The following is a 115,343-nucleotide window of genomic DNA, read 5'->3' on the forward strand; positions in this document are numbered from 1 at the left end:
TAACCAAGATCAGGAAGAAAATTAATGCCAGACCGAGAGAAAAACTCAATTTCTCGACTCCGGCTGAGGTCTTTTTCAAAAATATTTCGTAATGTTGCACTCGCTGGTTGACTCTGCCAATTCTATGTCAATCCGTATTTTATACATAAAAAAGTGTACAAATGTTTGTGAATTAGAGAAAAAGTCGTAACTTTGCGCCGCAAATAAAAAAATAGTATTAATTAATTTAATTAACGAATAGTATGAATCAATACGAAACCGTTTTCATTTTGACTCCCGTTTTGTCTGATGCACAGATGAAGGAAGCGGTAGACAAGTTCAAGGCTATCCTGACTCAGGAAGGTGCTGAGATTATCAATGAGGAAAACTGGGGATTGAAGAAACTGGCTTATCCCATTCAGAAGAAATCTACGGGCTTTTACCAGCTTATCGAGTTTAAGGCTGATCCTTCAGTCATTGCGAAATTGGAAGTTAATTATCGCCGTGATGAGCGAGTAATCCGTTTCTTGACTTTCAGAATGGATAAGTATGCTGCAGAATATGCTGCAAAAAGAAGAAGTTTAAAATCAACTAAAAAGGAGGAAAATTAATTATGGCACAGCAACAATCAGAAATCAGATATTTAACTCCGCCCTCAGTAGATGTAAAGAAAAAGAAATATTGTCGTTTCAAAAAGAGTGGCATTAAGTATATTGACTATAAAGATCCTGAATTCTTGAAGAAATTCTTGAACGAACAGGGTAAAATTCTTCCGCGTCGTATTACCGGAACTTCTTTGAAATATCAGCGCCGTATCGCACAGGCTGTAAAGAGAGCCCGTCATTTGGCATTGCTGCCTTTTGTAACTGACTTGATGAAATAATATAAGGAGGAATAAGTATGGAAATAATTTTGAAAGAAGACGTAGCTAACTTGGGCTACAAGAATGATATTGTAACCGTGAAGTCTGGTTATGGCCGTAACTATCTTATTCCGACCGGCAAAGCTGTTATCGCTTCACCGTCTGCAAAGAAAATGTTGGCTGAAGAGTTGAAACAGCGTGCTCATAAATTGGAAAAGATCAAGAAAGATGCGGAAGCTGTTGCTGAATCATTGAAAGGTGTTTCATTGACAATCCCGACTAAGGTAAGTGCAACAGGTGTTATTTACGGTTCTGTTGGTAACATTCAGATTGCTGATGAACTGGCCAAGTTAGGACATAATATTGATCGTAAGATTATTGTAGTAAAAGACCAGGTTAAAGAGGTCGGTCATTACGTAGCTATAGTGAAACTGCATAAGGAAGTTTCTGTGGAAATTCCTTTTGAGGTAGTAGCAGAAGAGGCTTAATTGTTATATCTGTAATTACTTGATAAAGAGGCTGTCTTAAATAAATTTAGGACAGCCTCTTCTTGCTTATTTGGTTAACAGAATAGGATAGTTGTCTTGAGTCTGGTAGAGTTTGAATTTACCAAAAATGCTAGTAGATAAAAGAAGTTAGAAGGAGGCCAAAAGCCTTTTCAAGTGAACATAAGTGATAGGACTGACTTACTTATGTGAAACGGTCGAGTTACTTATATTAAACGGTCAACTCACTTATGTTCTTCAGAATACATGCTTTGTTTTTTTCTTTGACACATTTCGCACCGTTTCTGTAGAGACGATGTGTGCATCGTCTCTACTACGTGGCATATACAAAATGCACAAAGTAATACTGTGGGAAGTATAAATTATACAGATTGTTTTCTACAAGTACTACTACTTTGTGTTTTCCTCCAAAGGCTGCTTGGGGGTATTCCAAAAACGTATGTTCCGAGAACGGTGTTTTGCAGAAATCAGATACGTCTGCAAATGCATTTGTAATATTTATTCGTTGTTGGAAGGAGTCATTTCGCCTTCTACGTAAAGGCGTACTACTTCTTGTTTAGCATTGGTTCGCAGGGTGATTGATTTGCGGAAGTGTCCGGGGAATTTGCCTGCTCCGTTATAAGTAATGATGATTTCTCCACTTTCACCAGGTTTGATGGGTTCTTTAGGATATTGTGGGACGGTGCATCCACACGATGCGATGGCTTGATGGATGACTAACGGACCGTTGCCTGTATTGGTGAATTTGAATTTACAGGTTACCTTCGGGCTATTTTCAGGAAAAGAACCGAAATTGTGTGTCGTTTCATCGAATTTAATATCGGCAGTACCTGCTGCAATGGCAACTATTACCATCGCTACAAAACATAAGGTGGTAAGAATCTTTTTCATGGAATTTGCTTTATTTAAAAACGTTACAAAGTTAGGTTTTTTTCTGTTATCTGGATGTGTGTTAAGCGTTATAAAAATGAAAAATGCATATCTCACTAAATTTGTGGGATTGGCAATTGAAAATGAATGCGGGACGGGAAACACAGAACCTGTTTAATGTCCTGTGTTTCCCGTTCCATGATGTTATCCGCGGCTGATTTGTTTTACCCCTTTTACCGTTTTTATTTTCTTGATGAGTGCCTCCAGTTTATTGGTGTCGTCTACCATTATTGTAAGCATTCCTGAGAACAATCCATCGTTCGAATCGATGCTGATGGAACGCAGCAGGATATTGTCTTCTTTGTTAATGATAGAAGTGATGTTGGTCACGATACCTATGTCGTCGTGCCCTACGATGCGCAGTGTGATAGGGTATTGTTTCCCTTGACTTTTTCCTGCCCATCGTGCACGTACGATGCGGTAAGGGAACCGTGCTTTCAGTTCAGGAGCGTTCGGGCAGTCGCACCGGTGTATTTTGATACCTCCCGAGATGGTAACGAAACCGAATACCTCATCACCGTAGATTGGGTTGCAGCAGCGTGCCAGCTTGAAATCGATGCCTTTCAAGTGCTGGTCGATGACCAGAACATCATCTTTGTACACGTTCTTTTCGTCTGTAGCTTGCTGTATGTTGAAATTTTCGGCACTTCGGTAAATCACTTCTTCGCGTTGATCGGTTTCTTTCCGTTGCATTTCCAGATAGTGATCTATCAATGTGTTGATATCTGTCGTTTCGTTGGCTATGCTTTGATAGAAATCGGTCACGGTTTTGAACCCAGATTTCTTGATGAGGCGCATCAGGATGGCTTCATCGTATTCTATTTTCCGGTTTTTGAATTTACGCTCCAAGGTTTCTCGTGCAAATTCGGTTTGTCGTGCCACCAGTTCCTTCAAGGCTTGGCGTATTTTGTTTCGGGCTTTCGAAGTTGTGACAAAATTCAGCCAGTCGCGTTTGGGTGTCTGTGTGGTAGAAGTCATGATTTCTACTTGGTCACCGCTGTTCAGGCTTTGTTTCAGTTGTACATTCCTGCCGTTTACTTTTGCTCCTACACAATGGCATCCCAAGTTAGAGTGAATGGCAAAAGCAAAATCCAGCACAGTGGCTCCTTGCGGGAGTTTGTACAAATCTCCTTTAGGACTAAACACGAATACTTCATCCTTGTACAGGTCCAGTTTGAACTGGTCGATGGTTTCGGCATCGTTGTCAGCATTTTCCAGTGTTTCCCGGATGGAGTTCAACCATTCGTCCAGTCCGCTTTCACCTTTGATACCTTTATATCGCCAATGGGCAGCAAGTCCTTTTTCGGCTATTTCATCCATACGTTCGGTGCGTATCTGTACTTCCACCCATTTGCCTTCGGGTCCCATTACTGTAATGTGGAGTGACTCATATCCATTGCTTTTGGGCACGGAAAGCCAGTCGCGCAGACGTTTGGGGTTGGGAAGGTACATATCAGTTACGATTGAGTATACCTGCCAGCACTCTTGTTTTTCTTTATCCAAAGGTGAGTCGAGGATAATCCGGATGGCAAACAGGTCGTACACACCTTCGAATGGACAGCCTTGTTTCTTCATCTTCTGATAGATGGAGTGAATGGTTTTTGTACGTCCTTTGATGTGGAATTTCAGCCCGCTCTCTTCCAGTTTTTTACGTACCGGTTCGATAAATTGCTGAATATAACGATCGCGTGCAGCCTTGGTTGCATTTAACTTTTCCTTGATATGATAATATATGTCGTGCTGCGTGTACTTTAATGAGAGGTCTTCCAATTCTGATTTCAGTTTGTACAAGCCAAGCTTATGTGCCAATGGTGCATACAGATGGGCAGCTTCGTTGGACACGGCAAGCCGTGCCTCTTCGTTGGGACTTTCTTTGATTTGTCGCATTAAGTTTACACGGTCGGCGATCATGATGAGAATGACGCGCATGTCTTCGGCAAACGAAAGCAACAGATTCCGGAAGTTTTCCGATTCGATAGTTGGACTTTTTTCGTAAAGTTCATTTATTTTTACCAGACCGCGTATGATTCCTGCTACGTCTTCTCCGTAATTCTTTTGTACGGATTCAAGTGTGCATAAGTGGTATTTTACAGATTCATGCAGCATGATGCCTAGAATGGAGGCACGCCGCATACCGATTTCTTCTGCAACAATGATGGCTGTCTGCATATCTTTGATAATCGGGTTCATATTGAATGCGTTGCGGGGAATGCTTCCTGCCGACATGCTTTGGATCAGTTGCTTTTTCACGTTGCGGCAGTCATCTTTCTGTAAAGTGTCGCCAGACAATCGTAAAAGTCGTCTGTAAAGTGGCACAAGTTGTTTGTGCTCTTGTGGGGTAAAAAATGCTTGCTCTTCCATAATTTTATTAACATTAAGGAGGGAGAATGAAAGATGAAGTGTGTCATTGCGTAACAGTTTCTTCATTCTTTATTCTTAAATCTTCATTATTTCTTCGTAAAGTTACTTTTTTTCTTTATTATCTGTGCATAGTTGATGGTTTTTTTATATTTTTGGGGTGTGAATGCTTTATGGCAACTTATTCATTACTTAAATTTATCATATATGTTAACACACGAAGACAAAGAATTGTTGGCGAAGAAAGGCATTTCTGAGCAACAGATTGAAGAGCAGTTGGCTTGTTTCGAACATGGGTTTCCTTTTTTGCGTCTTGCAGCCGCTGCTTCAGTAGAAAATAATGGTATCATGGTAGCCGATGAGGCCATGCAGAAAAAATATCTGGCTGCATGGGATGCTTATAAGGATGGTGACCGCAAAATTGTGAAATTTGTTCCTGCATCGGGTGCGGCAAGCCGGATGTTCAAGAATATGTTTGAGTTTTTAGGAGCCGATTATGATGTGCCTACTACTGACTTCGAAAAGAAGTTTTTCGATCATATCCATAATTTTGCTTTCTACAATGATTTGAATGCAGCGTGTCTGGATAACACGGGAAAAGATATCAACGCATTGCTGGAAGAAAAAAATTACAAGGTTATTGTTTCGAATTTGCTTGAAGCTGCCGGACTGAATTATGGTTCACTTCCAAAGGGCTTGTTGAAGTTCCATCGATATGCTGACGGGGTACGTACGCCATTGGAAGAACATCTGGTAGAAGGTGCTTTGTATGCTGCCGGAAAAACCGGTAAGGTAAATGTACACTTCACTGTTTCTACCGAACATCGTGCATTGTTTGCCAAACTGGTGGATGCCAAAATCGGTGAATATGCGAAAAAGTATGAAGTGGAATATAATATTTCGTTCTCCGAACAGAAACCCAGTACAGATACTATCGCAGCAGACATGGACAACAAACCGTTCCGCGATGATAAAGGGAAGTTGGTATTCCGTCCGGGTGGTCATGGAGCATTGATTGAAAACCTGAATGATTTGGATGCCGATATTGTGTTTATCAAGAACATTGATAACGTGGTTCCGGACCGGTTGAAAGAAGATACTGTGACCTACAAAAAATTGTTGGCAGGTGTGCTGGTGACGCTTCAAAAACAAGCATTCGATTATTTGGAATTGCTGGATAGTGGTCATTATAGCCATGAACAACTTGAAAGTATTATTCGTTTCGTCCAGCAGCAGTTGCGTTGTCGCAAGGAAGACATCAAGGATATGGAAGATGCCGACCTGGTAATTTATCTGCGTAAGAAGCTTAATCGTCCGATGCGCGTGTGCGGTATGGTAAAGAATGTAGGTGAACCGGGTGGAGGACCGTTCCTGGCTTATAATCCGGATGGTACTGTTTCGTTGCAGATTCTGGAAAGTTCGCAGATTGATATGAAAGATCCGGAAAAGAAGGCGATGTTCGAAAAGGGCACACATTTCAATCCGGTGGATTTGGTATGTGCTGTGCGTGATTACAAAGGCAATAAGTTCAATTTGTTGGAACACGTCGATAAGGCTACTGGTTTTATCTCATACAAGTCGAAGAACGGTAAAGACTTGAAAGCGCTGGAGCTTCCGGGACTTTGGAACGGTTCAATGAGTGACTGGAGTACGGTATTTGTAGAAGTTCCGCTCAGTACCTTCAATCCGGTAAAGACTGTGAACGACCTGTTGCGTGAACAGCATCAGTGAAATCCTGCAGTTAGGGTTTACAGGCAAGACGAAAGCGATGTTGTTGCGTGGATCTTTTCGTAATTTGTAAGAAATAAGAGGCATCAGGACACGTATGTATCTTGATGCCTCTTTGACTGTTTATGGAAACTTTGTATGGGAAATGACGTCCATATCATGTCATGTGGCTTGTTTGCAGGAGTGTCTGTCATTTCCCTTGATTTTGCTGTTAACGGATGAGCTTTTCGGCAGGTAATGGGGCTTTTATTGGAAATTTTTCCGGACTAATCCGATGATGAGGTTTCGGATTTGGGCGAAAACAGAAGACTTTCTCTACCTGACGCATTGTCAAGATTTCTTTGAATTTCTTGTAATAAGTCTCTTGAATCTCAAGACATTTCTTTCTGCATTCAAAACGTGATAACATAAATTTGTCCAGTTCATCATCGTTCAATTCTTTTTCACGAGCTCCTTTGGGGGCAGGCATGTCTTGTCGGCATTCTGCCAAGGCTGTAAGGTATTCTTTGTATAAGGGAAGGAATTTGGCTGAAGTCTTATCGTCCAGTAGCAGTTGCTTATCCATTTTTTCCACCTGACGCTCAATGCGTTGTTCGGGAGTCAGTCGTTTCCCGCGTTGGGGCTTTTCCTGAGCAAATAGAGAAGAACTGAAAAGTAGGGCACTTGTCAAAAGAATGTAGCAAAAATTAGTTGTTTTCATCTTGTCTGGGTTTTAAGTTATACATAACAACACGTATCAAGCATGAAGCCTCCCGGTACCGATTGAAAGCCGTACGCTTTTCGTGTCTTTATTTATCAGACAAGCTGTACAGGCAAAAGTTTACTGTCTGTTCAGTCATTTAAGCTTAAATTGTGTCATCGAGCTTTAAAATTCAGCTTCCTTGCAGAAGGTTATCAGTTGACCGGTTGCCGGATGCTCGAATGACAGTTCACTGGCATGCAGGTATAGGCGGTCGGCTTTTTTCCCATATAGCTCATCGCCTATGATGGGGCAATTCAGTCCGTCCGGATGAGCCGCATGGACGCGCAGTTGGTGAGTGCGTCCGGTGAGGGGATAGAATGCAATGCGGGTTTTTCCGTCTTTCCGTCCGAGCACTTTATAACGGGTAACGGCTGGTTTCCCGTATTCGGAATGCACCATTTGATAAGGACGATTGTCATAGTCGGGGCAAATAGGAAGGTTGATGATACCTTCATCTGTGGTTACGATGCCGTTCAGCCATGCTGTGTATCGTTTTTGTATCCGTCGGGAAGCGAACATTTTTTGTAGTGCATAATGGATTTCTTTGGTTTTGGCAACCAGCAACAATCCGGATGTAGCCATATCAAGGCGATGGACAATAAGTGGGCCTGTTGCGGTAGGATAAAGTGTATGCAGGCGGGTATAGACCGAATCTGTGGTCAGTTTGCCAGGTGTGGAAAGCATGCCTTCAGGCTTATTTACTACGATTAGCCATTCGTCTTCGTATACAATTTCCAGTTCTTTTTTCTTTGTCTCTCTTCCTGCCAAGGGATTGGGTTCTACCTGTAATCCGATAAGCATGTGTTTCAGTATGGGTTCACATTTATTCTTGCACGAGGGATAGAAATGTCCTTCGTGTCGGATTTCTTCTTTGGGAGATTCGCCGATCCAAAATTCTCCCATGGCTAAAGGGTGAAAGTTATGTTGGTAGGCGTATTGCAAAAGTTTAGGCAGAGCGCATTCGCCCGCTCCGGCAGGGGGAGTGCCTTGCGGGGTATTGAGGAAGATTTGGCAAAGGTCTTTTATCTCATTTCGTGCGTTCAGCATTTGGAATTTCTCGAATAAGCGGTGCTGGAGTGCCGCCGAGCGGATTTTCCGTTCGTGTTTTAAGATTTGTATTTGATTCTCGAAAACCGAGAGAGAGGCTTTTAGTTCTTCTCCTTGTAGTTTTAGCCTTTTCTCCAGACGTTTGTATTCGGCTTTTTGGAACTGGCTTTCTTTGATAAGTTGGGCTTCCTCTTCGGGTGAGATTCCTTTTCTCCGCTTTTCTTCGCGCAAAAGCTTAGCTCGTTTCATTTCATCCTTGGCTTTCGCCAATGCCTCTTGGCTGGTCTGCATGTTGATTTGACAGGCATGTTGCAGATGCAGGTAGGCTTCCTCTTTTTCCAATGCTTCGATGCGCCGGTTGATGTCAGATATTTCACTTTCTTCTAATTTGAAGAATCCATCGGGGCGCAAGAGGTCGTATACCGGAGGCACAAATCCATTCTGCCGATTATTTTGGGCAAGGTTTCCCGAGAAGGCCGTCAGGTAGCCCACATTCCCTTCTTTGTCTTGTATCAGAAGCACGCCGAACATCTTTCCTTTACTCAATTCCTCTTCCCAATCGGAACGGGTACGAAGATATACTTGTACTTCGTGTGCTGCCATTTGCACCAAGGGGTGAGGGGTGTAATGGAAGGGATATGTGAATGCCGAAGGCAAAGGAATGCCTTCGATGGGCGATGTAAAACGATGGATGTTTGGGTCGCTCATAGGTGGCGGATTTTTATGTGAACTCCGCGTCTCTGCGTTCTCATCATATTGTTAAATCATTTCTCGTTGGCGGCAAAAGTATCCGCTGAAAATGGCGTCTATGTTCTCAATCCGTTCGCGGAAGATGCCGTAAACGGCTGACCCGGAACCGGTCATCGAGGCATATACGGCTCCCAAGTCGTACATTTTGTCTTTGATGGCGGCTATTTCGGGATAGAGGGCGAACACCGATTCTTCGAAATCATTTTTTAATTCGTCTTTCCAAGTCTCTACGGGCTGACGGATGATTTCTTTCACCGATTTCTCCGGATAATGTGGCTTGATGCGACTATAGGCTTCGCTTGTTGAAATTGCGTTTTCCGGCTTGACCAATACCAGCCGGTAATCGGCAAGTGAGCAACTGACAGGTTCGAAGATATTTCCGATGCCGGTGGCAAATACGGGTTGGTTGCGCACAAAAAAAGCGCAATCGGCTCCGATGCGTGCGGCATATTCTTCCATTTCCTGCACGGTCAGTCCGATTTGGAATTTTTCGTTCAATAGTTTAATCATGAAAGCTCCGTCGGCTGAACCTCCTCCCAATCCGGCTCCGGTAGGGATATGTTTATATAAATGAATGTCGACAGGAGGCAACTGGTATTTTTCGCGAAGCAAAAGGTAGGCTTTTACTACAAGGTTATCTTCGGGGGCACCATCGAGCAGAGTGCCTTTGACACAGAGGCGGAAAGGCTCGCTTCCGTTCTCCAGCCGGTTCACTTCGAGCGCATCTTGCAGGTTAATCGGATAAAAGACGGTTTCAATGTTATGGTATCCGTCGGCACGTTTTTCTACAACGTTGAGGCCTAAGTTTATTTTAGCGTTAGGGAATGTTATCATGGCATAATGCATTTAATGTTTTGCCAAAGATACGATTTATTTAAACACAAAGAAACGGAGACGCAGAGTTTTTTATTTTTTCTCCGTGTCTCCGTGTTTCTGTGTTCGATTATAATTTATCGGTTAGGCGTATCCCACACCTTGGTTTGTGTACATTGCAGGTCTATCCATTGGTCGCCGCACTTCACTTTGAAGTCACCTTTCTCCAGCGTCCATTTTCCGTAATAGTTGACGAAAGCCAGGTCGCTTCCTTTCAGCTTCATGGTTACGGTCTTGGTTTCACCCGGATTCAGGGAAACCTTCTCGAAGTTGCGCAGGCGGATGTTGTCGGGGGTGCTGCTTGCCACCAAGTCCTTCGAGTAAAGCAATACGCTTTCCTTGCCTGCCACGCTTCCCGTGTTGGTCACATCTACGGTGAAGGTCAGTTCATCATCGGCGGTGAATTGGGCTTTGTCTACCTTCAGGTTGCTGTATTTATAGGTAGTATAGCTCAGGCCGAATCCGAAAGACCATTGGATATCCATAACCGAGTCATAATTGTAGTTCCCGCTCATTTGGCCGATGTTTTCGCACGGCTTGTAGTCGTAGGTAGCAAGGGCATTGATGTGTCTCGGATAGGTATAGGGCATTTTCGCACTGAAATTGGCATCTCCGGCAAGCAGGTTTGCCAAGGCATCTCCCCCGTAATTGCCCGGAAGCATTACGTTTACTACGGCTTTGGCGAGCGGTTCGATATCCTTTATCAGGCGCGGGCGTCCTTCGTTCAGAATCAGAATGACGGGCTTTCCGGTTGCAGCTAATGCTTTCACCAGGTTTTGCTGGTTCATCGAAAGGTTCAGGTCGGTCAGGTTGCCCGGAGTCTCGCAATAGGAATTCTCGCCGATGCAAGCGATGATGACATCGGCATTTTGAGCGGCGGCTACTGACTTGTCAATTTCCGGCGTGTTCTCTTCCCACCAGTTATCGTTCTTGTAGGGAGCGTAAGTTACGCCCGGTTCGTAGATGATGTTCTCTTTACCGAACTTGTTGCAAAGGGCTTCGTAGATGGTGTTGTATGCCTGGGCGCATTCGTCGGCACGGTGTCCCTGCCAGCTGTATGACCAGCCTCCGTTCAGGCACCGCATGGAGTTGGCGTTCGGGCCAGCCAGAAGAATCTTCTTGCCTTTGGCGAGCGGCAGGATGCCCCCTTCGTTCTTAAGCAGCACTTCCGACTCTTCGGCTGCCTGGAGGGCTACATCGGCAAATGCTTTTGAACCGAATTCCGGATAGTCTTCGGTGCTCCAGTAAGGCTTGTCGAAGAGTCCGAGGCGGTATTTCAGGCGCAAGACGCGTGCTACGGCATCATCGATGCGGCTCATGGGCACTTCGCCTTCTTCTACCAGTTCTTTCAGGTAATCGCAGAAGCTCACTTCGTAAGGCACCATCGACATGTCAATGCCGGCGTTGATGGCTATCTTGATGGCTTCCTTCTTGGTCGCGGCAATGTGGTCGCGGGTACACAGGTTGTTGATGTCCGCCCAGTCTGTAACCACCAGCCCGTCCCAGTTCAAGTCTTCTTTCAGCCATTGGGTCAGGTATTCCCTGTTGGCATGGAAGGGCATGCCGTTGTCCACGCCCGAGTTGACCATCACGCTCAACGCCCCCTGGCGGACAGCTGCCAGATAAGGCGCGAAGTGCTTTTCGCGCATGTCGCTCCGCGAGATGGAAGAGGGCGTACGGTCCTTGCCCGAAACCGGAACGCCATAACCCATATAGTGTTTCATACAGGCGGCTACGTTATATTTGCCGATGTGGTTCGGGTCTTCGCCTTGGAAGCCGATGACCGACGCTTTGCCCATTTCCGCATTCACGTAGCAGTCCTCTCCATAGTTCTCCCACATGCGCGACCAGCGCGGGTCTCTTCCCAAATCTACTACGGGAGCATACGTCCAGGGGATGCATCCCGCTTTGGTTTCGTATGCCGAGATTTCGGCTTCACGCTTTACCAAGTCCCGGTTGAATGTGGCTCCCATGTTGACACCTTGCGGGAACAGGGTTCCATCAAGCGTATAAGTGGTTCCGTGTATCTGGTCTACGCCATAGATGCAGGGGATTCCGATTTCCTTCATCGAAAGTTCCTGAATCTGCCTGATGGCTTCCGCCCATTTCTCTTTCGGCTGGGCAATGCTCAGGGGAACGTTCAGGAGCGAACCGACCTTGTATTTCCCGATAACGGTATCCAGCTTGGCTTTGTCCAGGGTGAACCCGTCCTTTTGGCTTGCTTCGAAGTCGGTCACTACATCGATGGTGATTTCACACATCTGACCTATCTTTTCCTCGATGGTCATTTTCTTGAGCCAATTTTGGATGTTGGCTTCGATTTCGGGGTCAGAAGGGATGGCAGGCGGGACGGTTTGTCCTTCTGCACTTAAACAGGTTCCTGCACACAAAACAGAAGCCAGTGCAATGTTTTTTAGATGTTTCATGATATATTTGTTTATTGGTGTTGTTCAAAGATAAATCGTTCTTTTGTTTTTTCCAAGTAATGTCATTAGGGGTATTATCTTTTGATAAGATAGTATTATTGTATATGAATGTCCGCATTTAGTCAATCTCTCTGAGTTGCAAACGCAGTAGTACTGCATCTGCCGATGAAGTATATATCCGTAAGCGAATGCAGTATATATTCAACCGCGTATGCAGTATATATTCATTTTTCAGGGGTATGCATTGGCTGTTTGCAGACATTCATTTGGTTTTAAAAGCGCAGTCTTGCTATTTCCCCTTCCGGCACCGTAAGTTCCACAAACTTTTCCGCTTTGCGTTTCTCTCCGTTCACCGAAACTTCGGTTATGCCTTCCGGCATCTTAATCTTGACATTCGGATTCCAGCCTCCGGTAAGAATAACTTCTACCGGCTTTCCTTCTTTCCATTTCATGCTTACCGTAGCGCCTCCACGTACTTTGAATCCGTATAGATTTCCTTCTTTCCACGAGTCGGGCAGGGCAGGGAGCAGGTTGATGAATCCATCCTGGCTTTGTATCAGCATTTCACTGATACCCGAAGTGCCTCCCCAGTTCCCGTCTATTTGGAAAGGCGGGTGCGAACAGAACAGGTTGGGAAAAGTTCCGCTTCCGTGTTCATTGGGGTTTTCTTGGGTATAGGCAGGATAAAGCAGGTTACGGAATAAGGTGTATGCCCGGTTTCCGTCACCCAGTCGTGCCCAGAAGTTTATTTTCCATGCGCGGCTCCATCCTGTTCCTCCGTCTCCTCTTCGTTCTAACGTAACTTTACATGCTTCTGCCAATTCGGATGTATAATAAAGCGAGATTTGGTTTCCCGGATGCAAACCATACAGATGCGACACGTGCCGGTGATGTACATCCGTTTCTTCATAGTCTTTGAGCCATTCCATCAGATATCCCTTCTTGCTGATCTGGTGTGGAGGAAGTTGGGCGCTTGCTTCTTTCAATTGATTGGCATAAAGAGAGTCTGTATGCAGGATGGATGCGGCTTCAATCACATGGGTGTAAAGTTCCCTTACCAATTGGATGTCCATCGTGGGTCCCATGCATACGCTGATAGGGGTCCGGTCTTTCTTTGATACATAAAACTCGTTTTCGGGAGAGGAAGTGGGAGCCGTCACCAGCCATCCGTGTTCCGGTTCACGTACCATGGTAGAGTAGAAGAACTCCGAAGCTCCTTTTAATAAGGGATAAATATCGGCAAGGTATTGTTTGTTGCCCGTATACAGATAGTGCTCCCACAGATGTGCGCAAAGCCATGCGCCTCCTGTATTGGTCGCTCCCCATGAAGGATGTTCGCCCGGTGCGGTATAGTTCCATACGTTGGTCATCATGTGGAGCACCCAGCCTTTTGCTTCGGGACCATAGAAAGCCTTTGCGGTTTCTTCTCCACTGGGAACCAGTCTTTTTATTAGGTCGACGAGCGGTTGGTACAATTCCGACAAATTGCAAGGTTCTACCGGCCAGTGGTTCATCTGGACATTGATGTTAGTATGATAGTCTCCATTCCACGGAGTCATTACTCCGTTCGCCCAAAGCCCTTGCAGGTTGGGAGGCAAGCTTCCGGGGCGGGTACTGCTAATCAGCAGATAGCGTCCGTAATTGTAATAAAGGGCAGCCAGAGAAGGGTCATCCTGCGTTTGGAAAGCCTCCAGCCGCTTGTCGGTGCTTAATTGGGACACGGTTTTATTTTCGGGTAATTCGATGCCGGCACGGTGGAAGAACTGTTGGTATTCACCGGTTGCCTCTTGTTTGGCTTGTGTCAGGTCGGAAGCCAGGGCTTGGTCGAGCAGGCGTTGGGTCTCGGTCTGATAGATTTCGCCTTTCATATACGAAGTGTTCGCCGATACGATAATCCATGCCTCGTCAGCATCCGAAACTTCAATGCCATCTGCATGAGTATGCATCCGGCTTTTCTTGCCCGATAGTTTTACACCGGCTATGGCAGCATAGCGTATGCCTTCTTGCCGTTCATTTCCGCTGTCCAGTGTTCCCGTTATTCCCAGTTTCCCTTCGCTCAGTTTCCGCACATGTCCCCGTTCGGGACGGCTCAAAGTTAAATGGAATCCAAGTGCGTCCGGACGGTCTGCCTGCAGGTGAATCAGCATTACATCTTTGTTTCTTGACACGAAATATTCGCGGATATAGCGCGTAGCGTTTTTCGTGAAGGTGGTATATGCCACACCTTCATCCAGATTGAGCCAGCGCAGGTAATCTTTCGCTTGGCTTATCGTATCAGGGAAGGTATAGTTGATGTACATATCGGCAAGCATTTGGAAACATCCGAATGTGCCTCCTTTTTCAGGCTTTTTGGGTACGAAGCTTGTGTACATCAATTCTTGTGCTTCTTTGTTTTTGCCTTCAAACAGGAGTTGGCGGATGCGGGGAAGGCTTTCGGCGGCTTCCGGGTTGCGGTAGTCTGCTTCCGAACCGCTCCACATGCTGATTTCATTCAGTACGATGTGCTCTTTCGTGATGCCTCCGTCGGGCATCATGCCCAGACGTCCGTTGCCCAGCGGAAGGGTTTCTTCCCATTGTTTTGCCGGTTTGTCATACCATAGGGTCTGGTCGGCTCTGCCTGGTGCTGGCACGGGTTCTTTGCCGGTCAGTGCCTTGTAGATATTTTCGGCTATTACGATGGCGCCGTATTTGTTCGGGTGCACTCCGTCGGTATATTCTTTCGGATAATAAGGAAGCATCGGCGTGTGCAGGTCGATGACGGGCAGGTTACGTTCGTGTGCCACTTCGCGGATGCGTGGGATGATGCCGTTCACGATGGTACTGTCGTTGATGCCCCAGTCTTTCCGGTCGGATGGAATGGGCAGGCACAGGTAGATGCGCGGATGCGAGGGGAGTGCTTCGAAGGCATCTATCATCGTGTTCAAGTCTTTCTTGAAGTCTTCCTTGTGTATCCAGTTTATTGGTTTTGAATCGTTTGTTCCCAGCTTGATGGTCACGATGTCGGGCAAGAAGGCTTGTGCGTCCTTGAAGGGTTGTTTGCTCATGTAGGGCAGGTTGCCTTTCATCATCAGGGTATGGGCGGTAAGCCCGAAGTTGCCTACTTGATACCCGTCTCCCAGCAGGCGTTGGAGTACGGCGGGATAGCTTTCTGTTTCCGGATGTGCCAGGGCAAATCCTTCGGTGATGCTGTTCCCTACGCAAGCCACCTTGATGGGCTTCGCCTCTTTTTGCGCAAGGAGCATCAGAGGGAAGAGCAGAAGTAAGAGAATGAATAGGTTTCTTTTCATGGTCGTTGGTATTTGAAGTAATCAAAATCGGCAAATGCTTTCGATTCGGGAGATGCTGATACGGCGTACAGTCCCAACATCACTCCCGTAAATCCTCCTGCGGTTTCCGAACTCAGGTAGCGTGTGTTCATTTTACCTAATTCGTGGTATTTACCGTCGACGGTATATCCGAAGCGGTAGACGTTTATGTCCGCTTTCAGGTTCAGTATCACAGGGCTTGTATCGGGAAGTGCCGCCTCTTTTTCGATGTGCTTTAATTCACCCAATTGGTAGCGGAGCACGACGGATTGCTTTCCGTTTGCTTCCTGGCGCACGAACAGGTCATAATGGGATGTAAAATCCATGAACGCCGTGATGCCGGCTTCATCTCCTGTCTGAGCCTGCCGGAGTGCTACTTTTGTGGAGGCATCCATATCAAACTGGTCTTGCCGGAGCGCGACGAATGTAGGGCTTTTCCCGTCGCTCAGGGTCGTGTTTGTTGCGCTCAGGCGTAGCTTTCCGTTTTCGAAGGCATAGTTTTCCGGTATCGGGTTTTGCAGGTATACCCATTCGGGCGATAGCTTTTCTTCTTCGAACTCGAAGGTATCGGGTTGTGGTTTGGAAGGAGTGAGAGGAAGTGTGGGCACGTCCATGTTTATCGCTATGGTGCCGTTTCCGTTTACTACCGGCCATGCGTCTTTGTCCCAGCGCACGGGTGCCAGATAGGTTTCACGCCCTAACGTATGGTGTGTGCCCGGCATGATGCGGTAAGCGAGACAGACCATCCACCACGAGCCGTCGGTTCCCTCTACCAGGTCGGCATGTCCCGTTCCTTGTATCGGGCTGGCTTGTCCTGCCACGCAGGCATGTGTCAGGATGGGGTTGGCAGGATTCGGTGTGTAGGGACCTTCAATGAAAGCGCTGCGTGCGATGGTGACGCTATGTCCCGTTTCGGTTCCGCCTTCCGAGATAAGCAGGTAGTACCATCCGTCTTTCTTATAAATATGAGGACCTTCGGGATATCTGCCTCCTGTGCCGCCCCATATCTTGCGCGAGGGAGAGAGTTGTTCTCCGCTCATCGGGTCTATTTCGCACAGGGTGATGTAATTGTCGGGGTTGCTCACCATGTAGCATTTCCCGTTCTCGAAGTAGAGCGAAGGGTCGATGCCTCCTTGCTTCAGCCATACGGGGTCCGACCATCCGCCGCGCGGGTCGGTGGTATGCACCAGAAAGTTTCCTTTTCCTGAAACGTTGGTGGTTATCATGTAAAATGTTCCTTCATGATAACGGATGGTAGGGGCATAGATGCCTCCCCAGGCATTGGCTCCTGTCAGGTCGACTTGTGAGGGCCTGTCCAGGCAATTGCCTATCTGTTCCCAATGGACAAGGTCCTTGCTATGGAACAGGGGGACACCGGGAAAGTATTGGAACGAACTGTTCACCAGATAATAGTCATCTCCAGCCTTGCAGACACTGGGGTCGGGATGAAAACCCGGGATGACCGGATTCTTGTATCCCTGTCCGAATGCCTGGGAAAATAAGGCAAGCAAAGCAAAGGTCAGTATGTTCTTGTTTCGCATGGTATGTGTGTTTAGATTTGAAGTTGGATTTTCTTTTTTGCAAAGATAATACAAAAAAGTGAGATACTGAGCAAATCACGGAAATATGATTGAAAGTTAATGATTTATGGGGTTTTGGCGATTTGGACGGGTGCCAACTGAAACCGTGAAAATGCCAACTTGAACCGAAATTACGTTACCATCTCGTTACTTAAAATCGGAACGGGTAACAGGATGGAAAAGCCCGGCAAAACATGGCAAGAACTGCAATTATACAGGCAGTTGGCAAGGTTCGGGATGAAAAAGTCTTGCGGCAGATTCGATTGCGTTGGTCTGCTGCGGTTTACATACAGGCAAACAGCTCTACACAAGGTAATTTTGCAACCATAAAAAAGTATGAACTATGAGTAGAGCGACATTCAAGATTTTATTTTACCTCAAGCGCAACGCGCCGAAGAAGAACGGGCTGATACCGGTCATGTGCCGTATCACGGTGAACGGGAAAATCGCACAGTTCAGTTGCAAGCTGGACGTGGAGGAAAAGATGTGGAGCGTGGAAACCGGACGGCTGACCGGAAGGAGCAACGTGGCTCTGGAAGGCAACCGTATGCTGGACAAAATCCGCGTGGGTGTGAACAAGGCCTATCAGGACGTGTTCGACCGTGACACTTATGTCACGGCGGAGAAGGTACGCAACGAATACCTCGGCATGGGCATGAACCACAAGACGCTGCTTGCCGTGTTCCAGCAGCACAACGAGGACTATGCCAAATTAGTGGGCAAGATGAAGAGCCAACGCAGCTATTGGAAATACTGCGTGGTTTACAAGCACCTGTCGGAGTTCATCAAAACCCGGTACAAGGTGGAGGACATCGCCCTGAAAGAGCTTGCGCCCGCCTTCATCACGGACTTCGAGCTGTTCCTGCGCGTGGAGAAAGGGCATTGCACCAACACCGTGTGGTCGTACATGATGCCTTTCCGGAGCATCATCTTCACCGCCATCAACAACGGCTGGTTGCAGCGCGACCCGTTCTATGCCTACCACATCACGAAGGAGGAAACGAAACGCGGCTACCTGACGAAAGAGGAAATCACGCAGATGATAAACTGCACGTTCAAGAGGAAGAACTATGAACTGATACGCGACCTCTTCATCTTCTGCTGCTTCACCGGTTTGAGCTGGCGTGACATGGCGAACCTCACGGAAGAGAACCTGCAAATTTCCTTCGACGGGCATCTGTGGATAAAGACGAGCCGCCAGAAAACGGGAGTGGAAACGAACATCCGCCTGCTGGACGTGGCGAAGCACATCATCGACAAATACAAAGGCGTTTCCAAAGACGGCAAGCTGCTGCCTGTCCCATGCTATAACATCTGTAAATACGGCATCAAACAGGTAGCCAGACAATGCGGGATAAACAAAAACGTGACCTGGCACCAAAGTAGGCATTCGTATGCCACGACGATATGTCTTTCCAACGGCGTACCCATTGAAACGCTGTCGAAACTGATGGGGCATACAAGCATCCGTTCGACCCAGATATACGCGAAAATCACGGCTGAGAAGATGAGCCGGGACATGGAACTGCTCTCCCAAAAACTCGCCCCGATGGAACAGTTCATCTGCCAAGCCATTTAGAAGTTGAACCCGAAAACGAAAAGAAGCATGGAAACGAGAGGCATCATAACAATAGAAGAAAAGACGGTAGTCCTGCCCGATGCCGAAGTGTGGATGACGACCGGAGAAATCGCAGGCCTGTTCTATGTGCGCGGCGTGTCGGTGGAAGCCGCCATAAGGAAACTGAAAAAGGACGGCATCGCGGACGGCGGTTCATGCCGGCGCATACGGCTACAGGAAGCAAAAGGTTATACGGAGATTTACGGCATGGAAACGGTCATAGCCCTGTCGTTCCGGTTCGACACGGGGCAGGCGGCACTGTTCCGCAAATGGCTCGCCCGGACGGTGGCGTGTTCCAAGAAAGAGCCTACGGTCTTGTTCCTGCATCATCCGCATGGGGCATACTGCTGAACGGCACAGGCACGGTCTGAAATGAACATCGGGAGCGGCAACCCGCATGAGGGTATCCGTCTCCCGATGTTTTTTACTTGCCGCAAGCGTCAGTATGCCTTGCGGTAGTTACGTTCCAGTACCTTCTGGATGTCGCTCTCGCGGTAGAGCGTCTTGCCGCCGAACAGGAAATAGGGCAATATCCCCTCGTGGCGGTACTGCTGCAAGGTGCGCCGGCTCACGTGCAGCCTTTGCGCCAAGTCCCTGTCGGTGAGGTAACGCTCGCCGTCCATCGGTGGGATGTATCCGTCGGCGAGCCTGTCCGCCATTTTCAGGCTTCTCCGGACGGACTGCATGGCGTCGGCAAGTACGCCGCAGTCCTTTGTCAATACATTGTCATTCATCTTACATAGGATTTAGTGGCACACTTCAAGTGTCAGACGGACGGTTGTCCCGTTTCGGGAACGGGCAACAGCCGTTCCACATCCTCCGGCCTGTAATAGAACTTGCGTCCGATTTGGGAATATGCAATGCCGTGCCTGTCGCGCATGGCCTGCAAGGTCTTCGGGGTTATGCTCAGCATACGGCACACGTCCTCCGTGTCCATCCATTCGGCAAGGCGGCGGTCGCCGCCCTTTTCGGCAAGCGTCCTCACCCTGTCCTCCAATGCCTTCACTCCGGCAAGGAGCATATCGAAGGCGGTCTTCTCAATGATTACTATTTCCATTCTTTCAAAATTTTATCGGTTTGCCGCAAAGTTACACAGCCGTGGGCCGGAACCGACCGGGCAAGGAAACAGTGGCAGCTTGTGGCTCTTTTTATTGTGCCACATCAGGACATGAGGGAAACAGACGGCTTGGAATGTCCGTTTGGCGGTTTTCCATGATAAAAATGCCCGTTGAAGCCCCTGCAAGGTGGAAAATCCATAAAAATCTCACGTAAGTTACGGGTAAGTACCGTGCCCGCCCCTTTGGAATAGCCGAATTTTGCTCCCGACAAATTGATTCATTAACGATTAAAGCGATTGAGAAATGGAAATCATCACGATGGAAAGCGCCGCCTACAAGGACATCGTAGGGCGCATCGAGGAAATCGCCTCCCATGTGAGGAGGCAAGGCATGGAGGGACAGCGGAACGATACCGCCTGCCTTCTGGACAGCCGCGAAGTGATGCGCCTGCTCTGTGTCAGCCGCCGCACGCTGCAACGGCTGCGCGACGAGAAGCGCATCGGGTATGTCATCATCCGGGGCGACTGCCGTTACCCTCCGGAAGAAGTGGAACGCATCATCCGGGAGAATGCGGTCAAGACTTCACCGGAGAAACCGGAGGAACTGAAACACAACTACCGGCTCCGCACGGGCGGAAAGGCGGGCTGGAAATGAAAGGAGGAACGGCTATGGAGTTTTTAGACAGACGCACTTTCGAGGACTGCATGAGGCAGGTGTTCAGCCGCCTCGACCGTCAGGAGGAGATGCTCTCCGCCATGCGCGGTGACGTGAATGAAAAGCCGCAGGGCACCGCCTTGTTGGAAGAGGACACGATGGACAACCAAGACGTGTGCATGCTGCTCCACGTGAGCAAACGTACCCTGCAACGCTACCGCAGCGACGGGCTGCTGCCCTACCGGATGCACCGCCACAAGACCTATTACCGCAGGGCGGACGTGGAACTGTTCATCAGCACCCACATGCGGGAAATACTCCGTGACAGGGCTCAGGATAAGGCGGACAATACCAAAAGAAAATCAAACGACAAAAAAACGAACCGTAAAAATTAAACTGAAATGGAACAGAAAAAGAAAAACGAGAAAGACGTGCTGGTCGTCCGCGACGAGAAGACGGGCGAAATCAGCGTAGTAGCCGGGCTGGACAGCAAGGGCTATCCGAAGACGGCTCCGGCAAAGGCGGAACACTCGCAGGACTTCCTGCGCTTCGACCGCCACGGTGACATGGTGGACAACTTCTTCAGGAACTTCTACCGCCAGTGCAAGGAGCCGACACGCTTCGGCTTCTACCGGGTGGCGGCAGACATGGCGGATGCGGTGCTGCCGGTCATCAAGGATTTGCTGAAAGACCCTGCGGCAAACGCAGAAATGCTCGCGGCGCACAAGGTGGACACTTCGGAATACCGGAAGCAGGCGGAAACGGAGAATGTAAAACAAGAAAGCGACAATGAACCCCTTAAAAAGACAGAAGAAATGGAACAGAAAAAAGAAGAACAGAAACAGGAAGTGCAACAGCCTCAAACGGCTGAAGCGCAAGATGAGCAGCAACCGCAGAAACAGGAGAAGCCGAACCTGATAGCGGATGACCAAGTGGACTGGGCGGAATTGCGCAAGTGCGGCATCGACAGGGAAAGCCTTTCAGAAAAGGATTTGAAAGCCCTGATGAATTACGGCAAGACGGGGCTGGTGACGGTGAAGCCGACCTTCGGCTACGAGAGCTACGAGTTGCAAGCCCGCCTTTCGTTCCAGAAAGCGGAGGACGGCAAACTGAAACTCACTCCCCACTTCGTGCGCCACGAACCGCGTCTTGACATCCCCCACAACGGCTACACCTTTACGGACGAGGACAAGAAGAACCTGAAGCGCACGGGCAATTTAGGCAAGGTGGTGGATGTGGCGGATACGAGAACCGGGGAAATGCGCCAGTCGTATATCAGCATCGACCGCCTGACGAATGAAATCGTGGACGTGCCCGCCGACAAGGTGCGCATCCCCTATCAAATCGGACAGACCGGCTTGACAAAGGAAGAAATGGACATCCTGCGTGCCGGGCTTGCCCTTCCCAAAGAAGTGACATTATCCAACGGGCGCAAATTTCAGGCATTACTTCAGGTAAGCGCCGAAAAACGCGATGTGGAGTTCGTGCCGGGGCAACGACGTCAGCAACAGTCGCAGCGTCAAAGCAAGAAGCAGGACAATCCCGATGCACAGGGGCAGACGCAGGAAAACGGCGAAAGGCAACCCCGCAACCGTTCGTGGACGAACGAGGACGGCAGCATCCGCCCGATAAGCAAATGGAAAGACGACCTGTTCAACGAACAGCAAATCGCCGACTACGTGGCGGGCAGGACGGTGGTACTCGCCAACGCAAAGGACGACCAAGGGCAGCCCTGCACGAAGTACCTGAAGTTCAGCTTCGAGAAAGGCCGTCCGCTGACCTACTCGCAGAACCCCGACCTCGCACAGACCGTCGCCCCGTCGAACGAGAGCAGGACGCAGCTTGCCGTGAACAACGAGGGCAAGACCAACGAGGCGACCAAGCACGTGAAAGAGCCGTTGCAGCAGGGGCAGACCGCACCAAAGGACGAAACCCAGCAGAAACGGCAGACAAGAAAATCCAAAGGTGTGAAGGTGTCCTGATTGCCGCCACTAAATCCATCCGACAATAATCAACGGATTGAAACGGGGAGCATACACCGCCCTGTACCGCATATCCCACGGACAAGGCCGTGCCCCGTTTCATTTCCACCCGAAAAGAAACAAAAGTATCAACAAATTAGACAGAAAAAGATATGATTACCATATTGGCAGAAAAACCGAGCGTCGCCCGTGAAATAGCACGGATTGTCGGCGCGATGAAGAAAGAAGAAGGGTATTTCACCGGAAACGGCTACCACGTGACATGGGCATTGGGGCATCTGGTACAGCTTGCCATGCCCGACGGGTACGGTATCAAGGGCTTCCGGCGCGACAGCCTGCCCGTTATCCCCGAAAGGTTCGGGCTTGTCCCCCGTCAGGTGAAGACGGACAAAGGCTACAAGGCGGACGCGGCAGCGGTGAAGCAGATTAAGGTGATTACCAAACTGTGGAACGAGAGCGACAGTATTATCGTGGCAACCGACTGCGCCCGTGAAGGAGAATTGATATTCCGTTACCTCTATGCCTATACCGGCTGTACCTTGCCCTTTCAAAGACTGTGGATAAGCTCGCTGACCGATGCCGCCATCCGCAAGGGACTGAAGGAACTGAAGGACGGTCACGAGTACGACAACCTCTACCAAGCCGCCAAAGCCCGGAGCGAAGCCGACTGGCTGGTGGGCATCAACGGCACGCAGGCATTGACCGTCGCCGCCGGACGGGGCACGTATTCCGTAGGGCGTGTGCAGACACCCACGCTGGCGATGGTCTGCAAGCGTTTCTGGGAGAACAAGCGTTTCACGCCCGAACCGGTACACCAGCTTCATTTTACCGTACCGTCGGTAAGCGCAAGTGAAGTGGTAAAGTTCGCCTCGGTGGAGAAATGGAAAGACAAGGAGGAAGCCGCCGCATTATATAATAAGGTAAAGGCACAAATGTGCGCCACCGTCGTAAAAACCGAAAAGAAGGAAAAGGTGGAGAACCCTCCGCTGCTGTACGATCTGACCACGCTCCAGAAGGAAGCGAACACGAAGCACGGCTTCACGGCGGAACAGACGCTCGACCTCGTGCAGAAGCTCTATGAGGCGAAGCTCGTCACCTATCCGAGAACGTCGAGCCGCTACATCCCGGAGGACGTGTTTGACGAAGTGCCTGCGCTGTTCGACCGTCTGGCAGGTCATTCGTCCTTTGCGGAGAAGATTGCAGATATGGGCGAACTGAACCGCCGCAGCGTGGATGCCTCGAAAGTGACCGACCACCACGCGCTGTTGGTGACCCCGAACCGTCCGCTGGCTCTTTACAAGAACGAACAGTTCATCTACGACATGATTGTGGGGCGCATGATTGAGGCATTTTCCCCGGAGTGCGTCAAGGACACGACCACCGTCCGTGCGGAGTGCGAAGGCGTGGCGTTTGAAACCAAAGGGTGCATCGTCCGCAAGGCGGGCTGGCGTTCGGTCTATGGCGAGGACAGGGAGGACACCGTACTGCCCGACTGGAAGGAGGGCGACACGCTGGCGATGAACGGCTGCACGATGAGTTCGGGCATGACCCGTCCGAAGCCGCTGCACACGGAAAGCACCCTGCTGGCGGCAATGGAGACCGCCGGACGCGAGGGCGTGGAGGACGAGGAAGCGCGGCAGGCGTTGAAGGACTGCGGCATCGGCACGCCCGCCACCCGTGCCGCCATCATCGAGACCCTGCTCCGACGCGAATACATGGTGCGCGTGAAGAAGTCGCTCGTGCCGACGGAGAAAGGGCTTGCCCTGTATTCCATCGTGAAGGAGATGGACATCGCCGATGTGGAAATGACCGGGCGTTGGGAGTCGGAACTGGCGGAGATAGAAAAAGGCAGGACGCCGCACGAGGCTTTCCTGCGCGACATCGAGGGCTACACCCGCAAGATAACCACCGAACTGCTCGCCTGCGACAAAATCTTTGGTCACAAGGCATCGGGCTGCGCCTGCCCCAAGTGCGGCACGGGCACGATGCTGTTCTATGGCAAAGTGGTGCGCTGCGACAACCCGGACTGCGCCCTGCCGGTGTTCCGCCAGATAGCGGGCAGGACGCTCACCGACACGGAAATGACCGACCTGCTGGCAAAAGGGAGGACGGGGGTCCTCGGCGGCTTCAAGAGCAAACAGGGCAAGCCGTTTAGCGCGGCGGTCGCCTTCGATGCGGATTTCAACACGAAATTCGTGTTCCCCGAAACCAATTCTGCAAGAAAATCCGCAAACAAGAAAGGAGGAAGAAAATAAATGTATAAATTTGCCACTGATTCATGTAATAATCTGTTTCAATTCGTTGATACTGTTTCTTTACATGGATTTAGTGGCGGCACTCGGAGGGATACCGGGTGCCTTTTTTCTTCTCCTTTATCCATATCAATATCCGATTTTTTCACCACTAAATCCATAAAAAGATGAAACAGAACAAGAAAACCGTTCCGGCGGAACTGTCCTATTACGGGCTGTACCTACTGGACTACCTGAGAAAATACCATCCCGACAAAGCATCGGATACCGGTTTCATTGCCGGACGCGAAGAAGCCGCCACCGCCACTTTCGAGAAGGAAAGGCTGGCGGGCGGCACGGTGGAGGACGCCCACGAGGAAGCCATGCGCGTGCTGCTCGAAGAGCTGCACTTCTCTCCCTACGCCCTGCTGACGGAGGTCGTGGAGAGGGAGTTTGCCGACGAGGTGGCGGAACAGGAGCGTGAACCGTTCTGCCGCAGGCTCTACCCCCACCTGAACAACCTGTTTGCCGGTTACGACACGTCGGATGACACCTTCGCCCTGTCACCCGCGCATGACCTGCTCTACACGGAGCTGGTAGGAACCGTCATGCTTTATCTGGAGTCCTATGGCGTTCAATAGAAAACAGAAACTGAGGGACAACATCGAGGCGGTACGCACGGCGTTCACGCTTGACCGGGAACGGCGCACCCCGACGGAAAGGGAACGTGCGCTGCTGGAGCGGTACTGCGGCTTCGGAGGGCTGAAGTGCATCCTTAACCCGGCAAAGGAACTGGCAGATGCCGTGCATTGGGCGAAATCCGACCTCGAACTGTTCGCCCCGACGGTGGAGCTGCACCGTATCATCCGTGAGAACAGCCGGGACGAAACGGAGTACAAGCGGTATGTGGACTCGCTGAAGGCCTCGGTGCTGACGGCGTTCTACACGCCGAAAGCCATCACGGACACCATAGCGGACGTGCTCCACGACAAGAAGGTGCGCCCGAAGCTCGTGCTGGAGCCGTCGGCGGGCATGGGGGTATTCATCGCCCCGGTACTGTCGGACAACCCGCAGGCGGAGGTCATGGCTTTCGAGAAAGACCTGCTGACGGGCAAGATGCTCGGACACCTGTACCCGCAACAGAAGATACGCACGGAAGGCTTCGAGAAGATAGAAAAGCCGTTTCTGAACCATTTTGACCTTGCCATCTCCAACATCCCTTTCGGGGATATAGCGGTGTTCGACCCGGAATACACCAATGGCTCGGTATTCAAAAAGATAGCGGCAAGGAAGGTGCATACCTATTTCTTTCTGAAAGGACTGGACACGGTGCGTGACGGCGGTATCGTGGCATTCATCACCTCGCAGGGCGTGCTGGATACGGAGGGCAACGGCGGCACACGCTACATGATGATGAGAAAGGCGGATCTGGTGTCCGCCATCCGCCTGCCGAACAACCTGTTCACGGAAGATGCCAACACGGAGGTGGGGTGCGACCTGATTATCCTGCAAAAGAACGAGGGCAAGGAAGAGCTTTCCGAAGAGGACAAGAGGTTGGGCGATGTCGTAAAGAACAACCATACGGGAATTTCCACCAACGGGTATTTTTTTGACCACCCGGAATACATCATCCACACCGACGCGAAAAGGGATACCGACCCATACGGCAAGCCGGCTATGGTATATACGCACAGCGGCGGCGTGGAGGGCATCGCCACGGACTTGTACCGGATATTGTCGGCGGACCTGTCGGCACGGCTGGACTTGGAACGCTACAATGGCGTCAAGGCTGAAAAGCGTGAAACACAGACGATTTCCGTCCAGCCGCAAGTTCAGGAAGTACAACAGCCGAAGGTGGAAATAGAAGAAAAAACGGTACAGCCAAATGCAGAAGCGGTAAAATCCGCACCGCAGGTCGTGGAAACGAAACAGCACGAAGCTCCTGTAATGGACTTGTATGACCTGTTCGGCTACACGCAGGAAGAGCGCAGATTGGCGGAACGGGGACTGAAACCGGAGAGGAAGAAAGGAGCCAAGTCCAAACGCCGGAAGCCGGTGCAACCGTCATTGTTCCCGATGCCTGCTGACGGGCAGGGGGTAACGGCGGAAAAAGAAAATGAAGCGGCAAGAGGCAGAAGTGCGGAAACGGCTCCTGCCATCAGCCCCGAAGAGGTACGGGAGATGGAGGAAATCATCCGTCAAGGGGCGAACGGAATACCGAAAAGACGGCACGAAGAGCCAGTACCCATGCACGGAAAGACCGAAGGTGCTACCGCTCCACCCGAAGACGGTGACCCGGAGGATGCCGTTTACCGCAGTCTGGACTGGGAAACCAACCCGCCCATCAACGGCTTCTATGAAACGATGATGTCACTCACACCCGAAAGGCGTGCCGAACTGCGCCGGATGGGAAAGGAAAAGATGGATGCCAACGCCGCCAAGCAAGCGGATACAGCCCGACCGCAGTCCATACGTCCGTTCTATCCGGTAGAGAACGGCTTTGAGGCAGAGGGAAGAAGACGGATTGAGCGTGTGGAAAGGGAGATGCGCGAGGAGGAAGCAGCCCTGACACCGGAAGAGCGGCAGCGCAGGAAGGAGGAAGCGATGATGCCCCGTCCGTTCAAGGGCATCATGGAAGCGCACCTAAAAGAAGGCTCGTTGGTATGGGAATATACCGGCGGCGTCCGCTTCCAAATCGGGGTGCTGAAGGATGTCACCAAGTACGGGGCGACCTTCCAGCCGCTCGACATGGAGGGGATGCAGGCGCAGAAGGCACAACTGTACATCGACCTGCGCAACACCTATGAACGGCTCTACGCCCACGAAGCGGAAAACCACGAGGAGAACGCCCTGCTGCGCCGCAACCTGAACACCTACTATGACGAGTTTGTCATGCGCTACGGCAACCTGAACGCCAAGCACAACGCCAAGCTCATCCTGATGGACGCTTCGGGGCGCAACATGCTCTCGCTGGAGCGCGGTGAGGACGGGAAGTTCGTCAAGGCGGACATCTTCGACCATCCCGTTTCCTTTTCGCAGGAAACGCTTGCCAAAGTGGAGTCGCCCGAAGAAGCCCTGTCCGCCTCGCTGAACCTGTACGGCGGCGTGAACCTGCCCTACATGGAATCACTCTGCGACCTGCCGCAAGCGGACATCTTGGAAGCGTTGAAGGGACGGGTGTTCTACAACCCGCTGGCGGACGGTTACGAGATAGCCGACCGCTTCATCGCCGGGAACGTGGTGCAGAAGACCGCCGACGTGGAAGACTGGATAAAGGAAAATGAAGGGCATGGGATGCTGCCGCAGGCGCAGGAGGCTTTGTCAGCGTTACGCGATGCAGTACCCGAACAAATCCCCTTCGAGGACTTGGACTTCAACTTCGGGGAACGGTGGATACCTACCGGGGTGTATTCCGCCTACATGAGCCGCCTGTTCGACACGGAGGTGCGGATAACCTATTCGGAAAACATCGACGAGTATGCGGTGGCGTGCAGCCACAAGACGATGAAAATCACGGACGAGTTTCTGGTGAAAGGCTATTACCGCCACTACGACGGCATGAACCTGCTGAAACACGCCCTGCACAACACCTGCCCGGACATGATGAAAAGCATCGGCAAGGACGAGCACGGCAATGACATCAAGGTGCGCGACAGCGAGGGCATACAGCTCGCCAATGCGAAGATTGACGAAATCCGTAACGGCTTTACTGAATGGCTGGAGGAACAGTCTCCGGAGTTCAAGAAGCGGCTGACGGACATGTACAACAACAAGTTCAACTGCTTCGTGCGCCCGAAGTACGACGGCTCGCACCAGAAGTTCCCGGACTTGGACCTGAAAGGTCTCGGTATCAAGGACCTGTACGTAAGCCAGAAGGATTGCGTATGGATGCTGAAAATGAATGGTGGGGGTATCGCCGACCAGGAAGTGGGCGGCGGCAAGACGCTGATAATGTGTGTCGCATCCTATGAGATGAAGCGTCTGGGACTGGTTCACAAGCCGATGATTATCGGTCTGAAAGCCAACGTGCGCGAGATTGCCGAAACATACCGCAGGGCATATCCCAACGCCCGCATCCTCTATGCGTCGGAGAAGGACTTCGCCGCTGCCAACCGGGTGCGTTTCTTCAACGACATCAAGAACAACGACTGGGATTGTGTCATCATGTCGCACGACCAGTTCGGGAAGATACCGCAGTCGCCGGAGTTGCAGCAGCGCATCTTGCAGGAAGAGCTGGACTCGGTGGAGGAAAACCTCGAAGTGCTACGCAATCAGGGTAAGGATGTGTCACGTGCCATGCTGAGGGGGCTGGAGAAAAGAAAAATCAACCTTCAGGCGAAGCTCGAAAAGGTGGAACACGCCATCCAGTCACGCACGGACGATGTGGTGGACTTCAAGCAGATGGGCATCGACCACCTCTTTGTCGATGAGAGCCACCAGTTCAAGAACCTGACGTTCAACACGCGCCATGACCGTGTGGCGGGGCTGGGCAACTCCGAGGGAAGCCAGAAGGCACTGAACCTGCTGTTCGCCATCCGCACCATACAGGAACGGACGGGCAGGGATTTGGGGGCGACGTTTTTGTCTGGGACTACCATTTCCAACAGCCTTACGGAGTTATACCTGCTGTTCAAATACCTGCGCCCGAAGGCGCTGGAGAAACAGGACATCCGCTGCTTCGACGCATGGGCGGCGATATTCGCCAAGAAGACGACGGACTTCGAGTTCAACGTGACGAACAACATCGTGCAGAAGGAACGCTTCCGCTACTTCATCAAGGTGCCGGAGCTGGCGGCGTTCTACAACGAGATAACCGACTACCGCACGGCGGAGGACATTGGCGTGGACCGTCCGAAGAAGAACGAGATACTGCACCACATACCGCCCACCCCGGACCAAGAGGTGTTTATCGAAAAGCTGATGCAGTTCGCCAAGTCGGGCGACGCGACGATATTGGGCAGACCGCCGCTCTCGGAAACGGAGGAAAAGGCGAAGATGCTCATCGCCACGGACTATGCACGGAAAATGGCATTGGACATGCGCATGATTGACCCGAACTACGAGGACCACCCCGACAACAAGGCGAGCCATTGCGCCAAGATGATAGCGGAGTATTACCGCAAGTACGACGCGCAAAAAGGCACGCAGTTCGTCTTTTCGGATTTGGGCACGTATCAGCCCGGAGGTGGCTGGAGCGTGTACACCGAAATCAAGCGCAAACTGGTGGAGGACTACGGCATCCCCGCCCATGAAATCCGCTTCATTCAGGAGTGCAAGAACGAGAAGGCACGGAAGGCGGTGATAGAGGCGATGAACGAGGGGCATGTGCGTGTGTTGTTCGGTTCGACGAGTATGCTCGGCACGGGTGTGAACGCCCAAAGGAGGGCTGTTGCCATCCATCACCTCGACACGCCGTGGCGCCCGTCCGACCTCGCCCAGCGTGACGGACGGGCAGTACGGAAAGGCAACGAGATTGCCAAGCTCTATGCGGATAACAAGGTGGATGTGATTATCTACGCCGTGGAGAAGTCGCTGGACAGCTACAAGTTCAACCTGCTGCACTGCAAGCAGACGTTCATCTCGCAGCTGAAAAGCGGCGCGATGGGCGCACGAACCATCGACGAGGGGGCGATGGACGAGAAGTCGGGCATGAATTTCTCGGAATACATGGCGATACTCTCCGGCAACACGGACCTGTTGGACAAGGCAAAGCTCGAAAAGAAGATAGCCTCATTAGAGGGCGAACGCAAGTCGTTCCATAGGGGCAAGCGCGACTCGGAACTGAAACTGGAGAGCAAGACCTCGACGCTCAAGAACAACCGGGCGGTCATTGCCGCCATGACGGAGGATTGGGAGAAGTTCACCGCCGCAGCACAGACCGGAACGGACGGCAACCGGCTCAACCTGATACGGATTGACGGGGTGGACACCACCGACGAGAAGGCCATCGGCAAGCGGTTGCAGGAGATAGCCAAGAACGCCACGACGGGTGGAGTCCCCCAACGCATCGGCGAACTCTATGGCTTTCCCGTCAAGGTCGTCAGCGAACGGGCACTCAGCGATGGGTTGGAGTTCACCGACAACCGTTTCTTTGTCGAGGGGAACTACAAGTACAGCTACAACAACGGCCATCTGGCGATGGCGGACACCCATGCCGCCGCCGTGAACTTCCTCAATGCGTTGGAGCGCATCCCCGCCATCATCAAGCAATACGAGGAAAAGAACGAAGCGTTGGAGCGCGAGATACCTCAGTTGCAGGTGATAGCGGGCAAGACATGGAAGAAAGAAGACGAGTTGAAACAACTGAAGTCCGACCTTGCCGCCCTCGACCGCAAGATACAGTTAGAGCTGGCTCCGAAACATGAGGAAATACCTGAACACGGGCAGGAACAGGGCGGCAGTCAGGCGGTGCCGAAAGCGGAGAACGTGCCGAAGCCGGATAATGACAATAATGATTACATCCGCAGCCATATAATAATAGGCAGGCCGGGACATACCGAACAGAAAGAATACCGTGGCGTGAAGTTGTAAATTGATATGTAAAAGAGCTGATAACGAATAAAAACAATATTTCGTTGTCAGTCTCTTTCTTACAAGATGTTAGGCGTTATGTGCCAACACATTTGAATGTTGTCAGATAATTTGTAAAATAAATCATCCTATCTGACAATTCTAAGAATTGCATTTTTCAAAATACGAAGAAAGAAATCTATCCATTGTTCATAGTTCCCCGTTTCATTCAAGCGTTGCAGCTCCATGTAATATTGAAAACTATGTTGATTTAGCACATCTGACAACTGCAAGATGGGCTTTCCAACTGCATCCTGCCTAATTAAAAAGAGCGTGTTCAACAACCGTCCAACTCTGCCGTTTCCGTCAATAAACGGATGAATCATCTCGAATTGGTAGTGTATCAAGGCTGCGCGAACAAACACATTCTCCGATTCTTCATAATGGATATAGCGTTCAAGGTCGGAAAAAGCATTGGTCATATCTTCATAGACAGGGGGGACGAACAGCGCATCATTCAGTCCGCTTCCTTTTCTGCCTATCCAGATAGGAGAATTGCGGAACTCGCCCGGATATTTCTTGGCATATCTTTCACTTTTACATATCAGATAATGGGCATTTTTCAATAGTCGGGCACTTAACGGCAGTTCATCCATCGCTTCAAGGGCATAAAGGGTGGCTTTAAGAAGATTTGCCGCATCCTCCATTGATTCATCATCCATACCCAATGCAAATGAAACAGGTTGTTCACCCGACGCTAATTTGCAGGAAGATTCAGCTTCCTGCCTCATGAATTGCAGGACTTGTTCATCGGATAATTGTGCTGCATAGGTGCTCAACCTGCGCATGGCATCCTCTAATTCCATTATCAACTTATCCAGCCTATCTGTATGGACTATGCGTATTTCTGAAAGCGGTGTCGGGATAAATGACCTGAAAGCCATATCTCCTGAAAGATGTTTGCGATAAGGTCCCATAATCATTTTATATGTAAGGCTTCCATGAAGCGTTTTACTACTTCGGGGTTTCCCGTATGCTTACCCTTATCTTCACTTATTTTACAGGTTTCATTGTAGAAAGCCCATGATTCCGTAATCTTTGCGGCAACCAGTTTTATGACGATATTAAGAGGCTTAACTCCGGCAAAGTCATTGGTAAAATGAGTGCCTATTCCGAATGAAGGCAAGCAATAATTTTTGGCATATTGCTGGATTTGGATTGCGTTTGAAACATCAAGTGCATTGCTGAATACGACTTGTTTTGTTTTGGGATCAATGCCCAGCGAACGGTATTTCTCAACGATTTTCATCAGTTGCTCATAATTGTCACCGCTGTCTATCCGCAATCCTTTGAACAGGTTGGCAAAATCCTCAGAGAAGTTCATACTGAAAATATCCCAACCGAAACTATCATACAGATAAGTGCCCAACGCTCCACGAAAAGTATTCCGCCAAGAATTCATGGCAATATGATTTGCCATTTGCGGACCATACATTCCACCGATAGCGCATACAAATTCATGAGCCATTGTACCGACTGGTAACAAATCATGCTTCATTGCCAAATAAACATTACTAGTTCCAACAAATTGTCCCTTCCAATTATTGTCATTACTGCACGTTTTTATAGCATGTATAACAACATTCTGCGCTTCAAAAGAAGCTCTACGTCGTGTACCGAAGTCGCTAAATACACACCCAGCTTTCAACAATTGCTTCCCTTTCTCGTAAGATTTGTCATAATAGGCTTGATAGTCAAAGCGGCTGTCCTTTTTGGTCATAATGTAATAAAGTTCTGAAATAATGGCAAGGACTTTTACTTCCAGTAAGATGGTATTTGACCAACAGCCTTCAATGTCCACACACAAGTGTCCGTTTTCGTCTTGACGTATCTTAACCCATTCATGGTCAAAACGGTATCCTTTAAGATAGGTGTAAAACCATTCTGGGATATATTTACATTTGCGTTTCATGAAATCTATTTCCTCGTCAGTGATGGTTACAGATTCCAACATCATTATCTGTTCTTCCAAAGCTTGGGCAAAGCCAATTGGGTATTCAGTATTGTCTCTGTCGGTAAACGTGTATTTAACCTGTGCTCTTGGGTAGTTGTCGATGACGGCACAGCACATGGTGAACTTATACAAATCGTCATCCGTAAAATGTCTGATGATTTGTTTCATGGCAATAGTTTTTTAATACTTATGCCCAAGACCTCTCCACCGTCCAAAGATGGACAGAATTCCTGCAAGACATGGAATATGGATGTCCCATACCTCTTGATACCGTCTTTTAGTGTATCAAGCACGCATACATCCCCGGCTATTCCGCACAAGTCTATCCGGTCGATATGCAAGCCATCTATCAGGTTATCCAAATGCATGGACAAGGTCTCAGTATTCTTCCGAATCCTTGCAAACACCTTTCCGCAGAATTATCACTTCACCGTGTGTTGTATAGAGCGGTTCCACCAATACCGAACAGATTGCCGCACCTGTTGTATTCTGTACGCAATGCATCGGCCACTCCCCGCCATTCTCTCTGAATGAGCAATGATTGTATGGATGCCAATCCATCGTAATTGCTTTTGCCGCATATTCCCCGTCTGTCCGTTTGATATATGCGGCCAATCCTTCCATTTTTGAAATTGCCTCCGGAACCGGCAGCGTGCCGTTTATGAAGTCAATTTGAGGGTCTATAATTAATAGCAAGCGTTTCATCTTCCTTTTGTTGAATCTAAACGGTTTGTCTTACCAAATCTCTTGCGAAATCCACTAACTGCACAGCCTCCTGATGGCGGAGAAAGCGTGTGTCCAGGCCATTCGCACCAAGGCGGAAGCGGTCGAGCGCATCGGCATCCTTAAATATCCGGTACAAACGGATGGTTCGTTCCGCTTCATTCGGAATTGATTGAGCGATGGCTTTGATGCCTGTTTCGTCATCCCTGTCGTGATATTTCATAACCAATGAAGCTGGTTTCAAGAATGCAATATCAGTGTTTATCTCACAATACTTCATGTAATAGGATGCCGCCCGTGCCCCATGCCCTGTATCCAGTCCATCGTCCAAACGACGGGTGTCATGGAATATGGCGGTATGTGCCAATACGCAAAGGTCTGTTTTCGTGTTTTCCGCCATCCTTTCGCCTATCAGTAAAGCATAAAGCAGCACTCTTTCGGAGTGGCCTTTCGTATGAATTTCCGAATTTGCCAAATTGAAGGACAAGTTGCTCTCCATGTATTCCGTCCAATGAAGATACGGAATTTTGACCTGTGCGGGCAGATTGTCAATGATATAACGAGGTGTTGTCATGCCAATTCCTCCTTTAAATTCCGAAGTGTATCGGCAATATCTCCTGCCAACCCGATAGATTTATTTGCTATTTCATCGGGAATATACAATTCCTGCGCGAGGTTCAGCGTAATATATGTGGCTTGCGGTTCACGTGCAGCCAGTTGCATCAACGGAAGCTTTATCAAACGGTTGCGGCTGCCTATGCCCAGTTCAATGATAACAAGCCGTTTGCCGTGATAACGGCTGAGGAAAGCATTGGCTTCTTGACTTTTGTCTTGCATCGGGCGGTTATGCAGCAAGTCCTCGAAAGTGCCTTCTACCTCGAACACCTTATCGGGCGCAAAACCGGACAATTCCAAATGCGTGTCGGCATTGGAGGTGAGAATGAAGTAGTCCTTATCACCGACTATGGCAAGCAGGTCTTTCATCACTTGCGAGGGACGGTAGTCTGTTACCCAATACTGCACCAGACGGTTCAGGAACTCCTGACGGTCCTTCTCGTTCGGGTAGTGATAAAAACATCCTTCGATGACACTGCGTATGCCGTATTTCTGCTGGAAGTCACCGAACTGGCGGCAGAACATCTCGTTGTCGGCGAAAATATGATAGCCTTCGGCGATGGACAATCCGTTGCTTGCCCCGATGAGCAAGGCATCGGCATCCTTGATGGCTTGGGCGGCTTGTTCTATCTTATTCATCTTGTAGAATTTTATAAAATCGGTTTCCAATAAATGTAAGTCATATAGTCTTTTTCCTCCGTCGAATAATGTCGGTCACGGTATGTTGTCGCCAATGTGAACCCATGGGTTGGGTAATAGTCATGGTCGCAGGAGGTATCCGTCCAAAGGAACATTTTCCGAAACCTGTGTTTGCGGAACTCTTCCGTGATGGCATTCAGCAACTCCCTGCCGCATCCTTTTCTTGTACTGACAAACAGGGACAGTTTCACATCTTCGTCCGACATTCGGGCAAGCGTGTTCCGGTCGGCTTCGTCCATGTATTCACAGAGCGTTTCCAGCAGGTCCTTTTCGATAGGCGACAGGTTTTCACTTTGTTTCTTCACCCAATCGGACAAATCTACAATTTTCCCTTTCCGCGTACCGAATATCAGCCCTTTCACTCCCTCTTCATCAGATATCTTAAGCGACAAATCGGCATCGGTGAAATTATGCCGGACGATGCACTCTGCTATACACAGAAGATAATCTTCCGAAAATCCGTCATAAAACGTATGCCACGCTTGTTTCGCCAAAGGCTTGACGACATTCATATCCTCTTCTTGGAATCTTTCTATTTTCATCATGCTTGTATTTCTCTGTTTCCTTATTAATATACTCTTGACGGGGTAAACGCTTCTTTGGGATTGAATCCTTTCATTCCGGCTATGGATTCGCCGAGCAGTTGTTTCAGCGTGATAGCGATGTCGTCGCCAATGGCAAGGCTCTTCTTTACAATCTCTTTCGGGATGATGGCGTGCTGCGGATTGATAGTGGCATAGAAGGCGTGCGGGAACTGGTAAGTCATGTTCATGAATGGTTCCTTGATGAACATCGGGGTCATCATGCCTACACCGAGTTCGAGGAACAGCACCTTGCGGCGGGCGTTGGCACGCAGGAAATCGAGATACCGCTTCATCTCGCGCTGGTAATATTCGCCTTCAAGGAAAGTGTAGCCACGCACCCACGGAGCTAACTCCTTGCCGCAATGCGGGCAACGAGGTATCAACTCGTCGGGCAGGGCGTCGCCCACAATCTTGTCGCTTAACTCAAATACCTTTTCCTTATTATAATATATCTCGTCGTGGCACGGACGGCTGCATTGCCAGTAACGGTTGTCTCCTTGTATCCGGGTAATCCTTTCGTCCGGAAACGTTCGGAAAAACTGTGCATCCTGATTGGTCGTGGCAATATAATAATTCTTCCCTTGAAGAAGTCTTGCCAGGTCCGTGTACGTTTCGCCGGTGTAGCACTCATAGACATAACGGGTGGCACGCAACATGGCAGCCCAAAGCTCTCCGCGACTAAGACGGCGGTCATAAAACAAGTCGAAATAATTATGGATGTCATATTTCTTTGCCAATCCTCCCGCCAACTTCCTGTAAACCTCGTCATCCTGATAATAGAACACGAACCCCGAAGCGGCGGACATTCCCGATGCTCCGCCCACCACGATGGCATCTGCCTCATCTATTTTCTGTTTTAGTAATTCAATCTTTTCTTTTGAAACCATTGCAAATATTTCTTTTAATTTATTTTGTTGCAAAGGTACGTGCATTACAAGAAGTAGACTCTACCAATTTATTGTAGTATTCTATCATTTCGATAAGAGAAATAGAAAGGAAATAGGATTAAACATAATTTTACTACATATCAAGCGGTAAGTATGCCCATGAAAATGATTATTCGAACTGATTATAGGTTTCGTTATTTAATGATGATGCCTATCCAACGAATGTGAACATTCGAGATTGTTTTTGGCATTTATAACGACGAACTATAATTATTATTTTTTTTATTTACTTCAGCTAGAAATTCACTAATAGTCTGTCCTGTCATTTGTTTGAAGAAACGCATCAGATGATTCGGTTCGGGAAAGTTCAAGCGATAGGCTATTTCGGATGCTGTACCTGTAGTATCGAGCAGTTCATTTTTCACTTCTAATAGTAGGCGTTTCCGAAGCATTTCCGTAGCGGTTGTTCCGAATTGTTCCTTTACAGCTTTGTTCAGCGTAATACGTGTGATACCGATTAATTCCGCATAGTCATTTACTCTGTGTTTCGTGTGGATATGTTTCTCTAACAATTGCCTGAACTGATAAGCATAGTTGTTTCGTACTTTGCATGTAGGCAAGCCGTAGGTAGTAGCATACGAGCGATTAATTTGTAATAACAAGTAAAAAAGTAACGAGCGCAGTATTTGCTCACTGTCACTAATGGTACGTCGTAATTCCTGTTTGATTTCTTTGAGAAACATAATATATCGTTGCATATCCTCTTGGGAAACAATAAGAAAAGGAGGAGTGTCATTTGGGTAACAATAAAGTAACCTATAAGTAAAGTATTTGTCCGCAAGAAAGTTGTGTAGGAAATCTTCTTGGAAAATTAGAAATCGAAAAAAATTAACATCTGTTTCCAGTTGCCATCTATGTCGTTGGTAAGGCGAAAGAAAAACGATACTGTTAGGCATCACATCGTAACACTTATGTTCTATCCACACGTGTCCGCCTTCTTCCTCGAAAAAGATAAACTCGAAGAAATCGGTTATATATTCTTTATCTGAGGTATAATACTGTAGATGTTCCATCCCAGTTCCTGTATTAATGAGAAAGTTCACGCCACATTCTGCCTTGTTGAAACGTATTTCTGTGAGGTTTGCTATTCGTGTCATAGACTACTTGTTTGCTTGCAAATATAGTGCTTTCTAGCGTGAATCGCAAATGGATTTATCAAATTGATAGTTCGTTTGGTATATTTGATAGAGTTTACAAAGAAAAATATCCTGACCTTTGCAAACGAAATAGAACAATAATTTATAGTAGTTTATATTATGGGAAAGAATAACATTACAAAATCCATCGAAGAAAAAAGGAAGTGGAAACTTCATAATAATCCCAATCATCCGATTTGTATGTTTAAAAAACATATACAACAATACTTTAAAGGGTATGAAATTTTTGACAATCTTGACGAAGTGGTCAGAAAGTTTACTCGAAGTATCCGTTCGTGCAAAGAGATATTTCTTTTTGGGTGAATGGTTTTGTCGAAAATCAAGAAGGTTTATGGATTGAGCACAATGATTTTTGCGAGATTGTTCGCGAACTAGGCGGTGATTTGATAGAAAGTGTCAGCGTAATCGACCGCTTTCAAAAACAATACAAGGTATCTTTGGCATATCGAATAATTTATCGCTCTAATGACAGAACCTTGCTGAACGATGAAATAAATCAAATTCAGGAGAACATCCGTAGTCAGATTTCAGATAGATTTAATATAGAATTAAGATAAGTATGAGAAAGATTTTAATATTTATAATGGCGATAGCAACACTTATGTCATGCACAAATAGCACAAAAGAAATAATAGAATCAACAAATAAAATTCAACTGATACGAAATGCGACATTGAAGATTGAGTATGGAGGAAAGACTTTTCTTATTGATCCGATGCTTTCCGAAAAAGGAAAACTGAAATCAGTAATTGGTACAAACAAAAATCCGACCGTACATCTTACAATGTCAGTCGAGGAGATCATGAATGATGTTGATTTCGTGCTTGCTTCGCACTCCCACTTCGACCATTTCGACAAACCTGCCGCCGCTGCGATGGGTGATACGCTGAAATTATACGTTCAGCCTGCCGATAGCGTGTTTTTTCTGAATGAGTTCGGTATGACCAACACTGAAATCATCAATGATAAGATTACAGTTGGAGAACTTACGGTTTATCGTACCGGAGGCGAGCATGGGAAAGGTACAATCAAGGAGATGATGGGAGAGGTTTCAGGTTTCGTGCTGCAAGCCGAAAACCAACCGACTGTTTATATTGTCGGCGATTGTTTGTGGACGGACGAAATCAAAGCGAATATAGAGCGATACCAGCCTGATTGGGTTATCATCAACACGGGAGGCGCAATCATACCCGCACTTTCGCCGACGTTCGGAACTCTGACTATGAATGAAAAGGACGTGGTACGCATGATTGAGGAGTCGCCAGCTAAATGCCGGTTCATTGCCGTCCACATGGATGCCATCGACCATTGCCAGACAACACGCAGCATTCTTCGCAATGAGGCAGACAAGGCAGGCATATCGAGAGAGAAACTGATTATTCCGGCAGACGGAGAAACCATCAAATTATGAGACACTATGAATTTCGTTGATGAATTGAGATGGCGCGGCATGCTGCACCAACTGATGCCGGGCACAGAGGAACTTCTTGAAAAGGAACAGGTAACAGCATATTTAGGTGTCGATCCTACTGCCGATTCACTCCACATAGGACATTTGTGTGGAGTGATGATTTTACGTCATTTCCAAAAGTGCGGTCACAAGCCGTTGGTGCTTGTCGGCGGGGCGACCGGAATGATTGGTGACCCGTCGGGGAAATCCGACGAACGGAATCTTTTGAGTATGGAAACTTTGCAGCATAATGTAAGCTGCATCAAGAAACAGTTGTCGCGGTTTCTTGATTTTGATTCCGAGATACCCAACCGGGCAGAACTCGTAAACAACTACGATTGGCTGACGCCCATTTCTTTTTTTGAGTTTTTACGGGAGATAGGCAATCGGGTTACCATTAACTATATGATGGCGAAGGATTCGGTTCAGAAGCGTCTCAATGGAGAGGCTCGTGACGGTCTTTCGTTTACGGAGTTCAGCTACCAGTTGTTGCAGGCCTACGACTTTTATTATCTGAACAAGACGAAGAACTGCAAATTACAGTTGGGCGGCTCCGACCAATGGGGAAACATCACTTCCGGAACGGATCTTATCCGGCGTATCAGCGGGAATGCAGCCTATGGCTTGACCTGCCCTCTTATCACCAAAGCCGACGGAGGAAAGTTCGGCAAAACGGAATCCGGAAATATATGGTTGGATGCCCGATATACTTCTCCTGCCGAATTTTTCAATTTCTGGCTGAATGTCAGCTACACGGATGCCTGCCGTTATATCAAGATATTCACCACATTGACACAGGAAGATATTGCCGCTCTTGTCGAGGTTCACACCAAGGACAGTTCATCGAAAGCCATGCAGATGCGCCTTGCCGAAGAGGTGACGAAGATGGTGCACGGTGAGGAGGTATATGAAACGCTTTCTGAAGCAGTCAGAATCAAATCCTGATGGGACATACTATTACAAATAGAGACTTTTAATCGGAAAATATGAAAATAAACAAGGAAGGGTATCGGATAATTTGGGGTTCAGGAATCATTTTCCTATCATGCTGGCTGTTGTTTTATTACCTGTTTGTCAACAATCGCAGTACGATTATATTCCAGCTCTGTACTGTATTGCTGGTCGTTTTCTGGCTTTATATCATTACTTTTTTTCGGGAACCGAAACGTATCCGTATCAGTGACCCGTCGTTGGTCTTTGCGCCTTGCGACGGCCGTGTCGTGGTGATTGAAAAGGTGATGGAGGATGAATATCTGCATCGTGAAATGCTGCAAATATCGGTCTTCATGTCGCTGACCAATATTCACATGAACTGGTATCCTGTAGGTGGAACAATAGAATACGTTAAATATCATCCGGGGCGTTATCTTGTAGCTTGGTTACCAAAAGCATCTAAAGATAATGAACATACGACAACTGTTGTGAGAATGCAAAAGGTCATTTGATACTTTTCCGCCAAATTGCTGGATTTATTGCCCGACGGATTGTGTCTTATATAAAACTGGGATACGAGGCGGAACAGAACACGACTGCCGGGTTTATAAAATTCGGTTCGAGAGTGGATATTTTGCTTCCATTGGAATATGAGATATTAGTGGAATTAGGTGATGCAGTCGTGGAAAGTCAGACACCACTGGCAAGAGTTAGGTAAACTATAATATAATCTATTAGGTTTTATAAGTAACCGTTTAATAGTTTTTCCCAATGTGAAGCAAACAATAAGAATTGATCAAAGGTTACGGATAAAAAAATATCTTAATATTTTAAAATACATATTATCGGAATGGATTTGGCTTTTGTTTGTTTTATAAGCTAAATTGTGTGCGTATAATAACACGTATGTAATACATAATTGGTAGAAAAACAATTGACTTTAATAAAGTAGCTTGTATTGGATTTTGCATAGAAGAATGGCTTTTCATTAGTTATTGTGATTGACGGACTGAAAGCATCAAGTATGGAGATTGTTGATCTATTCTTCTACATAAAATAACTATTATTAATGAGAATAAAAACAGATTGCATAATGATAAAAGCTATATTTTTTGATATTGACGGAACATTGGTCAGCTTCAAGACACATCGGATTCCGCAATCAACAATAGATGCCATTGTACAAGCAAAAATGCAAGGCATCAAAATATATATTTCTACAGGGCGTCCTTTCCCGCTAATAAACAACATAGACGGAATCAAGCATCTGGTGGACGGCTACATCACCGCCAACGGAGCTTATTGCTTTGTGGGGAACAAAGTCATCTCTTGCCAGCCCATACCCGATGAAGATGTCCGTACCGTTATCAGGTGGGCAGACGAAAAGGACTTTGCCTGTATGGTGGTCGGCGAGAAAGACTTGGCCATGTACCGCAACAATGCATGTGCCGACCGCATATTCCGTCAGATGCTGGATGTCCACAATTTGCAGACGGATGTCCCGATAGAGCCTGTCCTCCGGCAGCGTATCCTACAACTCACTCCGGTGATTCCGAAAGATGAAGAAGAACGGTTGATGCCGCTGTTGCAGGGCTGCGAGTCCAGCCGTTGGTATCCCGACTTTGCCGACATCACGGCAAAGAATGTAAACAAGGGAAATGGGCTTCTGGCTATCGCAGCGCATCAAGGCATCAAAGCGGAAGAAACAATGGCACTTGGCGATGGAGGCAATGATATGTCAATTATCAAGCAGGCAGGCATTGGAGTGGCGATGGGAAACGCGAATGAAGCACTGAAAGCCGTTGCGGATTATGTGACGGAGCCGGTGGACGAGAACGGGGTTTACCATGCGTTAAAGCGTTGGGTATTTATGCCACGCTAATTTTAATATGTTTTGTAACCCGAATGCCTATTTAATAAACAACAGATATTATGGAAGGAAACACTATCTATATCAAAAATATGGTTTGCAGGCGGTGCATCCTGACCGTTTCCAATATCTTTAAGGAGAACGGCATCATGCCTGCCAGCGTTGAACTGGGTACAGTCGTGCTGTCTGAGCCTATTCCGGAAGGAAAGAAAGACTGCATCCGCCGCAGGCTTGAAGAAAACGGCTTTGAGGTGATTGATGACAAGCGGATGCGCGTTATCGAGCAAATTCGTATCGGCGTTATTGAGTTCGTGCGCCATCCGGAATATCAGGAGAAGATGAACTTGTCAGACTATCTGCAGGACAAATGCCGCAAGGAATACAGCGCGCTCAGCAAGTTGTTCACTGAGATGAAAGGCATCAGCATCGAGCGGTATTATCTTGCGCAACGAATTGAGCTGGTGAAAGAGCTGCTTGTCTATGACGAACTGACTGTCAGCGAGATTGCGGATAAACTGCATTATTCGAGTGTGGCTCATCTGAGCGCGCAGTTCAAGGCGCAGACGGGACTGTCTCCCACACAATTCAAGGCGATGAAAGGACATAAACTGAAACCGCTCGACGAGATATAAATCGTATCCATAATAATGTAACAGCCCGACCCGGCTTGCCGTTTAACTTTGCACACGGAAAAATAAAAGAAGACTTATTTATGAAAAAGATTTTAGTATGGATGTTCCTTTCCTGCATAAGCTGCGCGAACCTTTGGGCTTCGGACAGGACGGTCAAAGGTTATGTGCTTGACAAGGAGGGAACGCCTTTGCCCGGTGCATATGTGTATGATGCCGACAAGCATACGGCAGTTACGGACGAGGACGGCTATTTCGAGCTTTCCATACCGGAGGAGGTGAGGGAGTTGAAAGCCGGCTACGTAGGCTTCAACACCCTTACCTACACAATGGAGCGTCCCGATGACGTACAGATTCTGGTGATGAGCCAGAGTACTGAACTGGAAGAGGTGGTCGTCACGGCAGGAGGCATCGGAACAATCAAGAACCGCAGCAATGTGCTGAATACGGAAAGTGTGACTTCACAAGCTCTGACACGTGCCGCCTGCTGCAACCTCTCGGAGAGTTTCGAGACGAACCCTTCGGTGGACGTTGCCTACAGCGACGCCGTGACGGGAGCCAAACAAATCCAGCTTCTTGGACTGGCAGGTACATATGTGCAAATGCTCACGGAGAATTTCCCGAACCTGCGGGGCGTGGCTTCCACCTACGGGCTGGACTACATTCCGGGACCGTGGATGCAAAGCATACAGGTTTCCAAAGGAGCGGCTTCGGTGAAGAACGGCTACGAGTCCGTGACGGGGCAGATTGACGTGGAATATAAGAAACCGAAAGTGGCGGATCCGCTGCTGGTCAATCTTTTCGCCAGCAGTACGGGGCGTTACGAAGGAAATGCCGTGGGAGCCGTAGAGTTGAACGACCGCCTTTCTACCGCCCTGTTCCTGAACTATTACAATGAGAAGCGGACGCACGACAAGAACAAGGACACGTTTCTGGATATGCCGGAAATGCAGGCGTTCAGCGTAATGAACCGCTGGCACTACCAGACACCCAAGTTCGTGTCGCAATCGGGCATTAAGGTACTCGCAGACCGCCGTACAAGCGGACAGACCTCCCACACCTTACACGGTGACGAAGATTTTGCTCCCTATACCATTCATAACGATGCTAACCGTGTGGAGCTTTTCTCAAAAAACGGATTCATCATCAATCAAGACCGGAATGAAAGTGTGGCGGTTATCGCGTCAGGCTCGTACCACGACCAGCAATCGAACTATGCGGACAAGATATATAACGTATATGAATCGAACATCTATGCCTCCCTGCTTTATGAAAGCGAATTTGGCGACAGGCATAAGTTGGCGGCAGGATTGAACTACAACTGGGACAACTATGCGCAACGGGGCAATGTCATCGAGCGTTACCGTCCGCAGGAACGCAACGTAAGCGAGAGCGTGGCGGGTGCATACGCTGAATACACGTGGACACCTGTGGAGAATTTCACGTGGATGCTGGGACTGCGCGCCGATTACAGCACCTTGCACCATTGGTTCGTCACTCCCCGTATGCACCTCAAGTATGCGCCTGCCCCCTGGCTCGACTTGCGGGCTTCCGCCGGAAAGGGTTACCGCACCACCTTCATCTTTCCCGAAAACAGTTACCTGCTCGCAAGCAGCCGCACGTGGCACATCGCTGACGACCTGCATCAGGAAGAAGCGTGGAACTACGGCATCAGCGCGTCTTTCCATATTCCGGTGAAAGGCGAGGAACTGACCGTAAACGCGGAATGGTTCTATACGGATTTTCAAAATCAGGTGGTAATCGATATGGACAGGAATGCGCACAGCATCTATTTCTACAACTTGGACGGCAAATCCACTTCCAGCGTATTCCAAATAGACGCCACCTATCCGCTGTTCCGTGGTTTCACCCTGCTGGGAGCCTACCGCTGGATGGACGTGGAATGCACGTATGGCGGCAAGACCTTGCGCAAACCGCTCACCAGCCGTTACAAAGCTTTGGTTACGGCATCATACGAAACGCCGTTGAAGAAATGGCAGTTCGATGTGACTGTCCAGTTCAATGGCGGGGGACGTATGCCGACACCCGATGCGGAACGTCCGTTATGGGGCAGCACCTTCCCGTCGTACACCCAACTGAGCGCACAAGTTACGCGCCGTTTCCGCCGGTGGAGCATCTATGTGGGTGGAGAGAACCTGACAAACTATAAGCAGAAGAACCCGATTGTATCGGCAGGAGACCCGTACAGCCCGGATTTTGACGCTACAATGGTATGGGGACCAACAATGGGCTACAAACTTTATGCGGGCATCCGCTACAACATACCCAAGATGTAACAAACAGAACTAAAAATAAATAGAAGACAATGAGAACAAAAACAATCATGCTGACAGCCCTGTTTTTGCTGGGATTGTCATCCGGCGTTTCGGCAAAGGACGTGAAAGAAAACAAGAAGGCAGAAGTGACATTCCTCGTGTCAATGACTTGTGAAAACTGTCAAAAACGCATTGAGGATAACATTTCTTTCGAGAAAGGGGTAACCGGACTGGACGTTAACCTCCCGCAAAAAACCGTCACCATCGAATACCGCAAGGACAAGACTACGCCTGACAAACTGAAAACAGCCATTCGTAAATTAGGATATACTGTGACACCGTTCCATAAGACAAAGGACAACTCAAAAGAGCCGTCAAAATAGAGGATATAGTATAAATACGGCTTTGAATAAAATAAATTGAGCCATTGACAAGGCGAAAGGAGTATTGGTGTAAAATCTTGAACGGTGCTTGAATTCTTCAGAAAGTACCGTTCGTTTTTTATATTAAAAGTAGCAAAAATGAGATTATCTGATTTACATACGGGCGAAAACGGGATAATTGTCAAGATATATGGTCGTGGCAGTTTCCAAAAACGGATAACTGAAATGGGATTTGTATTCGGGAAACGGGTAAAAGTCATATTGAACGCGCCGTTGCAAGACCCGATAGAATATGAGATTATCGGTTACAAGATTTCGCTGCGGCGGGAAGAGGCGGACAACATCGAAGTAGTGAGTGAAAAAGAAGCTAAGAACTTTGTACATAAGCAAAGTCAGGAACTCTCTATTGATGCCTCTCATTGTGATGACGTTCCATTTCTTGAAAAAGAAATGGAACGCATGGCGGCCGAACGGAATCATTCGATACGAGTGGCATTGGTCGGCAATCCGAATTGTGGAAAAACATCCTTGTTCAACATCGCTTCCGGTGCGCACGAACATGTCGGGAACTATAGCGGTGTGACCGTAGATGCCAAGGAAGGGACATTCGAGTATGGCGGCTATCGGTTCACCTTGGTGGATTTGCCAGGCACATATTCCATTTCGGCGTATAGTCCCGAAGAACTTTACGTACGCAGAAGCCTTGTAGAAGAAATCCCGGATATAGTCCTCAATGTGGTGGACAGTACCAATCTGGAACGTAACCTTTATCTTACGACACAGGTCATTGATATGGACTTACGGGTAGTGATGGCCTTGAATATGTATGACGAATTTCAAGAACGAGGTGACAAGCTGGACACAGAACGACTTGGGCAATTATTGGGCGTCCCAATTGTTCCAACCATCAGCAGGACGGGAGAAGGAATAGACCGATTATTCGACACCATCATCCATGTGTATGAAAAGAAGCAGCCTATATTGTGCAGGCACATCCACATCAACCACGGTGAAGAACTGGAAACGAGCATCCGCCGCATTCAATTGCTTATCCAACGCGACGAGGGCATCCGCCACAAATATTCTACCCGTTTCCTTGCCATCAAGTATTTGGAGAGGGACAAGGACATCGAGAATGTAGTGGAAAGCCTTCCTTGTCGAGATGAAGTCATTACGACCCGTTTTGAAGAACAGAAACGCATAGACGGATTGCTACATACTTCTATGGAAACTGCCATTGTGGATGCAAAATATGCATTTATCCAAGGCGCATTGAAAGAGACTTATTGCCCTGCGTCCTCGAAAGAGCCATCCAAACGGACAAAAACAGACAAAATTGATGCAATTGTCACTAACCGTTGGTTGGCATTCCCATTGTTTTTCTTCCTGCTCTATCTGATCTTTCAAGGTACATTTACTTTGGGCGAATACCCGATGGAATGGATTGAATGGTTCGTAGGGCAATTCGGTGATTGGATTTCCACATATATGCCGGACGGGATGCTAAAAGACTTGGTGGTGGATGGCATTATCGGCGGCGTAGGCAGCGTATTGGTGTTCCTTCCCAACATCATGATACTTTACCTATTCATCTCCTTGCTCGAAGATTCGGGCTATATGGCACGTGCCGCTTTCATTATGGACAAAATCATGCATCGCATCGGATTACACGGCAAGTCGTTCATCCCTATGATCATGGGATTCGGTTGCAATGTCCCGGCTGTGATGGCAACACGCACCATCGAGAGCCGGAGAAGCCGGCTGATAACCATGCTCGTCATTCCATTCATGTCGTGTACTGGACGTTTGCCTCTCTATATCTTGATGACAGGACTATTCTTTCCCCATTATGCCAGCATGGTTTTATTAGGGCTTTATGTGTTGGGCATCCTTGTGGCGGTATGTTCGGCGCACATCATAGGGTGGTTCATCAAGGAAGAAGACCTGCCTTTCGTAATGGAACTTCCTCCATATCGGATACCTACGGTAAAATCCGTTTTCCGACACACGTGGGAAAAAGGCAAACAATACCTACATAAAATGAGCGGCATCATATTGGTTTGTTCCATTATCATTTGGTTTTTAGGATATTTTCCTCGTCATGACAGCTATTCTACAGCTGCCGAGCAACAGGAAAACTCTTACATTGGACATATCGGCAAGGTCATCGAACCCCTGTTCGAGCCTTTGGGCTTCGACTGGAAAATGAGCACCAGTGTTTTATCCGGTATCGGGGCAAAGGAACTGGTGGTAAGTACGCTTGGCGTCATGTACAGTGCAGAAAACGAAGAAGCCGACAATAACATTAATTTGCAAGAAGCTCTGCAAAAGAACATCTCTTCTGCTGCCGCACTTGCTTATATGGTATTTGTACTACTTTATTTTCCTTGTATAGCCACTTTTGTAGCCATTAAACAAGAAAGCGGCAGTTGGAAATGGGCTGTATCTTCCGCCGTCTATACGATTTGTGTGGCATGGATGATAGCCTTTATAACGTATAGATTAGCTATGAGCTTAATATAATGCTAAAAAAATAATGATTAAAGCAATATTTTTGATATTGACGGAATATTGGTCAGCTTCAAAACGCATCAGATTCTGCAATCGGCAATAGATGTCATTTTCTAACCGAAAGCGCAAGGTGTAAAGATATATGAAATTTGAACAGAGGTTACAAGAAAAGATTACATTCGGATATGTTGTCATGTTTATTATCGGAATAAGCATGGTTTCTATTTTGGTGCATGAGCGCAAACGCATCAGGGAAATAGAAGCCGACACGGAAACCATCCGGCAAGTGCGCCGTGTCATCAGCGACACCCACCAGCGCATCACCCGGCTTGCGCTGCTGGGCGAGGGTGTTGTTGGCTGGGACGAAACGGATTACCACCATTACCATACCCAGCTCTTGCGCACCGACAGCCTGCTGCAAGCCATGAAACCGCTCTGTCGTGAATACGTGCGCCCGGCACAAATAGACACGCTCCGCTCCCTCTTGGCGGACAAGGAAACCCAGCTACGGCACATCATGCAAGCAATGGAGCGGCAGGAAGAGGCGGACAGCCTCTTGGTAAACCACCTGCCCGAAGTGGCACGTAGGGCGACACGTGTCCGCACCATAAAACAGAAGAAAAACGGACTGGCCGGCTTCTTCGGCGGCAAGAAGACCGTACAGGTACTGCCTTCAGCCAGGGAACTCCACGCCTTCAGCGACAGCCTAACCGCCATGCAACAGAGACAGGCGGCTGAGATGAAAGCCTATGCCGACAGCCTGCGCATCCGCAACCGGACGCTGAACAGGGAACTGGAGCGGCTGATACGCGACCTCGACACGCAGGCACAGACCGCCTTCGGACATCGGGAACGGAAGATAGCTGAAGCACAGGCATTGTCCGTGCGGCTGTTCACTATCACCATATCCGCCGCCATTGTCCTGCTGTTCTTGTCCTACCTCGCCATCCATCGGGAAATGAAACGCAGCGGCAACGAAAGGAAGAAACGGGAAAGCCTTATCACTGAACTGCAAAAGAGCAATGATACGAACGAGAAGCTAATCAAGCTGCGACGCAATCTCATCCAGAACGTCACCCACGAACTGCGCACTCCCCTGACCGTCATCGGCGGCAACGCCGAGCTGCTGCTGAACGACACGGAGGCAGACAACCGTATGCGCCACGCACAGACCATCGGGGATGCCGTCGGGCGCATGGCGGGAATGATAAACAACCTTTTGGTGTATTTCCGGCTGGACAGCGGCAAGGAAACGCCAAGCGTCAAGCCTTTCAAACTGCGCTCCATCGCCGAAACATTGGAAACGGAGTTTGCTACATTGGCGAAGAATAAAGGACTCAACTTCAAGACAGCAAGTGAAACGGACGAGATTGTAAGCGGCGACAGGAACCGGATTATAAGCATTGGCGGCAACCTGCTCTCCAACGCCATCAAGTTCACCCGAAGCGGTACAGTCACATTAAGCACCGGCTACAAGAACGGCATATTTACTTTGACGGTGGAAGACACCGGCACGGGCATGACCGGAGAACAGCAGGCGCGGATATTCATCCCGTTTGAGCGGTTGGGCAACGCCGTGACGGAGGACGGCTTCGGGCTGGGGCTTGCCATCGTAGCCGACACGGTAAAGCTGTTGAAAGGGAACATCACGGTGGAAAGCGAGCCGGGCAAGGGAAGCCGCTTCACCGTCAGCCTGCCGTTGGCAAAGGCGGAAGAAATGGCGGCTGCCGAAAAGACGAACGTCGGACATTCCACGCTGTCCGACTGCTCCGTACTGGCGATAGACAACAACGGGATGCTGCTGGACATGATGAAAGAGATGTACAGGCAAAACGGTGTGGATTGCGACACTTGCCAGACAGCAGGAGAACTGACAGACCTGATGCGCACAAAAGATTATGACCTGTTGATAACCGACCTGAAAATGCCGGAGGTGAACGGCTACGAGGTGCTGGAACTGCTGCGCACATCGGAAATAGGCAACTCACAAACCATCCCCGTAGTGGCAGCCACCGCCGGAGGCTATGTGGAGAAAGAAGAACTGACGGGCAAAGGCTTTGCCGCCGTGCTGTACAAGCCCTATTCCATAGACGAACTGCTGGCGGTGACGGAAAGCTGCATCAAACGGAACAAAGCAAACAGCATAGACCTCTCATCCCTGCTCGCCTTCGGCGACAAGCGGCGCACGTTGGAAAAGCTGGCGGCCACTACACAATCCGACATGGACGAAGTGCGCAAGGCGGCGGAAGCGGGGGACATGGAAGCATTGGATTACTGGGTGCATCACCTGAGAAGCTCGTGGATGCTGATAAAGGCGGAGCAACCGTTGGCGGCATTGTACGAGGCAATCCACAAGGAGGACATACCGGATGAAAAGGTGCAATCCGCCGTAAATGCGGTACTGGCACAGTGCAGACTGATTGTTGATTCGGCAAGAAAGGAGGCGGAAAGATGGGACGGGTAATCGTAGTGGAGGACAACATCATCTATTCCGACTTTGTATGCCGCCTGCTGGAAAGCAAGGGATACCCAAGCGTCAGTACCTCCACCTGCAACGGCGCACGGAAACTGTTTGCCAAGATGAGGGAAGATGACATCATTCTGGCTGACCTGCGCTTGAATGACGGTGACGGTATCAGTCTGCTGGAAGAACTGCGGAAACAGGGCAGGAACAATCCCTACATCGTCATGACCGACTATGACGAGGTGCCCACCGCCGTCCGGTCAATGAAGCAGGGCGCAGAGGACTACATCCCGAAAAAGCTGATTGAAGCCAACCTCTTCCCGCTCCTGAAAACCTTGCGGAAAAGGATGGAGCGGCACGATACGCCCATCCATGAGCGGCAGAGCGCGGCTTTCCGGGAGATAGACCGCAAGATAAGGCTGGTCGCCCCAACCAACATGAGCGTATTGATATTGGGCGAAAGCGGAACGGGAAAGGAACACATCGCCGAGAAAATACATACGATGAGCAAACGGTCGGCGGGGCCCTTTGTCGCTGTGGACTGCGGTCTGCTTTCAAAGGAACTTGCCTCCTCCACCCTGTTCGGGCATGAGAAAGGGGCGTTCACGGGAGCCGAAAGCAAGAAACAGGGATTCTGGGAGGAAGCCGCAGGAGGCACATTGTTCCTCGACGAGATAGGCAACCTTCCGCCGGAAGTGCAGCAGATGCTGCTCCGCGCATTGGAAGCCAAACGGTACAGACCCACGGGAGGCAGCAAGGACAAGCAGGCTGACGTGCGCATCATCGCCGCCACCAACGAGGACTTGCAGGCAGCCATCGCCGAAAAGCGTTTCCGTCAGGATTTGTTCCATCGGATAAAGGAATACACATTGAACATACCGCCGCTGCGTGAGTGCCGTGAGGACATCATGCCTTTGGCAGATTTCTTCCTGAAACTCTCCAATGAGGAACTTGACCGGCAGGTGAAAGGCTTTGATGCGGAAGCAAGAAAACAACTGCTCGCCTATGCATGGGGCGGCAACGTGAGGGAACTGAAACGGGTCGTGCGCATGGCGGTGCTGCATACCGAAGGCGATACGGTCACGGCAGACACGTTGGAGTTCGATGAAATACCGATAGCGGATGACGCTTCGCTGGCTTTGGACGACATGGAGAAGAAACAAATCATCCATGCGCTGGAACAGGCAAAGGGCAACCGCAAGTTGGCGGCAGCATTGCTCGGCATCGGGCGCACCACGCTGTACAACAAGCTGAAAGCATACGGGATAGAATAGAAAACAGTAAAAAGATGAAAGGAATTACAGGAAAAAGGCTACCTTTCGATAAGGTAAGCGGCGTTTCGGCATAAAAAACAATTGATTTGTTTTGTTCTGCCCTAAACTTGCATTACCTTTGTAGCAACATTTGAGAAAAGTCGGGTGCGGAAAGTAAAAAAATCCGTCCGATGAAAATATAGTATAGAATAAGACCGCAAGGCGCATCTGGTGAAAATCTGGACAATTGGAACTATGGAAGGCGATTGCGTGATGCTTATGCTATGCCTCGGCATAGCGTGCAGTCACGTACATTCCGTAGAGGCAGTCCAGAGCCGTCACCAGAAAGTAGTGTGATTTGCACGCTATTTTCGTATGACGGCTTTCGGTCGCAACCACTAAAAAAGAGACCGATGGGAAAAGTCATATTATTCGCCGTCCTCACGATGGACGGATGCCTTGCGGACAGTTCAGGGAAAGCGCAGCAATGGCTTGCCAAAACCGACACGCCGGACAGATTCGGCATTGTCGGAATGAAAGAAACCGCCCGTCCGCTCTCCGAATACACTTCCCTTACCACGTTGGTGCTTGACAAGTCCGACACCACCTGTTTCATAGAAGCCAACACCGCTACCGCAAGCATCATCAACGGCATGGCAAGGATGCACCTGCTGGACAAAATCATCCTCTGCACGATACCCGTCATTGCCGGGAACGGCTGCCGCCTGTTCCTTGGAGATTTGCCTGAAAGCGAATGGATGCGGGACGAGACAAAGACATACAAGGACGGTTCGCTGAAAGCCGTGTACCGCAAGAATGAGGGTGCGACTGTTCAGAAAGTGAACACCTCCCTGCTCAAAAGAGTGTTCAGATTATGAACACGTGTTCAATATCTGAACACTTCCGAAAGGCTGAATTTGGGTATTCCAATTTATTTTTATCAAATATGTCTGCTGTTTACCAGCAACTTGCAAAACAAACCGCAAAAAATTCCATCCGTTGGACTGCCGTTTGCCCGATAGTTTTATGTGCGCACACTTCAATCCAAGTGTAACAACATAAAACTGAAAGCAAATGGAACATCTCATATTGACAGAAACGGAGTTCTTCCGCCTGATAGACAACCCTGACAGCCGCAACGGGCTGAGTGCGGCATACGACGAGTTCGTGGCAACGGTCATTTCGCTCTGCACGGGAGCCGCAACCCCCTGCCATCCGCTGCCCGCGTTGAGCTATGCGGAAACGGAACTGCAATACCACAAAGCCCTGCAAGATACGGGAACCCACCACAGCGTGTACGTGCGCAAAGCCCTCGCCTTCGTGCGCAAGATGCTGAAGCACATTTCCATGCCACACAGCCAAGTGCCGCCACTATCCTCCATCCCCTCCAAAGATGAAAAGAAAGACGATACGCCTGCCGATGCCCCGCCCATGCGGTGGACGGGCAAGGCTTCCGACCTCGTGGAACTTATCTATGGCGTCAGCGAGATGCGCTGCATCAACGGTGGAGAGGCTTCGCTCAAGGAGATTGCCGCCTACTTCTACAAGGTGTTCGGCGTGCAGGCGAAAGGCTGCTACAACATCTTTGGCGACATCAAGATGCGCAAGAACGAGAGCCGCACCTATTTCCTTGACCGCGCCGCGGAGAAGGTGAACAAGCGGATGCTGTTGGACGAGGAACGGGAGCGGATGAGGAGATGAAAAGGCTTTTCGCCCCACATAACGCAATATACGTGAATATGTTAGGTTTTCTCGCGGAAAAGCCGTACCTTTGCAGGGAAATCAAAAGACTATATATTATGGCAATAGAAATCAAACCCATCCCGGTGCTTCGCGGCAAAGCTGCGGCACGTTTCGTGGAGGAAGCCGACCGCAACGCAAAAGAAAGGCGCGGTTCCATAGACTTCACGAAGCAGGTGGCGAAAATGCGCTCCATTCTGAAGCGTTCCAAACTGTATCGGGAGGGATAGTACGGTATGTTGGAGCGTTGCGAGTTCTGCGAACTGAATGAGGAGGTGCTGCGTGAGTGCGGCGGTTTCTCATGCGAGGACAAGGACATAACCGAGTTCTTCACGAAAGAGTATGCTGATTACGCTTACCAGCTTCTCGGCAAGTCCTATTGTTTCGTGGAACAAGAGGAACGGCGCATCGTCGGAGCTTTCACCGTAGCCAATTCGAGCATCCGTGCCGACCTGCTCCCGAACAGCCGCCGCAACAAGCTCAACCGCAACATACCCAACGAGAAACGCCGCCCGCAATACCCTGCGGTGCTGGTAGGACAGCTTGCCGTCAGCGAGGACTACAAAGGACTCCACGTGGGCGACGAGTTGCTGGATGCCATCAAGTCGTGGTTCATCGAGCCGCTGAACAAGACGGGATGCCGTTATGTAGTGGTGGACGCACTGAACCGTCCCAAGGTCTTTGACTTTTACCTGCGCAACGGCTTCAAGTTCCTGTTCGCCACGGAGGAAGAGGAATGGACGTTCCTGCACGGCAGGCGGACGGCGAAAGAGGGAACAGCCATGCAGCCCATGCACACCCGGCTGATGTATTTCGACCTGATACTCCTGCGTACCGAATAGCAAGACAAAAGCAACAGACAATAAGCCTCCCATAAAAGTTGAAGATAACTAACTTTTTGGGGGCATTTTTCATTTATGATGATATTTATATTAAAATGATATATAGCTATGGCAACGGAAATTTACCAACAAGAAGAAGAAGATAAATCGTTAATAGCAAATTCTATGGACGAGGTAGAAAATGTTAGTTTTCGTGAATGTATGGTTTCTTTTCATACAAAATCCATATATAATGTTTTATCAGAAATGGTTCGTCATTATTTAGGCTTTGTAACATCATATGATTCTAATTATATTATGCAAAAAGCCAAGGAGTTTGCTAATCAAAATTTTGATTCATTTGCTCACAAAGAAATTCCTACGTGCTTTACTGAAATTTTGGAAAAACCTATGAAAAAGAAGGAGCAAATTAAATTACTAAAGGGAGCAAATCTTACATATGACCAATTAGGGGCACTTTTTGCACAAGCTGAAAATAAAGGATATAGTTTTAGCCATTATCACTATCAAGGAGCCCCGTCATCTGTAAATAAAGATGAACTTCCTAAATTTATTCATGTTAAAGAAGATGGTACAGTGGAATATTATGGAAAAACAACTTTAACTGAAGGGCAGATGAAACAAGTTGTAGAACAAGCCGACGTATTGATTGCAAGAATATTAGACAATGATGAACATTGGCATTGTTTCTTGCAAACATTTAAAGGACTTAAAGGACAAGAGGCGGGGCTACAAGGGAGTCAGCCACACTTACATTATATTTCAGACTCATTTGGAATTTCTCGTAACTCATTAGTAGAAATGTTGAGAAAAGGAGAATATCCATCGACGCCTGTCCACATACCTCTTAAAGAAAATGAGGAAAAGGTTGAATAATATTTTACCTTTTCCTCTTTTCGCCTGTGGTGTATTACTTGTTCTGCAACAGATGTTGTAGTTCGGGGTCGGACTGGATGCGCTGCAACTCGTCGGCGACAATCTGCCGCACCTCGGCACGGATGCGGTTGTAGTTCTCCTGAATCATCTCCTTCATGCGGTCGTTGCCGTCGGCATCGGTAAAGTCCGTGATGACGGGGATGGGCTTGTAAGCCTGTTCCTCGCGCTTCACCTTTTCGGCATCCACCACTATCTCGCAATGAAAAATCTTCTGCTCGATGCGCTCATTGAAGTTGTCCGCCACCGCACCGACGAACATACCCTGCGTGAGCGTGGAAATCTTGCTTGCCGGGATAAGGCTCTCCATCTGCGTGTTGATAGAGGTGGACTTGTCCTCGCGGTTGATGGTGATGCTCTGACGTTTCTGCAAGATTTTGCCGAAACGCTCCGAAAGGGTCTTGGCGGTCTCGCCCACCACCTGACCAGAGAAGATGTTGCCCACCGTGTTCATCACTACGGCGGCTTCCTTGTCGCCGTAGTCGCGCTTGAGCTGCGAGAAGTCCTGAAAACCGAGGCAGACAGCCACCTTGTTGCTTCGGGCGGTGGCGATAAGGTTGTCCAGCCCCTTGAAGTAAATGGTGGGCAGCTCGTCAATAATCACTGCCGACTTCAGCTTGCCCTTCTTGTTGATGAGCTTCACGATGCGCGAATTGTACAAGCCCAATGCCGCACCGTAGATGTTCTGTCGGTCGGGATTGTTGCCGACACAGAGTATCTTCGGCTCGTCGGGATTGTTGATGTCAAGGGTAAACTCGCTGTCGGACATGACCCAATAGAGCTGCGGGGAAATCATGCGGGATAGCGGTATCTTCGCCGACGCTATCTGTCCGGCAAGCTGTTCCATCGCACCGCCCTGCCATGCGTCCATGAACGGGGAAAGGTAGTTCTCCAGTTCGGGATAGCTGGTGAGAATAGGAAACACGTCCTCGTAACGGCGGTTCAAGAGTTCGATGGCATGGGGAAAGGTGCAATACTTGCCATCCTTGTAGATGCGCAAAAACCATATCACGGCGGCAAACAGGATAATCGGAGACTCCACAAAGAAGTCGCCCTGTTTTTGCACCCAAGTTTTGTTCAAATTGAGCATTATCGTGTAGGCACTCTCGTAGGCATCGGTGATGTCCTCCATGAAATCGGGGTGAATGGGATTGCAGCGGTGCGAGCGGCGCGGGTCGTCGAAGTTTATCACGTAGAACTTCGGCTTGACCTTGTACCCCTCCGGGTGGTTCATCAGGTGGTTGTAGGCAATAGTCGATAAGTCGCTGAATTTGAAATCATAGATATACATTGAATAACCTTTCTCAATCTGTTGTTTGATAAAACTGTTTACCACGGCATACGACTTTCCGCTGCCCGGCGTGCCCAGTACGATGGACGCACGGAACGGGTTTACTACGTTGATATATCCGTTGTTCCACTTCTTCCTGTAATAGAAGCGTGTGGGCAGGTTCACTGAATACTCGTTCTCGATGAGCCGCGTTTCCTGCTGGAAACTCTCGTTCTCCACGTTGAACACGTCTTCCATAAGGTTGGTGCGCAGAAGGCGGCTCATCCATGTGCCGGACATCAGCAGGCAGACATAGCCCGCCGCAACGGTGGCGGTGTACAATGCCGCGTTTGCCTCTACGGGCAACGGCAGGGACAATATCCACCAGTTCAGAAAAAACAGCACCAGCCCTGCTGCAAGCACCGTCCAAATCCTTGCCCACGTGATTTTTTCCTCCTTGACCCCCTTCGTGCCCAGACACGAGAGTGCCAGCAGCACCAACGCAAAAAGTTTCGTATAAAGGATGGAGCGGAACAATCCTGCGGTGCGGTCGAAGTTCAACAGTACCCTGTCCACCACGCCGATGTCGATGCCCCACAGCCTTACGGCTTCGTAACAATACCAATAAAGGTGGATGACCACCAGTAAAATGCTTACGGCACGCAGAAAATCCATGATTTTCGCCAATGCCCTCAAATCGTCTTCCTGTTGTGACATAAATCTGTTTCTGTTTTTAAGTTGAACAATATCTCCGCAAGGCACGGTACGGAGGTGAGCATACATCACCCCGGACTTCATGGTACATGAGGCCGGACTTGATGTAGGATGAAGTCCGACCTCATCCCCTATGCCCTGCGAAGGGATAAATTACAGCCCCAAACCCTTGCGGCGTTTCTTCTTCCTGCGTTTAAGGTCACGCTCGAAGGCGGCTTCCTGGGCCTGTGCGCCCGACGCATCGCCACCGAGCAGCCCCAAGCCGGTGGAGTGCCCCTCGTCGTGTTCCTCATAGGAACGGATGTCTGCCTGTGGCGTGTCCTCCGTAATGGTGAACGGTATCGGCGGAGTGCCGGCATACGGCAGGGTGAAATGCTCCTGCAAGGCGTTGGCAGAAAACTCCCTGCCCAAGCGCGAGCCGTTCAGCACGCAGCCCGTGCGGTGGTCGATGAAGGTCGCCCCGTAGATGCGCCCCTCGTCCGTGTGGCGGAACACCACATCCACACCCTTTGCGCGAAGCAGGTCGATGAACTCCTCCTTACGGTAGGTCTGGGCGAGCGCAGCGGCGACGGTCTTGCGTGTCCTGTCCGCCAGACGCTTGTCGCGGATCTGCCCTTTGGAAAATTCAAACCTGCGCAGCACAGCTTCATAGCCGACGGACTTCCCGATACGGGATGCCTTGAAAGGATTGCCAACCTTGTTCCCGGCATCGTCGGTGGCAGCATAGACCAGCCCGTGATACTCGCGCCCGTCCACGTTGCCACGGGCTTCCTCCACCGTGACGTTGTAGAGGGAGAGCAGGGCGCGGTATTCGCCCATCGTCCGGAACTTGTAGGTCGCCATGACCGCCTTGGCGGTGTTCGCCACCTGACGCTTCACGTCGCCCTGCGAAACGTCCACTTTCCGCAAGGGGTTGTCATGGCGGTGCTGCCTGCGGTCGGCGGGGTGCAGGCCGTACTTGCGTTCCAGTTCACGGGTAATCTCCCGGCTCCTGCGGAAGTTGTAGCGGTCGCTGATGCACCTGCCGTTATCATCCACGCGGATGGTCACGATGTGCAGGTGGTGGCGGTCGATGTCCTCGTGTTTATAGATGATGTACGGCTGTTCGCCGAACCCCATCCGTTCCATGTACTCACGCGCAATGCCCTCCAGTTCCATGTCCGTCAGGCGGTCGTCGGGATGCGGATTGAGCGATACGTGCATGACGGGCTTCTCCGTCCTCACGTGGGGCGAGAGGTAGCGCGAAAAGTCCTGCATGGCGCGGCTGATGTCCATCCTGCCGGAACAGCCGTCGAAGATTTTGTTCGTGCCGAGCAGTTTGCCCTGTTCCTTGTTAATCTTCTCCCCGTTGTACGCCAATGCCCCGAACAACGATTTCCCTAAACTGATTTTTGCGACCATCGTTCCTCGAACTCCTTTGTCAGTTCCACGATTTGGCGGATCAATGCCGCCAGTTCCTTCGTGCATCGCTCCAGCCGGTAGAGCAATGCCATCGCCTTTTTCTCGGAGAAATGGCAGCGCAGCTCCTTGACGGCCTGGTTGTAGTTGTTGCCTATCATGCGGTACTGCGCATGGAAGGAGGACAGCTTGGCGTAGTATTCCACCAGCGTCCTGTCCTCCCGGAACACACGGAACTCCCCGCCGAAGATGCGTGCCTTGGCGAACACCGCCTTTGCCTTCACCTCCGTCTGTTCGTACATGGCGAGGAACCTGAGCCATTCCTCGTCGTTGAAACGCAGCATCACATGGTGCGTTTTCTTTTCCAACTTGGGGTGTCTTCCCCCTTTCTTACGTTCTCTGTTCATTATTACTATGGATTTAGTGGTTTCACGGCATAAGCGCAGCTTCCGGCACACGTGCCGCAGGTAGGAAACAGGCTTCCCGACTTCGGAGAGGAAGCCCCCTTCCCCTTTCAGGGGCAAGGCTTGCGGGAGTAACCCGCAAGGTTTCGGGTAACTCGAAACATACCTTGCTGTGTCTTAGAGGACACAAAAATCCGTAGCAGACGGATTGGGGATATACCTGTTATAACAATCCCATAAAGGTATCGGTCGCCCGATACCCTCCGGCTGCCCAAAAGAAGGACGGAGCCGGGGGCTGCGGTACGCGCCGGGAGCATTGCCCTGCCGCTTGGGTACAAAGGTAGGGCGTTTAAGCCCTTGAAAACGTGACAAGAACGAAGCCACTCCCTACCACTTGCTGCCAGAAGCTGCCACCAAACTCCAAAACGATACGGATATGGAAAAATGCCCTTTACTTTGCAGGCAGAAAGGTCGGCAAGCCTGCCTATTTCCGTACAGGCATATCCGCAAATGTGCAAATCCTTGCACCTGTCTGCCCTCCTGCCTGTGTGCCTGCCTGCCGGCACGCAAGCGTACAGGCGGAAACGCAAGCAGGCACATTAGATTGCAAGCAAGCGAGTAACCTCATGAGCATACAAGCAAAGCCGCAAATGTGCAAATGAACAAGTCTGCGAAATGGCATATATGCCGACCTGCAATAAACCGATGTCTAACAATTAAAAAAAGAAGAATGAAAAAAGAACCTTTGTTCATCGCCTTCTCCACCCAGAAGGGAGGAGCCGGCAAAACGACACTCACCGTACTGATGGCGAGTTACCTGTATTACGTGAAAGGGTACGACGTGGTAGTCGTGGACTGCGACTTTCCCCAGTTCAGCATTAAGGACATGCGCGAGCGTGACCTGAAGAACATCGAGCGCAACCCGTACCTGCGCAAGCTGGCATATGACCAGTTCAAGCGCATCGGCAAACGTGCCTACCCGATTGTGGGCAGCCGACCCGACAATGCGATAGAAACGGTCAAGCCCTTCATTGAGTCGGCGACACCGCCCGATTTCATCTTTTTCGACCTGACGGGTACGGTGAACAACCTCGGATTAATCAAGACGGTGGCGACCATGGATTACATTTTCTGTCCTATAGCCGCCAACCGATTCATCATGGAAAGTTCGCTGAAGTATGCAAGCATTATCAATGACACGCTGATCACCACTGGCAAGTCGAACATCAAAGGTATCCGACTGTTGTGGAATATGGTGGACAAACGCGAGAAAACCGACCTGTACGACATCTATGACAAAGTGATTGCCGGGATGGGGTTGGAAACGCTGAAGACAAGCCTGCCGGACAGCAAGCGTTTCCGCAAGGAAGGTTCGGAAGAAGGCGACCGCCCGTTTTTCCGTTCCACGCTGCTGCCACCAGACAAAGCACTGGCGAAAGGTAGCGGCATCGATGACCTTGCGGAAGAAATACTCGGTATCGTAAAGCGCCCGACGCATGGCTAAAAAACTTGATGTCGATATTGATCCCGGCAAGTTTCTGGACTCGTTCCGTCCAGAAATGCCCACGTCCGCCGCCCCTGAAAATGCTGGAACGGATGAAAATGCCCCAGACAAGGTGACAAGACCAACGGAGAAACCGTCAATAAAGGCGAAAAAGGAAGAAACCATACAGGAAGAGGAATATATGGAACTCTTCCTACATGCGCCGAAAACTCCCATATGTTCAGGCAAGACTGCCTATATCCGTAAGAATTACCATGAGCGGATACAGCGCATCGTACAGGTCATCGGGAAAAACGGGATTTCGCTGTCAGTCTATGTGGACCGTGTGTTGGAACAACATTTCCGCGAGAAAGAGGAAGTGATACGCAGGCTCTACAAAAAGAATTATGAAGACGTTTATTAACATTAAAAGCAAAAATGACAATGGAAAGAAAAATAGACAAGAAAAAAAATTCAGGAACAGGTATCGCGCAAGATGCGAGTGAGGTGGAAAAAGTAAAAAACTACATCTATACATACCTGAAGAGTGCGGACTTTACCGCCCGCACATGTAAGACAGCTTATATCCGTGACGAACACCACGAGCGGATACAACATATTGTCCATATTATCGGGAAGAACAAGATTACGTTATCCGGTTACATAGACAATGTACTGGCAGAGCATTTCGCAAGCCACAAGGATGAGATGACCAAACTGTATGAATTAAGCAAACCGATTTTCTAACTCAAAAGAAAATAATCATGAAACTGAACATCAACATTTTCAGACGCAAGGGAAAGGAAGAAGCCTATGCGGGCAAGTACCTCAACGGGCGCAGGCCGGAAGGAACCGCACAGAAGGCGGTGTACATCAGCCGCGAGAACCATGAAGCCGTCAAGCGGATCGTAGGCATGGCGGGAGGGCAAGGGACAACCATATCCGGTTACATAGACAGCATTGTCACCGAACACCTTGAACAGCACAGGGCTGAACTGGAAACCCTGCATGGGAAGAAGAGCCACGGGATGGTCGAACAGATAACGATAAGCCGATGGTGACGTTCCTGATTGTCCTGATGATGATGTGCAACCTGTGGATACTTTTCTATCTGACATGGGAGCAGCAGGAACGGCAGAAGGCCGGCAGTCAAGAAAACACAGACCGGAAACGGCAGGAACCGCCGCCCGATGTCGTGGGCAGGAGCAAGTTCAAAATATCGGACTGGATTGGGACAGAAAAGGACACCACAGTGCCGGAAGCTGCCACTTCCGTGGAAGCCGAGGCGGTGGAAGAAAAGGACGTTACCTTTGCCGATGAAACGGATACCGACGGAGGACAAGCACCGGAAAACAAGCCGTCACGCCAAGTGCCCGATGACGAACTTGATGAAACATTCAGCGACAGCCGCGTGTCGGACATGGCAGAATATGACGGGAATGAGGATTACGATGGCGAACCCCATGAGGCAAGCGGCTTCACCTTCGAGGACATCGACCTTGCCATGCGGACGGTAAAGAAACCGGCAGCCACAATGGAGGAACGCCGCCACGCCGGGATGGTGTTCTGCGACATGAAGGGTAACGAGCTGTTCGCGATGATAGAAAAGAGTTCGGAAGCGACCCGCAGGAAACTGAACGAACTGATGGACTTCTATATGGACAGCGTTTCCGCCACCATACGGAAGGAACCGACCCCGACGGCGGTACGGACTACAGTCCCAAACGTGCCGGACAATATTGAGGATTTCAATATCCGTGATTTTGTATAACAAGTAAAACGAAACAATGATGCGAAAAAAGAAAATCGACTACGGCTAAACCCCGGCTTGCCACCGAACCACTAAATCCACAAGCCGGCTTCATCCAAAGCCGCAAGAAGTAAAACAAGTATCAACCGCCAAAGGGACTATCCAACCCGGAGGCACAAAAAAGAAACGATTATGACAAAGACATTGAAGAAAAAACAAATCATTCTCGCAGCCCTTCTGCTGGCTGCAAACATCTCAGCGTCCGCACAAGGCAACGGTATGGCGGGCATCACCGAAGCCACCAGCATGGTCACTTCATACTTTGACCCGGCGACGAAACTCATCTACGCCATCGGCGCTGTCGTCGGGCTTATCGGGGGCATCAAGGTATATGGCAAGTTCAGCGCCGGCGACCCCGACACCTCGAAGACCGCAGCAAGCTGGTTCGGGGCGTGCATCTTCCTGATTGTGAGCGCGACGATTCTCCGTTCGTTCTTCCTTTAATAAACGGGCATACCTATACATATATAATAAGGTATAAGGACAATGGCTGAATACCCTATCAACAAGGGCATAGGCCGTCCGGTGGAGTTCAAGGGACTGAAGGCGCAATATCTGTTCATCTTCGCAGGCGGACTGCTTGCCGCCTTCATCCTCTTTGTCATCCTGTACATGGCAGGCGCGGGACAGTGGCTCTGCATCGGCTTCGGTGTGGTGTCGGCTTCCGCCACCGTCTGGCTCACGTTCCGCCTGAACGCCAAGTACGGCGAACACGGGCTGATGAAGCTGGGCGCGGCACGGATGCGCCCCCGCCATGTGCTCCACCGCAGACGGGTGTCCAATCTGTTAAGACGAAAAAAGAAAGGAAGAAACGTATGAGAAATGTAATGAAAGCCACCACGCTGGAAAGCCGCTTCCCGTTGCTCTCGGTGGAGCACGGCTGCATCGTCTCGAAGGACGCGGACATTACCGCCGCCTTCGAGGTGGAACTGCCGGAGGTCTATACCGTCACGGCGGAGGAGTACGAGGCCATCCATGCCACGTGGTGCAAGGCGATAAAGGTGCTGCCCGACTACTCGGTGCTGCACAAGCAGGACTGGTACGTGAAGGAGCGGTACCGCCCCGACACAGGCAGGGAAGGCATGGGCTTCCTCGCCCGCAGCTACGAGATGCACTTCAACGAAAGACCTTTCCTCCATCACAAGTGCTACCTGTTCCTGACCAAGACGACGAAGGAGCGCATGAGGCAGCAGAGCAACTGGAACACCCTGTGCCGGGGGCACATCGTGCCGAAGGAGATGCAGGACAAGGAAACGGCGGTGAAGTTCATCGAGGCGGTGGAACAGTTCGCGCGTATAATGAACGATTCGGGGCATGTCAGGCTGCGCCGGCTCTCCGATGACGAAATCATCGGCACGGAGAAGGAAACTGGAGTCATAGGCAGGTACTTCGCGCTCTCGCCGGGCAATGTGGACTGTCTGGAGGACATGGAAATGACGGCGGGGGAGATGCGCATCGGCGACAACCGGCTGTGCCTGCACACCCTGTCGGACACAGAAGACCTGCCCGCTGCGGTGGCGACGGACTGCCGTTACGAACGGCTCTCCACCGACCGCTCGGACTGCCGCCTGTCGTTCGCCGCTCCCGTGGGTCTGCTGCTTCCCTGCAACCATATCTACAACCAGTACGTTTTCATCGGCAACAGCGACGAGGAACTGCGCCGCTTCGAGAAAACGGCGAGGAACATGCAGTCGCTCTCGCGGTACAGCCGCCAGAACACCATCAACCGCGAGTGGATCGAGGAATACCTGAACGAAGCGCACTCGCAGGGACTGAAGTCCGTCCGCGCCCACTTCAACGTGATGGCGTGGAGCGACGACGCGGAGGAGCTGAAACGCATCAAGAACGATGTAGGCAGCCAGTTGGCTTCAATGGGCTGCGTGCCGCGCCACAACACGACGGACTGCCCGACGCTGTTCTGGGCGGGCATCCCCGGCAACGCAGCCGACTTCCCGGCGGAAGAAGCGTTCCACACGTTCATCGGGCAGGCGGTGTGCCTCTTCGCCGGCGAGACCAACTACAAGGACTCGCCCTCCGCCTTCGGCATCCGCATGGCGGACAGGATAAGCGGCAAGCCGCTGCACATCGACATCTCCGACCTGCCGATGAAGCGGGGCGTGACGACGAACCGAAACAAGTTCGTATTGGGCCCTTCGGGAAGCGGCAAGTCATTCTTCATGAACCACCTTGTCCGCCAATACTTTGAGCAAGGCTCCCATGTGGTGCTTGTCGATACGGGCAATTCCTACCAAGGGCTGTGCGAGATGATACACCGCAAGACCAAAGGAAAGGACGGCATCTACTTCACCTACACGGAGGAAAAGCCCATCTCGTTCAACCCGTTCTACACGGACGACGGGGTGTTCGACGTGGAGAAGAAGGACAGCATCAAGACGCTGCTGCTTACCCTGTGGAAAAGCGAGAACGAACCCGCCACGAAAACGGAGTCGGCGGAACTGGGCAGCGCGGTGAACGCCTACATCCTGAAAATCCAGCAGGACAGGAGCATCGTGCCGTCGTTCAACTCGTTCTACGAGTACATGCGGGACGTGTACCGCAAGGAGATGGAGGAACGCTACATCAAGGTGGCGAAGACGGACTTCAACATCGACAACTTCCTGACCACGCTCCGGCAGTATTACCGGGGCGGACGGTACGACTTCCTGCTCAACTCCACGGAGAACATCGACCTACTGCACAAGCGGTTCGTGGTCTTCGAAATTGATTCCGTGAAGGATAATGCCGAGCTTTTTCCGGTGGTCACGATTATCATCATGGAGGCCTTTATCAACAAAATGCGGCGGCTGAAAGGCGTCCGGAAACAGCTCATCGTGGAGGAGGCTTGGAAGGCCCTTTCTTCGGCGAACATGGCTGATTACCTGAGGTATATGTACAAGACAGTCAGAAAATACTTCGGCGAGGCGATTGTGGTGACGCAGGAGGTGGACGACATCATCTCGTCGCCTATCGTGAAGGAAAGCATCATCAACAACTCGGACTGCAAGATACTGCTCGACCAAAGAAAATTTATGAACCGCTTTGACCAGATACAGTCCCTCTTGGGGTTGACGGAAAAGGAGAAGTCGCAGATACTCTCCATCAACCAGTCCAACGACCCGTCAAGGCGGTACAAGGAGGTGTGGATAGGCTTGGGCGGCACGCAGTCGGCGGTGTACGCCACGGAGGTGTCCATGCACGAGTATCTTGCCTACACGACGGAGGAAACGGAGAAGATGGAAGTCCGCGAACTGGCGGAGAAGTTGGGCGGCGACATGGAAGCCGCCATACGGCAGATAGCGGAAAGGCGGAAAGAAGAAAAACAGTAACAACACAACGTCCTACCCCACACGGCGTATGAGCCTGCCTCCAACGGCGTATGAGGGAAGGACACATTTTTACCAACTAAAAAACAAGATTGAAGAAAATGAACATTGAACTGACAAAGACACAACGGCTGCTGCTTTGCGGCGGTCTGATTGGCTTGGCATCGCTGATGCTGCAAGCCTGCGAAACGGTAATGAAGGAAAACGAAGACGTCCGCGAGAAGATTTGCGGCAACTGGCAGAGTGCGGAGGCGGGACCCGACATACTGGTGTACAAGGAGGGTGAACACTACAAGGTGACGCTGTTCCGGCGGTCGGGCGTGCGCCGCAGGCTGAAGCCGGAAACCTACCTGCTCCAGCGGGAGGAGAACGGCAACCTCTACATGAACACGGGCTTCCGCATCGACGTGGCGTACAACGAGGAAACGGACGTGCTGACCTTCTCGCCGAACGGCGACTACATCCGGGTAAATATGGAGGACGCTTCGGACGGCGAAAAGAAGGAAGGACAATAAAAAACTAATGTACCACTAAATCCAACGTGAATGAGAATGAAACAGAAACTGAAAATGCCGCTGATAGCGGTCTGCCTGTGCCTCACGGGTGCGGGCACGGCAAACGCCCAGTGGGTGGTGTCCGACCCCGGCAACCTCGCCCAGAGCATCATCAACTCCGCCAAGGAGATGGTGGAGACGGCGGGCACGAAGGCGAACACCCTGAACGGCTTTCTGGAAACGCAAAAGATTTTCCAGCAGGGAAAGAAGTATTACGACGCGCTGAAATCCGTGCATGACGTGGTGAAGGGCGGCGTGAAAGTATCGAAAAGCATAGGGCTGGTGATGGAAATCTCGGAGATATACGTGGACAACTACCAGCGTATGCTCTCGGACGAGAACTACACGCCGGAGGAGCTTGCCGCCATCTCGTCGGGCTACGCCATGCTGATAGACGAAAGCTCGGACGTGCTGCAAGACCTGAAGAACGTGGTGAACGTCACAGGGATGTCGCTCTCGGACGCGGAACGGCTGGCAATCATCGACAACGCCTACCGCAGCCTGATGAACTACCGCAACCTCGTGCGCTACTACACGGGCAAGACCATCTCGGTGAGCTACCTGCGGGCAAGAAAGAAGAACGACATGGACCGGGTGATGTCGCTGTACGGAACGGCTAACGAAAGGTACTGGTAGCCTATGGGAGAGTTCGACAACCTTCACCAGATACTCCTTTCGCTCTACGACGAGATGATGCCGCTTTGCGCGGACATGACGGGCGTGGCGAAAGGGCTTGCCGGGCTGGGCGCACTGTTCTACGTGGCGATGCGCGTATGGCAGTCGCTTGCACGAGCCGAAGCGATAGACGTGTACCCGCTGCTGAGACCTTTTGCATTAGGTCTGTGCATCCTGTTCTTCCCGACCATCGTATTGGGCACGATGAACAGCGTGCTGAGTCCCATCGTGCAGGGCGTACACGGGATTCTCGAAGAGCAGACCTTCGACATGAACGAGTACCGGGAGCAGAAGGACAAACTGGAGTACGAGGCGCTGATGCGCAACCCGGAAACCGCCTACCTCGCCTCGGATGAGGAGTTTGACCGGCAGCTGGACGAGCTGGGCTGGTCGCCCTCGGATCTCGTGACGATGACGGGGATGTACATGGACCGGGCGGCGTACAACATCAAGAAAAGCGTGCGTGACTGGTTCCGCGAACTGCTTGAACTGATGTTCGCCGCAGCCGCACTCATCATCGACACGCTACGGACGTTCTTCCTCGTAGTGCTCAGCATCTTGGGACCGATAGCCTTCGCCTTCTCCGTGTGGGACGGCTTCCACTCGACGCTCTCGGCGTGGTTCAGCCGCTACATACAGATTTACCTCTGGCTTCCGGTGTCCGACCTGTTCAGTACCATACTGGCGAAAATCCAGATTCTGATGCTCCAGCAGGACATCGAGCGTATGCAGACCGACCCAAACTTTTCGCTGGATGCAAGCGACGGGGTGTACATCGTGTTCCTTATCATCGGCATCGTGGGCTATTTCACCATACCGACGGTGGCGGGCTGGATTATCCAAGCCGGTGGCGGCATCGGCAGCTACAACAAGAACATCGGAACCGCCGGGGCTTTGGGCGGCAGCGTGGCAGGTGCAGCCGCAGGAAACGTGGCGGGGCGTGCCGGGAAGCTCATCAAGGGAACGGCAGGAAAGGTGTTCAAGAGGTAACAGCCGGAACAGTCGAAGTGGCACATTGGGGTTGCCTATGTGCCACTCTGACCTCCCCGAAGTGCCACTTCGGAAAAAGGATACCGAAACATGATTTTACAAACAGAAAAAGAAAGACGAAAAGAAAAATGGAATTCAAATCACTAAAGAACATCGAGACGAGTTTCCGGCAGATACGTCTGTTCGGCATCGTCTATACGGCAGCCTGCGCCCTCGTGGTGGTCTGCTCGGTTGTGTGCGCCTTCCGCTTCGCCGAGGCACAGCGGCAGAAGATATACGTCCTCGACGGGGCAAGAGCCTGATGCTCGCGCTCTCGCAGGACCTGTCGCAGAACCGTCCGGCGGAAGCGAGGGAACACGTGCGCCGTTTCCATGAGCTGTTTTTCACGCTCTCGCCGGAGAAAAGCGCGATAGAGCACAACGTGAAGCGTGCCCTGCTCCTGGCGGACAAGAGCGCGTATAACTACTACGCCGACTTCGCCGAAAAAGGCTTCTACAACCGCATCATCGCTGGCAACATCAACCAAGTGCTTCAAGTGGACAGCGTGGTGTGCAACTTTGACCGCTACCCCTACGAGGCGAGGACATACGCAAGGCAGATGATTATCCGCGAGAGCAACGTGACGGAACGCACGCTTGTGACCGCCTGCCGCCTGCTCAACGCGAGCCGCTCGGACGATAATCCGAACGGATTTACCATCGAGGGCTTCACGGTGCTGGAGAACAAGGACATCCGGACCATAGAAAGATGATGCGCGTATGGGAAAGATGAAAACTCTGATTGAAGGCTTGAAAGGCGGGGTACGCAGGAAACTGGAAGCCCTGCCGCCGAAGGCGCGTCTGGGGATAGTCCTCACGGCATTTGCCCTCTTCGCCGTCCTTTGCCTGTACATGACCGTCACCGCCATCGCCGGTTTCGGCAAGGGGAACGGGGCAATGGAGATACGGCACATCGAGAAATTGGACCTGCCTGTGCAGGAGAATATGAACCTATATAATAATGTATATGGAAAAGGAACAGAAGAAGAATGAACAGAAAGAGAAGAAGCCGCTGACCGAACAGCAGCGGCAGCAACGCAAGAAGATGCTGGTCTATCCGCTGATGGGACTGCTGTTCCTGGGCTGCATGTGGCTCATCTTCGCACCGTCCTCCGAGGACAAGGAGAAGGCAAAGCAGGGTCAGGGATTCAACACGGACATGCCCCTGCCCGAAGATTCGAAAATCATCGGTGACAAGGCGAAAGCCTACGAGCAGTTGCAGTTGGAGAACCGGCAGAAAGAACGCCGGGGCATGGTGGGCGACCTGTCCTCGTTCTGGCACGACGGCGCGGAAAAGCCGGACACGGCGGCTGCATCGGACGACTACCGCCTGACACAGACGGAACCGTCCGAAAATGAGCGTGCCGATAAGCAACAGGCGGGCATACGCACCTCCGCTGCCGCCTACGAGCGGCTAAACACTTCGCTGGGCACGTTCTACGAGCCGCCGAAGGAGGACCGGGAAAAGGAGGAGCTTCGGGAACGCATCGACGAACTGGAAGCCATGCTGATGGCGCAGGAGGGCAAGCCGTCCTCAATGGAGGAACAGGTCGCGCTCTTGGAAAAGTCCTACGAACTGGCGGCAAGATACCAGAACGGGAAGGGCAATGCCGGGCAGACCGCACAGCCCGAAGGGACGGAAACATCCGCCAAGTCTGACGAAAGGAGCATGAAGGCTGAACCGGTAAGCGGGGTGCGTCCGGCAGTGGTATCCGCCTTGCCGCAGCCCATGACGGACTCGGCTTTCATCGCGGACTACGCGGGTGAACGGAACTACGGCTTCCACACCGCCATCGGCACGGCGGAAGCGCCGGAAAAGAACACCATCGCCGCCTGCGTGCAGGGCGACCAGACCCTCACGGACGGGCAGACGGTGAAGCTCCGGCTGCTGGAGCCGATGCGCGTGTCGGGGCGCGTCATCCCCCGGAACACGCTCCTTGTGGGCGCGGCACGGTTGCAGGGCGAAAGGCTCGGCATCGGCATCATCTCGCTGGAACACGGGGGAAACATCATCCCGGTGGAATTGGAGGTGTACGACAGCGACGGACAGGCGGGCATCTTCATCCCCGGCTCGATGGAGATAGACGCGGCAAAGGAAATCGGGGCGAACATGGGCAGCTCGCTCGGCAGCAGCATCAACATATCGACCGACGCGGGGGCGCAGCTCGCCTCCGACTTGGGGCGAGGGGCGATACAGGGCATCTCGCAGTACATCTCGAAAAGGATGCGCACGGTCAAGGTACATCTGAAGTCAGGGTACAGGGTATTGCTCTACCAAAAAAAGGAATGAACAGTCCAAAAACATAAAGGCGAAAAAAGAAAAATAATCAACAAACTAATTTTTATTTACCACTAAATCCAACGTAAAATGAGTATCAAGAAAGTAATGACAATGTTTGCCCTGCTGATGGGCATCGCCTGTGCGAGCTACGCGCAGGGAGTGACGAACGACAGCACCGCCAAGGAGGACGGTCTGGAACTGGTGAAGGACGTCTATCCGCAGACGGAAGAGGACGGCGACCTGTACCACGGTCTGACGAAGAAGCTGATGTTCGACCGCATGATACCGCCGCACGGTCTGGAAGTCACGTATGACAAGACCGTCCACATCCTGTTTCCGGCGGCGGTGCGCTACGTGGACTTGGGTTCGCCCAACCTGATAGCGGGCAAGGCGGACGGTGCGGAGAACGTCATCCGTGTGAAGGCGACGGTCAAGAATTTCCGCAACGAGACGAACATGAGCGTCATCACGGAGGACGGGTCATTTTACACATTTAATGTGAAATACGCCGATGAGCCGCTTATCCTGAACGTGGAAATGAAGGACTTTATCCACGACGGCAGCACGGTGAACCGACCGAACAACGCGCAGGAAATCTACCTGAAGGAACTGGGCAGCGAAAGCCCGATGCTGGTACACCTCATCATGAAGTCGCTGCACAAGGAGGACAAGCGCAAGGTGAAGCACATCGGCTGCAAGCGTTTCGGCATCCAGTACCTGCTGAAAGGGATTTATGTCCACAATGACCTGCTGTATTTCTACACGGAGATAAAGAACCAAAGCAATGTGCCGTTTGACGTGGACTACATCACGTTCAAGATTGTGGACAAGAAGGTGGCGAAGCGTACCGCCATGCAGGAACAGGTGCTGTTCCCGCTCCGCGCCTACAACTACGCCGTCCGTGTAGCCGGGAAACAGTCCGAACGCACGGTGTTCTGCCTTCCGAAGTTCACCATCCCCGACGGCAAACAGCTCGTGGTGGAGATGAACGAGAAGGACGGCGGACGCCACCAGACGTTTACCGTGGAGAACGAGGACTTGGTACAGGCTGAAACCATCAACGAGCTGCGTGTGCGATGAAAGCGAGAGTCCTTTTCCTTGTAACGCTTCTGTCCGTCCTTTTCATGGGACGGGCGGAAGCCCAGCGGTGCCTGCCGAAGATGCGGGGCATCGAACTGAAAGCCGGGCTGAACGGGGCGGACGGCTATGTGCTGGGAGCCACGCTGTCAAGCTACGCGAAAGGCGGGAACAAGTGGGTGTACGGGGTGGAATATCTGCAAACCAACCATGATTATAGGAGTACGACCATCCCTGCGGCGCAGTTCACGGCGGAGGGCGGTTTCTACTACAACTTCCTGTCGGACGCGAAAAAGGTGGTGTTCCTCTATGCGGGCGCGTCAGCCCTTGCCGGGTACGAAACGGTGAACTGGGGCGAAAAGACGCTGTACGACGGGGCAAGGCTGAACAACGGGGATGCCTTTGTCTATGGCTGCGCCGCCACGCTGGACATGGAGGTGTACCTCGCGGACTTCATCGCGCTGACGGCTTCGCTCAGGGAGCGTTTCCTTTGGGGCGGCAGCATGGGCGTGTGCCATACGGAGTACGGGATAGGCGTGAAATTCATCATTAACTGACGGATGCCTATGGACATAGAAGCGATGAAACGGTTTCCCATAGAGGACTTCCTTGCACGGCTGGGGCATCACCCGGTGCAAAGGCGTGCCAATGCAATTTGGTACAGGTCGCCTTACCGGGAGGAGAAGACGCCTTCTTTCAAGGTGAACCCGGAGAAAAACCTCTGGTTTGACTTCGGCGAAGGCAAGGGCGGCAACATCTTCGCCCTTGCCGGGGAGTTCATCAAGACGGGCGACTTCCTCACGCAAGCGAGGTATGTGGCGGAAGTGGCGGGTATGCCGGCACAGGACTATGGACCGCAAAAAGCCGTTGATACGCACCGTTCCAACGGGCACAGCTTCGAGGATGTAGAGGTGCTGCCTTTACAGAACTGGGCGCTGCTCCATTACCTGCAAGAGAGGGGCATACCGTCCGCCGTCGCCATTGCGAACTGCAAGGAGATGCGCTACACCACGCACGGCAAGCGGTATTTCGCCGTGGCTTTCGGTAACGAAGGCGGCGGCTACGAGATACGCAACCCGTTCTTCAAGGGCTGCGTGCCGCCGAAGGACGTGACCCTGCTGTCGGTCGGCTCGGATGCCTGCAACGTGTATGAGGGTTTTATGGACTACCTTTCCGCCCGTGCGCTGGGCATCGGCGGCAGGGAGGACCACCTCGTGCTCAATTCGGTGTCCAATGTGGCGAGGGCGTACAGGCATCTGGACGGCTACGGAAGGGTGCAATGCTATCTTGACAACGACGAAGCCGGGTGGCGGACATTGGAAACCCTGCGCACACGCTACGGCGAAAGGGTGTCGGACTGCTCCGGCATATACAACGGATGCAAGGACCTGAACGAGTACCTGCAAAGCCGCCTGAAACAAAACGAGAAAAATAACAGGAACATCAGACTTAAAATGTAATGATTATGAACATGAATAAATTGAACAACAGACAAAAAGTGAGAAGAAACATAGTGAGAACCTTTGCTGCCCTCTGTGTGGGTATGCTCTCCATTGGCTTCACCGCCTGCGACGACAAATTGGACGTGACGCAAGCCTACCCGTTTACGGTGGAGACCATGCCCGTGCCGAAGGAACTGGCGCAGGGCGAGACGGCGGAGATACGCTGCGAGCTGGTACGTGAGGGCGAGTTTGACGGGGCGGTCTATACCATCCGCTATTTCCAGTACGACGGGGAAGGCACGTTGAAGCTGGACAACGGCCTGGTTTTCCGACCCAACGACCGCTACCTGTTGGAGAATGAAAAGTTCCGCCTGTACTACACTTCGGAGTGCGACGAATCGCAGAGCCTGACCATCACGGTGGAGGATAATTTCGGCAATGCCTTCGAGTGGGAAGTCGAGTTCAACAACGACACGGATGAGGACGTGGCAGTATCGGACACCTTGAACGTCAGCCGATGATGCGCATGGCGTTGCTCCTGCTGCTGGCGGCTGCCCTCTGTGGCAGTCTGCCGGCACAGAATATGGAGGAAACAGCACGGCTGCTGGCTCTGTTCAACAGCCACCCGAAAGCGGACATAGCCGTCGAGCTGATAAAGAAATACGAGGGGCTTCATGATCGTTCGGATTTCCCTTACTATGGTTACGGGCATAAAAGGTTGCCAAAGGAAAAGCTGTCCTACGACATGACGGAGGAAGAAGCCGAAGCCCTGCTCCGCAAGGACTTGGCGGTGCGTTACAGGCTGTTCCGCAACTATAAGAAGGACGCCTTGCTCCTGACCGTCCTAAGCTACAATGTCGGTCAAGGGGTACTGCTCGGTCATGGCAGGTACCCGAAAAGCAGACTCATCCGCAAGCTGGAAGCCGGAAACAGGGACATTTATCGTGAATACGTCGCCTACTGCCGGTACAAGGGCAAGCCCGTCCGCTCGATAGAGCGGCGGCGCAAAATGGAGTTCCTGCTGCTGTATGAGCCGTGAGGCTATGGTTGGCTGTACAACAAACAAAATCCGATGGTGCCTTTTGTGGCTTCATCGGATTTTTCCATATTATCGAAGATGGAAAGTAACGGTTTCTTTGCTACTTTCTTATCCGCCTGTCCTGCTCATGAAAGAAAGTAGCGGGCGGCAATTCCTGCCACCCGCCAAAGGGTCATCCTGCCATTATACGCTTCTGTATGCGTTCAAGGGTACGCTCGGCAATGGGGCGTGTGTCCTTTGTCCAAAGGTCATAGTCATGCACGGATATTCCCACGCTCCGCAGGTCACGGATATAGCCGGACACATAGTCTCCCGAAGGGAGGTAAACGAACTGCATCCATGCGTCCTTGCCGTCTGTCAGTATAAAATAGTATTTCATGATGCCTTCTCTTTTAATGGTGTTGGAAGTGTGGGCGGTGGTATCCACCGCCACGCACTCAAAATTCTCTCATATCAGCGATAGTCGTACAGTGTGTGAGCCATTCCTTTACGCAGGGCATGTTGTATTCGGAAGTGATGACTGCCGTATGCTCGTTTATTTGCGTGAACCTCGTACTTTCATAGTCCTCCACCCATCCTTTGAGGGTGTCAGTTCCCCATGCGTCCGCATCGGCAAACATTCTGTCCAACACACAAATGGGGTCGCTGTATGTCACAATCAGCGTGTCATAGCCTGCTGTCATAGCCTGTCCTCCTTCGTTTTAATCCATTCGTCACGTAACCGCCTGCACTCGTCCAGCGTGGGCTTCACGCAGGAGAACAACTCTCCGTCCGTATGGCGGTAGTCGTATTGCACGAAAGTGCGCCTTTTCCTGCCGATACTCATTTGGAAACTCTCGTATTTCTCCGTTCCTGCCGCTTGGCAGGTGCTTACTCCGTTAATGGTCATTCTCGTTGTCATAGCCTTATCAATTAAAATTCAACAATCAGTAGTCTGTTCTCCAAACATTGGTCGGGGTCGGATGCCTTCTTCTGCGTCACCCATAAATGGTGTGCGCCATACCCAAAGGCGAAAAGGACATTGAAAAGTTCCTTTCGGGCGAACACCTCCATTACACCCCTTACATCCTGCTCGTTCTTTGTCAGCACAAGCGTGTTCAACAGTTCAAGGAACATTTTGGGCAGTTCCTCGTGCCATCCGAAAACCATATTTTCTATTTTCACTTCCATATCATTAACTATTAGTTTGTTATACGATTATGCCACCTGCTTCATCCGCTGCCGTATCTGCTCGGCATTGTCCTCCACCAACTTGATGATGCGGTCGTGGTATTCGGTGTTGGAGTTGCATACGCCACGGCTCTGCACCACTTTCAACGTCTGTAAGTCCACCTCCACCGTTTCGATGCGCTCTCCGTCAATCCGTGCGGACAGTATCAGAGAGTTTTCATCATTGTAATAAGCATTGGTATAGACGCAATGGTGCATGGCTTTCCCTTCCTCGTAAAACTCGTCCACGCTTTGCAATACCTTTACAATGATAAGTCCGTCCGTCAGTATAAGGTTGAGGAAAGCGGCTTTCTTTCGGATATACTCGTCTTTCTCTTTCGTCATATCCTCCAAACGCTTCCGCTCACGCTCCAACCGCTCGGCTTCCCATATCATGCGCCGCCGTTCCCGTTCACGCTCCAATTGGGCTTGCCGTTTCTCCATATATCTGTCGTGAGCCGCCTTGAGGTCGGTCGGGCAAATGAAATGAGGGTTGCGCAAGTCTTTTCCCAATTTCTCCAACAGATATAGAAGGTCGCACCATAATGAAATGTCGGTTATGGCATATTTGTTCCGCATAGCTATCTTGTACGAGTGCCAACATCTGTCAAGTGCTTGCGGCTTGGAGAGGAAATAGCGCAAATGCTCGATGTTGCCCGACTTCATCAGGGTTTCCGCACGGCTGTCCGAAAGCAATGCAGGGATGAGTTTGGTCGGCACAATGCCATAAAAGTCACCCTTAAAACCGTTTCTGCGTAACGTGTCCGTCACCTTGAATTTAGGGTATATCGGAGAATGGGCGATGTGGTCGTATGCGATGTTGTCCTGCCGGATAGCCATAGGAGAGGCAAAAGAGAAAAGGTCAAGATACCTGCCCCAAATCCGCTGTTTGCCGACAACCGCCATGCGTCCTTCCTTGTTCCACCAGTACTGACCGATTTCAAGTACATAAGGGTCAGCCTTGCAGCCTTTCTCCATCTCCACGAAAAGGAGGTACATACGCAGCACTTGGTATTCCCCACACGTGGTAAGAACGGTGAAGTATTGTTTCTGCTGCACTTTGCGGACATAACTTGTTACCACTTCCAGCCTTGCCCCACATTCGGGGCAAGTGTAGTATTTTGTCTGTTTGTCCATAATCCAGCTATGACCGCAGTCCATGCAGGTGGTGCGTCCTTTGGGCAAACGGTGGGCGTAATGGTCAATGCACTCACGGAAAGCCCAATTCATCTGTGCTTTGGTTATGGGGCGGAGTTTCTTGCTCTGTGCAAGTACCGTTTTCTCGAATTTGTTTCTCGGTTTCATAGGTTCAGAATAATGAGAGTTCAACTTGTTGTACATTTGTCTTTTGGCTCGCCTTAGCCTTGCCTCGGTTCTGCAACTTGCGCAGTTCCTCGGCTTGGTATTGGCGGATGGCTTGCTGCCGTGCTTCCGCCTTTTCCTCGTCAGTCAGTTCTACCGTATGGTTCACGACTACTTGGCATTGCAGTGGCTTGCCCACTTCAATGTCGTCCTCGTCATAGTAGTGGACGGCTTGGGAATAGATTTCACCGTCCGTAAAGCCGTTGTAACCGCTTTTCTGTACCCAATTGAGGATATAGGTCACGCAATCCTCTATGTTCTTGTTAGGCTTGTTGTAATTTGCTGCAAACAGCTTGTCCTCGGCTGCACGTTGTTCCAAATAGGCTTGGATTGTACGCTTGAAATGGTCTGTTGTCTTGTTCATATCGTCAGATTTTAGATGTTGTCATTCGTGTAAAGTATGTCGCAGTCCTCCACTTCGGCTGGAAGTCCGAAAAGGGGATAACGTGAGAAATAGGGCTGTGTGTTGCCTTCTTCGTCCGTAAGGGGTGAGACAACCTGCACGTTCCACTTGCTCTGCCACTCGTCAATCATGCGGATTTCCTCGTCCGTCAGTCCCGTCATGTCACCGTTGATGATGTACCCCAAACTCCATGTGGGTATCTTTTCCGTTGTCCTGTTCATAAGGCTGTCAGTTGAAAAGTGTTCCGTCTGATAAGAATTCATATCCGTTGGCTTCGCAGTCATGCTCGAAGGCTTCCTCATCGATGCAATCCTCAACGTCCCTGCTGCAAAAGCGGAAGAAACTGCCGATGCACTCGTCCATAAGGTCATGCAGGTTCGTATGCTTGTCGGGTGCTTTCAGAAAGTCGTATATGGGCTTCAGGATGTCCATGTCAGCACAATAGCCTGTCAGCACGCAATCCTCGGTTACGGATATGCGGCTTCTGCGTTGTTTGTTGAAGTCCTTTCCGTGCCAATAGGTCTTGGGCTTGAAAAGGCTGTGCCAATAGTTGTTCACGATGAATTTCAATAACCGCACACCGCAAAGTTCTTCCTCTTCCTCGCTGTAATTGGAGGTGAAACGGTAGTAACACGTGCAGCCGTCATATCTCCAATCATATACACGTATGTTGAATATGCCTTCAAAGGCTTTCAGCGTTGCCATGTTCTCGCTCTGCCACGGATATTCATACCCTGCCAACCATCGGTTGTAAGCATTTTCCTTTGCCGTGAATGAAAGCTCGTCCACCTTATAAACATTGTATGTCCTTGTTTCCGTTCTCATAATCTTCTGTCTTAAAGGGTCGTCAAATGGTTTCTTTCAAAATCTCTCTCCAATAGACTGGCTCTACCTCGCTTAAAAGAAAGTCTATGAAATCCTTTCTTGCATCCTTGCACAACTCCTTGTACATTTCTCGGAATGTGCTGAAATTGCCGTTGATGTACGTTTCCACCATATACTCAAAGATGTTGTCCACCTCGTAAAACCTGCATTGCTGCGCTGCCGTCTTGCTGTTTCTTTTTGCCATATCCTTATGAATTAAAGGGTTAATAACCAAATGAATGTCCAAATAATTGTCACTATTGAAAGTAGTGCGGTGAGGATGCCGAACATGAAGTTCAACACGCCCAATAGGATTTCCCCTGCGATGCCTACCGCCAAACCTCCTGCGCAAAGGGTAATGCCCCATGCCGCTCTCGCTACTGCGGACAATACTTTCCGCAAAGCCTTTCCGATGTCGTTCAATGTCATTCTCATATCTTCCAATTTTTAAGTTGTTTTTATTTGTCTTACTCGGATGGGGAGGTCGGGTCGAGTCCTTTTTCTTTTCGCCTCTCCGTATGTCCGATGTTTCCTTGTGACGTCTTCCGACCGCGCATCGGTCGTTTTCGTTTCGGGGGCCATGCAAAGGTTAGGGAGTAGGTTCAGCAAATTTTTTCGACAGAATACTACCTGAGCTTGCGAAGTGTGGAGATTGTGGCTAAAAAATTTGTGTTCCTAATCCCGTCTTTACCTTTGCCCCTGCAACGAAAATGACCCACTGATGCCGTCTGGAATGGCGGCATGGGAATATCGGCATACTTGCTGGAGAGGCGGGAAGGAAAAGGGGAAGCATAGAGGATGGCGCAATGCGCCACGGGGAAGTTCAAAGGGCGGCGCAACGGACAAGGGGAAAGCCCCGCTTTCCTGCCGCCGTGACAGAAGTCCTGCAACCGTCATTGTCATGCGTGCATGGCTTGCGGTTGCAAGTTTTCTGCCGACGGCACATGTCTTCAAACGGTCTTGTCTGCCATGCCCGGTTTGGCAAAAGCATGGCAAGACGGTTTGAGGACAGGGAAGACATGACAGCCGGAAATAGTCGCAGGTGCAGATTCACGCTTGCCGTGCCCTGCATCCGGTGGCATTTCGGCTGCCAAAAGAAGACGAGAAAAAGAAAATGGATAAAACGGACTTGTCCGTTTTGCACAAGCATATAAAAGAAGTGCCCACGACGATGGCGGTGTCACTTGTGACATTGTGGTCGTCGTGGGCTTTTCTTTGCTTGTGCCGTTTCTGAAATGGGCTTACGCACATCAAGCCGGAAGCCGTTTTCAGAACGAGGTAACAGTAATATCCCTAAAAAATAGGTAATGATTTGGTGCTATGGGATAAAAAATGTATCTTTGCAAATACGAAAGAGTTGTTTGAATCTATGAGGTAAACCGCAGCAAGTCAGAGCGTTCTGAATGTCGCTAAATCGTTACCTAAAATCTCACACTCTTCAATTCCATTCTGTGTATCAATCAGATACAGCTTTTTTAATTATCCGCTGCAAAGATAATCTTTTTTCAGTCTCTTGAAGGGTATTCTCAGTATTTCCTATGGGCAGGATGTTTTTAAATGGGGTATGAAATGTTGTAGGATGCGATGGAAGTCTTGCGTGAAACAGGAGAATCATTACTTTTGCGTGACTTTAATCTGATAGGATATGAAACGAATATGGATTTGCCTGCTTTGGCTGGCTTGCCTTTGCCCCATGTATGGGCAAGGGCTTCGGATATTGTTTATCGGCGATTCTATTACCGACGGGAATTGGGGAAATAGCGATGGAAGTGCGATGCCTTCCGCCGGACGGAACTTGTGGGACATGAACCACATCTACGGAAGCGGGTACATGTATCTGTGTGCCTCGTATTATCAGAGCAAATATCCCGGCAAGGGATACGAGTTCTTCAACCGGGGCATCAGCGGCAATGCGCTTGCCGACCTTGAGAAGCGGTGGGAAGAAGATGCCATAGCCTTGAAGCCCGATATACTTTCTGTATTGGTAGGTACGAACGATATACATTATTATATAGGAGGACCGCACGCCGAGCCTTTCGATACCTTGGGGTGGGAGAAGCGTTACCGTGCCTTGCTCGACCGTTCTTTACGTGCCAATCCCAACCTGAAGCTGGTGCTGGGTGCTCCCTTTACGGCTTTCACGGGTTCGATGAAGGAATCGGAAGGATTTGCCTTGCGTGATAGTCTGGTGCATACCCTTGCCCGCATCGTGAAGCGGATAGCCGTTGAGTACAAGGCGGTGTATTTGCCATACGATGAAATGTTCGAAACCCTCTTGCGTGAAGAACCTTCTTCGCGGGACACATATTGGATATGGGACGGCATTCATCCCACACCTGCAGGACACCGGCGCATGTCGGAGCTTTGGATAAAAGAAGTAGAGCGTGCGGGAATCTTGTGACAAGATGCCGTTTCCGTGCCGGTAAGTTCGCATATATAATCGCCGGCTTGTGCAGGTATCATCATCGGCGCTTGCAAATACGTGCGTGGGCGGATGCTTATATATGTGTTGTAGGGATTGAAAAGTTATTAAATAGGTGAAAAAACAAATCATATCCTATCGGGAAACAAATGCATCCCTCCGTTTTTCATAATATGCAATACATTTGTGGTGCTCTCGATGCAGAAAGCGTATGTGTGCGATTCTATCGGGGCATATAGAATAATGTAATTTTAACTATTAAACAAAGTACCATGAGTAAACACTTATTCAGAAAGTGCACATTCGTGCACATGTGTTTTCTTGCTATGGCGATGCTTCTATGCTTCCCTGCAAGTGGTGTGAACGCCGCTCCGGCTTCACAAGAAAATCTAACTGTTTCGGGTGTTGTTACTTCGGCCGCTGACCAGTTGCCGCTTATCGGCGTCAGCGTTCAGGTGAAGGGAACATCCAATGGTTCTATTACCGACCTCGATGGAAATTATTCGGTCAGTGTAGCTTCCGGCCAGACGTTGGTATTCTCTTACATCGGGTTCAAGACCCAAGAAATTCAAATTACCAATCAGAAAACCTTGAATGTGGTGATGGAAGAAGATTCGGAAACTTTGGATGAAGTAGTCGTAGTAGGTTACGGCGTGCAGAAAAAGAAATTGGTCACCGGTGCCACGGTGCAGGTGAAAGGCGAGACGCTGGCGAAGATGAATACCAACAGCCCCTTGCAGGCGATGCAAGGACAGACGCCGGGTGTGAACATTTCGTCTACCTCTGGTCAGCCGGGCGAATCGATGAAAGTAAGTATCCGTGGTTTGGGTACGGTGGGAAATGCTTCTCCTCTGTATCTGATTGATGGAGTAGGCGGTGATATCTCCACGTTGAATCCGGCCGATATCGAAAGCATCGATGTGTTGAAAGATGCCGCTTCTGCCGCTATCTATGGTGCGCAGGCTGCTAACGGTGTGGTATTGATTACCACCAAGAGCGGTAAGGCAGGCAAGGCGCAGATTTCGTTTGATGCTTACTATGGCTGGCAGACCCAGGCACGTAAGGCGGACATGCTGAACGCGCAGGAGTACATGATGATTATGGACGAACAGGCGGTCAATTCGGGCAATGCGCCCTATGACTGGAGCTCGTACGAGAGCATTTACGATGCCAACGGCAATGTGTATGACACCGACTGGGTAAACTCGATGTTCCAGAACAATGCCCAGACACAGAGCTATACGCTGGGCATTACCGGAGGTTCGGAAACTTCTACTTACGCGATGTCGTTAGGGTATATGAGTCAGGAAGGTATCGTAGGTGGTAAGGACGTATCGAATTACGAACGTTACAACTTCCGTATCAATTCGGAACACAAGCTTTTCAAGGATTCCGACTTGTTGAAGGTAGGAGAGCAGGTCAGCTTCGTTTATAAGATGAACAACGGTATTTCAGTAGGTAATCAATATAATAATACATTGCGTGGTGCGTTCGGTACTTCCCCGTTGGCGCCTATTTATAGCGACAACAACATTTATGATTCACCTTATAACGATACGACCAACTCGGATTGGTATAATGCAGATGGCAACCCTTACGGAAGCATGATGACCAACAGCAATAACGAGAATAAGGACGTGACTTTCTCGGGTAATGTGTATGCCGAATTGCAACCCATTAAGAACTTGAAGTTCCGTACCGTATTCGGTGCTGTATATACAACGAACGAATACCGCAGTTTCTCTCCGTTGTACCAGTTCTCTATTTATAGTTTCAACAATACACGTACCAGTGCTGCCCAAAACATGTCGCACGGCTTGACGATGACATGGACCAATACGGCAACCTACGACTGGACGGTGGGCGAACATGCGTTCAACGCTTTGTTGGGTATGGAAATGAGCCGTTATTCAGGTACTTACCTGAGAGGAACTACCGGTATGTTGCGAGATGGGTTTGATGATTGGGATCATGCGTACCTCGACAACGGTACAGCTACCAGTGCCGATAACGGTTTGGGAGTGGCCGGTCATCCGAATGATGAGACCCGCACTGTTTCTTATTTCGCCCGTTTCGGATGGAACTGGAAAGAAACTTATATGATTAACGCTACGGTACGTACCGACGGTTCTTCCCGTTTCGCTCGTGGAAACCGTTATGGCGTGTTCCCTTCAGTATCGGCAGGTTGGACGATTTCAAACGAAGCTTTTATGGAAGACACACACGATTGGCTGGACTTCTTGAAACTCCGTGTCAGCTGGGGTCAGGTAGGTAATCAGAACATCGACAATTACCAGTACACTGCTCCGATTACTTCCAGCAACACGCATTACATTTTCGGTAATCAGGTAGGTGCAGATGCGCAATCCGGTTTCTGGGGAGCTTATCCCGGCCGTCTTGCCAATGAAGACGTTACGTGGGAAACATCAGAGCAGACCAACATCGGTATCGATGCACGTTTCTTGCGGAGCCGGTTGAGCCTGACCGCTGATTTCTATATCAAGACCACGAAAGACTGGCTGGTAGAAGCTCCGATTCTTGCTACGGCAGGTACGGGCGCTCCGTATATCAATGGCGGTGATGTAAAGAATACCGGTATCGAGTTAGCTTTGACTTGGAACGACCAAATCGGAAGTGATTTCCAGTATAATGTAGGTGTCAACGGTGCGTATAATAAGAATAAGGTGGGAAATATACCGACTGAGGACGGTATCATTCATGGCGATGTGAATATGCTTTATGACAATACTCCAGAATTTTATCGCGCTTCTAACGGTCATCCGATAGGTTATTTCTGGGGATTTGAGACAGCTGGCATATTCCAGAACCAGCAACAGATTGATGATTGGCTTGCAGCCGGAAATGGCGTTTTGCAATCGGATCCGCAACCGGGTGATGTCATTTATGTAGACCAAGACCATAACGGAACTATTGATGATAACGATAAAGTGGATTTAGGTAACGGTACTCCCGACTTTACGTATGGTTTCAATCTCGGTTTCAGTTATAAGAATTTCGACTTTGCATTGAATGCGTACGGTGCGGCAGGTAATCAGATTGTACAGTCATATCGTAATCATGCCAACAGCAAGGCGAACTATACGTCGGCAATCTTGGGGCGTTGGACCGGTGAGGGTACCAGCAACCGCATTCCGCGTGTGACGGATACCAATATCAACTGGCAGTTCTCTGACCTGTATATTCAAGATGGCGATTACTTGCGTATCAGTAATATCACGGTAGGATACGACTTTGCAAAACTTATCAACTTGAAAGCCATCAGTCAGGCACGCCTGTATTTCCAGGTACAGAATGCTTTTACTTTTACCAAGTATAACGGTATGGACCCGGAAATCGGATACGGTACTTCCGACTGGGTATCAGGAGTTGATTTGGGTTATTATCCGCGTCCGCGTACGTTCTTGGTGGGCGTAAATTTGAAATTCTAACGAATCATCTTAAAATTGAAGAATATGAACAACTATAAAATCTATATAATGGCATTGGGGTTGGCTGGAATGGGCTTGGCTTCGTGTACGGCTGATTTCCTGGATGTGGAGTCGAAAGTAGAATCTACTACTGGCAATTTCTATCGGACGGAAAGCGATGCATACCGGGCTTTGATAGGATGCTATGACGGGTGGCAAAGTACGGTTTCGAACGGCACTTCGTTTTATATGGCTTCAGAGCTGATGGCTGACGAGTGTTTTGGAGGGGCTGGCGTTTCGGATGCCCGTAATTATCAGATTATTGACCGTTTCGACCAGACGCAATCTCCTTCTGATTTGAATCTTTTCGAAGGGGATTGGACGGGATATTATGCGGCGGTGTACCGTTGCAATGAACTGATTGCGCATGAAGAACAGATTTCTTGGACAAGTGAGGAGACAAGAGGTACTTACATGGGTGAATGTCGTGCTCTGCGTGCTTTGTGCTATTTCGATATGGTGCGTTTATGGGGGAATATTCCTTTGTTTACCGAACCGGTGAATGAGAACCGACCGCAGGCTGAACCGGATGAAGTATATAATGTCATCTTCAGCGACTTGCTTTATGCGGCTGAAAACATTCCGGCTTCGGCTTATCCGAAGAGCGATGCGGCGAACAACGACGGGCATATCACCCAGTATGCCGCCAAAGCCCTGCTGGCCCGTGTCTATTTGTTCTATACCGGTTATTATGGCAAGGAACCCAGTGTAGAAGGTGTGACCCGTGCTTCTGTGTTGCAAGGTTTGGAAGATGTCATTTCTTCAGGCGAATATGCGTTGGTTCCGCAATTTAAGAACTTGTGGGTGCCCGCTTCCACTTGGTGGGAAGGCGATGCTGCGAGCGGTTATACCCAACATTCTACTTACGCCGGTCGGGGCAATGAAGAAACCGTATTGGCACAGAAGTTTAACTATACTTCTGATTATAACGGAAACAATGATGGAAACCGCTGGCTGGTGAATGTTGGCATTCGTAGTATCAATGTGTATTGGACACCTTACGGAAGAGGTTGGGGCATCTGTACGGTCAATCCGAAAATGTGGACGGCTTACAATACCGGAGATACACGTCGTGAAGCGTCTATGGTGAACCTTTTAAGCGAGGGTATTGCCGAAGACCCGAATTATGAAAACGGTTATAATGACCAGCGTGAATATACAGGCTATACCATTAAGAAATATACTCCGATGTCGAAATGGGAACAGAACGAATCGACCGGTGCATGGGCGTTGACCGATGAAACCACTGGATTGGGAAGCGGGGGCGACTATATGGTTTCCCAATACCAGGACTTTGTGGTAATGCGTTATGCCGATGTGTTGCTCATGGCGGCTGAGTTGGGAAGCTCCAATGCGCAGGAATACTTGAACCAAGTACGCCAGCGTGCCTTTACAGAAGAAGACGAGAACGGCGATTTGGTTTTGTCTACTTACTATCGTCAGGTATCCGTTACGCAGGAAAATATCATGAACGAGCGTATGCTGGAGTTTGCTTTCGAAGGGCAGCGTTACTGGGACTTGCTCCGTCAAGGTGTGGACTATGCCGCTTCTCAAATTGCGGGAAATACATCAGTAGTTAGTGGTGGCAATCCGGATAATGTAAGCGTTACGGCTTCAAATATCACTAGCAAACAAGGTTTGATGCAGATTCCGAACAATCAGATTACCTTGTCGAACGGTGTATTGAAGCAAAATGCAGGTTGGTGAATAATAAGTTTTTGAGTTCTTAAGTTCTTAAGTTTTTAAGTTTTTGAGTTGACGAGGCTTACAAAACTGATAAATTCAAAAACTTAAGAACTAACAAACCATTTTTTAATCGAAACATTATGAATAAACTGATACATACATTGCAAATGGCGCTGCTGGCGATGCTGATGGGTATGACAGCTGCCTGTACGCCCGATTCATACGACTTGGAAGCTCCGGATGTAGCTTCTGAAGATTTGGTAGAAGGCATTGCCTATACCATTACTCACGATTCGGAAAATCCGAATATCGTTTATTTGAGAAGCCTGATGCCTTCCAGTTATCAAGTATGCTGGGAACATCCGCAAGGGCGTGCACAAGGAGCCGAAGTGACTTTGCAGATGCCTTTCGAAGGAGAATACGAAGTGCGTTTCGGTGTGCAGACCCGCGGTGGTGTGGTTTATGGTCCTACTGCGACTTTTACCATTGACAGCTTCTATGCAGGTTTTGTGAATGATGACCTGTGGACGTATCTGACTGGAGGGGTAGATCAGGAGAAAACCTGGATTTTCGATAACGGAGAATACGGATTTGCAGCCGGTGAACTGACATACGCCGATCCTTCGGGTACGGTGACTTGGAACAACTGGACTGCCAATTGGGATCCGGGAGTAGGACATACAGGCGATGATGCCATTTGGGAAAGCACCATGACGTTCAACTTGCAAGGCGGTGCAAATGTGACGGTGTATAATTCTTCATCGGATGAGACTCAGACCGGTACATTTATGTTGAATACCGACTCGCATACCATTACCTTTACCGATTGCGACTTGTTGCACACGCCAAGCTGGAGCGACCGTACGACCAACTGGCGCAGAGACCTGCAACTATTGGAACTGGACGAAAACCACCTGCGTATCGGTGTGATGCGTGACAACAGTGAAGGACCCTGGTGGCTGATATGGAATTTCGTATCGAAAGAATATGCTGACAATTATGTACCCGAAGACCAGCCCGACCCCGAACCTACTTTGCCCGACGGCTGGCAGGATATGGTATCGGAAGTGGTTACCAGTGAAATCAAATGGACCATGTCGGCTGACGTGCCGTTTGACTGGGCTAATCTGGACGGAAGTCTGATGAACAACTTTACCGCAGGCAATTATCCCGACTGGGCTACGGTAGTAGACGGATTGGAAAACCTGAGCATGACACTGAATTCGGCAGATATGACTTATACGTTCGAAATGCCGGACGGAACGACTACCAGCGGTACTTATACCTTGGATGAAGACGGTATCTATACGTTCAGTGCCGGTGTGCCGACTTATCATATCGGTGGCGGTGACATCATGTTCAGTGCTACGGCAGAAAACCAATTGCGTATCTTGAGCATTGAGACGGCAGGAAACAGCGTGATGGGTATGTGGTTAGGAAACCGCAGTACGGAGAAAGACGAATACTTGGCTTACCACTTCTTGCCGAATGCCGGTAGCGGAAGCGGTACGCCGACGGCTACGGAGATTGCCGTAGACAATAGCAAAATTGTTTGTGGGCATCTGGAAGAAGCTACGAATAATTTCCGTATCGAATTGTATAACATGTATGGTTCCACGGCTTCCAACCAACCGTTTGACCCAGCTTCCATTGTGTTCGATTATTCAATGGAGCTGACGTTTACAATCAGTGGACTGACCGGTGCGGCTGCAACCAATGCCTATACCGCCCAACTGATGTGTACAGCTGACGGCTGGTGGCCGTCGGTAGGCGAAGGTCAAGGTACGACAACCGTACAGGGTGACGGTACTTATACGATTCGCTACAGCCCTTCGGCAGCTTACAATGGTGTCATTGTGTTCTGCATTGATTTTCAGGAGATGTTCAGCGATATAGAAAATCCGGATGCCGTAACGGTTACGATTGATAATCTTTCTATTCTGTAATATTTGTGGGCGCAGGTGTATGCGGATAGAACTGCATGGGCCTGCGCCTTTCTACTAATCAATGATTAACCTATGAAAACTATGCGAAATTATCTGACATTATTCTTTCTGTTGCTGACGGGGATAGCCTTGTTTGCTTCTTGTTCGGATGACGAAGGCGGAGGCTATACGGGAGAAACGCAAATTTCTGCTACGGAAATGACTTTCCCTAAATCCGGTGACACACTCACGCTTTCTGTCTTGTCTTCGGTTGAACCACAAGTGACCAGTAATCAGACTTGGTGCAACGTGTCATTCGTGAGTGTAACCGAAAGAGGGACTTATACCTACAATGTAACGGTAGATGCTAATTCGGAAACCGATGACCGCGTGGCTACGCTTTCGGTGGTGGCTGGAAGCTTTACAGCTTCGGTGCAGGTGACACAGACTGCCGGAGACGGTTTGATTGTGGCACAGACTGCATACGATATGCCGGCGGCAGGAGGTGCGCTGAGCATTACGCTGACCACCAATGGCGATTATGCCTATACAATCAATGACTCGTGGATAGCTGAGGCAGAAGTGACCGATGCGCGGGCAATGACGGAATATACCTTGCATTTTACCGTATCTGCCAATCACGGCGCGGAACGCACCGGGACTATTACGTTTACGTTAGGCGACTTGACGGAAACCGTTACTGTAACACAGGCTGCCGGACAGGCTGCAGCCGTGTCGGGAGAAACGCCGTTGGAAATAGCAGCCAGTCTGGGACTGGGATGGAACTTAGGCAATCAGTTGGATGCACATAATAATGGAGTGGCAGATGAGACCTCTTGGGGAAATGCGGCTGCCACGCAAGCCTTGTTTGATGCTTTGGCAAATGCCGGTTTCACTTCTGTCCGTATTCCGGTTACATGGCTGGGACATGTGGGCGAAGCTCCCGATTATACCATCGACGAGACTTACTTGAACCGGGTGGCAGAAGTGGTAGGCTATGCCGAGAGTGCCGGACTGAATGCCATTATCAACATTCACCACGATGGTGTGAACAGCCAGTATTGGCTGGATATCAAGGATGCGGCAACGGATGAGACGGTCAATAGTGCGGTAAAGGCACAGCTGGCTGCCATGTGGACCCAAATAGCCAACCGATTTGCAGACAAAGGAAACTTCCTGGTGTTCGAAGCCATGAACGAAATCCATGACGGAAGTTGGGGCTGGGGAGACAACCGTACGGATGGCGGCAGACAATATGCCGTACTGAATGAATGGAATCAGGTGTTTGTAGATGCCGTGCGTGCTACGGGTGGAAACAACCAGACCCGTTACCTGGGCGTGCCGGGGTATGTGACAAACATCGACCTGACGGTAGAAAACTTTGTCTTGCCGCAGGATGTGGTGGATAACCGGCTGATGGTAGCCGTTCACTTTTACGACCCGATAGACTATACCGAGAATGCCGACAATATTTATTCGCAATGGGGGCATACCGCAGACCCGTCGCTGAAAGCGGATTGGGGTGATGAAGACAATGTGACCGGACAGTTTGCCAAGATGAAAGAAACGTTCATCGACCAAGGTATTCCTGCCTATATCGGCGAGATGGGATGCGTACACCGTGCGGATGACTTGTCGGAATCGTTCCGTTTGTATTACTTGGAATATGTATGTAAGGCAGCGAAAGATTATGGGATGCCTCCATTTTATTGGGATGCAGGAGGAGACGGAACCGGAACACAATCATGGGCACTTTTCAATCACGCTACAGGCGAGATGCTGAATAATGCTCAGGAAGTGATTGACGTGATGAAACGGGGCATCTTTACCGAGGATGCATCATACACCTTGCAGTCGGTATACGACAGTGCGCCGCAATGAGAAGTTTGCTGATTTTATACCTGCGTGTTTCAGCATAGATATGCTGAGATTTATAGGCAGAGGCAGATTGTGAAGTCTGCCTCTGTTTTTTATGTCCGTATTCAATGGGCATGCATAGAATAAAAAATTTGAATATCCGCATTTCACCCAATTGCCTTGTAGGGGCGTATCGCATACGCCCTGAAAACATTCACGTGGATTAGTTGGCGTATTCGGGCGTATGCGATACGCCCCTACATGGGATGTTTGCGGATATTCAACATGAATATATTGCTTTGTCGGGAGTGTATTCCTCATCCGTTTTTTATTTCTCCTCGGAACAGTCGTTTCCGTATTTGGATTACATTATCGTTTCATCCAGCTTCTATTTATGGTTTTCATATGAAAACCGTACGGTTTCCATATCGAGAACGTACGGTTTCCAATTCAAAACCATACGGTTTTGATATCGAGAACGTAAAAGTATGCTTTCTGGAAAAACAATATGACTTACATGCAAAACCAAATGGTTTCTTTATATCGTTCATTCTAAGATAGGGACATTGATTTCTTCGTTTGATTCGTTCCATTCGTCAACGGTGAAGCTGCCCGAATCTTCTTCTTCCAAGATATTGCCGATGCTGATAGCAAGTGTCAACTTGTTATTGGCTTCCAGTGGGGCATTCAGTGTTTGTTTGAATGTCTTGACCTTTCCGTTGGTCAATGTGATGAAGACTTGGAGTTCGGGTGTGCCGAAAGAAGGGAATAGCATCACGGTGCCGTTGCTCATTTCTGTATTGTCATCGGAGCGGACCAGCGGGAAAGCTACTGTGCAGGATTTGCCTTCGGGTTGGGCTGAATAGAAGTTTAACTTTTCAGCAATACGTGTTACGCGTACTTCTACGTTTGTGATACTATTGCTTAGTGCATTTCCGTTGTTCCCTTTTAAGGTTACTTTCAATCCGCTCACTACCCGGTGCAGGTCTGCGTCCAGGTCTTCTGTCCCGACATTTACCGGGCGGCGGGCATGCACGAGGTCGAAAGTGGGATAATAGGTCGTGTCATTGGAAATGGCAAGCAGGCTGAAGTCTTGTTGGGTAAAGTCTTCACCGATGCTGTAGTTGGGTTCTCGTACATTCGGATAAGCGTAAATGGGTTCGGTATACTGAGGCGTACCCCAATAAATCATGTCGTATGTACCGGCAGGCAGGCTTACTTCCTGGTTGTTTGCATTGGGATAAACGGAACCGTCTTTGATGAAATAATATCCATGGAAGGGTGTCAGTTTCTGGTTTACATAATTTCCATAATAAATGGATGTGCTTTCGTTGCAGGGAGCTACGCTCAGTACTCCTGTAAAAGGTTTGTTCCCGTCACGGGTGAATATGCCCATGTACATGGCAGGACTGATCAGGTCGGATGTTGGGTTTTCGGGTGCTACCGGAGTGTCATCGTTGTGGCAGCTTGTCACGAATAGGGCAAGTACTGTCAAGAATGCTAATTTTTTCATTACTTATTGGTTTTTAATTGGTTCTATAGATAGAACACGCCGGTTGTCCCTTTTGTTCTTACAGCAGGAAGAAAATGTCCGAAAGCCTGTGTCTTTTGCTGTTGCCTTCATGTCTGTGGACTATGATACGCTCCTGCAAAAAACGCTTTGACGATATTCACAGTCCATTTCTGGTTGGCTATAATCTATTGCATTTTATAAAATATATCATTACCTTTGTTGCAAACCCTAATTAACTACGTACATGAGATATTTGGACCCTAAAGCCGACCTGACTTTCAAGAAAGTTTTCGGCGAACACCCCGACTTGGTCATCAGCCTGCTCAATGCCTTGCTGCCTTTTGATGAGCCCGAAGAGGAGATTGCGGAAATCGAATACCTGACACCGGAACTGGTGCCGGAAACGCCGCTGAAAAAGAACAGCATCGTAGACGTGCGCTGCAAAGACAAAATGGGCAGGCAGTTTCTGGTAGAGATGCAGATGCTTTGGTCTCCTGCATTCATGCAGCGCGTGTTGTTCAACGCTTCGAAGGCATACGTGCGCCAGCTTGGAGGCAGAGAGAGCAAATACGAACTGCTCCAGCCCGTGTATTCGCTTAACTTGGTGAATGACATCTTCCTGCCGGATGTGCCGGAGGCTTACCACGACTATAAAATCGTGCAGGTGGAACATACTGACAAGGTGATTGAAGGGCTGAGGTTTATCTTCGTAGAACTTCCAAAATTCAAGCCACAAGATTTCAAAGGCAAGAAAATGGCGGTACTTTGGTTGCGGTATCTGACGGAAATAGACGAGCATACGCGGCAAGCCCCCAAAGAGTTATTAGAGAATCCGGAAATCAGTAAGGCGGTGACGCAAATCGAAGAATCCGCCTTCAGCGATGCCCAACTGTGGTGGTATGATGACTTTTGGGATGCCGTGCGTGTGGAAAATACCTTGATAAGTGATGCTTTGCGGGAAGGCAGGCAAAAGGGCATGGAAGAAGGCAGGCAAGAAGGCATACAGGAAGGCATCCGACAAAACAACATCCAAAATGCCCGTGGCATGAAAGCAGAAGGTATCCCGACGGGAACCATCGCTAAAATCACCGGACTTTCGCCGGATGAAATTGAGAAATTGTAATCAATCTAAACTTACGCGGCAATACCTGCCACACATAAATAAAGCAGCTAATCCGCAAGGGCTGGCTGCTTTATTTTGATGTAAGAAGACTATTTCTTTTGATAGATATTCATCACACATGCCGCATAAAATTCTCGCCCCAGAAATGATATGCTAACTTCTCTAGTATATTGTTTACCGACGCCAAAATTTCCGGTAGCAGGTAAATCTTCTATTTCCATATTAAACTTATGTTCTGGCCAATATTCTGAAAAATCAATACGCCGTCCATCTATAACCAAAAATTGATCATAACATCTGATGAACACTCTTACTCTATACAACGGTTGGTACTGATTATTGTAACACTAAAATATTATTTAGATTTGCTACTTCTACTGTTGAAGTCAAGATTTTAAAACCTTCAAAATTTCCACCTTCTGTTGCTCCTTCTATGGAAATAAGCACTACTACCATCAGCAATATGTATCTTCTACTTCTTCAACAGGAGAATTTTTCTGCGAGGTCTGTGCTCCATAATTGGTAAATAGCAGATGTGCGTGTAGCCCAATAATAATCCGTAAATTGGCTGGTTGTAAGTGCATGTCAGCTGTATATGTTTTAAATGAAAGAGCCGTGGCTTCTTATTTAGAAAAAAACGGGTGCGCTTGCTTTTTTCTCGTTTTTTTGTTTCTTTTGTAATCGAAAACAAACAAAGCCTTTCATCTTATTATGCTGAAAAAACAGATTCTTATTGCATTGTTTATTATACTGGCATGTGCCGGAGGTCGTGCACACCGCTATATGTTCAAGCATTTGGAAGTAGCCGACGGGCTTTCCAGCAATACGGTTTATTCTATTTATCAGGATCGGGACGGATTTATGTGGTTCGGTACGCGGAACGGGTTGAACCGCTATGACGGGTATACTTTCCGCGTGTTCCGGCATTTGAATAATGACCCGTATTCGTTGCCCGATAATGTGGTAGCGAATATTTGTGAGAGTCCCGAAGGCATGTTTTGGGTAAAGACTGAGCGTGGATATGCTTTGTTTGAGAAAGATAAGGGGGTTTTTGTCAATGATTTGAGTGGTTTCATGAAACAATTGGGCAGCAACGCTAAAAATCCAATGTCTGTCTATGTGGACAAGAAAGGATATACGTGGTTGTATGTTGCCGGAGAGGGGTGTTACCGGTATAAGCAGGGAGAAAAGCCGAAAGTCTTTGTATTGCGGGAAAACGGCTTGCCTGTATCGGGTATCAGTGTGGTGGGAGAGTGCCGTGACGGGATTTTGTTGTTGTATGATAATGGGTTGCTGGTCTGCATCGGGCGTGACGAACTGGATCTGAAATGGAAAAGAGATGATATACCGGCTCAACTTCCGAAGGGGAAATACGTTCAGTTTTCGCTTTTTACGGATGCTGATGATTGCGTATGGATATATAGCGTAACGGGTTTGTGGGTATATGATGTGGCAACCGGACGCTGGCGTGATGATTTGGCCGCTCACTGGAAACATCAGACAGACTTTGTACATGCGGTGACGCAGGATAAGACCGGATGCATTTGGCTGGCAAAGGAATATAAAGGCATTGACGTGTTCGACAAAAAGACTGGCGAGGTCGTGAATCTGACAAATCATGCAGACGATGAACGTAGCTTGTGCCATAATACGGTGTATCAGCTTTATGTCGACCGTAACGGTTTGGTATGGGCAGGTACTTACAAGAAAGGCCTTTCGTATTACGGAGAAAGTATTTTCAAGTTTCATTTCCAGTCTTTGGGCGATATTACGTGCATCGAACAGGAAGATGCGCATCGGTTGTGGCTGGGAACCAACGATGACGGGTTGCTTTTATGGAATGTCAAGACACGCAAGTTTGAGGAATATGGTTCCCGGCGGATTGATTCGAATCCGATTGTTGCACTGCTGAAAGCACGTGACGGGAAATTATGGGCTGGCACTTTCAATGGCGGATTGTATTGTCTGGATAAGGGAAAGACAGTCCGGTATACCATGGCGGATGGCTTGTCGAGTAACAATGTCTGGGACTTGGTGGAAGACCGGGAAGGTAATCTGTGGATTGGGTATCTGGATGCAGGGATGCAATGCTTTCATCCGCAAACTGGTAAAATGGAAACCTACACGACTGCCAATTCGGATTTGCCCGACAACCTGATTAATTCGCTTTGCCTTTTGCCTGACAATACGCTGGTCATTGGTACGGTGGGTGTAGCATGCATGAACTTGCAGGACAGGACGATTTACAAGGTTCCGTCGATGTCGGGAGAGCGAAACGATTTTGGGGTCAACCAGGTCTTTGGAGACAGCCGGGGGCTGGTATGGATTGCCACTCTTGAAGGATTGAAAATGTATGACCCGAAATCTCAAGTCTTGAGAGACTTTCCCGAAATTACAGGCGAGGAAGGGGAGATGATTTCGGGGATTGCTGAAGACCATGGGCATAATCTGTGGGTATCATCGACACGGAGGATGGTTCATATCAACGTGTTGCAGCAGGGCGAGGAAGGCTATTCGTTTGAACCGCATGTGTATGGTAATGCGGACGGGCTTCAGAATTGCGATTTCAACTTGCGTTCCATCAAGACTCTGAAAAACGGAACGATTGTGGCGGGAGGACTGTATGGCTTGAATATTTTTAATCCAAGTGAAATCAGTTACAATAAGCAGTTGCCCAATGTCTTGTTCTCCGGCCTGTCCTTGTTTGACAAGGAGGTGGAGGTAGGCAAAACGTATGACGGCAATCTGATATTGCCCGAAGACTTGAACAAGGTCCGTAAGGTGGAATTGGATTACAGGCAGAATATTTTTACCATAGAACTGGCTACGGATAATTTCATCTTGCCGGAAAAGGCCTTTTTCCGGTATAAGCTGGAAGGAATCAGTAAGGACTGGTTATCGCTTCCACCAGGTATCCACAGGCTTGTATTCACCAATCTGAATCATGGCGTTTATACACTAAAGGTGAAGGCGGTCAATAGCGATGGCTATGAAAGCAAGGAGATGGCACAACTGAAATTGATTGTGCGTCCTCCCTTTTGGTTGTCGTGGTGGGCTTACCTGCTTTATATAATTATAGGTGTAAGTGCCTTGTTGTTTGCCCGGCGTTTGACTTTGAAGCGTGAACGTGAAAAGTTCCGCATGCAGCAGATAGAGCAAGAAGCAGCCCGGAAGGAGGAAATCAATCAGATGAAGTTCCGTTTCTTTACCAACATCAGCCACGAATTGCGTACGCCATTGACTTTGATTATTGCCCCGCTGGAAGAGTTGTTGAAGAAAACGGCAGATGATGAATCGCAGCGTACCGTGTTGCAGCTGATGTATCGCAATGCGCAGCGTCTGTTGATGTTGGTCAACCAGTTGCTGGACTTCCGGAAGGGAGAGATGAGCGGGCATCACTTGTCGTTGTCGGAAGGGGATATTGTGGGGTATATCCATGAGGTCTGCAATTCGTTTTTGTCAATGGCAGACAAGAAGCATATCCGGTTTTCTTTCTTTTCGGGGGTGGATGCGTTTTCGATGGCTTTCGATGCCGACAAGATAGGGAAGGTGGTGATGAACCTGCTTTCCAATGCCTTTAAGTTTACTCCTGAGGGCGGACGTGTCACCGTGATGCTGGAGTATGTGGAAGGCGATTCGAACGTATTCGAGATAAAGGTTTCAGATACAGGAATCGGCATCTCCGACGGTGAAAAGGAACATATCTTCGAGCGTTTTTACCAGACAGAGCATAAGGGGCAGGATGAAATGACGGGAAGCGGCATCGGCTTGAGCCTGGTGCGGGATTTTGTCAGGCTGCATGACGGTACGGTGGAAGTCTTTGATAACATCGGTACGGGAGCAGTATTTGTGGTATGCTTGCCGGTAAGGCATGTCGACGTAAAGGCAGAATTGCCTAAACCGGTATGTGTGCCTATGGATGAAGGGCAGGAGACGGTAATGGCGTCAACCGACCGGAAGGATTTCCCGCTTTTGCTTGTCGTGGATGACAACGAGGATTTCCGTTTGTTTATGCGGCATAGTCTGGAATTGCAATACCGGGTAGAGGTTGCCTCGAACGGGCAAGAGGCTTTGTCTAAGATACAGGAGTTACAGCCTGATTTGGTCATCAGCGATGTGATGATGCCCGGTATGGATGGAAACGAACTGTGCAGGCTGATAAAAGGAGACAAGCGTACGGCACACATCCCGGTTATCCTGCTGACGGCGCGTCAGGCGGTGGAATCGAAAGTGAAAGGACTGGAGACGGGAGCGGACGACTATGTGACCAAACCTTTCAACATGACTGTATTGGTGTTGCGCATCCGGAAACTGATAGAATTGAGCCGTTATCATCGGTCTGCACAAACATCGACCATAGACCCGGCTCCGAGCGAAATACTCATTACGTCCTTGGATGAAAAGCTGATAGAGAAGGCTGTGAAATATGTGGAAGAAAACATTTCGAGAAGCGATTTGTCGGTAGAGGAATTGAGCCGTGAACTGGGGATGAGCCGTGTGCACCTTTATAAGAAGTTGTTGCAGATTACCGGTAAGACTCCCATTGAGTTTATCCGGGTTATCCGGTTGAAAAGAGCAGCCCAGTTGTTGCGTGAAAGCCAGCTGCACGTGTCGGAAATTGCCTATGAAGTAGGTTTTAACAACCCTAAATATTTCAGCCGTTACTTTAAGGAGGAATTTGGCATTTTGCCCTCTGCCTATCAGGAAAAAGAGGGTAAATAACAAATGATACCCCATACGGAAACAAATGAAGCCCGAATGGATGATATACGTTCCTTGTATAAAACATTTGAAATCATTTGTTGAGAGAACAATGATTATCTTTGTAATCAAAGAATTTTATTGTTTAACTTTAAACATGGGTATATGGTGAAAATGAAAAACATTTCTTGTTGCCTGCTCGCCGGATTATTGTTTGGTGCATGTTCCGGAAACGTTTATGAAGAGACAGACAAGGGTGTAATCGTAAAAGTACAGCAAAAGGGCGACACAGATGTGCGTCTGGTTCGTTTTCAGGTGATGGGTGAAAAACTTATCCACGTGTCGGCAACGCCTGAAAAGAAATTTGCCGACCGGCAAAGTCTGGTTGTTGTTCCTCAAACGGAGCAGACTCCCTTTACGGTAGCGCAACAAGGCGATACCATTACGGTATCTACCGATGAGGTGCGTGCTTCGGTGCTGGCGTCTACGGGTGAAATATGGTTTACCGATGAAGACGGTAACCTGATTCTGCAAGAGAACAAAGGAGGAGGGAAGACCTTTACCCCGATTGAAGTGGAAGGAACCAAAGGATATACCATTCGGCAGGTGTTCGAGTCGCCCGATGATGAGGCGTTCTATGGTTTGGGACAACATCAGGCGGACGAGTTCAACTACAAAGGTAAGAATGAGGAGTTGTTCCAATACAATACGAAGGTGTCTGTGCCTTTTATCGTATCGAACAAGAATTACGGTGTGCTGCTTGACAGTTATTCGCTCTGCCGTTTCGGTAATCCCAATGATTATTCACAATTGGGGGAAGTGTTCAAACTTTATGACAAGGATGGAAAAGAAGGTGCCATTACCGGTACATACGTGCCTGCCGAAGGTTCAGGTGCGGAGACCTTGGTACGCCGTGAGGATTCGCTCTATTTCGAGCATCTGGTAAGAGGCGATTTGGGACATGTGGTGAACTTGCCTAAAGATTTTCCTTTCTATGGTTCGAAGGTGACGTATGAAGGTTCTATCGAACCGTTGGAAAGCGGAGAATTCAAGTTTATTCTGTATTATGCGGGATATACAAAGATATACATCGATAACCAGCTGGTGGTGCCTGAACGTTGGCGTACGGCGTGGAACCCGAACAGCTATAAGTTCTCGGTCAATCTGGAAGCCGGCAAGCGTGTACCGCTCAAAGTGGAATGGATTCCCGATGGAGCCGTATCTTATTCCGGGCTTCGTGTATACAGTCCGGTAGATCCGAAAGAACAGGGCAAGCAATCGTGGTGGAGCGAAATGACGCAGCAACTGGATTATTATTTTATCGCGGGTGACGATATGGACGAGGTCATCAGCGGCTACCGTACGCTGACGGGCAAGTCGCCGATTATGCCGAAATGGGCGATGGGGTATTGGCAAAGCCGTGAGAAATACAATACGCAAGCCGAAATGCTGGGTGCCTTGAAAGGGTTCCGCGACCGCCGGATTCCTATTGACAACATCGTGCTTGACTGGAATCACTGGCCCGAAAACGCTTGGGGAAGCCACGAGTTCGACAAGGCACGTTTCCCCAATCCGAAAGCAATGGTAGATTCTATTCACGCCATGCACGGACGGATGATGATTTCCGTATGGCCGAAATTCTATACGACAACCGAACATTTCAAGGAATTTGATGAGAAGGGCTGGATGTACCAGCAATCGGTAAAGGACAGTTTGAAGGACTGGGTAGGTCCGGGTTATACATACGGATTCTATGATGCCTATAGTGCCGATGCACGCAAGTTGTTCTGGAACCAGATGTACGAGCATTATTATCCGTTGGGCATTGATGCCTGGTGGATGGATGCCAGCGAGCCGAACGTGCGCGATTGTACTGATTTGCAATACCGCAAGGATTTGTGCGGTCCTACGGCATTAGGCTCCTCGGCTGAATACTTCAATGCTTACGCTTTGATGAATGCCGATGCTATCTATAACGGCCAGCGCGGAGTAGATAACAATAAACGTGTATTCTTGTTGACCCGTTCGGGCTTTGCCGGATTGCAGCGTTATTCTACCGCTACGTGGAGCGGTGACATCGCTACCCGTTGGGAAGACATGAAGGCACAGATATCAGCCGGACTGAACTTTGCCATGAGCGGCATTCCATATTGGACGATGGACATTGGCGGGTTCTGTGTAGAAAACCGTTACGTGGCAGGTCAGAAGCAATGGAACGAGACAAAGACCGAGAATGCCGACTATAAGGAATGGCGTGAGCTGAATACGCGTTGGTTCCAGTTCGGCGCGTTCTGTCCGCTGTACCGTGCCCATGGTCAGTATCCGTTGCGCGAGCCGTGGGAAATTGCTCCTGAAGGGCATCCGGCTTATAACTCCATTGTTTATTACACGAAGTTGCGCTACAACCTGATGCCGTATATCTATTCTCTGGCAGGCATGACCTGGTTTAAGGATTATACGATTATGCGTCCGCTGGTGATGGATTTCACATCTGATACGAATGTAAATAACATCGGTGACCAGTTTATGTTCGGTCCTTCCTTTATGGTATCTCCGGTATATGAATACGGTGCCCGTTCGCGTGAGGTTTATTTCCCGAAAGCGGAAGGCTGGTATGATTTCTATACCGGCAAGTTCCAGCAGGGTGGTGTGAAGGCAGATGTGAAAGCTCCTTACGAGCGTGTACCGCTTTACGTACGTGCCGGTTCTATCGTTCCGTTCGGTGAGGATATGCAATATACCGATGAAAAACCGGTAGATCGCATTGTACTTTATGTATATCAAGGTGCCGATGGAGAGTTTACGCTGTACGAAGACGAAGGTGTGAACTACAACTACGAGCAGGGCAAGTATGCCATGATTCCGATGGAATACGATGAGGAAGAAAAGACTTTGACCATCGGCAAGCGTGAGGGTTCATTCCCCGGTATGCTGGAGAAACGTACCTTTACCGTGGTAAAGGTGAATCCCGATAAGGCACAGCTTTTCGACTTGAATGCCAAAGGTGTAACGGTGGACTATACGGGTGAAGAAGTTTCGGTGAAATTATAAATGTGATGATTGTGTGAAACGCAGATTAGCGCGGATTTCCTCAGATTAATTATAGTCAATCTTTCGCAAAACAATTTTGTTCTACTATAATAATGATATCTGCGTTAATCTGCGGGAATTTGCGTTTCAATAATTAATTAAGATAAAATGGTGAAGAAATTAGCTTCTCTTTTATGCGGAGTATGTTGCCTGCTTTTAGCTTCGTGTGCGGCATCTCCGGAAAAAGTCCGTGAGAAGATAGACTTCAACGACGGCTGGCGTTTCCTGTTAGGAGACGAACCGCAAGCGGAAGAAGTCGGTTTTTCAGATGCGGACTGGCGTGCGCTCGACTTGCCTCATGATTGGGCGATAGAGGGCGACTTCAGTCAGGATAATCCGTCCGGTACAGGCGGAGGGGCTTTGCCCGGAGGCATCGGGTGGTACCGTAAGACCTTTGTCCCCGATAAAGCCGATGCGGACAAGAAGTTCCGTATCGTGTTCGACGGGGTCTATATGAATTCGGAAGTATTTCTCAACGGTGTATCTTTGGGGCATCGTCCGTATGGATACATTACTTTCAGTTACGACCTTACCCCGCATCTCAAGTGGGGCGAAAAGAATGTGCTTGCCGTGCGTGTGGACAATTCCGAACAGCCTAATTCACGCTGGTATTCGGGATGCGGCATTTACCGGAATGTATGGCTGGTGAAGACCGGTGCGGTGCATGTGGCAGAATGGGGAACGTATGCTACGGTGAGTGAGGTGAGTGATGCGCAGGCGGATTTGGATATTCAGACCCGTGTAGCAAATGAATCAGCTATGCCTGCTCAGGTGAAGGTGCATTCTTCTTTGCTGGATGCGGAAGGGCTTATCGTTGTAAGTGGAGAAACGGACTGTTTCGTAGAAGCCGGGAAGGAAACCGAGGTCTCGCAACAGCTAAAGGTCGAGAATCCCCAACGGTGGGATATTGATACACCTTATTTATATACCTTATTGACCGAAGTGGTACAAGAAGGGAAACAGGTCGACCGTTATGAAACGCCTGTAGGTATCCGTTCGTTTTCTTTTGATGCCGAAAAGGGATTTATCCTTAACGGAAGACCGATGAAGATAAACGGGGTATGCATGCATCACGATTTGGGATGCTTGGGAGCGGCGGTCAATGTGCGTGCCATGGAACGCCAGCTGGAAATCCTGAAAGAGATGGGATGCAACGGCATCCGGTGTTCGCACAATCCTCCTGCGCCCGAATTGCTCGACTTGTGCGACCGGATGGGGTTCATCGTCATGGATGAGGCGTTCGACATGTGGCGCAAGAAGAAGACCTCGCACGACTATGCCCGCTATTTTGATGAGTGGTATGAACGGGATTTGCGCGATTTCATCTTGCGCGACCGCAACCATCCCTCCATATTTATTTGGAGCATCGGCAACGAAGTGTTGGAGCAGTGGAGCGATGCCAAAGCCGATACGTTAAGTCTGGAAGAAGCGAACCTGATTCTGAACTTCGGGCATTCGGCGGATATGTTGGCAAAAGAAGGGGAGATGAGTGTCAATTCATTGCTGGCAAAGAGGCTGGCTGAGTTTGTAAAGGCACTCGACCCGACACGTCCCATTACGACCGGATGCAATGAACCGAATCCGGCAAACCATTTGTTCAAGTCGGGAGCTATGGATATTATCGGGTACAATTATCATAACGCGAATATTCCCGATGTACCTAAGAATTTCCCCAACAAGCCTTTTATAATCACCGAAAGCAATTCGGCTCTTGCCACACGTGGGTATTACCGGATGCCGAGCGATAAGGTTACCGTTTGTCCCGACCGTTGGGACAAGCCGTATTACGACCCGACTTTCGCTTGCTCGGCATACGACAATTGCCATGTGCCTTGGGGAAACACGCATGAGGAAACCATAAAGCTGATTCGTGACAATGCTTTCATCAGCGGGCAATATGTGTGGACGGGATTCGACTATATCGGCGAGCCTACTCCTTACGGATGGCCTGCACGCAGCTCGTATTTTGGCATCGTCGACCTTGCCGGATTTCCGAAGGATGCCTATTACCTCTATCAGGCGGAGTGGTCGGACAAGCCTGTGCTCCATCTTTTCCCGCACTGGAACTGGACGCCGGGACAGGATATTGATATGTGGTGCTATTACAACAATGCCGACGAGGTGGAACTTTTTGTCAACGGCAAGTCGCAAGGCGTGAAGGCAAAGACTCCTGATTGCCTGCATGCGGCATGGCGTGTCAAGTTCGAGCCGGGAAGCGTGAAGGTGGTGGCACGTAAAGAAGGCAAGATAGTAGGCGAGAAAGAAATCCGTACAGCCGGAACCCCTGCCCAAATCCGCCTGACTCCCGATCGTTCCAACTTGTATGCCGATGGGCGTGACTTGAGTTTCGTAACGGTAGAGATTTTGGATAAGGATGGCAATCTGTGTCCGAACGCCGACAATTTGGTCCGTTTTCAGGTAGAAGGCAATGCCTTTATAGCCGGAGTGGATAACGGAAGCCCCATTTCGATGGAGCGGTTCAAGGACAATAAGCGCAAGGCTTTTTACGGCAAGTGCCTCGTGGTGTTGCAAAACACGGGAGATGCCGGAGGTGCCCGCTTGAAGGCGGTTTCCGATGGCTTGCGTGATGCAGAAGTATCGATAACAGCAGAATAAAATTATAAAACAGAAAACCATGAAAAAACAATTATTGACAATATGTGCTGGTGTGGCGTTATCCCTGTCTGCACCGATGGCGCAAACGGTGGAAACGCTTCCGGTGTATTTGGACGACAGCCAGCCGATAGAAGCGCGCGTGCAGGATGCCTTGAGCCGGATGACGGTAGAGGAAAAGGCACGCCTGAGTTATGCGCAGGGAAAATTCAGTTCGCCCGGATGTCCGCGTCTGGGCATTCCTGAACTGTGGTATTCCGACGGCCCTCACGGGGTACGTGCCGAAATCAATTGGAACGACTGGGGATATGCCGGATGGACCAGCGACAGTTGTACGGCTTTTCCGGCATTGACATGCCTTGCTGCTACATGGAATCTTGAACTTTCGGGCAAATACGGAAAAGCATTGGGCGAAGAAGCCTTATATCGTGGCAAGGACGTGCAGCTGGGACCGGGCGTGAACATATACCGCACGCCTTTGAACGGACGTAATTTTGAATATATGGGCGAAGACCCCTATCTCGCCGCTGAGATGTGTGTGCCTTACATTCAGGAGTTGCAGAAGAACGGAGTAGCGGCTTGCGTGAAACATTACGCGCTCAACAATCAGGAATTGTGGCGCGGGCATATCGATGTGGAGGTGAGCGACCGTGCCTTGTACGAAATCTATCTGCCTGCATTCAAGGCGGCGGTAGAGCGGGGCGGGGCATGGAGCATCATGGGATCTTATAATAAAGTACGCGGTACGCACGCCACGCATCACAAGCTTTTGAATAATGACATTCTGAAAGGCGAATGGAAGTTCGACGGGTGTGTGGTGACCGACTGGGGAGCGGCACACGATACGTACGAAGCCGCCATGTACGGGCTTGACCTCGAAATGGGCTCTTACACCAACGGATTGACCTCGGAGTCGGAGTTCGGTTATGATGACTATTATTTGGGTAAAGCTTACTTGAAGATGATAAAAGAAGGCAAGATTCCGATGGAGGTGGTCGATGACAAGGCAGGGCGCGTGCTCCGTCTGATTTTCCGCACGGCGATGAACCGCAAAAAGTCTTTCGGCTCGATGGCTTCGCCGGCGCATTATCAGGTGGCATACGAAGTGGCAACCGAGGGGACAGTGCTCCTGAAGAACGGAAACGGGAAGAAACAGGCAGGCTTGCTTCCGGTTGTTCCCGGCACGTATGAAAACATCCTTGTGGTAGGCGACAATGCGGTGCGCAACCTGATGCAGGGAGGAGGCTCTTCGGAACTGAAGCCCAAAGATTTCATTTCTCCCTTGGACGGTCTGCGTAAAAAGTACGGCAATGTGACGTATGTGCAAGGTTATAAGGCAGGGCGTCCGATGTATGGCAATGTGGAAGAGATTCCGCAGTCGGTGATGGATTCGTTGCGTGAGGATGCCGTGGCAAAGGCGAAGGAAGCCGACTTGGTCATTTATGTAGGCGGACTGAACAAGAACCATCAGCAGGATTGCGAGGCGGGTGACCGCATTACCTATAACTTGCCTTTCGGGCAAGATGAACTGATTCGTTCGTTGCTCGGAGTGAACAAGAATATGGTAGTCGTTTTGATAAGCGGGAATGCGGTGGCGATGCCGTGGCTCGATGACGTTCCGTCTGTGGTGCAGACTTGGTATTTGGGTACGATTACCGGAAACGCGTTGGCAGATGTGCTGAGCGGCGAAGTCAATCCCAGTGGGAAACTTCCTTTCTCTTACCCTGTGAAACTGGAAGACTGCCCAGCCCACGCTTTCGATGCGCTTTGCTATCCGGGCGACAGCATCCGCGAAGTATATAAGGAAGACATTCTTGTGGGGTACCGCTGGTATGACACCAAGAAAATCGAACCGATGTTCCCGTTCGGCTATGGGATGAGCTACACGACTTTCGAATACGGCAAACCGGCGGTTTCGGCTAAGGCGATGAATAAAGACGGAAGCCTTACGGTTTCGGTAAAAGTAAAGAATACGGGAACAGTAGCCGGCAAGGAGATTGTCCAGCTTTACATCGGCGACGAGAAGTGCTCCGTGCTTCGTCCTGTAAAGGAGCTGAAAGGCTTCCGAAAAGTGGCTCTTCGTCCGGGTGAAGAAAAAGAAGTGACTTTCACCGTTACTCCCGATGCTTTGAAATTCTTCGATGATAAGCGTCACGAATGGGTAGCGGAACCGGGTAAGTTCAAGGCGTATATCGGCGCATCGTCTGCGGATATACGCGGTACGGTTTCGTTCGAACTGCTGTAAGTCTTTTGAGGATAATAGATCGGACGCAAAATATAAAGTCAAGGATGTTATGTTTTTTTGCTTTTGCAGAAGCAAAAATAAAAACTCTGTGTCTTTGTATCTTTGCGTTCGATTTATTTTTCTAACTTTGCATCCTCAAAAAAGAAGATAATGGCAGAAGTACGAAGAACGACGCGCATCCCGAAGGCTGTAAAGACCAAGCCGGTGGATGAATATGGACATCTCCAGCCTCAGGCACCCGAGCTGGAAGAAGCGGTATTGGGGGCATTGATGATTGAAAAGGATGCTTATTCACTGGTGAGTGAAATATTGCGTCCTGAATCATTTTATGAACATCGTAATCAGCTGATTTATGCAGCTATAACTGACCTTGCTATCCAACAGAAGCCGATTGATATTCTTACGGTGACCGAGCAGCTGCGTTCAAGAGGCAATCTGGAAGAGGTGGGAGGACCTTTTTATATCACCCAGCTTAGTGGTAAAGTGGCTTCGTCTGCCCATATCGAATACCATGCACGCATTATCGCTCAGAAATTTCTGGCACGTGAATTGATATCATTCACCAGCGCCATTCAGACCAAAGCTTTCGATGAAACACAGGATGTAGACGACTTGATGCAGGAGGCCGAAGGAAAGCTCTTTGAGATTTCCCAGCAAAATATGAAGAAGGACTACACACAGATTAATCCTGTCATTCAAGAAGCATATGAAATGTTGCAGAAAGCAGCAGCACGTACAGATGGTCTGAGCGGTTTGTCCAGTGGCTTTCACCAACTTGATAAAATGACGTCAGGATGGCAGAATTCCGACCTTATCATTATTGCAGCCCGTCCGGCAATGGGAAAGACGGCGTTTGTACTTTCGATGGCGAAAAATATGGCGGTCAATAATAAAGTTCCTGTTGCTTTGTTTTCGCTCGAAATGAGTAACGTACAGCTGGTGAACCGTTTGATAGTGAATGTATGTGAAATACCTGGTGAGAAAATCAAGAGCGGGCAATTGGCTCCTTATGAATGGGGACAGCTTGATTATAAAATAAAAGAATTGTATGATGCCCCGCTTTATGTGGATGATACACCTTCGCTTTCTGTTTTCGAATTGCGGACTAAGGCACGGAGATTGGTGCGTGAACACGATGTGAAAGTGATTATTATCGACTATCTTCAGTTAATGAATGCCAGTGGTATGTCGTATGGAAGTCGACAGGAAGAGGTGAGTACAATCTCCCGTTCGCTTAAGGGACTGGCAAAGGAATTGAATATTCCTATTATTGCATTGAGTCAGCTGAATCGTGGTGTAGAAAACCGTGAAGGCATTGATGGTAAGCGTCCTCAGTTGAGCGATTTGCGGGAATCAGGAGCTATCGAGCAGGATGCAGATATGGTGTGTTTTATCCACCGCCCTGAATATTACAAGATTTATCAGGACGAGAAAGGTAATGATTTGCATGGAATGGCAGAGATTATCATTGCCAAGCACCGTAACGGTGCCGTCGGAGATGTGCTTCTCCGTTTCCGGGCAGAGTATGCACGTTTTCAGAATCCTGATGATGACCTGATTGTGCCTATGCCAGGAGAGGAACATACTTCGCCAGTACTTCGTTCGAAGATAAATAGTGGTGGAAGCCAAGGATATATGCCTCCTACTCCTGCTGATATACCTCCTCAGTCGGAGAATCCCTTTGGTGCTCCTATGCCTGATGTCCCGTTTTGAAAATTGGAATGAATCCCCCAATTGTCCAAAGCACACACGAAAACGGAAACATCAAGACGGGAAAAGCTTTTTGTAGAGATTCAAAACAGTTTCTAGGTCTTGGATAATTTTGATGAACAAGAATATATAGGATATAAATATGAAGTCGGATATAGAAATAGCACGCAGCATCGAGCTGAAGAAAATCAAGCAGGTGGCTTGGAGTTACGGGTTACCCGGAGATGAGATTTTGAACTACGGGCGATACATTGCCAAAGTGCCCGAAACATTGATAGATGAAGAGAAGGTAAAGCGGAGTAACTTGATACTGGTGACAGCCATCACGCCCACCAAGGCCGGTATCGGAAAGACTACGGTTTCTATTGGACTTGCCTTGGGGTTGAATCGCATTGGACGGAAAGCCATTTGTGCCTTACGTGAGCCATCGCTTGGTCCTTGTTTCGGAATGAAAGGCGGTGCTGCTGGAGGTGGCTACGCCCAGGTGCTCCCGATGGACAAAATCAATCTTCATTTTACGGGTGATTTCCATGCCATTACCTCGGCACATAATATGATTGCTGCCTTGTTGGATAACTATATGTATCAGAACCGCGATAACGGCTTTGCCATGAAGGAAGTGCTGTGGAATCGTGTGTTGGATGTGAACGACCGCGGTTTGCGTTATATCGTGACGGGATTGGGAGGAAAAACCAATGGCATTACCCGGGAGTCAAGTTTTGATATCACTCCGGCATCTGAAATCATGGCTATCCTTTGCCTGGCAACAGATGAGGCGGATTTGCGTCGTCGTATCGAGAATATTTTGCTGGGTTTCACCGTTGATAACAAACCTTTTACGGTGAAAGACTTGGGAGTGGCAGGAGCTATTACCGTATTGCTGAAGGATGCCATAGCCCCCAACTTGGTGCAGACCACTGAGAACACACCGGCATTTGTTCATGGGGGACCTTTTGCCAACATTGCTCACGGTTGTAATTCCATCTTGGCCACCAAGTTGGCGATGACCTTCGGCGACTACGTGATTACGGAAGCTGGATTCGGTGCGGATTTGGGAGCAGAGAAATTTTACGATATCAAGTGTCGTAAGTCGGGCTTGCAACCCAAGCTGACCGTTATTGTAGCTACGGCGCAGGGATTGAAAATGCACGGCGGCGTGAGTCTTGACAAAATCAAGGAGCCAGATTTGGAAGGATTGGAAAAAGGCTTTACCAATCTTGACAAGCATATTGAGAACCTGCGCTCGTTCGGTCAGACGATTGTAGTGGCATTTAACCGTTACGCCAACGATACGGAAGAGGAAATTGAAGCTATCCGTCGCCATTGTACCACGATGGGTGTGGGTTTTGCCGTTAACAATGCTTTTACCGAAGGTGGAGCCGGAGCTATGGAATTGGCAGAGCTGGTAGTGGACACCATTGAGAACAAACCTTCACAACCTCTGCGCCTTGCATACGAGGACACCGATAGCATCGAGGAAAAGATAGAGAAAGTGGCTTGCAACTTGTATGGTGCCGCTGAAGTGACTTACAGCATCACGGCGCGCAAGAAAATCAAGATAGCTGAAGCACTGGGTTATGAGAAATTCCCCATCTGTATTGCCAAGACTCAGTATTCGTTTTCCACTGACCCCAAGCTCTATGGTGTGGCGAAGGACTTTGAGTTTCATGTGCGTGACATTGTTCTTAATGCCGGTGCTGAGATGCTGGTGGTGATAGCTGGCGAGATTATGCGTATGCCGGGATTGCCCAAAGAGCCGCAAGCCCTACACATTGATATTGTGAATGGAGAGATAGAAGGATTGTCGTGAGTGTCTTATTTATGACTATTGTTTTTTCCTTGTGAATGTCCTATTCCGCCAATAAATATGTCTGCAAAACGAAGATATACTTCATCGGCAATTTCAAATAACTGCTACAGCCCACGAAGATAACTGAAAAGGCAAAGTAAGATATCTTCATTGGGCGTGTCATTATTTTACCTGCAATCTGTATAAATTATGAACAAACGAAATATATTCATAGCCGGAGTCGTAGCTGTTGTGCTGGCGGTTGGCGGGACTTTTTATTATATGCATCATATGGCGCAACCGTTGGACGAAGTTGCGGTAACTGATTCGGTAGAAGTCGACAATATCGTGCGGAAATATGGGATACCTGTTTCGCTTTACGACATTAAGTACGGACTTGTAGAACCGGGACAGAACCTCTCGATTATCTTGCGGAAGCATGGTTTGTCGGTAGGTGAAGTACACCGGCTTACCAAGAAAGCAGAAGGTGTATTCGATGTCCGTAAGGTAAAAGATGGGCAGGCATACGCCGTTTTTACGACCCGCGATAGCATTCCACAGACGGTGTACTTTGTTTACGAGGAAAGTCCGAAGTCATATATCGTCTTTGACCTGAAAGGTGATTATGGTGTGAAGCGCGGTGAAAATCCAGTGACGTGGGAGCGTAAGACTGTAGGAGGAAGGGTAAAAACATCGTTGTGGGTGGCGATGCAGCAGTGTGGAACCTCCCCGCAGCTTGCCCTTGACCTTTCGAATATCTTCGGCTGGAGCATTGACTTTTTCGGGTTGCAAAAAGAAGACGAGTTCCGTGTGTGGTATGAACAGGAAACCGTAGAAGGAAGGGAATTGCAGAACTTCCGTGTGCTGGCAGCCTCATTTTCGCACGAAGATAGTGTGTATTATGCTATTCCCTTTGTGCAGGATGGTGAGGAATTGTATTACAATGCTGACGGGAATAGCCTGGAGGGTGAGTTCTTGAAGGCTCCGTTGGATTATTATCGCATCTCGTCACGCTTTTCGAATAGCCGATTCCATCCGGTATTGCGCCGTTATCGTGCCCATCATGGTGTGGATTATGCTGCTCCGAAGGGTACGCCTGTGTATGCTATAAGCAAGGGAAAGGTGATAGCTAAAGCTTACCAGGCGGGTGGGGCAGGAAACTACCTGAAGATTCGTCACAATAGCCGCTATACTACCACTTATATGCATCTCTCGGGATTTGCTAAAGGAATCCAGGTGGGCTCGGAAGTAAAGCAGAAAGAAGTGATTGGCTACGTTGGGAGCACGGGGTTGTCTACTGGGCCACACCTTGATTTCCGTGTTTATGATAATGGTACCCCCGTTAATCCTCTTACTATCAAGTCGCAACCTAAAAAGCCTGTAAGTGAGGATAATAAGGAACAATTTGCCGTTGTGCGCGATTCGTTGCTGCAAATACTTGATGGGATAAAAGTGCATTGAAAGTAACAGGCTCTAAAAGATTGATAGGATATTGGAAGCGAGAGATTTGATTTGATACTTCAATTATTATTGTTTGAAACTTTTGTCAATAATGAAAAAAGTTGTATCTTTGCGCACACGTGTCATATTGGTTGATATGCAGGGACAAATTAGATTAAAAAGTAATGTTTTGAATAGGTAAGGAGTCAGAACTTTTTATACAAATTAAATAATGAGTAATTGATATGCTTATAGCTGTAGATTTTGATGGAACTATTGTAGAGCATAAATATCCCGCCATTGGTGCAGAGATACCTTTTGCTATTGAAACTCTAAAAAAGCTGGCTGCGGAAAAGCATAAGCTGATTCTTTGGAGTGTGCGTGAAGGGAAGCTTTTGGATGAGGCCGTTGAATTTTGCCGCCAGCGGGGATTGGTCTTTTATGCAGTCAACCGTGACTATCCGGAGGAAGAAAAGCAACAGAACAATCATTATTCGCGCAAATTGAAAGTGGATTTGTTCATAGATGACCGTAATTTGGGAGGATTGCCTGATTGGGGCACTATTTATGAAATGGTAACCAAGCGTCTTTCGTATGAAGATTTGTTGGACCGCTACGAAACGGACGAACAGGATGACAAGAAATCACGAAAGGGCTTTTTGAAAAGATTGTTTACTTAAACAATAGTGTCGGGCTGATACAGTGACTAAGTATTATTGGAAAAATAGAGGCAATTAATATTTTTAAAGAACATAAGATGAAACTCAAACAAACACTTTTCGCATTTGCTATTATGGCATTGCTGGCAGGATGTACCTCTTATAAAAGTGTACCTTACTTGCAGAATCCTGAAATTGTAAATGAACTGGGAACGGAAATCCCCCTTTATGATGCGAAAATCATGCCTAAAGATTTGTTAAGTATTACAGTGAATACGACCGATCCTCAGGCGGCTGCTCCATTTAATTTGACTGTGCAGACTCCTTTGAATGCGGCGTTGACTAATATCAACACGACTACCCAGCCAACCTTGCAACAATATCTTGTAAGCAATCAGGGAGAAATTGATTTTCCAGTCCTCGGAAGGTTGAAAGTAGGAGGGTTGACTAAGAATGAAGCGGAGAATATGATTCGCGAACGGTTGAAACCTTATCTGAAAGAAGCTCCGATTGTAACCGTCCGTATGGCAAATTATAAGATATCAGTGTTGGGTGAAGTTGCACGCCCTGGTTCTTTTACGGTTAGTAACGAAAAGGTTAATGTGTTGGAAGCTCTTGCTATGGCAGGGGATATGACGGTTTACGGTGTACGTACGAATGTGAAGCTGATTCGTGAAGAACCCAATGGCAAACGGGAAATCGTAGAGCTTGATTTGACGAAAAGTGACATCGTCCTTTCACCTTATTTCTATCTCCGGCAAAATGATGTCATTTATGTTACTCCCAATAAGACAAAGGCGAAAAACTCAGATATCGGTAATACGACCACTACGGTTATATCGGCAACTTCAATCTTGGTATCTATCGCAAGTTTGCTAGTCAATATTCTCAATTAATTCAACGGATAAAAAAGTTAGAAAAAAACATCTATGGAAGAACAAAACATCAATGAACAAAACAAAGAAGAAAATGCTATCAATCTATATGCTATTTTTTTCAAATACCTTGCTTATTGGCCGTGGTTTGTCATAAGTGTAATTGTCTGTTTGATATTGGCTTTCCTTTATCTGCGCTATCAGGCGCCAGTATACAATGTTACGGCGGCTGTTTTAATTAAAGAAGAAGAACAAAAAGGTAGTACTTCTGCTACATCGCCTTTGGCTGCTATACAAGACCTTGGAATGTTTTCCATGACTAATAATTTTGATAATGAGGTGGAAATTCTGCATTCACGTACTCTTATCAAAAAAGCAGTAAATGAATTACGGTTGTATATCAGTATAGCCGAAGACCGCATGAGCGGTTATAATATTCCTTTGTATAAGACTTCTCCTGTCAATGTTTTCATGACGCCTGAAGAAGCTGATAAATTGGAGGCACCTGTTAAGCTGAAAATGAAATATACGCTTGATGGCAAATTGAATGTGGAGGCCGAATACACTCTTGAAGAAGAAGAGGAAGAAATCAGTAAAACATTTGATAAACTTCCGGCTGTACTTCCAACTCCTGTCGGAGTGGTGAACTTCGTTAAAAACGACTCGCTTCCAGAGCCTATGGAAGAAGATATGAGACTGGTTGCGTATATTAATGCTCCGACGTCTACCGCGAATGGATATATGGAGAACCTGACCGTGGAAGCGACTTCGAAAACCACAACAATAGCTCAAATCGGAATACAGAATACGGATAAACAACGTGCAGTGGATTTTATCAATTGCCTGGTGGCTTTCTATAACCGCGATGCAAATGATGAAAAAAATGAAGTGGCACAGAAAACAGCTGAATTTATTGAAGAACGCATTGGAATTATCAATCGCGAATTGGGTACTGCAGAGACAGAATTGGCTGATTTTAAACAGCGTTCGGGATTGACGGATCTTACCAGTGATGCGCAGTTGGCTTTGGAAGAAAGTTCTAAGTATGGACAGCAGCGTGTAGAAAATGCTACGCAAATCCAGCTGGTAGAATTCTTGAAGAATTACATAAATGATCCTCAAAACAATGGAGAGGTTATCCCCTCAAATGTCGGGTTGCAGGACCAGAACCTTTCATCGGTAATTGACCAGTATAATACGATGATTATCGAACGTAACCGTTTGTTACGTACTTCTTCTGAAAGTAACCCTGCTGTTATTAATATGAATGCGGGGATAGAAGCCATGCGGCATAGTGTTCAGACTACTGTTGAAAGTGTATTGAAAGGTCTGAATATTGCAAAAATAGACATAGACCGTCAGGCACGTAAATTTGAAGGACGCATCAGTAATGCTCCTTTGCAGGAGAAAGAGTTCCTGAGCATTGCCCGTCAGCAGGAAATCAAGGCGGCACTTTATACGATGCTTTTGCAAAAGCGTGAGGAAAATGCTATAACCCTTGCGGCTACAGCCAATAACGGGCGGATTATTGAAGATGCTTTGGCAGATAAGGATCCTGTTTCTCCGAAAAAGAAAATCATCGCACTTGCCGCATTGATTTTGGGATTGGGAATTCCTGTCGGAATTATTTATCTGCGTGACATGTTGAAGTACAAAATTGAAAACCGTGAAGATGTAGAACACTTGACAGATATTCCTATTATTGCAGAACTTCCACGCTGCAAAAAACCGGAAAAAGGAGCGATTGTTGTACGGGAGAATAAAAACGATATTATGGAAGAAACATTTCGTGGCTTGCGTACCAATTTACTCTTCATGTTGCCTAAAGATAAAAAAGTGATTCTCTTTTCTTCTACTCAGCCAGGTGAAGGTAAATCGTTTGTTGCCGGCAATACAGCTGTCAGTCTTGCTTTCTTAGGAAAGAAAACGATTATTGTAGGTATGGATATCCGTAAGCCGGGATTGAATAAGGTATTCAATCTTTCTCGTCGTGCAGAAGGTATTACTAATTATTTGGCGGATCCGGATCATGTGAATATTTTCGATATGATTCAACATTCGGATATTAGCGAGAATTTAGATATCTTGCCAGGTGGTCCTGTTCCACCCAATCCGACAGAACTGGTGGCTCGTGATGTTCTGGACCGGGCTATCGAGCAGTTAAAGCAGCGTTATGATTATATAATTCTGGATACTGCGCCGATTGCCATGGTTACTGATACTGCGATTATCGGACGTGTGGCAGACATGTGTGTGTATGTTTGCCGTGCAGATGTGACCCCGAAGGCTGGGTATCGGTATATTAATGTCTTGCGTGATGAGAAGAAATTCCCTGTACTTGCCACTGTTATTAATGACATAGACATGAGCAAACGGAAAAACAGTTATGGTTATGGATATGGTGCAAAGTACGGATATGGTGGCAAGGCATATGGCTATGGTTATGGATACGGATATGGATATTCCGAAGCCCAAAAGCAAAAAAGCAACAAATAATTAAGAATTATAATCAACACTTATACGCATGTCGCATCAGTTTACACTTTTCTGCATGTATTCTTCGCAGAGTAATGTAAACTGGTGCGATTTTGTCTTTAAATCGTTATTATTATGAAAGATTTGAAAATAGCTGTGGCCGGGACAGGCTATGTAGGCCTTTCTATTGCCACACTGCTGAGTCAGCACCACCAGGTCACGGCGGTTGATATCGTTCCGGAAAAAGTGGAATTGATTAATCAGCGGAAATCACCCATTCAGGATGATTACATAGAAAAATACCTGTTGGAGAAAAAGCTGAACCTTACTGCTACATTGGATGGGGTTAAAGCATATAGTGATGCTGATTTTGTGATTATTGCAGCTCCGACCAATTATGACCCGATAAAGAACTATTTCGATACCAGCCATGTAGAAGAAGTCATTAAGTTGGTTATGCAGGTCAATCCGGATGCGATTATGGTCATTAAGAGTACGATACCAGTAGGATATACCGAAAACATCCGTAAGAAGTTGGGAAATAATAACATCATATTTTCTCCCGAATTTCTGCGGGAAAGCAAAGCGCTTTATGATAATCTTTACCCTAGCCGCATCATTGTGGGACGTCCTGAAGGAGACGCCCGTTTGGACAAAGCTGCACATACTTTTGCCGCTTTACTTCAGGAAGGTGCTCTTAAAGAGAATATTGATACATTGTTCATGGGATTGACAGAGGCGGAAGCCGTGAAACTGTTTGCCAATACTTACCTGGCTTTAAGGGTATCATACTTTAATGAATTGGATACTTATGCTGAAATGAAAGGATTGGATACAAAGGCGATAATCAATGGGGTCTGTCTGGATCCGCGCATTGGAAGTCATTATAATAATCCAAGTTTTGGCTATGGAGGTTATTGCCTGCCTAAAGATACCAAACAGCTTCTTGCCAACTATGCGGATGTGCCTGAAAATTTGATACAGGCAATAGTGGAAAGCAATCGTACACGTAAGGATTTTGTTGCCGATAGAGTCTTGCATAAGGCAGGATATTACGATTATTATAACCGGAGTGATTATAATCCTGATGAAGAACGGCAATGTACAATAGGTGTTTTTCGTCTTACAATGAAAAGCCATAGTGATAATTTTCGGCAAAGCAGTATCCAAGGGGTCATGAAACGTGTGAAGGCTAAAGGTGCAATTGTAATAATTTATGAGCCGACATTGAAAGATGGGAGCACTTTTTTTGGAAGCCGGGTTGTAAATGATTTGGAACTTTTCAAGCGCCAGAGCCAGGCTATTATTGCTAATCGCTATGATGCATGTCTTGACGATGTCCGGTATAAAGTGTATACTCGTGATATTTTTCGGAGAGACTGACTGATAGTAACACATCTGTTTGGCTTTTACAGAAATAAAGATTACCTTTGTCCGAAAAGATTTTGGAATTATGAGAAAAGTAGCATTAATCACCGGTATAACAGGACAAGACGGTTCTTACCTTGCTGAGTTTTTGATAGAGAAAGGCTATGAAGTGCATGGTATTTTACGCCGTTCTTCGTCATTCAATACAGGACGTATCGAGCATTTGTATCTGGACGAATGGGTACGTGATATGAAGAAAAACCGTTTGGTGAATCTTCATTGGGGCGATATGACAGATTCCAGTTCGTTGATTCGTATCATCAGTGACATTCATCCTACGGAAATCTATAATCTGGCAGCACAGAGCCACGTAAAGGTCTCTTTTGATGTACCTGAATACACAGCCGAGGCTGATGCCATCGGCACGCTTCGTTTATTAGAGGCGGTTCGAATCTGCGGACTCGACAAAACTTGCCGTATTTATCAGGCTTCCACATCTGAACTTTTTGGAAAGGTTCAGGAAATTCCCCAAAAAGAAACGACTCCTTTTTATCCGCGTTCACCCTATGGAGTGGCAAAGCAGTATGGTTTTTGGATAACGAAAAACTATCGTGAAAGTTATGGTATGTTTGCTGTAAACGGTATCCTGTTCAATCATGAAAGTGAGCGGCGTGGAGAAAATTTCGTGACACGTAAGATTACGCTTGCGGCTGCACGTATCAAGCAAGGGTTCCAAGATAAACTGTATTTAGGCAATCTTGACGCGAAACGTGATTGGGGATATGCTAAAGATTATGTAGAGTGCATGTGGCTTATCCTCCAGAATGATAAACCAGAAGACTTTGTGATAGCAACCGGCGAGATGC

98 protein-coding genes and 4 pseudogenes (1 of these 102 running past the window's edge) are annotated in these 115,343 nt (G+C 49.0%); 67 read left to right on the forward strand and 35 right to left on the reverse strand.

All coding sequences use genetic code 11. The annotated features are described in order from the left end of the window. The first annotated feature begins 242 nt into the window (after positions 1 to 242). Genes rpsF through rplI form a run of 3 tightly spaced genes read left to right on the forward strand, consistent with a single transcriptional unit; the run spans position 243 to position 1,329 of the window. The gene (rpsF, locus tag B5F25_RS04525) at positions 243 to 590 is read left to right on the forward strand and encodes a 30S ribosomal protein S6 (RefSeq protein WP_022040809.1); all 348 of its coding nucleotides are present in this window, start codon (positions 243 to 245) and stop codon (positions 588 to 590) included. 2 nt (positions 591 to 592) lie between these two features. Beyond that, a complete protein-coding gene (rpsR, locus tag B5F25_RS04530; protein ID WP_022040810.1) occupies positions 593 to 862 on the forward strand; it encodes a 30S ribosomal protein S18 in 270 nt (89 codons plus the stop codon). Between the two features lie 17 nt (positions 863 to 879). After that, on the forward strand, positions 880 to 1,329 hold the full coding sequence (rplI, locus tag B5F25_RS04535; RefSeq protein ID WP_022040811.1) for a 50S ribosomal protein L9: 450 nt from the start codon (positions 880 to 882) through the stop codon (positions 1,327 to 1,329). 516 nt (positions 1,330 to 1,845) lie between these two features. Here rplI and B5F25_RS04540 read toward each other — a convergent pair. Both B5F25_RS04540 and B5F25_RS04545 read right to left on the reverse strand, forming a co-directional pair. Further along, on the reverse strand, positions 1,846 to 2,238 hold the full coding sequence (locus B5F25_RS04540; RefSeq protein WP_022038991.1) for a DUF1573 domain-containing protein: 393 nt from the start codon (positions 2,236 to 2,238) through the stop codon (positions 1,846 to 1,848). Between the two features lie 183 nt (positions 2,239 to 2,421). Next, positions 2,422 to 4,638 (reverse strand): RelA/SpoT family protein, encoded by a 2,217-nt coding sequence (locus B5F25_RS04545; RefSeq protein WP_087213018.1) that lies wholly within the window; start codon positions 4,636 to 4,638, stop codon positions 2,422 to 2,424. A gap of 204 nt (positions 4,639 to 4,842) precedes the next feature. On the opposite strand from B5F25_RS04545, the gene B5F25_RS04550 reads away from it, so the two are divergent. Continuing rightward, positions 4,843 to 6,366 (forward strand): DUF4301 family protein, encoded by a 1,524-nt coding sequence (locus B5F25_RS04550; protein WP_087247907.1) that lies wholly within the window; start codon positions 4,843 to 4,845, stop codon positions 6,364 to 6,366. Between the two features lie 208 nt (positions 6,367 to 6,574). Here B5F25_RS04550 and B5F25_RS04555 read toward each other — a convergent pair whose 3' ends face one another. From B5F25_RS04555 to B5F25_RS04580, 6 genes are all read right to left on the reverse strand, one after another. Then, complete coding sequence (locus B5F25_RS04555) at positions 6,575 to 7,063, reverse strand: hypothetical protein (RefSeq protein ID WP_087247909.1); 489 nt, start codon at positions 7,061 to 7,063, stop codon at positions 6,575 to 6,577. Positions 7,064 to 7,228: 165 nt separating this feature from the next. Continuing rightward, positions 7,229 to 8,860 carry a pseudouridine synthase gene (locus B5F25_RS04560; protein WP_087247911.1) on the reverse strand — a complete coding sequence of 544 codons (1,632 nt, stop codon included), beginning with the start codon at positions 8,858 to 8,860 and terminating at the stop codon, positions 7,229 to 7,231. Positions 8,861 to 8,911: 51 nt separating this feature from the next. Then, on the reverse strand, positions 8,912 to 9,736 hold the full coding sequence (gene ispE / locus B5F25_RS04565; RefSeq protein WP_087248045.1) for a 4-(cytidine 5'-diphospho)-2-C-methyl-D-erythritol kinase: 825 nt from the start codon (positions 9,734 to 9,736) through the stop codon (positions 8,912 to 8,914). Positions 9,737 to 9,852: 116 nt separating this feature from the next. Next, positions 9,853 to 12,201: a glycoside hydrolase family 3 N-terminal domain-containing protein gene (locus B5F25_RS04570; RefSeq protein WP_087247913.1), complete on the reverse strand. Its 2,349-nt coding sequence runs from the start codon at positions 12,199 to 12,201 to the stop codon at positions 9,853 to 9,855. Positions 12,202 to 12,473: 272 nt separating this feature from the next. Further along, positions 12,474 to 15,488, reverse strand: a complete 3,015-nt coding sequence (locus B5F25_RS04575; protein WP_087247915.1) for a glycoside hydrolase N-terminal domain-containing protein — start codon at positions 15,486 to 15,488, stop codon at positions 12,474 to 12,476. Next, positions 15,485 to 17,047 carry a glycoside hydrolase family 43 protein gene (locus tag B5F25_RS04580; RefSeq protein ID WP_087247916.1) on the reverse strand — a complete coding sequence of 521 codons (1,563 nt, stop codon included), beginning with the start codon at positions 17,045 to 17,047 and terminating at the stop codon, positions 15,485 to 15,487. Before B5F25_RS04580 ends, B5F25_RS04575 begins: the two co-directional genes overlap by 4 nt. 233 nt (positions 17,048 to 17,280) lie before the next feature. Between B5F25_RS04580 and B5F25_RS22200 the strand changes: the two genes are divergently transcribed. The 3 genes from B5F25_RS22200 to B5F25_RS04590 are packed head-to-tail and all read left to right on the forward strand — an operon-like array spanning position 17,281 to position 19,055. Continuing rightward, complete coding sequence (locus B5F25_RS22200; RefSeq protein WP_158099873.1) at positions 17,281 to 17,433, forward strand: hypothetical protein; 153 nt, start codon at positions 17,281 to 17,283, stop codon at positions 17,431 to 17,433. After that, entirely contained in the window at positions 17,430 to 18,665 is a 1,236-nt protein-coding gene (locus B5F25_RS04585; protein ID WP_087247918.1) for a site-specific integrase, read from the forward strand. Before B5F25_RS22200 ends, B5F25_RS04585 begins: the two co-directional genes overlap by 4 nt. Before the next feature lie 27 nt (positions 18,666 to 18,692). Beyond that, on the forward strand, positions 18,693 to 19,055 hold the full coding sequence (locus B5F25_RS04590) for a hypothetical protein (protein ID WP_087247920.1): 363 nt from the start codon (positions 18,693 to 18,695) through the stop codon (positions 19,053 to 19,055). Positions 19,056 to 19,144: 89 nt separating this feature from the next. On the opposite strand, the gene B5F25_RS04595 is transcribed toward B5F25_RS04590, so the two are convergent. Beyond that, positions 19,145 to 19,438: a helix-turn-helix domain-containing protein gene (locus B5F25_RS04595; RefSeq protein ID WP_087247922.1), complete on the reverse strand. Its 294-nt coding sequence runs from the start codon at positions 19,436 to 19,438 to the stop codon at positions 19,145 to 19,147. A gap of 32 nt (positions 19,439 to 19,470) precedes the next feature. After that, positions 19,471 to 19,761 (reverse strand): helix-turn-helix domain-containing protein, encoded by a 291-nt coding sequence (locus B5F25_RS04600; protein WP_087247925.1) that lies wholly within the window; start codon positions 19,759 to 19,761, stop codon positions 19,471 to 19,473. 304 nt (positions 19,762 to 20,065) lie between these two features. Between B5F25_RS04600 and B5F25_RS04605 the strand changes: the two genes are divergently transcribed. From B5F25_RS04605 to B5F25_RS04630, 6 genes are all read left to right on the forward strand, one after another. Then, a complete protein-coding gene (locus B5F25_RS04605; protein ID WP_087247927.1) occupies positions 20,066 to 20,416 on the forward strand; it encodes a helix-turn-helix domain-containing protein in 351 nt (116 codons plus the stop codon). 14 nt (positions 20,417 to 20,430) lie between these two features. Further along, positions 20,431 to 20,811, forward strand: coding sequence for a helix-turn-helix domain-containing protein (locus B5F25_RS04610; protein WP_087248047.1), 381 nt, complete (start codon positions 20,431 to 20,433; stop codon positions 20,809 to 20,811). A 6-nt stretch (positions 20,812 to 20,817) separates the two neighbouring features. After that, entirely contained in the window at positions 20,818 to 22,398 is a 1,581-nt protein-coding gene (locus B5F25_RS04615) for a DUF4099 domain-containing protein (protein ID WP_087247929.1), read from the forward strand. A 152-nt stretch (positions 22,399 to 22,550) separates the two neighbouring features. Then, positions 22,551 to 24,653, forward strand: a complete 2,103-nt coding sequence (locus tag B5F25_RS04620) for a type IA DNA topoisomerase (protein ID WP_087247931.1) — start codon at positions 22,551 to 22,553, stop codon at positions 24,651 to 24,653. 164 nt (positions 24,654 to 24,817) lie between these two features. Continuing rightward, positions 24,818 to 25,270: a DUF1896 family protein gene (locus B5F25_RS04625; RefSeq protein WP_087247933.1), complete on the forward strand. Its 453-nt coding sequence runs from the start codon at positions 24,818 to 24,820 to the stop codon at positions 25,268 to 25,270. Beyond that, the gene (locus B5F25_RS04630; protein WP_087247935.1) at positions 25,257 to 31,160 is read left to right on the forward strand and encodes an N-6 DNA methylase; all 5,904 of its coding nucleotides are present in this window, start codon (positions 25,257 to 25,259) and stop codon (positions 31,158 to 31,160) included. Before B5F25_RS04625 ends, B5F25_RS04630 begins: the two co-directional genes overlap by 14 nt. Positions 31,161 to 31,288: 128 nt before the next feature. Here B5F25_RS04630 and B5F25_RS04635 read toward each other — a convergent pair whose 3' ends face one another. From B5F25_RS04635 to B5F25_RS04670, 9 genes are all read right to left on the reverse strand, one after another. Next, positions 31,289 to 32,116, reverse strand: coding sequence for a Fic family protein (locus B5F25_RS04635; RefSeq protein ID WP_239414074.1), 828 nt, complete (start codon positions 32,114 to 32,116; stop codon positions 31,289 to 31,291). A 2-nt stretch (positions 32,117 to 32,118) separates the two neighbouring features. Beyond that, positions 32,119 to 33,321 (reverse strand): nicotinate phosphoribosyltransferase, encoded by a 1,203-nt coding sequence (gene pncB / locus B5F25_RS04640; RefSeq protein ID WP_087247939.1) that lies wholly within the window; start codon positions 33,319 to 33,321, stop codon positions 32,119 to 32,121. Then, entirely contained in the window at positions 33,318 to 33,521 is a 204-nt protein-coding gene (locus tag B5F25_RS22380; RefSeq protein WP_239414073.1) for a hypothetical protein, read from the reverse strand. Before B5F25_RS22380 ends, pncB begins: the two co-directional genes overlap by 4 nt. Positions 33,522 to 33,531: 10 nt before the next feature. Continuing rightward, positions 33,532 to 33,858 carry a hypothetical protein gene (locus tag B5F25_RS22385; protein ID WP_239414072.1) on the reverse strand — a complete coding sequence of 109 codons (327 nt, stop codon included), beginning with the start codon at positions 33,856 to 33,858 and terminating at the stop codon, positions 33,532 to 33,534. A gap of 16 nt (positions 33,859 to 33,874) precedes the next feature. Then, positions 33,875 to 34,450: a hypothetical protein gene (locus B5F25_RS04650; RefSeq protein ID WP_087247940.1), complete on the reverse strand. Its 576-nt coding sequence runs from the start codon at positions 34,448 to 34,450 to the stop codon at positions 33,875 to 33,877. Further along, positions 34,447 to 35,130: a hypothetical protein gene (locus tag B5F25_RS04655; protein WP_087248049.1), complete on the reverse strand. Its 684-nt coding sequence runs from the start codon at positions 35,128 to 35,130 to the stop codon at positions 34,447 to 34,449. The genes B5F25_RS04650 and B5F25_RS04655 overlap by 4 nt, the downstream gene beginning before the upstream one ends. 11 nt (positions 35,131 to 35,141) lie before the next feature. Next, positions 35,142 to 35,735: a hypothetical protein gene (locus B5F25_RS04660; RefSeq protein WP_239414071.1), complete on the reverse strand. Its 594-nt coding sequence runs from the start codon at positions 35,733 to 35,735 to the stop codon at positions 35,142 to 35,144. Between the two features lie 23 nt (positions 35,736 to 35,758). Beyond that, positions 35,759 to 36,661, reverse strand: a complete 903-nt coding sequence (locus B5F25_RS04665) for an NAD-dependent protein deacetylase (RefSeq protein ID WP_087247941.1) — start codon at positions 36,659 to 36,661, stop codon at positions 35,759 to 35,761. A 251-nt stretch (positions 36,662 to 36,912) separates the two neighbouring features. Next, positions 36,913 to 37,818, reverse strand: coding sequence for an AraC family transcriptional regulator (locus B5F25_RS04670; protein ID WP_087247943.1), 906 nt, complete (start codon positions 37,816 to 37,818; stop codon positions 36,913 to 36,915). 332 nt (positions 37,819 to 38,150) lie between these two features. Between B5F25_RS04670 and B5F25_RS04680 the strand changes: the two are divergent. The 16 genes and pseudogenes from B5F25_RS04680 to B5F25_RS04750 form a co-directional block, all read left to right on the forward strand. Continuing rightward, positions 38,151 to 38,435: pseudogene (locus B5F25_RS04680) on the forward strand (hypothetical protein); the annotation flags it as partial. A gap of 44 nt (positions 38,436 to 38,479) precedes the next feature. Then, the gene (locus B5F25_RS04685; protein ID WP_087248053.1) at positions 38,480 to 39,289 is read left to right on the forward strand and encodes an MBL fold metallo-hydrolase; all 810 of its coding nucleotides are present in this window, start codon (positions 38,480 to 38,482) and stop codon (positions 39,287 to 39,289) included. A gap of 6 nt (positions 39,290 to 39,295) precedes the next feature. After that, positions 39,296 to 40,270: pseudogene (gene tyrS, locus B5F25_RS04690) on the forward strand (tyrosine--tRNA ligase); the annotation flags it as partial. A gap of 44 nt (positions 40,271 to 40,314) precedes the next feature. Further along, positions 40,315 to 40,979 (forward strand): annotated as a pseudogene (locus B5F25_RS04695) (phosphatidylserine decarboxylase family protein). Positions 40,980 to 41,354: 375 nt separating this feature from the next. Continuing rightward, positions 41,355 to 42,143: a Cof-type HAD-IIB family hydrolase gene (locus B5F25_RS04700; RefSeq protein ID WP_204247008.1), complete on the forward strand. Its 789-nt coding sequence runs from the start codon at positions 41,355 to 41,357 to the stop codon at positions 42,141 to 42,143. 50 nt (positions 42,144 to 42,193) lie between these two features. Then, positions 42,194 to 42,763, forward strand: coding sequence for an AraC family transcriptional regulator (locus B5F25_RS04705; RefSeq protein WP_239414070.1), 570 nt, complete (start codon positions 42,194 to 42,196; stop codon positions 42,761 to 42,763). Between the two features lie 80 nt (positions 42,764 to 42,843). Beyond that, entirely contained in the window at positions 42,844 to 45,057 is a 2,214-nt protein-coding gene (locus tag B5F25_RS04710) for a TonB-dependent receptor (RefSeq protein ID WP_087247951.1), read from the forward strand. 29 nt (positions 45,058 to 45,086) lie between these two features. Then, a complete protein-coding gene (locus B5F25_RS04715) occupies positions 45,087 to 45,419 on the forward strand; it encodes a heavy metal-associated domain-containing protein (protein ID WP_087247953.1) in 333 nt (110 codons plus the stop codon). A gap of 138 nt (positions 45,420 to 45,557) precedes the next feature. Further along, the gene (gene feoB / locus B5F25_RS04720; protein WP_087247955.1) at positions 45,558 to 47,942 is read left to right on the forward strand and encodes a ferrous iron transport protein B; all 2,385 of its coding nucleotides are present in this window, start codon (positions 45,558 to 45,560) and stop codon (positions 47,940 to 47,942) included. Positions 47,943 to 48,072: 130 nt separating this feature from the next. Further along, complete coding sequence (locus B5F25_RS04725) at positions 48,073 to 50,394, forward strand: hybrid sensor histidine kinase/response regulator (RefSeq protein ID WP_239414068.1); 2,322 nt, start codon at positions 48,073 to 48,075, stop codon at positions 50,392 to 50,394. Then, positions 50,382 to 51,668 carry a sigma-54 dependent transcriptional regulator gene (locus B5F25_RS04730; RefSeq protein WP_087247957.1) on the forward strand — a complete coding sequence of 429 codons (1,287 nt, stop codon included), beginning with the start codon at positions 50,382 to 50,384 and terminating at the stop codon, positions 51,666 to 51,668. The genes B5F25_RS04725 and B5F25_RS04730 overlap by 13 nt, the downstream gene beginning before the upstream one ends. A gap of 392 nt (positions 51,669 to 52,060) precedes the next feature. Then, entirely contained in the window at positions 52,061 to 52,525 is a 465-nt protein-coding gene (locus tag B5F25_RS04735) for a hypothetical protein (protein WP_204245626.1), read from the forward strand. A 196-nt stretch (positions 52,526 to 52,721) separates the two neighbouring features. Beyond that, positions 52,722 to 53,348: an RteC domain-containing protein gene (locus B5F25_RS04740; protein ID WP_087247959.1), complete on the forward strand. Its 627-nt coding sequence runs from the start codon at positions 52,722 to 52,724 to the stop codon at positions 53,346 to 53,348. Between the two features lie 98 nt (positions 53,349 to 53,446). Beyond that, entirely contained in the window at positions 53,447 to 53,617 is a 171-nt protein-coding gene (locus B5F25_RS22130; protein WP_164496631.1) for a hypothetical protein, read from the forward strand. A 6-nt stretch (positions 53,618 to 53,623) separates the two neighbouring features. After that, on the forward strand, positions 53,624 to 54,229 hold the full coding sequence (locus B5F25_RS04745; RefSeq protein WP_087247961.1) for a GNAT family N-acetyltransferase: 606 nt from the start codon (positions 53,624 to 53,626) through the stop codon (positions 54,227 to 54,229). 108 nt (positions 54,230 to 54,337) lie between these two features. Continuing rightward, positions 54,338 to 55,105 (forward strand): hypothetical protein, encoded by a 768-nt coding sequence (locus B5F25_RS04750; protein ID WP_087247963.1) that lies wholly within the window; start codon positions 54,338 to 54,340, stop codon positions 55,103 to 55,105. A gap of 34 nt (positions 55,106 to 55,139) precedes the next feature. Here B5F25_RS04750 and mobC read toward each other — a convergent pair whose 3' ends face one another. The 3 genes from mobC to mobA form a co-directional block, all read right to left on the reverse strand. Next, entirely contained in the window at positions 55,140 to 57,149 is a 2,010-nt protein-coding gene (mobC, locus tag B5F25_RS04755; RefSeq protein WP_087247964.1) for a conjugal transfer protein MobC, read from the reverse strand. 150 nt (positions 57,150 to 57,299) lie between these two features. Beyond that, entirely contained in the window at positions 57,300 to 58,547 is a 1,248-nt protein-coding gene (mobB, locus tag B5F25_RS04760) for a conjugal transfer protein MobB (protein ID WP_087247966.1), read from the reverse strand. After that, complete coding sequence (mobA, locus tag B5F25_RS04765; RefSeq protein WP_087247968.1) at positions 58,526 to 58,951, reverse strand: conjugal transfer protein MobA; 426 nt, start codon at positions 58,949 to 58,951, stop codon at positions 58,526 to 58,528. Before mobA ends, mobB begins: the two co-directional genes overlap by 22 nt. A 441-nt stretch (positions 58,952 to 59,392) precedes the next feature. Here mobA and B5F25_RS21540 point away from each other — a divergent pair, with 441 nt between their 5' ends. From B5F25_RS21540 to B5F25_RS04860, 20 genes and pseudogenes are all read left to right on the forward strand, one after another. Next, positions 59,393 to 59,551, forward strand: coding sequence for a hypothetical protein (locus tag B5F25_RS21540; protein ID WP_158099872.1), 159 nt, complete (start codon positions 59,393 to 59,395; stop codon positions 59,549 to 59,551). A gap of 127 nt (positions 59,552 to 59,678) precedes the next feature. Beyond that, a complete protein-coding gene (locus B5F25_RS04770) occupies positions 59,679 to 60,452 on the forward strand; it encodes a ParA family protein (protein WP_087247970.1) in 774 nt (257 codons plus the stop codon). Then, positions 60,445 to 60,855 (forward strand): DUF3408 domain-containing protein, encoded by a 411-nt coding sequence (locus B5F25_RS04775; RefSeq protein WP_072541327.1) that lies wholly within the window; start codon positions 60,445 to 60,447, stop codon positions 60,853 to 60,855. Before B5F25_RS04770 ends, B5F25_RS04775 begins: the two co-directional genes overlap by 8 nt. A gap of 20 nt (positions 60,856 to 60,875) precedes the next feature. Then, positions 60,876 to 61,178 carry a DUF3408 domain-containing protein gene (locus tag B5F25_RS04780; RefSeq protein WP_072541326.1) on the forward strand — a complete coding sequence of 101 codons (303 nt, stop codon included), beginning with the start codon at positions 60,876 to 60,878 and terminating at the stop codon, positions 61,176 to 61,178. 17 nt (positions 61,179 to 61,195) lie between these two features. After that, entirely contained in the window at positions 61,196 to 61,492 is a 297-nt protein-coding gene (locus tag B5F25_RS04785) for a DUF3408 domain-containing protein (RefSeq protein ID WP_072541325.1), read from the forward strand. Then, positions 61,486 to 62,202, forward strand: a complete 717-nt coding sequence (locus tag B5F25_RS04790; RefSeq protein WP_072541324.1) for a conjugal transfer protein TraD — start codon at positions 61,486 to 61,488, stop codon at positions 62,200 to 62,202. Before B5F25_RS04785 ends, B5F25_RS04790 begins: the two co-directional genes overlap by 7 nt. Positions 62,203 to 62,373: 171 nt before the next feature. Further along, positions 62,374 to 62,685, forward strand: a complete 312-nt coding sequence (locus tag B5F25_RS04795) for a DUF4134 domain-containing protein (RefSeq protein WP_072541323.1) — start codon at positions 62,374 to 62,376, stop codon at positions 62,683 to 62,685. Positions 62,686 to 62,727: 42 nt separating this feature from the next. Next, a complete protein-coding gene (locus B5F25_RS04800) occupies positions 62,728 to 63,060 on the forward strand; it encodes a DUF4133 domain-containing protein (RefSeq protein WP_071148924.1) in 333 nt (110 codons plus the stop codon). Beyond that, complete coding sequence (locus B5F25_RS04805) at positions 63,057 to 65,567, forward strand: TraG family conjugative transposon ATPase (protein ID WP_087247972.1); 2,511 nt, start codon at positions 63,057 to 63,059, stop codon at positions 65,565 to 65,567. The genes B5F25_RS04800 and B5F25_RS04805 overlap by 4 nt, the downstream gene beginning before the upstream one ends. A 98-nt stretch (positions 65,568 to 65,665) precedes the next feature. Continuing rightward, positions 65,666 to 66,079 carry a DUF3876 domain-containing protein gene (locus B5F25_RS04810; RefSeq protein ID WP_087247974.1) on the forward strand — a complete coding sequence of 138 codons (414 nt, stop codon included), beginning with the start codon at positions 65,666 to 65,668 and terminating at the stop codon, positions 66,077 to 66,079. A gap of 36 nt (positions 66,080 to 66,115) precedes the next feature. After that, the gene (locus tag B5F25_RS04815) at positions 66,116 to 66,754 is read left to right on the forward strand and encodes a DUF4141 domain-containing protein (RefSeq protein ID WP_087247976.1); all 639 of its coding nucleotides are present in this window, start codon (positions 66,116 to 66,118) and stop codon (positions 66,752 to 66,754) included. A gap of 3 nt (positions 66,755 to 66,757) precedes the next feature. Continuing rightward, a complete protein-coding gene (gene traJ, locus B5F25_RS04820) occupies positions 66,758 to 67,783 on the forward strand; it encodes a conjugative transposon protein TraJ (protein ID WP_072542206.1) in 1,026 nt (341 codons plus the stop codon). Between the two features lie 128 nt (positions 67,784 to 67,911). Then, positions 67,912 to 68,534 (forward strand): annotated as a pseudogene (gene traK / locus B5F25_RS04825) (conjugative transposon protein TraK). Between the two features lie 16 nt (positions 68,535 to 68,550). After that, the gene (locus B5F25_RS04830) at positions 68,551 to 68,814 is read left to right on the forward strand and encodes a TraL conjugative transposon family protein (RefSeq protein ID WP_087248062.1); all 264 of its coding nucleotides are present in this window, start codon (positions 68,551 to 68,553) and stop codon (positions 68,812 to 68,814) included. Continuing rightward, the gene (gene traM, locus B5F25_RS04835) at positions 68,783 to 70,111 is read left to right on the forward strand and encodes a conjugative transposon protein TraM (RefSeq protein ID WP_204245634.1); all 1,329 of its coding nucleotides are present in this window, start codon (positions 68,783 to 68,785) and stop codon (positions 70,109 to 70,111) included. The genes B5F25_RS04830 and traM overlap by 32 nt, the downstream gene beginning before the upstream one ends. 84 nt (positions 70,112 to 70,195) lie before the next feature. Next, positions 70,196 to 71,182 carry a conjugative transposon protein TraN gene (gene traN / locus B5F25_RS04840; RefSeq protein WP_087248064.1) on the forward strand — a complete coding sequence of 329 codons (987 nt, stop codon included), beginning with the start codon at positions 70,196 to 70,198 and terminating at the stop codon, positions 71,180 to 71,182. Next, positions 71,179 to 71,736, forward strand: a complete 558-nt coding sequence (locus tag B5F25_RS04845) for a conjugal transfer protein TraO (protein ID WP_087247980.1) — start codon at positions 71,179 to 71,181, stop codon at positions 71,734 to 71,736. The genes traN and B5F25_RS04845 overlap by 4 nt, the downstream gene beginning before the upstream one ends. 3 nt (positions 71,737 to 71,739) lie before the next feature. Next, positions 71,740 to 72,639, forward strand: coding sequence for a toprim domain-containing protein (locus tag B5F25_RS04850; RefSeq protein ID WP_087340897.1), 900 nt, complete (start codon positions 71,740 to 71,742; stop codon positions 72,637 to 72,639). A gap of 5 nt (positions 72,640 to 72,644) precedes the next feature. Beyond that, positions 72,645 to 73,142, forward strand: a complete 498-nt coding sequence (locus B5F25_RS04855; protein WP_087248068.1) for a DUF3872 domain-containing protein — start codon at positions 72,645 to 72,647, stop codon at positions 73,140 to 73,142. After that, positions 73,139 to 73,660: a lysozyme gene (locus tag B5F25_RS04860; RefSeq protein WP_087247982.1), complete on the forward strand. Its 522-nt coding sequence runs from the start codon at positions 73,139 to 73,141 to the stop codon at positions 73,658 to 73,660. Before B5F25_RS04855 ends, B5F25_RS04860 begins: the two co-directional genes overlap by 4 nt. A 172-nt stretch (positions 73,661 to 73,832) precedes the next feature. Here the strand turns inward: B5F25_RS04860 and B5F25_RS04865 are convergent, their stop codons facing one another. From B5F25_RS04865 to B5F25_RS22395, 11 genes are all read right to left on the reverse strand, one after another. Beyond that, positions 73,833 to 74,039, reverse strand: coding sequence for a hypothetical protein (locus tag B5F25_RS04865; RefSeq protein ID WP_072543936.1), 207 nt, complete (start codon positions 74,037 to 74,039; stop codon positions 73,833 to 73,835). A 58-nt stretch (positions 74,040 to 74,097) separates the two neighbouring features. Next, positions 74,098 to 74,343, reverse strand: a complete 246-nt coding sequence (locus tag B5F25_RS04870; RefSeq protein ID WP_087247984.1) for a hypothetical protein — start codon at positions 74,341 to 74,343, stop codon at positions 74,098 to 74,100. Beyond that, positions 74,340 to 74,561 carry a DUF3873 domain-containing protein gene (locus B5F25_RS04875; protein ID WP_087247986.1) on the reverse strand — a complete coding sequence of 74 codons (222 nt, stop codon included), beginning with the start codon at positions 74,559 to 74,561 and terminating at the stop codon, positions 74,340 to 74,342. The genes B5F25_RS04870 and B5F25_RS04875 overlap by 4 nt, the downstream gene beginning before the upstream one ends. Before the next feature lie 11 nt (positions 74,562 to 74,572). Further along, complete coding sequence (locus tag B5F25_RS04880; protein WP_087247988.1) at positions 74,573 to 74,830, reverse strand: hypothetical protein; 258 nt, start codon at positions 74,828 to 74,830, stop codon at positions 74,573 to 74,575. A 27-nt stretch (positions 74,831 to 74,857) separates the two neighbouring features. Beyond that, positions 74,858 to 76,174, reverse strand: a complete 1,317-nt coding sequence (locus B5F25_RS04885; protein WP_087248070.1) for a PcfJ domain-containing protein — start codon at positions 76,172 to 76,174, stop codon at positions 74,858 to 74,860. Positions 76,175 to 76,178: 4 nt separating this feature from the next. Beyond that, positions 76,179 to 76,595, reverse strand: coding sequence for a PcfK-like family protein (locus B5F25_RS04890; protein ID WP_087247990.1), 417 nt, complete (start codon positions 76,593 to 76,595; stop codon positions 76,179 to 76,181). Between the two features lie 11 nt (positions 76,596 to 76,606). Beyond that, the gene (locus B5F25_RS04895; protein WP_087247992.1) at positions 76,607 to 76,855 is read right to left on the reverse strand and encodes a hypothetical protein; all 249 of its coding nucleotides are present in this window, start codon (positions 76,853 to 76,855) and stop codon (positions 76,607 to 76,609) included. A gap of 7 nt (positions 76,856 to 76,862) precedes the next feature. Beyond that, the gene (locus B5F25_RS04900; protein WP_087247994.1) at positions 76,863 to 77,459 is read right to left on the reverse strand and encodes a hypothetical protein; all 597 of its coding nucleotides are present in this window, start codon (positions 77,457 to 77,459) and stop codon (positions 76,863 to 76,865) included. Between the two features lie 22 nt (positions 77,460 to 77,481). After that, positions 77,482 to 77,703 (reverse strand): hypothetical protein, encoded by a 222-nt coding sequence (locus B5F25_RS04905; RefSeq protein ID WP_087247996.1) that lies wholly within the window; start codon positions 77,701 to 77,703, stop codon positions 77,482 to 77,484. Between the two features lie 11 nt (positions 77,704 to 77,714). Beyond that, the gene (locus B5F25_RS04910; protein WP_021963139.1) at positions 77,715 to 77,933 is read right to left on the reverse strand and encodes a hypothetical protein; all 219 of its coding nucleotides are present in this window, start codon (positions 77,931 to 77,933) and stop codon (positions 77,715 to 77,717) included. A 252-nt stretch (positions 77,934 to 78,185) separates the two neighbouring features. Then, entirely contained in the window at positions 78,186 to 78,401 is a 216-nt protein-coding gene (locus tag B5F25_RS22395) for a hypothetical protein (protein WP_239414067.1), read from the reverse strand. A gap of 742 nt (positions 78,402 to 79,143) precedes the next feature. On the opposite strand from B5F25_RS22395, the gene B5F25_RS04925 reads away from it, so the two are divergent. The 5 genes from B5F25_RS04925 (at position 79,144) to B5F25_RS04945 (ending at position 88,900) form a co-directional block, all read left to right on the forward strand. Next, positions 79,144 to 79,899, forward strand: coding sequence for an SGNH/GDSL hydrolase family protein (locus B5F25_RS04925; RefSeq protein WP_022038983.1), 756 nt, complete (start codon positions 79,144 to 79,146; stop codon positions 79,897 to 79,899). A 293-nt stretch (positions 79,900 to 80,192) separates the two neighbouring features. After that, positions 80,193 to 83,369 (forward strand): TonB-dependent receptor, encoded by a 3,177-nt coding sequence (locus B5F25_RS04930; RefSeq protein WP_087247998.1) that lies wholly within the window; start codon positions 80,193 to 80,195, stop codon positions 83,367 to 83,369. Positions 83,370 to 83,393: 24 nt separating this feature from the next. Then, on the forward strand, positions 83,394 to 85,115 hold the full coding sequence (locus B5F25_RS04935; RefSeq protein ID WP_087248000.1) for a RagB/SusD family nutrient uptake outer membrane protein: 1,722 nt from the start codon (positions 83,394 to 83,396) through the stop codon (positions 85,113 to 85,115). A 119-nt stretch (positions 85,116 to 85,234) separates the two neighbouring features. Then, a complete protein-coding gene (locus B5F25_RS04940) occupies positions 85,235 to 87,040 on the forward strand; it encodes a hypothetical protein (RefSeq protein ID WP_087248002.1) in 1,806 nt (601 codons plus the stop codon). A gap of 72 nt (positions 87,041 to 87,112) precedes the next feature. Next, positions 87,113 to 88,900 (forward strand): cellulase family glycosylhydrolase, encoded by a 1,788-nt coding sequence (locus B5F25_RS04945; protein ID WP_241148358.1) that lies wholly within the window; start codon positions 87,113 to 87,115, stop codon positions 88,898 to 88,900. 523 nt (positions 88,901 to 89,423) lie between these two features. Here B5F25_RS04945 and B5F25_RS04955 read toward each other — a convergent pair. Then, entirely contained in the window at positions 89,424 to 90,389 is a 966-nt protein-coding gene (locus B5F25_RS04955; protein WP_087248007.1) for a FimB/Mfa2 family fimbrial subunit, read from the reverse strand. A 244-nt stretch (positions 90,390 to 90,633) separates the two neighbouring features. Between B5F25_RS04955 and B5F25_RS04960 the strand changes: the two genes are divergently transcribed. Next, the gene (locus tag B5F25_RS04960; protein WP_087248009.1) at positions 90,634 to 91,512 is read left to right on the forward strand and encodes an Rpn family recombination-promoting nuclease/putative transposase; all 879 of its coding nucleotides are present in this window, start codon (positions 90,634 to 90,636) and stop codon (positions 91,510 to 91,512) included. Between the two features lie 89 nt (positions 91,513 to 91,601). Here the strand turns inward: B5F25_RS04960 and B5F25_RS22625 are convergent, their stop codons facing one another. After that, positions 91,602 to 91,733: a hypothetical protein gene (locus B5F25_RS22625; RefSeq protein ID WP_255376587.1), complete on the reverse strand. Its 132-nt coding sequence runs from the start codon at positions 91,731 to 91,733 to the stop codon at positions 91,602 to 91,604. Positions 91,734 to 92,223: 490 nt separating this feature from the next. Between B5F25_RS22625 and B5F25_RS04965 the strand changes: the two genes are divergently transcribed. From B5F25_RS04965 to gmd, 12 genes are all read left to right on the forward strand, one after another. Further along, the gene (locus B5F25_RS04965; protein WP_087248011.1) at positions 92,224 to 96,234 is read left to right on the forward strand and encodes a two-component regulator propeller domain-containing protein; all 4,011 of its coding nucleotides are present in this window, start codon (positions 92,224 to 92,226) and stop codon (positions 96,232 to 96,234) included. A gap of 147 nt (positions 96,235 to 96,381) precedes the next feature. After that, positions 96,382 to 99,264: a TIM-barrel domain-containing protein gene (locus B5F25_RS04970; RefSeq protein WP_087248072.1), complete on the forward strand. Its 2,883-nt coding sequence runs from the start codon at positions 96,382 to 96,384 to the stop codon at positions 99,262 to 99,264. A 147-nt stretch (positions 99,265 to 99,411) separates the two neighbouring features. Further along, on the forward strand, positions 99,412 to 101,919 hold the full coding sequence (locus B5F25_RS04975) for a glycoside hydrolase family 2 TIM barrel-domain containing protein (RefSeq protein WP_140406860.1): 2,508 nt from the start codon (positions 99,412 to 99,414) through the stop codon (positions 101,917 to 101,919). A gap of 19 nt (positions 101,920 to 101,938) precedes the next feature. Beyond that, positions 101,939 to 104,161, forward strand: a complete 2,223-nt coding sequence (locus tag B5F25_RS04980; protein ID WP_087248013.1) for a glycoside hydrolase family 3 C-terminal domain-containing protein — start codon at positions 101,939 to 101,941, stop codon at positions 104,159 to 104,161. Positions 104,162 to 104,311: 150 nt separating this feature from the next. After that, positions 104,312 to 105,874, forward strand: a complete 1,563-nt coding sequence (gene dnaB, locus B5F25_RS04985) for a replicative DNA helicase (RefSeq protein ID WP_087209908.1) — start codon at positions 104,312 to 104,314, stop codon at positions 105,872 to 105,874. A 139-nt stretch (positions 105,875 to 106,013) separates the two neighbouring features. After that, positions 106,014 to 107,681: a formate--tetrahydrofolate ligase gene (locus B5F25_RS04990; RefSeq protein ID WP_087248015.1), complete on the forward strand. Its 1,668-nt coding sequence runs from the start codon at positions 106,014 to 106,016 to the stop codon at positions 107,679 to 107,681. Positions 107,682 to 107,870: 189 nt separating this feature from the next. Continuing rightward, positions 107,871 to 109,121 (forward strand): peptidoglycan DD-metalloendopeptidase family protein, encoded by a 1,251-nt coding sequence (locus B5F25_RS04995; protein WP_087248017.1) that lies wholly within the window; start codon positions 107,871 to 107,873, stop codon positions 109,119 to 109,121. 224 nt (positions 109,122 to 109,345) lie between these two features. Beyond that, complete coding sequence (locus B5F25_RS05000) at positions 109,346 to 109,780, forward strand: hypothetical protein (RefSeq protein ID WP_087209902.1); 435 nt, start codon at positions 109,346 to 109,348, stop codon at positions 109,778 to 109,780. Between the two features lie 77 nt (positions 109,781 to 109,857). Continuing rightward, on the forward strand, positions 109,858 to 110,655 hold the full coding sequence (locus tag B5F25_RS05005; protein WP_022040171.1) for a polysaccharide biosynthesis/export family protein: 798 nt from the start codon (positions 109,858 to 109,860) through the stop codon (positions 110,653 to 110,655). 33 nt (positions 110,656 to 110,688) lie between these two features. Next, a complete protein-coding gene (locus tag B5F25_RS05010) occupies positions 110,689 to 113,130 on the forward strand; it encodes a tyrosine-protein kinase family protein (RefSeq protein WP_087248019.1) in 2,442 nt (813 codons plus the stop codon). 114 nt (positions 113,131 to 113,244) lie between these two features. Then, positions 113,245 to 114,492 carry a nucleotide sugar dehydrogenase gene (locus B5F25_RS05015; RefSeq protein WP_275532081.1) on the forward strand — a complete coding sequence of 416 codons (1,248 nt, stop codon included), beginning with the start codon at positions 113,245 to 113,247 and terminating at the stop codon, positions 114,490 to 114,492. A 70-nt stretch (positions 114,493 to 114,562) separates the two neighbouring features. Next, a protein-coding gene (gene gmd / locus B5F25_RS05020; protein ID WP_022040168.1) for a GDP-mannose 4,6-dehydratase crosses the window boundary here: on the forward strand, positions 114,563 to 115,343 show its 5' portion. 308 nt of this gene lie beyond the right edge of the window; 781 of the gene's 1,089 nt are visible here — the first part of the coding sequence; it begins with the start codon at positions 114,563 to 114,565; its stop codon lies beyond the right edge, outside the window.

Source organism: Bacteroides sp. An19 (assembly GCF_002160215.1).
In the GTDB taxonomy this organism is placed as follows: Bacteria; Bacteroidota; Bacteroidia; order Bacteroidales; family Bacteroidaceae; genus Phocaeicola; species Phocaeicola intestinalis.

What these genes read in the sequence shown, in the direction of transcription:
- rpsF (WP_022040809.1), top strand. Translation starts at nt 243, where the DNA reads ATGAATCAATACGAAACCGTTTTCATTTTGACTCCCGTTTTGTCTGAT.
- rpsR (WP_022040810.1), top strand. Translation starts at nt 593, where the DNA reads ATGGCACAGCAACAATCAGAAATCAGATATTTAACTCCGCCCTCAGTA.
- rplI (WP_022040811.1), top strand. Translation starts at nt 880, where the DNA reads ATGGAAATAATTTTGAAAGAAGACGTAGCTAACTTGGGCTACAAGAAT.
- B5F25_RS04540 (WP_022038991.1), bottom strand. Translation starts at nt 2,238, where the DNA reads ATGAAAAAGATTCTTACCACCTTATGTTTTGTAGCGATGGTAATAGTT.
- B5F25_RS04545 (WP_087213018.1), bottom strand. Translation starts at nt 4,638, where the DNA reads ATGGAAGAGCAAGCATTTTTTACCCCACAAGAGCACAAACAACTTGTG.
- B5F25_RS04550 (WP_087247907.1), top strand. Translation starts at nt 4,843, where the DNA reads ATGTTAACACACGAAGACAAAGAATTGTTGGCGAAGAAAGGCATTTCT.
- B5F25_RS04555 (WP_087247909.1), bottom strand. Translation starts at nt 7,063, where the DNA reads ATGAAAACAACTAATTTTTGCTACATTCTTTTGACAAGTGCCCTACTT.
- B5F25_RS04560 (WP_087247911.1), bottom strand. Translation starts at nt 8,860, where the DNA reads ATGAGCGACCCAAACATCCATCGTTTTACATCGCCCATCGAAGGCATT.
- ispE (WP_087248045.1), bottom strand. Translation starts at nt 9,736, where the DNA reads ATGATAACATTCCCTAACGCTAAAATAAACTTAGGCCTCAACGTTGTA.
- B5F25_RS04570 (WP_087247913.1), bottom strand. Translation starts at nt 12,201, where the DNA reads ATGAAACATCTAAAAAACATTGCACTGGCTTCTGTTTTGTGTGCAGGA.
- B5F25_RS04575 (WP_087247915.1), bottom strand. Translation starts at nt 15,488, where the DNA reads ATGAAAAGAAACCTATTCATTCTCTTACTTCTGCTCTTCCCTCTGATG.
- B5F25_RS04580 (WP_087247916.1), bottom strand. Translation starts at nt 17,047, where the DNA reads ATGCGAAACAAGAACATACTGACCTTTGCTTTGCTTGCCTTATTTTCC.
- B5F25_RS22200 (WP_158099873.1), top strand. Translation starts at nt 17,281, where the DNA reads ATGGCAAGAACTGCAATTATACAGGCAGTTGGCAAGGTTCGGGATGAA.
- B5F25_RS04585 (WP_087247918.1), top strand. Translation starts at nt 17,430, where the DNA reads ATGAGTAGAGCGACATTCAAGATTTTATTTTACCTCAAGCGCAACGCG.
- B5F25_RS04590 (WP_087247920.1), top strand. Translation starts at nt 18,693, where the DNA reads ATGGAAACGAGAGGCATCATAACAATAGAAGAAAAGACGGTAGTCCTG.
- B5F25_RS04595 (WP_087247922.1), bottom strand. Translation starts at nt 19,438, where the DNA reads ATGAATGACAATGTATTGACAAAGGACTGCGGCGTACTTGCCGACGCC.
- B5F25_RS04600 (WP_087247925.1), bottom strand. Translation starts at nt 19,761, where the DNA reads ATGGAAATAGTAATCATTGAGAAGACCGCCTTCGATATGCTCCTTGCC.
- B5F25_RS04605 (WP_087247927.1), top strand. Translation starts at nt 20,066, where the DNA reads ATGGAAATCATCACGATGGAAAGCGCCGCCTACAAGGACATCGTAGGG.
- B5F25_RS04610 (WP_087248047.1), top strand. Translation starts at nt 20,431, where the DNA reads ATGGAGTTTTTAGACAGACGCACTTTCGAGGACTGCATGAGGCAGGTG.
- B5F25_RS04615 (WP_087247929.1), top strand. Translation starts at nt 20,818, where the DNA reads ATGGAACAGAAAAAGAAAAACGAGAAAGACGTGCTGGTCGTCCGCGAC.
- B5F25_RS04620 (WP_087247931.1), top strand. Translation starts at nt 22,551, where the DNA reads ATGATTACCATATTGGCAGAAAAACCGAGCGTCGCCCGTGAAATAGCA.
- B5F25_RS04625 (WP_087247933.1), top strand. Translation starts at nt 24,818, where the DNA reads ATGAAACAGAACAAGAAAACCGTTCCGGCGGAACTGTCCTATTACGGG.
- B5F25_RS04630 (WP_087247935.1), top strand. Translation starts at nt 25,257, where the DNA reads ATGGCGTTCAATAGAAAACAGAAACTGAGGGACAACATCGAGGCGGTA.
- B5F25_RS04635 (WP_239414074.1), bottom strand. Translation starts at nt 32,116, where the DNA reads ATGGGACCTTATCGCAAACATCTTTCAGGAGATATGGCTTTCAGGTCA.
- pncB (WP_087247939.1), bottom strand. Translation starts at nt 33,321, where the DNA reads ATGAAACAAATCATCAGACATTTTACGGATGACGATTTGTATAAGTTC.
- B5F25_RS22380 (WP_239414073.1), bottom strand. Translation starts at nt 33,521, where the DNA reads ATGCATTTGGATAACCTGATAGATGGCTTGCATATCGACCGGATAGAC.
- B5F25_RS22385 (WP_239414072.1), bottom strand. Translation starts at nt 33,858, where the DNA reads ATGAAACGCTTGCTATTAATTATAGACCCTCAAATTGACTTCATAAAC.
- B5F25_RS04650 (WP_087247940.1), bottom strand. Translation starts at nt 34,450, where the DNA reads ATGACAACACCTCGTTATATCATTGACAATCTGCCCGCACAGGTCAAA.
- B5F25_RS04655 (WP_087248049.1), bottom strand. Translation starts at nt 35,130, where the DNA reads ATGAATAAGATAGAACAAGCCGCCCAAGCCATCAAGGATGCCGATGCC.
- B5F25_RS04660 (WP_239414071.1), bottom strand. Translation starts at nt 35,735, where the DNA reads ATGATGAAAATAGAAAGATTCCAAGAAGAGGATATGAATGTCGTCAAG.
- B5F25_RS04665 (WP_087247941.1), bottom strand. Translation starts at nt 36,661, where the DNA reads ATGGTTTCAAAAGAAAAGATTGAATTACTAAAACAGAAAATAGATGAG.
- B5F25_RS04670 (WP_087247943.1), bottom strand. Translation starts at nt 37,818, where the DNA reads ATGACACGAATAGCAAACCTCACAGAAATACGTTTCAACAAGGCAGAA.
- B5F25_RS04685 (WP_087248053.1), top strand. Translation starts at nt 38,480, where the DNA reads ATGTCATGCACAAATAGCACAAAAGAAATAATAGAATCAACAAATAAA.
- B5F25_RS04700 (WP_204247008.1), top strand. Translation starts at nt 41,355, where the DNA reads ATGATAAAAGCTATATTTTTTGATATTGACGGAACATTGGTCAGCTTC.
- B5F25_RS04705 (WP_239414070.1), top strand. Translation starts at nt 42,194, where the DNA reads ATGGAAGGAAACACTATCTATATCAAAAATATGGTTTGCAGGCGGTGC.
- B5F25_RS04710 (WP_087247951.1), top strand. Translation starts at nt 42,844, where the DNA reads ATGAAAAAGATTTTAGTATGGATGTTCCTTTCCTGCATAAGCTGCGCG.
- B5F25_RS04715 (WP_087247953.1), top strand. Translation starts at nt 45,087, where the DNA reads ATGAGAACAAAAACAATCATGCTGACAGCCCTGTTTTTGCTGGGATTG.
- feoB (WP_087247955.1), top strand. Translation starts at nt 45,558, where the DNA reads ATGAGATTATCTGATTTACATACGGGCGAAAACGGGATAATTGTCAAG.
- B5F25_RS04725 (WP_239414068.1), top strand. Translation starts at nt 48,073, where the DNA reads ATGAAATTTGAACAGAGGTTACAAGAAAAGATTACATTCGGATATGTT.
- B5F25_RS04730 (WP_087247957.1), top strand. Translation starts at nt 50,382, where the DNA reads ATGGGACGGGTAATCGTAGTGGAGGACAACATCATCTATTCCGACTTT.
- B5F25_RS04735 (WP_204245626.1), top strand. Translation starts at nt 52,061, where the DNA reads ATGGGAAAAGTCATATTATTCGCCGTCCTCACGATGGACGGATGCCTT.
- B5F25_RS04740 (WP_087247959.1), top strand. Translation starts at nt 52,722, where the DNA reads ATGGAACATCTCATATTGACAGAAACGGAGTTCTTCCGCCTGATAGAC.
- B5F25_RS22130 (WP_164496631.1), top strand. Translation starts at nt 53,447, where the DNA reads ATGGCAATAGAAATCAAACCCATCCCGGTGCTTCGCGGCAAAGCTGCG.
- B5F25_RS04745 (WP_087247961.1), top strand. Translation starts at nt 53,624, where the DNA reads ATGTTGGAGCGTTGCGAGTTCTGCGAACTGAATGAGGAGGTGCTGCGT.
- B5F25_RS04750 (WP_087247963.1), top strand. Translation starts at nt 54,338, where the DNA reads ATGGCAACGGAAATTTACCAACAAGAAGAAGAAGATAAATCGTTAATA.
- mobC (WP_087247964.1), bottom strand. Translation starts at nt 57,149, where the DNA reads ATGTCACAACAGGAAGACGATTTGAGGGCATTGGCGAAAATCATGGAT.
- mobB (WP_087247966.1), bottom strand. Translation starts at nt 58,547, where the DNA reads ATGGTCGCAAAAATCAGTTTAGGGAAATCGTTGTTCGGGGCATTGGCG.
- mobA (WP_087247968.1), bottom strand. Translation starts at nt 58,951, where the DNA reads ATGAACAGAGAACGTAAGAAAGGGGGAAGACACCCCAAGTTGGAAAAG.
- B5F25_RS21540 (WP_158099872.1), top strand. Translation starts at nt 59,393, where the DNA reads ATGCCCTTTACTTTGCAGGCAGAAAGGTCGGCAAGCCTGCCTATTTCC.
- B5F25_RS04770 (WP_087247970.1), top strand. Translation starts at nt 59,679, where the DNA reads ATGAAAAAAGAACCTTTGTTCATCGCCTTCTCCACCCAGAAGGGAGGA.
- B5F25_RS04775 (WP_072541327.1), top strand. Translation starts at nt 60,445, where the DNA reads ATGGCTAAAAAACTTGATGTCGATATTGATCCCGGCAAGTTTCTGGAC.
- B5F25_RS04780 (WP_072541326.1), top strand. Translation starts at nt 60,876, where the DNA reads ATGGAAAGAAAAATAGACAAGAAAAAAAATTCAGGAACAGGTATCGCG.
- B5F25_RS04785 (WP_072541325.1), top strand. Translation starts at nt 61,196, where the DNA reads ATGAAACTGAACATCAACATTTTCAGACGCAAGGGAAAGGAAGAAGCC.
- B5F25_RS04790 (WP_072541324.1), top strand. Translation starts at nt 61,486, where the DNA reads ATGGTGACGTTCCTGATTGTCCTGATGATGATGTGCAACCTGTGGATA.
- B5F25_RS04795 (WP_072541323.1), top strand. Translation starts at nt 62,374, where the DNA reads ATGACAAAGACATTGAAGAAAAAACAAATCATTCTCGCAGCCCTTCTG.
- B5F25_RS04800 (WP_071148924.1), top strand. Translation starts at nt 62,728, where the DNA reads ATGGCTGAATACCCTATCAACAAGGGCATAGGCCGTCCGGTGGAGTTC.
- B5F25_RS04805 (WP_087247972.1), top strand. Translation starts at nt 63,057, where the DNA reads ATGAGAAATGTAATGAAAGCCACCACGCTGGAAAGCCGCTTCCCGTTG.
- B5F25_RS04810 (WP_087247974.1), top strand. Translation starts at nt 65,666, where the DNA reads ATGAACATTGAACTGACAAAGACACAACGGCTGCTGCTTTGCGGCGGT.
- B5F25_RS04815 (WP_087247976.1), top strand. Translation starts at nt 66,116, where the DNA reads ATGAAACAGAAACTGAAAATGCCGCTGATAGCGGTCTGCCTGTGCCTC.
- traJ (WP_072542206.1), top strand. Translation starts at nt 66,758, where the DNA reads ATGGGAGAGTTCGACAACCTTCACCAGATACTCCTTTCGCTCTACGAC.
- B5F25_RS04830 (WP_087248062.1), top strand. Translation starts at nt 68,551, where the DNA reads ATGAAAACTCTGATTGAAGGCTTGAAAGGCGGGGTACGCAGGAAACTG.
- traM (WP_204245634.1), top strand. Translation starts at nt 68,783, where the DNA reads ATGTATATGGAAAAGGAACAGAAGAAGAATGAACAGAAAGAGAAGAAG.
- B5F25_RS04845 (WP_087247980.1), top strand. Translation starts at nt 71,179, where the DNA reads ATGAAAGCGAGAGTCCTTTTCCTTGTAACGCTTCTGTCCGTCCTTTTC.
- B5F25_RS04850 (WP_087340897.1), top strand. Translation starts at nt 71,740, where the DNA reads ATGCCTATGGACATAGAAGCGATGAAACGGTTTCCCATAGAGGACTTC.
- B5F25_RS04855 (WP_087248068.1), top strand. Translation starts at nt 72,645, where the DNA reads ATGAACATGAATAAATTGAACAACAGACAAAAAGTGAGAAGAAACATA.
- B5F25_RS04860 (WP_087247982.1), top strand. Translation starts at nt 73,139, where the DNA reads ATGATGCGCATGGCGTTGCTCCTGCTGCTGGCGGCTGCCCTCTGTGGC.
- B5F25_RS04865 (WP_072543936.1), bottom strand. Translation starts at nt 74,039, where the DNA reads ATGAAATACTATTTTATACTGACAGACGGCAAGGACGCATGGATGCAG.
- B5F25_RS04870 (WP_087247984.1), bottom strand. Translation starts at nt 74,343, where the DNA reads ATGACAGCAGGCTATGACACGCTGATTGTGACATACAGCGACCCCATT.
- B5F25_RS04875 (WP_087247986.1), bottom strand. Translation starts at nt 74,561, where the DNA reads ATGACAACGAGAATGACCATTAACGGAGTAAGCACCTGCCAAGCGGCA.
- B5F25_RS04880 (WP_087247988.1), bottom strand. Translation starts at nt 74,830, where the DNA reads ATGGAAGTGAAAATAGAAAATATGGTTTTCGGATGGCACGAGGAACTG.
- B5F25_RS04885 (WP_087248070.1), bottom strand. Translation starts at nt 76,174, where the DNA reads ATGAAACCGAGAAACAAATTCGAGAAAACGGTACTTGCACAGAGCAAG.
- B5F25_RS04890 (WP_087247990.1), bottom strand. Translation starts at nt 76,595, where the DNA reads ATGAACAAGACAACAGACCATTTCAAGCGTACAATCCAAGCCTATTTG.
- B5F25_RS04895 (WP_087247992.1), bottom strand. Translation starts at nt 76,855, where the DNA reads ATGAACAGGACAACGGAAAAGATACCCACATGGAGTTTGGGGTACATC.
- B5F25_RS04900 (WP_087247994.1), bottom strand. Translation starts at nt 77,459, where the DNA reads ATGAGAACGGAAACAAGGACATACAATGTTTATAAGGTGGACGAGCTT.
- B5F25_RS04905 (WP_087247996.1), bottom strand. Translation starts at nt 77,703, where the DNA reads ATGGCAAAAAGAAACAGCAAGACGGCAGCGCAGCAATGCAGGTTTTAC.
- B5F25_RS04910 (WP_021963139.1), bottom strand. Translation starts at nt 77,933, where the DNA reads ATGAGAATGACATTGAACGACATCGGAAAGGCTTTGCGGAAAGTATTG.
- B5F25_RS22395 (WP_239414067.1), bottom strand. Translation starts at nt 78,401, where the DNA reads ATGACAATGACGGTTGCAGGACTTCTGTCACGGCGGCAGGAAAGCGGG.
- B5F25_RS04925 (WP_022038983.1), top strand. Translation starts at nt 79,144, where the DNA reads ATGAAACGAATATGGATTTGCCTGCTTTGGCTGGCTTGCCTTTGCCCC.
- B5F25_RS04930 (WP_087247998.1), top strand. Translation starts at nt 80,193, where the DNA reads ATGAGTAAACACTTATTCAGAAAGTGCACATTCGTGCACATGTGTTTT.
- B5F25_RS04935 (WP_087248000.1), top strand. Translation starts at nt 83,394, where the DNA reads ATGAACAACTATAAAATCTATATAATGGCATTGGGGTTGGCTGGAATG.
- B5F25_RS04940 (WP_087248002.1), top strand. Translation starts at nt 85,235, where the DNA reads ATGAATAAACTGATACATACATTGCAAATGGCGCTGCTGGCGATGCTG.
- B5F25_RS04945 (WP_241148358.1), top strand. Translation starts at nt 87,113, where the DNA reads ATGAAAACTATGCGAAATTATCTGACATTATTCTTTCTGTTGCTGACG.
- B5F25_RS04955 (WP_087248007.1), bottom strand. Translation starts at nt 90,389, where the DNA reads ATGAAAAAATTAGCATTCTTGACAGTACTTGCCCTATTCGTGACAAGC.
- B5F25_RS04960 (WP_087248009.1), top strand. Translation starts at nt 90,634, where the DNA reads ATGAGATATTTGGACCCTAAAGCCGACCTGACTTTCAAGAAAGTTTTC.
- B5F25_RS22625 (WP_255376587.1), bottom strand. Translation starts at nt 91,733, where the DNA reads ATGGAAATAGAAGATTTACCTGCTACCGGAAATTTTGGCGTCGGTAAA.
- B5F25_RS04965 (WP_087248011.1), top strand. Translation starts at nt 92,224, where the DNA reads ATGCTGAAAAAACAGATTCTTATTGCATTGTTTATTATACTGGCATGT.
- B5F25_RS04975 (WP_140406860.1), top strand. Translation starts at nt 99,412, where the DNA reads ATGGTGAAGAAATTAGCTTCTCTTTTATGCGGAGTATGTTGCCTGCTT.
- B5F25_RS04980 (WP_087248013.1), top strand. Translation starts at nt 101,939, where the DNA reads ATGAAAAAACAATTATTGACAATATGTGCTGGTGTGGCGTTATCCCTG.
- dnaB (WP_087209908.1), top strand. Translation starts at nt 104,312, where the DNA reads ATGGCAGAAGTACGAAGAACGACGCGCATCCCGAAGGCTGTAAAGACC.
- B5F25_RS04990 (WP_087248015.1), top strand. Translation starts at nt 106,014, where the DNA reads ATGAAGTCGGATATAGAAATAGCACGCAGCATCGAGCTGAAGAAAATC.
- B5F25_RS04995 (WP_087248017.1), top strand. Translation starts at nt 107,871, where the DNA reads ATGAACAAACGAAATATATTCATAGCCGGAGTCGTAGCTGTTGTGCTG.
- B5F25_RS05000 (WP_087209902.1), top strand. Translation starts at nt 109,346, where the DNA reads ATGCTTATAGCTGTAGATTTTGATGGAACTATTGTAGAGCATAAATAT.
- B5F25_RS05005 (WP_022040171.1), top strand. Translation starts at nt 109,858, where the DNA reads ATGAAACTCAAACAAACACTTTTCGCATTTGCTATTATGGCATTGCTG.
- B5F25_RS05010 (WP_087248019.1), top strand. Translation starts at nt 110,689, where the DNA reads ATGGAAGAACAAAACATCAATGAACAAAACAAAGAAGAAAATGCTATC.
- B5F25_RS05015 (WP_275532081.1), top strand. Translation starts at nt 113,245, where the DNA reads ATGAAAGATTTGAAAATAGCTGTGGCCGGGACAGGCTATGTAGGCCTT.